General features: G+C 51.2%; 105 protein-coding genes, 2 tRNA genes, 1 other RNA gene, 1 pseudogene and 1 other annotated feature (2 of these 110 running past the window's edge). Of the genes and pseudogenes, 57 read left to right on the plus strand and 52 right to left on the minus strand.

What is annotated here, in order from left to right; genetic code table 11:
* A protein-coding gene (locus OGY33_RS20190; protein ID WP_048214338.1) for a 6-phospho-beta-glucosidase crosses the window boundary here: on the plus strand, nt 1-137 show its final stretch. Its footprint begins 1,219 nt before the window's first position; the window shows 137 of its 1,356 coding nt (coding positions 1,220-1,356); the start codon falls outside the window, past its left edge; it ends in the stop codon at nt 135-137.
* A gap of 12 nt (nt 138-149) precedes the next feature.
* Nucleotides 150-908 (plus strand): chitin disaccharide deacetylase, encoded by a 759-nt coding sequence (gene chbG, locus OGY33_RS20195; protein WP_032943153.1) that lies wholly within the window; start codon nt 150-152, stop codon nt 906-908.
* A gap of 36 nt (nt 909-944) precedes the next feature.
* Here chbG and katE read toward each other — a convergent pair whose 3' ends face one another.
* Complete coding sequence (gene katE, locus OGY33_RS20200; protein WP_191238587.1) at nt 945-3,203, minus strand: catalase HPII; 2,259 nt, start codon at nt 3,201-3,203, stop codon at nt 945-947.
* 192 nt (nt 3,204-3,395) lie between these two features.
* Here katE and cedA point away from each other — a divergent pair, with 192 nt between their 5' ends.
* Nucleotides 3,396-3,659, plus strand: coding sequence for a cell division activator CedA (gene cedA, locus OGY33_RS20205; protein WP_071692181.1), 264 nt, complete (start codon nt 3,396-3,398; stop codon nt 3,657-3,659).
* 63 nt (nt 3,660-3,722) lie between these two features.
* Here the strand turns inward: cedA and tcyP are convergent, their stop codons facing one another.
* The 4 genes and pseudogenes from tcyP to hxpB form a co-directional block, all read right to left on the minus strand.
* A complete protein-coding gene (tcyP, locus tag OGY33_RS20210) occupies nt 3,723-5,114 on the minus strand; it encodes a cystine/sulfocysteine:cation symporter (protein WP_191238586.1) in 1,392 nt (463 codons plus the stop codon).
* A 135-nt stretch (nt 5,115-5,249) separates the two neighbouring features.
* Complete coding sequence (locus OGY33_RS20215) at nt 5,250-5,849, minus strand: metal-dependent hydrolase (RefSeq protein WP_008784570.1); 600 nt, start codon at nt 5,847-5,849, stop codon at nt 5,250-5,252.
* Between the two features lie 83 nt (nt 5,850-5,932).
* A pseudogene (kduD, locus tag OGY33_RS20220) lies at nt 5,933-6,694 on the minus strand (2-dehydro-3-deoxy-D-gluconate 5-dehydrogenase KduD).
* Between the two features lie 147 nt (nt 6,695-6,841).
* Nucleotides 6,842-7,510: a hexitol phosphatase HxpB gene (hxpB, locus tag OGY33_RS20225; RefSeq protein WP_103014598.1), complete on the minus strand. Its 669-nt coding sequence runs from the start codon at nt 7,508-7,510 to the stop codon at nt 6,842-6,844.
* 166 nt (nt 7,511-7,676) lie between these two features.
* On the opposite strand from hxpB, the gene OGY33_RS20230 reads away from it, so the two are divergent.
* Nucleotides 7,677-8,213, plus strand: coding sequence for a YniB family protein (locus OGY33_RS20230; RefSeq protein ID WP_191238585.1), 537 nt, complete (start codon nt 7,677-7,679; stop codon nt 8,211-8,213).
* A 64-nt stretch (nt 8,214-8,277) separates the two neighbouring features.
* Here the strand turns inward: OGY33_RS20230 and OGY33_RS20235 are convergent, their stop codons facing one another.
* Together OGY33_RS20235 and pfkB are read right to left on the minus strand one after the other, a co-directional pair.
* A complete protein-coding gene (locus OGY33_RS20235; RefSeq protein WP_003030598.1) occupies nt 8,278-9,138 on the minus strand; it encodes a fructosamine kinase family protein in 861 nt (286 codons plus the stop codon).
* A gap of 268 nt (nt 9,139-9,406) precedes the next feature.
* Nucleotides 9,407-10,336, minus strand: coding sequence for a 6-phosphofructokinase II (pfkB, locus tag OGY33_RS20240; protein WP_048226753.1), 930 nt, complete (start codon nt 10,334-10,336; stop codon nt 9,407-9,409).
* Nucleotides 10,337-10,623: 287 nt separating this feature from the next.
* Between pfkB and OGY33_RS20245 the strand changes: the two genes are divergently transcribed.
* Complete coding sequence (locus OGY33_RS20245; protein WP_003832568.1) at nt 10,624-11,382, plus strand: DUF481 domain-containing protein; 759 nt, start codon at nt 10,624-10,626, stop codon at nt 11,380-11,382.
* A gap of 164 nt (nt 11,383-11,546) precedes the next feature.
* On the opposite strand, the gene yniD is transcribed toward OGY33_RS20245, so the two are convergent.
* Nucleotides 11,547-11,654, minus strand: coding sequence for a small membrane protein YniD (yniD, locus tag OGY33_RS20250; protein WP_003030590.1), 108 nt, complete (start codon nt 11,652-11,654; stop codon nt 11,547-11,549).
* A gap of 304 nt (nt 11,655-11,958) precedes the next feature.
* Between yniD and thrS the strand changes: the two genes are divergently transcribed.
* The 14 genes from thrS to selO all read left to right on the plus strand — a co-directional run bounded on the left by thrS (nt 11,959) and on the right by selO (nt 24,740).
* Complete coding sequence (gene thrS / locus OGY33_RS20255) at nt 11,959-13,887, plus strand: threonine--tRNA ligase (RefSeq protein WP_003832572.1); 1,929 nt, start codon at nt 11,959-11,961, stop codon at nt 13,885-13,887.
* A 3-nt stretch (nt 13,888-13,890) separates the two neighbouring features.
* A complete protein-coding gene (gene infC, locus OGY33_RS20260; protein WP_048997935.1) occupies nt 13,891-14,433 on the plus strand; it encodes a translation initiation factor IF-3 in 543 nt (180 codons plus the stop codon).
* Nucleotides 14,434-14,529: 96 nt separating this feature from the next.
* Nucleotides 14,530-14,727: a 50S ribosomal protein L35 gene (rpmI, locus tag OGY33_RS20265; RefSeq protein WP_003030583.1), complete on the plus strand. Its 198-nt coding sequence runs from the start codon at nt 14,530-14,532 to the stop codon at nt 14,725-14,727.
* Nucleotides 14,728-14,782: 55 nt separating this feature from the next.
* Nucleotides 14,783-15,139, plus strand: a complete 357-nt coding sequence (gene rplT, locus OGY33_RS20270; RefSeq protein ID WP_003030578.1) for a 50S ribosomal protein L20 — start codon at nt 14,783-14,785, stop codon at nt 15,137-15,139.
* 120 nt (nt 15,140-15,259) lie between these two features.
* Nucleotides 15,260-15,384, plus strand: a sequence feature (Phe leader region).
* Nucleotides 15,265-15,309, plus strand: coding sequence for a pheST operon leader peptide PheM (pheM, locus tag OGY33_RS20275; RefSeq protein WP_001386830.1), 45 nt, complete (start codon nt 15,265-15,267; stop codon nt 15,307-15,309). (Overlaps the previous feature by 45 nt.)
* Before the next feature lie 124 nt (nt 15,385-15,508).
* Nucleotides 15,509-16,492 (plus strand): phenylalanine--tRNA ligase subunit alpha, encoded by a 984-nt coding sequence (pheS, locus tag OGY33_RS20280; RefSeq protein ID WP_003832580.1) that lies wholly within the window; start codon nt 15,509-15,511, stop codon nt 16,490-16,492.
* A 15-nt stretch (nt 16,493-16,507) separates the two neighbouring features.
* The gene (gene pheT, locus OGY33_RS20285; RefSeq protein WP_032943162.1) at nt 16,508-18,895 is read left to right on the plus strand and encodes a phenylalanine--tRNA ligase subunit beta; all 2,388 of its coding nucleotides are present in this window, start codon (nt 16,508-16,510) and stop codon (nt 18,893-18,895) included.
* A 4-nt stretch (nt 18,896-18,899) separates the two neighbouring features.
* Nucleotides 18,900-19,199, plus strand: a complete 300-nt coding sequence (gene ihfA / locus OGY33_RS20290) for an integration host factor subunit alpha (protein WP_003030571.1) — start codon at nt 18,900-18,902, stop codon at nt 19,197-19,199.
* A 121-nt stretch (nt 19,200-19,320) separates the two neighbouring features.
* A complete protein-coding gene (btuC, locus tag OGY33_RS20295) occupies nt 19,321-20,301 on the plus strand; it encodes a vitamin B12 ABC transporter permease BtuC (protein WP_048214330.1) in 981 nt (326 codons plus the stop codon).
* Nucleotides 20,302-20,361: 60 nt separating this feature from the next.
* Nucleotides 20,362-20,913, plus strand: a complete 552-nt coding sequence (locus tag OGY33_RS20300) for a glutathione peroxidase (RefSeq protein WP_048226751.1) — start codon at nt 20,362-20,364, stop codon at nt 20,911-20,913.
* Nucleotides 20,913-21,662 carry a vitamin B12 ABC transporter ATP-binding protein BtuD gene (gene btuD, locus OGY33_RS20305; protein ID WP_149607152.1) on the plus strand — a complete coding sequence of 250 codons (750 nt, stop codon included), beginning with the start codon at nt 20,913-20,915 and terminating at the stop codon, nt 21,660-21,662. The genes OGY33_RS20300 and btuD overlap by 1 nt, the downstream gene beginning before the upstream one ends.
* A gap of 77 nt (nt 21,663-21,739) precedes the next feature.
* Nucleotides 21,740-22,204, plus strand: a complete 465-nt coding sequence (locus OGY33_RS20310; protein WP_003832591.1) for an NlpC/P60 family protein — start codon at nt 21,740-21,742, stop codon at nt 22,202-22,204.
* 318 nt (nt 22,205-22,522) lie between these two features.
* Nucleotides 22,523-23,236 carry an EAL domain-containing protein gene (locus OGY33_RS20315; RefSeq protein WP_048214327.1) on the plus strand — a complete coding sequence of 238 codons (714 nt, stop codon included), beginning with the start codon at nt 22,523-22,525 and terminating at the stop codon, nt 23,234-23,236.
* 61 nt (nt 23,237-23,297) lie between these two features.
* Entirely contained in the window at nt 23,298-24,740 is a 1,443-nt protein-coding gene (selO, locus tag OGY33_RS20320) for a protein adenylyltransferase SelO (RefSeq protein WP_191238584.1), read from the plus strand.
* Here the strand turns inward: selO and OGY33_RS20325 are convergent.
* The 8 genes from OGY33_RS20325 to ppsR all read right to left on the minus strand — a co-directional run bounded on the left by OGY33_RS20325 (nt 24,737) and on the right by ppsR (nt 32,820).
* Nucleotides 24,737-25,516, minus strand: coding sequence for a heme ABC transporter ATP-binding protein (locus OGY33_RS20325; protein WP_103285104.1), 780 nt, complete (start codon nt 25,514-25,516; stop codon nt 24,737-24,739). The genes selO and OGY33_RS20325 overlap by 4 nt on opposite strands.
* The gene (locus OGY33_RS20330) at nt 25,509-26,501 is read right to left on the minus strand and encodes a FecCD family ABC transporter permease (RefSeq protein WP_103014605.1); all 993 of its coding nucleotides are present in this window, start codon (nt 26,499-26,501) and stop codon (nt 25,509-25,511) included. Before OGY33_RS20330 ends, OGY33_RS20325 begins: the two co-directional genes overlap by 8 nt.
* On the minus strand, nt 26,501-27,322 hold the full coding sequence (locus OGY33_RS20335) for a heme/hemin ABC transporter substrate-binding protein (protein WP_191238583.1): 822 nt from the start codon (nt 27,320-27,322) through the stop codon (nt 26,501-26,503). Before OGY33_RS20335 ends, OGY33_RS20330 begins: the two co-directional genes overlap by 1 nt.
* Nucleotides 27,319-28,350, minus strand: coding sequence for a hematinate-forming heme oxygenase ChuS (chuS, locus tag OGY33_RS20340; protein WP_048226740.1), 1,032 nt, complete (start codon nt 28,348-28,350; stop codon nt 27,319-27,321). Before chuS ends, OGY33_RS20335 begins: the two co-directional genes overlap by 4 nt.
* Nucleotides 28,351-28,397: 47 nt before the next feature.
* Nucleotides 28,398-30,380, minus strand: a complete 1,983-nt coding sequence (locus OGY33_RS20345; RefSeq protein ID WP_191238582.1) for a TonB-dependent hemoglobin/transferrin/lactoferrin family receptor — start codon at nt 30,378-30,380, stop codon at nt 28,398-28,400.
* A gap of 74 nt (nt 30,381-30,454) precedes the next feature.
* On the minus strand, nt 30,455-30,643 hold the full coding sequence (gene hemP / locus OGY33_RS20350; RefSeq protein ID WP_003832599.1) for a hemin uptake protein HemP: 189 nt from the start codon (nt 30,641-30,643) through the stop codon (nt 30,455-30,457).
* Between the two features lie 170 nt (nt 30,644-30,813).
* Nucleotides 30,814-31,860 carry a 3-deoxy-7-phosphoheptulonate synthase AroH gene (gene aroH / locus OGY33_RS20355; RefSeq protein WP_003030555.1) on the minus strand — a complete coding sequence of 349 codons (1,047 nt, stop codon included), beginning with the start codon at nt 31,858-31,860 and terminating at the stop codon, nt 30,814-30,816.
* Between the two features lie 126 nt (nt 31,861-31,986).
* Nucleotides 31,987-32,820 (minus strand): posphoenolpyruvate synthetase regulatory kinase/phosphorylase PpsR, encoded by an 834-nt coding sequence (gene ppsR, locus OGY33_RS20360; protein ID WP_003832602.1) that lies wholly within the window; start codon nt 32,818-32,820, stop codon nt 31,987-31,989.
* 328 nt (nt 32,821-33,148) lie between these two features.
* Between ppsR and ppsA the strand changes: the two genes are divergently transcribed.
* On the plus strand, nt 33,149-35,527 hold the full coding sequence (ppsA, locus tag OGY33_RS20365) for a phosphoenolpyruvate synthase (protein WP_003832604.1): 2,379 nt from the start codon (nt 33,149-33,151) through the stop codon (nt 35,525-35,527).
* Between the two features lie 67 nt (nt 35,528-35,594).
* Here ppsA and fadK read toward each other — a convergent pair whose 3' ends face one another.
* The 5 genes from fadK to OGY33_RS20390 all read right to left on the minus strand — a co-directional run bounded on the left by fadK (nt 35,595) and on the right by OGY33_RS20390 (nt 40,673).
* Nucleotides 35,595-37,232 (minus strand): medium-chain fatty-acid--CoA ligase, encoded by a 1,638-nt coding sequence (gene fadK, locus OGY33_RS20370; protein ID WP_191238581.1) that lies wholly within the window; start codon nt 37,230-37,232, stop codon nt 35,595-35,597.
* Nucleotides 37,233-37,314: 82 nt separating this feature from the next.
* Entirely contained in the window at nt 37,315-37,608 is a 294-nt protein-coding gene (locus tag OGY33_RS20375) for a ferredoxin family protein (protein ID WP_191238580.1), read from the minus strand.
* Nucleotides 37,605-38,894: an FAD-dependent oxidoreductase gene (locus OGY33_RS20380; RefSeq protein WP_286572221.1), complete on the minus strand. Its 1,290-nt coding sequence runs from the start codon at nt 38,892-38,894 to the stop codon at nt 37,605-37,607. Before OGY33_RS20380 ends, OGY33_RS20375 begins: the two co-directional genes overlap by 4 nt.
* 57 nt (nt 38,895-38,951) lie before the next feature.
* The gene (locus tag OGY33_RS20385; RefSeq protein WP_048214320.1) at nt 38,952-39,887 is read right to left on the minus strand and encodes an electron transfer flavoprotein subunit alpha; all 936 of its coding nucleotides are present in this window, start codon (nt 39,885-39,887) and stop codon (nt 38,952-38,954) included.
* Nucleotides 39,888-39,908: 21 nt separating this feature from the next.
* On the minus strand, nt 39,909-40,673 hold the full coding sequence (locus tag OGY33_RS20390; RefSeq protein WP_149607155.1) for an electron transfer flavoprotein: 765 nt from the start codon (nt 40,671-40,673) through the stop codon (nt 39,909-39,911).
* Between the two features lie 506 nt (nt 40,674-41,179).
* Here OGY33_RS20390 and OGY33_RS20395 point away from each other — a divergent pair.
* On the plus strand, nt 41,180-42,070 hold the full coding sequence (locus OGY33_RS20395) for an AraC family transcriptional regulator (RefSeq protein WP_191238578.1): 891 nt from the start codon (nt 41,180-41,182) through the stop codon (nt 42,068-42,070).
* Between the two features lie 54 nt (nt 42,071-42,124).
* Here the strand turns inward: OGY33_RS20395 and OGY33_RS20400 are convergent, their stop codons facing one another.
* The 9 genes from OGY33_RS20400 to ydiK form a co-directional block, all read right to left on the minus strand.
* Nucleotides 42,125-43,276: an acyl-CoA dehydrogenase gene (locus tag OGY33_RS20400; RefSeq protein ID WP_003832619.1), complete on the minus strand. Its 1,152-nt coding sequence runs from the start codon at nt 43,274-43,276 to the stop codon at nt 42,125-42,127.
* Nucleotides 43,277-43,289: 13 nt separating this feature from the next.
* Entirely contained in the window at nt 43,290-44,885 is a 1,596-nt protein-coding gene (locus OGY33_RS20405; protein ID WP_048214317.1) for an acyl CoA:acetate/3-ketoacid CoA transferase, read from the minus strand.
* A 155-nt stretch (nt 44,886-45,040) separates the two neighbouring features.
* Entirely contained in the window at nt 45,041-45,799 is a 759-nt protein-coding gene (aroD, locus tag OGY33_RS20410; RefSeq protein WP_128611895.1) for a type I 3-dehydroquinate dehydratase, read from the minus strand.
* 36 nt (nt 45,800-45,835) lie between these two features.
* The gene (ydiB, locus tag OGY33_RS20415) at nt 45,836-46,702 is read right to left on the minus strand and encodes a quinate/shikimate dehydrogenase (RefSeq protein WP_003836604.1); all 867 of its coding nucleotides are present in this window, start codon (nt 46,700-46,702) and stop codon (nt 45,836-45,838) included.
* A 21-nt stretch (nt 46,703-46,723) separates the two neighbouring features.
* On the minus strand, nt 46,724-47,959 hold the full coding sequence (locus OGY33_RS20420) for an MFS transporter (protein ID WP_032943180.1): 1,236 nt from the start codon (nt 47,957-47,959) through the stop codon (nt 46,724-46,726).
* 240 nt (nt 47,960-48,199) lie between these two features.
* On the minus strand, nt 48,200-49,420 hold the full coding sequence (locus OGY33_RS20425) for an MFS transporter (protein ID WP_103014613.1): 1,221 nt from the start codon (nt 49,418-49,420) through the stop codon (nt 48,200-48,202).
* 48 nt (nt 49,421-49,468) lie between these two features.
* Entirely contained in the window at nt 49,469-49,825 is a 357-nt protein-coding gene (locus OGY33_RS20430) for a YdiL family protein (protein ID WP_008784601.1), read from the minus strand.
* Between the two features lie 157 nt (nt 49,826-49,982).
* Nucleotides 49,983-50,090, minus strand: an RNA gene (gene rprA / locus OGY33_RS20435) — antisense sRNA RprA.
* Nucleotides 50,091-50,273: 183 nt separating this feature from the next.
* A complete protein-coding gene (gene ydiK, locus OGY33_RS20440; protein ID WP_003832632.1) occupies nt 50,274-51,383 on the minus strand; it encodes an AI-2E family transporter YdiK in 1,110 nt (369 codons plus the stop codon).
* A 213-nt stretch (nt 51,384-51,596) separates the two neighbouring features.
* Between ydiK and ydiJ the strand changes: the two genes are divergently transcribed.
* The 3 genes from ydiJ to OGY33_RS20455 all read left to right on the plus strand — a co-directional run bounded on the left by ydiJ (nt 51,597) and on the right by OGY33_RS20455 (nt 55,326).
* Nucleotides 51,597-54,653 (plus strand): D-2-hydroxyglutarate dehydrogenase YdiJ, encoded by a 3,057-nt coding sequence (gene ydiJ / locus OGY33_RS20445; RefSeq protein ID WP_103014615.1) that lies wholly within the window; start codon nt 51,597-51,599, stop codon nt 54,651-54,653.
* Nucleotides 54,650-55,060 carry a 1,4-dihydroxy-2-naphthoyl-CoA hydrolase gene (gene menI / locus OGY33_RS20450; RefSeq protein WP_008784603.1) on the plus strand — a complete coding sequence of 137 codons (411 nt, stop codon included), beginning with the start codon at nt 54,650-54,652 and terminating at the stop codon, nt 55,058-55,060. The genes ydiJ and menI overlap by 4 nt, the downstream gene beginning before the upstream one ends.
* 77 nt (nt 55,061-55,137) lie before the next feature.
* Nucleotides 55,138-55,326: a YdiH family protein gene (locus OGY33_RS20455; protein WP_003030540.1), complete on the plus strand. Its 189-nt coding sequence runs from the start codon at nt 55,138-55,140 to the stop codon at nt 55,324-55,326.
* Nucleotides 55,327-55,393: 67 nt separating this feature from the next.
* Here OGY33_RS20455 and OGY33_RS20460 read toward each other — a convergent pair whose 3' ends face one another.
* On the minus strand, nt 55,394-56,245 hold the full coding sequence (locus OGY33_RS20460) for a Vmh family MBL fold metallo-hydrolase (protein WP_032943195.1): 852 nt from the start codon (nt 56,243-56,245) through the stop codon (nt 55,394-55,396).
* A 121-nt stretch (nt 56,246-56,366) separates the two neighbouring features.
* Here OGY33_RS20460 and OGY33_RS20465 point away from each other — a divergent pair, with 121 nt between their 5' ends.
* The 8 genes from OGY33_RS20465 (at nt 56,367) to ldtE (ending at nt 64,378) form a co-directional block, all read left to right on the plus strand.
* Nucleotides 56,367-57,242, plus strand: coding sequence for a LysR family transcriptional regulator (locus tag OGY33_RS20465; protein WP_048214311.1), 876 nt, complete (start codon nt 56,367-56,369; stop codon nt 57,240-57,242).
* Nucleotides 57,243-57,730: 488 nt separating this feature from the next.
* Nucleotides 57,731-58,099: a Fe-S cluster assembly scaffold SufA gene (gene sufA / locus OGY33_RS20470; RefSeq protein WP_003832645.1), complete on the plus strand. Its 369-nt coding sequence runs from the start codon at nt 57,731-57,733 to the stop codon at nt 58,097-58,099.
* 8 nt (nt 58,100-58,107) lie between these two features.
* On the plus strand, nt 58,108-59,595 hold the full coding sequence (gene sufB / locus OGY33_RS20475) for a Fe-S cluster assembly protein SufB (protein ID WP_020996440.1): 1,488 nt from the start codon (nt 58,108-58,110) through the stop codon (nt 59,593-59,595).
* A 16-nt stretch (nt 59,596-59,611) separates the two neighbouring features.
* Nucleotides 59,612-60,358 (plus strand): Fe-S cluster assembly ATPase SufC, encoded by a 747-nt coding sequence (gene sufC / locus OGY33_RS20480; protein WP_003832649.1) that lies wholly within the window; start codon nt 59,612-59,614, stop codon nt 60,356-60,358.
* Nucleotides 60,333-61,604, plus strand: a complete 1,272-nt coding sequence (gene sufD, locus OGY33_RS20485; protein ID WP_149607159.1) for a Fe-S cluster assembly protein SufD — start codon at nt 60,333-60,335, stop codon at nt 61,602-61,604. Before sufC ends, sufD begins: the two co-directional genes overlap by 26 nt.
* Complete coding sequence (sufS, locus tag OGY33_RS20490) at nt 61,601-62,821, plus strand: cysteine desulfurase SufS (protein ID WP_008784609.1); 1,221 nt, start codon at nt 61,601-61,603, stop codon at nt 62,819-62,821. Before sufD ends, sufS begins: the two co-directional genes overlap by 4 nt.
* A gap of 12 nt (nt 62,822-62,833) precedes the next feature.
* Complete coding sequence (gene sufE / locus OGY33_RS20495) at nt 62,834-63,250, plus strand: cysteine desulfuration protein SufE (RefSeq protein WP_003832654.1); 417 nt, start codon at nt 62,834-62,836, stop codon at nt 63,248-63,250.
* 123 nt (nt 63,251-63,373) lie between these two features.
* On the plus strand, nt 63,374-64,378 hold the full coding sequence (gene ldtE, locus OGY33_RS20500; protein ID WP_032943210.1) for a L,D-transpeptidase LdtE: 1,005 nt from the start codon (nt 63,374-63,376) through the stop codon (nt 64,376-64,378).
* 68 nt (nt 64,379-64,446) lie between these two features.
* On the opposite strand, the gene lpp is transcribed toward ldtE, so the two are convergent.
* From lpp to ynhH, 3 genes are all read right to left on the minus strand, one after another.
* The gene (lpp, locus tag OGY33_RS20505; protein ID WP_003029373.1) at nt 64,447-64,683 is read right to left on the minus strand and encodes a murein lipoprotein Lpp; all 237 of its coding nucleotides are present in this window, start codon (nt 64,681-64,683) and stop codon (nt 64,447-64,449) included.
* Nucleotides 64,684-64,992: 309 nt separating this feature from the next.
* Entirely contained in the window at nt 64,993-66,405 is a 1,413-nt protein-coding gene (pykF, locus tag OGY33_RS20510) for a pyruvate kinase PykF (RefSeq protein ID WP_286572229.1), read from the minus strand.
* Between the two features lie 7 nt (nt 66,406-66,412).
* Nucleotides 66,413-66,607: a protein YnhH gene (gene ynhH / locus OGY33_RS20515; protein ID WP_244293978.1), complete on the minus strand. Its 195-nt coding sequence runs from the start codon at nt 66,605-66,607 to the stop codon at nt 66,413-66,415.
* Between the two features lie 375 nt (nt 66,608-66,982).
* Here ynhH and OGY33_RS20520 point away from each other — a divergent pair, with 375 nt between their 5' ends.
* The 3 genes from OGY33_RS20520 to OGY33_RS20530 are packed head-to-tail and all read left to right on the plus strand — an operon-like array spanning nt 66,983 to nt 69,500.
* The gene (locus OGY33_RS20520) at nt 66,983-68,005 is read left to right on the plus strand and encodes a methionine ABC transporter ATP-binding protein (RefSeq protein WP_032943213.1); all 1,023 of its coding nucleotides are present in this window, start codon (nt 66,983-66,985) and stop codon (nt 68,003-68,005) included.
* Nucleotides 67,998-68,666 carry a methionine ABC transporter permease gene (locus OGY33_RS20525; protein WP_048214308.1) on the plus strand — a complete coding sequence of 223 codons (669 nt, stop codon included), beginning with the start codon at nt 67,998-68,000 and terminating at the stop codon, nt 68,664-68,666. The genes OGY33_RS20520 and OGY33_RS20525 overlap by 8 nt, the downstream gene beginning before the upstream one ends.
* 21 nt (nt 68,667-68,687) lie before the next feature.
* Nucleotides 68,688-69,500 carry a MetQ/NlpA family ABC transporter substrate-binding protein gene (locus OGY33_RS20530; protein ID WP_003029358.1) on the plus strand — a complete coding sequence of 271 codons (813 nt, stop codon included), beginning with the start codon at nt 68,688-68,690 and terminating at the stop codon, nt 69,498-69,500.
* Between the two features lie 94 nt (nt 69,501-69,594).
* On the opposite strand, the gene ttrA is transcribed toward OGY33_RS20530, so the two are convergent.
* From ttrA to ttrB, 3 genes are read right to left on the minus strand one after another with little or no spacing between them, the layout of a single operon-like run.
* Nucleotides 69,595-72,660: a tetrathionate reductase subunit TtrA gene (gene ttrA / locus OGY33_RS20535; RefSeq protein ID WP_191238577.1), complete on the minus strand. Its 3,066-nt coding sequence runs from the start codon at nt 72,658-72,660 to the stop codon at nt 69,595-69,597.
* On the minus strand, nt 72,653-73,675 hold the full coding sequence (ttrC, locus tag OGY33_RS20540) for a tetrathionate reductase subunit TtrC (protein WP_001016644.1): 1,023 nt from the start codon (nt 73,673-73,675) through the stop codon (nt 72,653-72,655). The genes ttrA and ttrC overlap by 8 nt, the downstream gene beginning before the upstream one ends.
* Entirely contained in the window at nt 73,676-74,410 is a 735-nt protein-coding gene (ttrB, locus tag OGY33_RS20545; RefSeq protein ID WP_020996438.1) for a tetrathionate reductase subunit TtrB, read from the minus strand.
* 227 nt (nt 74,411-74,637) lie between these two features.
* On the opposite strand from ttrB, the gene ttrS reads away from it, so the two are divergent.
* The 9 genes from ttrS to ydhT all read left to right on the plus strand — a co-directional run bounded on the left by ttrS (nt 74,638) and on the right by ydhT (nt 83,583).
* Nucleotides 74,638-76,371: a tetrathionate respiration histidine kinase TtrS gene (ttrS, locus tag OGY33_RS20550; protein ID WP_103014617.1), complete on the plus strand. Its 1,734-nt coding sequence runs from the start codon at nt 74,638-74,640 to the stop codon at nt 76,369-76,371.
* The gene (gene ttrR, locus OGY33_RS20555; RefSeq protein WP_008784617.1) at nt 76,346-76,930 is read left to right on the plus strand and encodes a tetrathionate respiration response regulator TtrR; all 585 of its coding nucleotides are present in this window, start codon (nt 76,346-76,348) and stop codon (nt 76,928-76,930) included. The genes ttrS and ttrR overlap by 26 nt, the downstream gene beginning before the upstream one ends.
* Before the next feature lie 92 nt (nt 76,931-77,022).
* Nucleotides 77,023-77,232, plus strand: a complete 210-nt coding sequence (gene fumD, locus OGY33_RS20560; protein WP_003029345.1) for a fumarate hydratase FumD — start codon at nt 77,023-77,025, stop codon at nt 77,230-77,232.
* 494 nt (nt 77,233-77,726) lie between these two features.
* Nucleotides 77,727-78,353, plus strand: a complete 627-nt coding sequence (locus tag OGY33_RS20565) for a ferredoxin-like protein (protein ID WP_003029338.1) — start codon at nt 77,727-77,729, stop codon at nt 78,351-78,353.
* 120 nt (nt 78,354-78,473) lie between these two features.
* The gene (locus OGY33_RS20570) at nt 78,474-80,576 is read left to right on the plus strand and encodes an aldehyde ferredoxin oxidoreductase (RefSeq protein WP_286572234.1); all 2,103 of its coding nucleotides are present in this window, start codon (nt 78,474-78,476) and stop codon (nt 80,574-80,576) included.
* Nucleotides 80,577-80,586: 10 nt separating this feature from the next.
* Complete coding sequence (locus tag OGY33_RS20575) at nt 80,587-81,252, plus strand: YdhW family putative oxidoreductase system protein (protein ID WP_149607162.1); 666 nt, start codon at nt 80,587-80,589, stop codon at nt 81,250-81,252.
* A 64-nt stretch (nt 81,253-81,316) separates the two neighbouring features.
* Nucleotides 81,317-81,985, plus strand: a complete 669-nt coding sequence (locus OGY33_RS20580; RefSeq protein WP_020996435.1) for a 4Fe-4S dicluster domain-containing protein — start codon at nt 81,317-81,319, stop codon at nt 81,983-81,985.
* Nucleotides 81,982-82,767, plus strand: coding sequence for a thiosulfate reductase cytochrome B subunit (gene phsC, locus OGY33_RS20585; RefSeq protein ID WP_111465719.1), 786 nt, complete (start codon nt 81,982-81,984; stop codon nt 82,765-82,767). The genes OGY33_RS20580 and phsC overlap by 4 nt, the downstream gene beginning before the upstream one ends.
* 51 nt (nt 82,768-82,818) lie before the next feature.
* Nucleotides 82,819-83,583, plus strand: a complete 765-nt coding sequence (gene ydhT / locus OGY33_RS20590) for a protein YdhT (RefSeq protein WP_431615009.1) — start codon at nt 82,819-82,821, stop codon at nt 83,581-83,583.
* A 9-nt stretch (nt 83,584-83,592) separates the two neighbouring features.
* On the opposite strand, the gene OGY33_RS20595 is transcribed toward ydhT, so the two are convergent.
* The 4 genes from OGY33_RS20595 to OGY33_RS20610 are packed head-to-tail and all read right to left on the minus strand — an operon-like array spanning nt 83,593 to nt 86,698.
* Nucleotides 83,593-84,270, minus strand: coding sequence for an amino acid ABC transporter permease (locus OGY33_RS20595; RefSeq protein WP_060682280.1), 678 nt, complete (start codon nt 84,268-84,270; stop codon nt 83,593-83,595).
* Entirely contained in the window at nt 84,260-85,045 is a 786-nt protein-coding gene (locus OGY33_RS20600) for an amino acid ABC transporter permease (protein ID WP_191238575.1), read from the minus strand. The genes OGY33_RS20595 and OGY33_RS20600 overlap by 11 nt, the downstream gene beginning before the upstream one ends.
* A complete protein-coding gene (locus OGY33_RS20605) occupies nt 85,045-85,863 on the minus strand; it encodes an amino acid ABC transporter ATP-binding protein (protein ID WP_032943235.1) in 819 nt (272 codons plus the stop codon). Before OGY33_RS20605 ends, OGY33_RS20600 begins: the two co-directional genes overlap by 1 nt.
* Before the next feature lies 1 nt (nt 85,864).
* Complete coding sequence (locus OGY33_RS20610; protein ID WP_191238574.1) at nt 85,865-86,698, minus strand: ABC transporter substrate-binding protein; 834 nt, start codon at nt 86,696-86,698, stop codon at nt 85,865-85,867.
* A 305-nt stretch (nt 86,699-87,003) separates the two neighbouring features.
* Between OGY33_RS20610 and OGY33_RS20615 the strand changes: the two genes are divergently transcribed.
* Nucleotides 87,004-87,897, plus strand: coding sequence for a LysR family transcriptional regulator (locus OGY33_RS20615; protein WP_048214301.1), 894 nt, complete (start codon nt 87,004-87,006; stop codon nt 87,895-87,897).
* A gap of 52 nt (nt 87,898-87,949) precedes the next feature.
* Here OGY33_RS20615 and OGY33_RS20620 read toward each other — a convergent pair whose 3' ends face one another.
* Nucleotides 87,950-88,090 (minus strand): hypothetical protein, encoded by a 141-nt coding sequence (locus tag OGY33_RS20620; RefSeq protein ID WP_003832695.1) that lies wholly within the window; start codon nt 88,088-88,090, stop codon nt 87,950-87,952.
* Nucleotides 88,091-88,422: 332 nt separating this feature from the next.
* Here OGY33_RS20620 and OGY33_RS20625 point away from each other — a divergent pair, with 332 nt between their 5' ends.
* The gene (locus OGY33_RS20625; protein ID WP_003832697.1) at nt 88,423-89,904 is read left to right on the plus strand and encodes an APC family permease; all 1,482 of its coding nucleotides are present in this window, start codon (nt 88,423-88,425) and stop codon (nt 89,902-89,904) included.
* A 21-nt stretch (nt 89,905-89,925) separates the two neighbouring features.
* On the opposite strand, the gene OGY33_RS20630 is transcribed toward OGY33_RS20625, so the two are convergent.
* Together OGY33_RS20630 and OGY33_RS20635 are read right to left on the minus strand one after the other, a co-directional pair.
* Complete coding sequence (locus tag OGY33_RS20630; protein WP_286572242.1) at nt 89,926-90,624, minus strand: cache domain-containing protein; 699 nt, start codon at nt 90,622-90,624, stop codon at nt 89,926-89,928.
* A 24-nt stretch (nt 90,625-90,648) separates the two neighbouring features.
* Nucleotides 90,649-91,374, minus strand: coding sequence for a FadR/GntR family transcriptional regulator (locus tag OGY33_RS20635; protein ID WP_008784630.1), 726 nt, complete (start codon nt 91,372-91,374; stop codon nt 90,649-90,651).
* A gap of 315 nt (nt 91,375-91,689) precedes the next feature.
* Here OGY33_RS20635 and OGY33_RS20640 point away from each other — a divergent pair, with 315 nt between their 5' ends.
* The 4 genes from OGY33_RS20640 (at nt 91,690) to OGY33_RS20655 (ending at nt 96,795) form a co-directional block, all read left to right on the plus strand.
* A complete protein-coding gene (locus OGY33_RS20640) occupies nt 91,690-93,117 on the plus strand; it encodes a gamma-aminobutyraldehyde dehydrogenase (RefSeq protein WP_191238573.1) in 1,428 nt (475 codons plus the stop codon).
* Between the two features lie 11 nt (nt 93,118-93,128).
* Nucleotides 93,129-93,602, plus strand: coding sequence for an ester cyclase (locus OGY33_RS20645; RefSeq protein WP_032943249.1), 474 nt, complete (start codon nt 93,129-93,131; stop codon nt 93,600-93,602).
* A gap of 88 nt (nt 93,603-93,690) precedes the next feature.
* A complete protein-coding gene (locus OGY33_RS20650; RefSeq protein WP_191238572.1) occupies nt 93,691-95,583 on the plus strand; it encodes an NAD(P)-binding protein in 1,893 nt (630 codons plus the stop codon).
* A 3-nt stretch (nt 95,584-95,586) separates the two neighbouring features.
* Nucleotides 95,587-96,795, plus strand: coding sequence for a c-type cytochrome (locus tag OGY33_RS20655; protein WP_191238571.1), 1,209 nt, complete (start codon nt 95,587-95,589; stop codon nt 96,793-96,795).
* A gap of 43 nt (nt 96,796-96,838) precedes the next feature.
* Here the strand turns inward: OGY33_RS20655 and pdxR are convergent, their stop codons facing one another.
* Nucleotides 96,839-98,314 carry a MocR-like pyridoxine biosynthesis transcription factor PdxR gene (gene pdxR / locus OGY33_RS20660; RefSeq protein ID WP_191238570.1) on the minus strand — a complete coding sequence of 492 codons (1,476 nt, stop codon included), beginning with the start codon at nt 98,312-98,314 and terminating at the stop codon, nt 96,839-96,841.
* A gap of 106 nt (nt 98,315-98,420) precedes the next feature.
* Here pdxR and puuE point away from each other — a divergent pair, with 106 nt between their 5' ends.
* The 4 genes from puuE to OGY33_RS20680 all read left to right on the plus strand — a co-directional run bounded on the left by puuE (nt 98,421) and on the right by OGY33_RS20680 (nt 102,656).
* Nucleotides 98,421-99,683: a 4-aminobutyrate transaminase gene (gene puuE, locus OGY33_RS20665; RefSeq protein WP_048214296.1), complete on the plus strand. Its 1,263-nt coding sequence runs from the start codon at nt 98,421-98,423 to the stop codon at nt 99,681-99,683.
* A gap of 177 nt (nt 99,684-99,860) precedes the next feature.
* Nucleotides 99,861-100,916, plus strand: coding sequence for an ABC transporter substrate-binding protein (locus tag OGY33_RS20670; RefSeq protein ID WP_191238569.1), 1,056 nt, complete (start codon nt 99,861-99,863; stop codon nt 100,914-100,916).
* Nucleotides 100,903-101,907: a FecCD family ABC transporter permease gene (locus OGY33_RS20675; protein ID WP_003832715.1), complete on the plus strand. Its 1,005-nt coding sequence runs from the start codon at nt 100,903-100,905 to the stop codon at nt 101,905-101,907. Before OGY33_RS20670 ends, OGY33_RS20675 begins: the two co-directional genes overlap by 14 nt.
* Nucleotides 101,904-102,656, plus strand: a complete 753-nt coding sequence (locus tag OGY33_RS20680) for an ABC transporter ATP-binding protein (RefSeq protein ID WP_103285131.1) — start codon at nt 101,904-101,906, stop codon at nt 102,654-102,656. Before OGY33_RS20675 ends, OGY33_RS20680 begins: the two co-directional genes overlap by 4 nt.
* Here OGY33_RS20680 and OGY33_RS20685 read toward each other — a convergent pair.
* Both OGY33_RS20685 and OGY33_RS20690 read right to left on the minus strand, forming a co-directional pair.
* A complete protein-coding gene (locus tag OGY33_RS20685; protein WP_191238568.1) occupies nt 102,643-103,365 on the minus strand; it encodes a substrate-binding domain-containing protein in 723 nt (240 codons plus the stop codon). The two genes, OGY33_RS20680 and OGY33_RS20685, sit on opposite strands and share 14 nt — an antisense overlap.
* Before the next feature lie 80 nt (nt 103,366-103,445).
* Nucleotides 103,446-104,381: a LysR family transcriptional regulator gene (locus tag OGY33_RS20690; RefSeq protein WP_149607174.1), complete on the minus strand. Its 936-nt coding sequence runs from the start codon at nt 104,379-104,381 to the stop codon at nt 103,446-103,448.
* Nucleotides 104,382-104,934: 553 nt separating this feature from the next.
* Between OGY33_RS20690 and OGY33_RS20695 the strand changes: the two genes are divergently transcribed.
* The 3 genes from OGY33_RS20695 (at nt 104,935) to OGY33_RS20705 (ending at nt 111,245) form a co-directional block, all read left to right on the plus strand.
* Nucleotides 104,935-108,798, plus strand: a complete 3,864-nt coding sequence (locus tag OGY33_RS20695) for an inverse autotransporter beta domain-containing protein (protein ID WP_191238567.1) — start codon at nt 104,935-104,937, stop codon at nt 108,796-108,798.
* 50 nt (nt 108,799-108,848) lie between these two features.
* Nucleotides 108,849-109,511: a ZirU family protein gene (locus OGY33_RS20700; protein ID WP_219987902.1), complete on the plus strand. Its 663-nt coding sequence runs from the start codon at nt 108,849-108,851 to the stop codon at nt 109,509-109,511.
* Nucleotides 109,512-109,583: 72 nt separating this feature from the next.
* Nucleotides 109,584-111,245: a hypothetical protein gene (locus OGY33_RS20705; RefSeq protein WP_191238566.1), complete on the plus strand. Its 1,662-nt coding sequence runs from the start codon at nt 109,584-109,586 to the stop codon at nt 111,243-111,245.
* A 178-nt stretch (nt 111,246-111,423) separates the two neighbouring features.
* Here OGY33_RS20705 and OGY33_RS20710 read toward each other — a convergent pair.
* The 5 genes from OGY33_RS20710 to OGY33_RS20730 form a co-directional block, all read right to left on the minus strand.
* Nucleotides 111,424-111,500, minus strand: a tRNA-Val gene (locus tag OGY33_RS20710).
* Between the two features lie 4 nt (nt 111,501-111,504).
* A tRNA-Val gene (locus tag OGY33_RS20715) sits at nt 111,505-111,581 on the minus strand.
* A 149-nt stretch (nt 111,582-111,730) separates the two neighbouring features.
* Nucleotides 111,731-113,002, minus strand: coding sequence for a site-specific integrase (locus OGY33_RS20720; RefSeq protein ID WP_191238565.1), 1,272 nt, complete (start codon nt 113,000-113,002; stop codon nt 111,731-111,733).
* Nucleotides 113,002-113,217 carry an excisionase family protein gene (gene xisR, locus OGY33_RS20725; protein WP_043016519.1) on the minus strand — a complete coding sequence of 72 codons (216 nt, stop codon included), beginning with the start codon at nt 113,215-113,217 and terminating at the stop codon, nt 113,002-113,004. The genes OGY33_RS20720 and xisR overlap by 1 nt, the downstream gene beginning before the upstream one ends.
* Nucleotides 113,218-113,388: 171 nt before the next feature.
* Nucleotides 113,389-115,343, minus strand: the 3' portion of a protein-coding gene (locus OGY33_RS20730) for a hypothetical protein (protein ID WP_286572254.1). 37 nt of this gene lie beyond the right edge of the window; 1,955 of the gene's 1,992 nt are visible here — the last part of the coding sequence; the start codon falls outside the window, past its right edge; it ends in the stop codon at nt 113,389-113,391.

Consider the following 115,343-nt stretch of genomic DNA (forward strand, 5'->3'; position numbering starts at 1 on the left):
TGGCGTTAAACCTGAGTCCGCTGGTGCATTCTGACAGCGATGCCGAAATTCTGGCGCGTGAGTTAATTCTGGCACATGAAAAATGGCTGCCAAACTTTGCCGGGTGCATTGAGAAACTCAAAAGCGAACAACACTAACTGAGGTCGGCTATGGAACGCGTACTGATTGTGAATGCGGATGATTTTGGCCTGAGTAAAGGACAAAACTACGGCATTGTTGAAGCCTGTCGCAATGGCGTTGTCACCTCGACAACGGCATTGGTTAACGGTGCGGCGATTGACCATGCGGTACAGCTGAGTCGCGACATACCTGCACTTGCCGTCGGGATGCATTTTGTTCTGACGCTGGGTAGGCCGTTGACGGCAATGCCGGGCCTTACCCGTGACGGATTACTGGGGAAATGGATCTGGCAGATGGCAGAGGAGGACACTTTGCCGCTGGATGAAATTTCTCAGGAACTGGCCGCGCAGTATCAGCGTTTTATTGACCTGTTCGGGCGGGAGCCGACGCATCTGGATAGCCATCACCATGTGCATATGTTCCCGCAAATTTTCCCTATCGTAGCCGGGTTTGCTGCCGAGAAGGGGATTGCATTGCGTATCGATCGTCAGACCGTGTTTCAGGCGTCTGATTTTCCGGAAACGTTACGTACCTCCCAGGGATTCAGCAGCGAGTTTTACGGCGAAGCGATTTCCGAGGCTCTGTTTTTACAGACGCTGGATGCGTCAGCCGACCGGGGAGAGTCTTCGCTGGAAGTGATGTGTCATCCGGCCTTTATCGATGACATTATTCGTCAAAGTGCCTACTGTTACCCCCGCTTAACTGAGCTCGACGTGCTGACGTCTTCGTCACTGAAATATGCAATTGCGGAGCGCGGTTATCGTCTTGGCAGTTTTCTGAACGTGTAATTCCTGAGTTTGCGGCGCTTAATGCGCCGCATTTTTTTAGGCGGGAATCGTTTCTATTTTTCCGGCACGTGACCAGATGCGGTGCGCGGTCATCAGCGTCAACAGGGTATCCATAAACTGTGCGTCTGCACTGTCCGCTTCCACCACGCCTTCTTCTCCTTCATTTTTGATATTCAACGTTACTTTAAACTGACGAGCATCGCCGGCCAGGGCGATAGGTTTTAAGTGCTTATACGCTTCGAGTAAATAATATCGGGCATCACCGTTCTTAATGATGTCCGCGAGATTACCGCATGGAACGATAACCGCATCGACCGTCAGGGATGGCGAACCCGCAAAAGTACCGGCGATCGTCAGAGCAGATCCATCATCGGCAACTACCTTACCCATTCGGGAATAGAGCAATTTGGCATGAACGCCTTTGGCCTGTAGGGCTTGCATGATGGCGAGCAGGTCGCTCGATTTCACCTGGTCATTAAGTAGGATGGCGACCACGCGGCCCTTAATCTCACCTTGCGCACCTGCATATAAACTGAGTGACGGTGCATTTTTCAAACCGTTGACGTTGGGCGGTGGCGCAATGCTGGCCTGTTCCTTGGTTAGCTTAAAACCGAGATTATCGGCAACCGCCTCGGCGAGGGCAGTATCAATATGAGCTAACTGTTCGACCACTCTTTCCCGAATATAGGGGCGCGTAACCTTACTGAGTTCGAAACTGAATCCGCCGATAATATGCTGCTGTTCAATTGGCGTCTGACTTAGCCAGAACAGGCGAGGGTGCGCATAGTATTCGCCAAAAGAGGGGCTACGTTCGCGGATTTTGTTTCCTTCAATCCGTTCCTGATACGACTCAAATCCACCGCGTTTTGGCCCCGGCGGCGTTTCACGCGGCCAGTTATCATTGATGGAATTCGGTTCATAGTTGGCTGGATTGGTATCGATGTCCATACGATGCATGCCGTCACGCTGGAAATTATGGTACGGACAGGTCGGGCGATTAATCGGGATTTCATGGAAATTGGGCCCGCCCAGGCGACTAATTTGGGTATCGGTATAGGAGAACAAGCGACCCTGCAGCAGGGGATCGTTAGTAAAATCGATGCCAGGGACGATATGTCCGGGATGAAAAGCGACTTGTTCATTTTCGGCGAAGAAATTATCAGGATTGCGGTTCAGCACCATTTTACCGACGCGCTGCACCGGAACCAGCTCTTCCGGGATCAGCTTGGTCGGATCGAGCAGGTCAAAATCGAACTTAAATTCATCTTCTTCGGGAATCAGCTGTAGTCCCAGTTCATATTCCGGATAATCGCCCGCTTCGATAGCTTCCCACAGATCGCGGCGATGAAAGTCGGGATCCCGACCAGTAAGTTTTTGCGCTTCATCCCATACCAGCGAGGCTTTGCCTGCCAGCGGTTTCCAGTGGAAACGGACAAAGGTGGCTTTCCCTTGCGCATTAATCAACCGAAATGTGTGAATACCGAAGCCTTCCATCGTGCGATAGCTGCGCGGAATACCCCGATCGGACATTGCCCATATGACGTTGTGCAACGTTTCAGGCTGTAATGAGACATAATCCCAGAAGGTGTCATGGGCGCTTTGGCCCTGCGGGATAGCCCAATGCGGCTCCGGTTTAACCGCATGGACGAAATCCGGGAATTTATGGGCATCCTGAATAAAGAAGATGGGAGTATTGTTTCCCACCAGGTCGAAAATGCCCTCTTCAGTGTAAAACTTGGTCGCAAATCCCCGTATATCTCTGACCGTATCCGCAGAGCCTGCGCCGCCCTGAACGGTAGAGAATCGGACAAAAACCGGGGTGATTTTATTTTCATCACTTAGAAAGTCCGCTTTCGTCGTCGCACTCAGGTTGACATAGGACTGAAAGTAACCATGAGCGGCAGAACCTCGGGCATGTACAATCCGCTCCGGGATGCGTTCATGATCAAAATGGGTAATCTTTTCCCGCAGGATAAAGTCTTCCAGCAGGGTTGGCCCGCGATTACCTGCACGCAGAGAGTTTTGATCGTCTGCGATTCGCACACCCTGATTAGTTGTCAGAGCAAAATCTTCGCTTCCTTTACGAAAACTGTCCAGTGCATTGAGTTTGTCACTTTTGATATCCGGCGCTTTTAAACTGCCGGACGTAGTGGGCTGCATACCTGGCGGCGTGGGTTCAGGTGTTGACCGATGTGAACCGTCTGTGGGTGCCAGTGAATCAAGTCCTGGCTGGGATTCGCTGGCATCATGAACCGGCGCTGAGTGATGGAGTGGATGCTTATCATTCTGTGACATTAAACTCGTCTCCTGGTTTCATTGCTGAAAGGGTCGTTGTTGCTGTCAAAAGCTTTAACTATAGACCACTCACTCAGCGGCGCAGGTACAGGCCGATGACGTAAAGCGCGATGAACCAGGCAAACAGCGCACGCAAGGCAGGACGCAAGGCGGCAAAATCGGCTAAGATAGCGCTTTTCTGATTTTTAGAATTTGTCTTTAGTGAAGCAACTGATTATGAAACCTCTTCGCCAACAAAATCGTCCGGTTATCAGCTATGTTCCTCGCGTGGAGCCCGCGCCACCAGAGCATGCGGTTAAAATGGATGCGTTTCGTGACGTATGGATACTACGCGGAAAATATGTCGCTTTTGTCTTAATGGGGGAGGCGTTTCAACGTTCGCCTGCATTTACGGTCCCGGAATCAGCACAGCGCTGGGCTAATCAGGTTCGCCAGGAAAATGAACTAAGGGATTAATGGATATAAAAAAACCGCCGGAGCATGATACTCCGGCGGTTTTTTGTTTTTTAGCTGACAGACTTAGCGATGCGCCAGTTCGGCGTTATCGTCGCTGTCCAGAATCGTTTTATCAGTCTGCTTGAGCCATTGGCTGGTCAGCGTACCGGCAGTCATGGAACCGCTTACGTTCAGCGCGGTACGACCCATATCGATCAGCGGCTCAACGGAGATCAGCAGCGCAACCAGTGTGACCGGCAGACCCATAGCGGGCAGGACGATCAGCGCGGCAAATGTTGCACCGCCACCGACACCCGCAACCCCTGCGGAGCTCACGGTCACGATACCAACCAGCGTGGCAATCCACATTGGGTCCAGTGGGTTGATATCGACGGTCGGTGCAACCATTACTGCCAGCATTGCCGGGTACAGGCCCGCACAACCGTTCTGACCAATCGTGGCACCAAACGAGGCGGCAAATGAGGCGATGGATTCAGGCACGCCCAGACGACGGGTCTGCGCTTCAACGTTCAGCGGAATTGAGGCTGCGCTGGAGCGGCTGGTGAAGGCGAAAGTCAGCACCGGCCACACTTTGCGGAAGTATTTCAGCGGGCTAACGCCGTTAATACCCAGCAGAATCCCGTGAACCACGAACATAATGCCCAGACCGAGATAAGAGGCCACGACGAAGCTACCCAGCTTGATGATGTCCTGCAGGTTGGAACCTGCAACCACTTTGGTCATCAGCGCCAGAACACCGTACGGCGTCAACTGCATCACCAGACGAACCAGTTTCATCACCCAGCTTTGCAGGGTATCGATAGCGACCAGAACGCGCTCGCCTTTTGGTACATCATCTTTCAGCAGTTTCAGTGCGGCTACACCCAGGAATGCGGCGAAGATAACCACGCTGATAATCGACGTCGGGTTCGCGCCAGTCAGATCGGCAAACGGGTTTTTCGGAATAAACGACAGCACCAGTTGCGGAACGCTGAGGTCAGCCACTTTGCCAACATAGTTGGTTTCAATCGCGTTCAGACGGGCGGTTTCGGCACCACCTTGCACCAGACCTTCGGCGGTCAGGCCGAACAGGTTGGTCACCAGAACACCTACCAGTGCGGCAATCAGCGTAGTAAACAGCAGCGTTCCGATGGTCAGGAAACTGATTTTACCTAACTGAGAGGCGTTGTGCAGACGAGCAACGGCGCTGAGAATAGACGCAAAGACCAGCGGCATAACAATCATTTGCAGCAACTGGACATAACCGTTGCCGACAATGTTGAACCACTGTACTGAATCTTTAAGAACCTGGCTGTCGGAGCCATAAATGGTGTGCAGCGCGAGGCCGAACACCACACCCATGACCAGACCGACCAGTACTTTTTTTGCCAGACTCCACTGTTTGTGACGGGCTTGCGCCAGCACGAACAGCAGCACTACGAACACGATAATGTTCGCGATTAATGGAAAGTTCATCCCCGTTCTCCTGATCTTATTATGCGTATCACCATTGAAAGGTGATTCTGTTGGCGCAAGATTAGCAGAACTGTGACTTGCCTCTTATATTCAAATGGAATTGTTTATACCGAAAATGACTTTTTGGCTGATTTATTAGTCAATCTGATGCGTTATGAAACGATTGAACTGCATTTGTAGCGTATTAATCATCTGCGAAGACCAGCGTACCGCGCTGTTCTCTTGTACGGTCTGCGGCATCCAGATTGCCCACGCGAACAGTGCCATGCACAGAAACCGCTCCAGTTGATTGCCTTTTTGCGGCACGAGGATGGGCAGACGAAAACGCCAGCGGCAGGGCCAAAGCAGGGGAACGCCTGCTGGGGTCAGCATGTCGGCCAGAATGTGACTAAGATAGCCGAGTACCATACCTTGTAAGGCATCGGCCGGTATTATCCAGGTATCCGGGACTTTCAGGTAGAACGTGGCCAGCAGGGCAAAAACCGCCAGCAGGCTATGCGTAAACCCGCGATGGCCAAATGCGCGGGCAATGGGTTTTGATATCCACTTCAGACGCTGCCCCAGCAGAGATTTGGGATGATCGATATCCGGTAGCAGACATGTCAAAATGGCTGAAGGGACAATATGCCACCAGTCACCCTGCGCAAGAACGGGCGTTAGCTCGGCATTTTTGGCAAATACCGCACAGGCAATAGAAAAAAGAAGGTGGCCTTCCGCCGTCATGATAAAACCCAATAAACTGTCGATTCATACAGTATAGGGGTTTTATACAGTAGGCGGAAGAGGTGACGTTGTAACCCTTTGTCACAAGTGCGCCTTTACCGCGCCAGCCAACCACCGTCCACGGCCAGCGTATAGCCATGAATATAGTCAGAGGCGGGACTTGCGAGGAACACGACCGGACCTTTTAGATCATCCGGCGTGCCTCAGCGCCCTGCGGGAATACGATCGATAATCTCCTTATTGCGCTCGCTGTCTGCGCGCAGTTGCTGGGTGTTGTTGGTCGCCATATAGCCGGGCGCGATAGCATTGACATTAATTCCTTTGGCCGCCCATTCATTGGCGAGCAGGCGAGTGATGCCCAGAACGCCGCTTTTTGATGCGGTATAGGAAGGTACACGGATACCCCCCTGAAAAGAGAGCATCGAGGCAATGTTAATGATTTTTCCACCATTGCCCTGCGCCACAAACTGGCGCGCCACGGCCTGCGACAGAAAGAAAACGGATTTGAGATTCAGATTCATCACGTCATCCCAATCTTTTTCACTGAAGTCCAGCGCATCCTGACGGCGTATAGTTCCTGCATTGTTGACCAGAATATCGACCCGGCCAAACGCCGACACCGTTTGTGTCACGATGCTGGTGAGAGCATCTTGTTGACTGAGGTCGGCCTGAATGGCCATAAAGCGTCGACCGAGGGCGTTAATTTTCTCTGCGGTTTCATGCGGTATTTTACGATTCACGCCGACTACATCGCAGCCCGCTTCAGCCAGCGCCACTGCCATACCCTGCCCGAGGCCGGTGTCACATCCAGTGACGATGGCGACTTTACCCTCGAGACGAAAAGCTTCCTGAATCATGTTTACCTCAACTATTTATGTCATTAACGCTTGCGCTATAGGGCAAGGATAGGAGAGGTTAAACAGAAATACAATTAAAAATGAAACGGTGTTTTAAAAGGCGAAGGTCTGAAAAGACGGGCAATACGATCATTGCCCGTTACAGGATTAGCCGCGCAGATGAGCGGCTGTGAGTTCGGTGAGCGAGGTTAGTTTGACGTCGGCAAGAACGAAGCGAGGATCGTCCTGATTCTCATGCGCTGGTACGACGATGGAACGCATACGGGCAGCTTTCGAGGCAATCATGCCGTTCACTGAGTCTTCCAGTGCTACGCAGTTTAACGGGTCAATGCCCAGTTTCGCCGCACAATCGAGGTAAACTTGTGGGTGCGGTTTGCTGTAAGGCAGTTTTTCTGCAGAAGCCAGCGCGTCGAAGTCATCGCGCAGATCAAACATGGTCAGCACTTTTTCCAGCATATGTAGCGGCGAGGCGGATGCCAGTCCTACTTTGATTCCCTGAGATTTGCACAGTGTCACAGCTTCACGAACACCTGGCAGCAGCGGTTTTGTTTCTTCAACCAACGCAATGGCCCGGGTAATGATGCGCTCGGTGACTTCCTGACGTGAGGGGCCGTTCCAGGGTTGCTGCGCAAACCACAAATCAACCACCATGTCGATGCGTAAGCCAAGGGTATCGGGAAGTTCATGGCGGCGGGAGATATCAACGCCTAAACTTGCTATCACATCCAGTTCAGCCTGATCCCAAAGCGGTTCAGAATCGACCAGTAACCCATCCATATCGAAAATTGCAGCAAGAATTTGACGCGGGGTTGACATTACAACCTCTCCTTTACGGTGATAAAAGGGATTAGAGCCAGCCTGGACGGACTCTGAGCGTTCATTATGGCTAATTCAGAAGTATACCGCCTTTAAAGATCAGGCGAAAACGGTAATCAACGGGTAAACTTAGGCCAAAATGACACGTCTTAATCAAGGGGAACTCATGACGTATCAACAAGCTGGACGCATTGCCATCTTGAAAAGGCTGGTGGGATGGGTGGTTTTCATTCCTGCGCTGATTTCAACGCTGGTTTCAGTACTGAAGTTTATGTACGCGCACAGCGAAAAGCAGGAAGGGATTAACGCGGTCATGCTCGATTTTGCCCATGTGATGATCGACATGATGCGGGTGAACACACCTTTTCTTAACGTGTTCTGGTATAACTCGCCAACGCCCGATTTTCAAAGTGGACTGAATCTCGTTTTTTGGCTGATATTCATTCTGATTTTTATCGGCCTGGCGCTGCAGGACTCAGGCGCCAGAATGAGCCGCCAGGCGCGTTTCTTACGCGAAGGCGTTGAGGATCAGCTAATTCTGGAACAAGCAAAGGGCAGTGAAGGATTATCCCGCGAGCAACTTGAGTCGCGAATTGTGGTACCGCACCATACAATCTTCTTACAAATTTTCCCGCTTTATATTCTGCCGGTGATCGTTATCGTGGTCGGCTACTTCTTCTTCTCACTGCTGGGCTTTTTGTAAGTGCCACTCTATCGGGCCTGCCACGTTGCGAAACGGCAGGCCTGATAAGCAACACGGTACGTCGTTAAGCCGCCAGTAATCTATCCAGCGCTTTCTGCGCCACAACTAAATGCTGTCCCCCGAACAGAATTGCCCGATTCAGCAGCGTATAGAGCTGGTAGATTGGCTGCCTGTCGAGAAAGTCCAGCGGCAGTGGCGAGACAGACTGGTAACCGTCATAAATTTGCGGCGGCTGATCGGTATGTAACGGCAGCATTGCCAGGTCACACTCTCTGTCCCCCCAGTAGCAGGCAGGGTCAAAGATGTACGGACCGTTAGGACCGAGGGCGCAGTTCCCGGACCACAAATCACCGTGCAGGAGAGACGGCTGCGGCTGATGAGAAGAGAGACGTTGCTGGACATGTTCGACGATGGCGTCAATATTGCCAAACGCAATGCCTTTTTCAGCGGCGAGTTCCAGCTGCCAGCCTATACGCTGCTCAGCGAAAAAGGTTGACCAGCGACGTTGCCAGGTATTTGGCTGCGGCGTGGTAGAGAGCGCGTTATCGAAGTCGAGACCAAACTGAGGCTGGTCGCTCCATTCGTGCAAATGCGCAAGCTGTTGACCGAGGATAAACGCGTTATGCGCATCAAGCGGACGGGGAGGGAGGAAATCCATCACCAGAAAGCTGTAATCTCTGTCTGCGCCTACTGCCCAGACTTTCGGTACAGATACAGTTTGACTGCGGGAAAGTAGCTCCAGCTGATCGGCTTCTGCCGTAAAGCCGGTTAACAGCTCTCTTTCATCGCATTTGACGAAAAAATCTCGCCCCGCATAGCGTAAATGCCATGCGGCGTGGATCTCTCCGCCGGGCAGTTCATTACGCAGTTCGATTTCGCCTTCACCTAATTGCTCGCTTAAAAGACGACTGATAGCCTGCCACATGATGTCTCTCCCCATGTTGTCTGCCAGATCATAAGGTTAGCGCAAGAATGCGGTTAAAAAACACGAACTGACGCACACCACGGACGCGTCATCGCTGGAAAGGCACTTAATGTTTGTCGTTCTTCTTCACCCCGTACCGTTGTGGATACACCTGACTGCACATGATTCACTTCTTTGTAATCACGTGATTTTTTAGCATAGACGTATAACCCCCATGCCGACAGTTTTACCGGAACATCCCCCTTCTGTTAAAAGGGGGACGGTGCCATTACTGCGCAAGGTATGCATATATTTTTTGCGTATCGTCCAAAGCGCACAGACGCGTACCCTGATTCAGGGTTGCTGCGCTACCGGCGGCGACACCGTAACGGACAATATCCTCAAAAGGCGCGTTCTCTGCCAGTTTAAGCGTCATGGCCCCGACCATACTGTCGCCCGCGCCTACGGTACTTTGACTTTTCACCGGTGGCGGAACCACCTGAACGCAGGTATCGCGATCTACACCCAGCGCCCCTTGCGGCCCAAGCGAGACCACAACGCGGTGCGCTTTTCCGCTTTGCACGATTTCCTGTGCGGCTTTGCGCACATCATCGGGCTGTGTCAGTTCGCGGTTAACCAGCGCACTCAGTTCTTTGAGGTTGGGTTTGACCAGTTCGATATTGCCGATGGCTAACGCCGCCGTCAGTGCTTCGCCTGAACTGTCGACAATACAGCGGATCCCCTGTTTTTGTGCGGTGGTAATGAGTCGGGTCAATTTCTCAAGCTGTACGCCGGGCGGCAAACTGCCGCTGATGACCAGCAGCGCGCCAGATTCAATTTCCAGCACCTGATCCTGAAGTTGGTAGAACTCTTCATCGGTCAGCGCAGCGCCTGGCATGACAAAACGATATTGTTCGCCGCTGGACTCCACGTGGACATGAAGATTTTGTCGGGTCCAGTCTTTGGCTTCGACGGTAGATACGGGAACATTTTCGTCGGCGAGCAATGCAACAAGATGCTCTCCGGTTGCTCCCCCCGCGGGGAAAATCGCTGTTGCGGTTCCGCCAAGATGGGCAATTGCGCGAGCGACGTTGATACCGCCGCCGCCGGGTTCAAAAACCGGCGAGGTACAACGAAGCTTACCTTCCGGGTAAATTTGCGGGGTGATTGTTGCGCTATCGAGAGAGGGCGCAAGTGTTAACGTATAGATACGTACCATCTTTACCTCCTGTTAGGCTGAACTCAGTCTGGCACTTAACCTCCCGAAAGTGAAGTAATTAACAACATGATTTTTCATATCTTTATTTAAAATTATCGTCATAAAGATATATAAATAAAATAAAGGTTTAGGAACGCTCTTATTCAAAAAATGAAATAAGAATTTATTGCTATGTTATTCGAGTCTTTTTATAATTTGTTACCTTTCAAGGGTCTTTTGTCATTGATCCATATGAAAGTTTCCGAGACCGTAATGGTCTCTTTTTTTGTTGTACGGACTCTTAATAAATGAAGCTTTTGAAGACAGTGCCCGCAGCATTATTGCTGACGGGAGGCCTGCTTGCGTCAATGCATGCTGTAGCCGATGATTCCGTTTTTACTGTCATGGATGACCCTTCCAGCGCGAAAAAACCCTTTGAAGGTAACCTGAACGCGGGATATCTCGCCCAGTCAGGCAACACAAAAAGTTCTTCTTTAACCGCAGATACCACCATGACCTGGTACGGCCAAACGACCGCATGGTCTCTGTGGGGAAATGCCAGCAATACCTCCTCAAATGATGAGCGTTCATCGGAGAAATATGCCGTAGGTGGCCGTAGTCGTTATAACATGACCGACTATGACTATCTCTTTGGGCAGGCAAGCTGGTTGACCGACCGTTACAACGGTTATCGCGAGCGTGACGTACTGACCGCAGGTTACGGTCGTCAGTTCCTCAACGGACCTGTGCACAGCTTCCGTTTCGAATTCGGTCCTGGCGTGCGCTATGACGAGCACACGGATGGCACCACCGAAACACAGCCGTTGGGCTATGCGTCCGGGGCCTATGCATGGCAGATGACGGACAATACCAAGTTTACTCAGGGTGTGTCGGTATTCGGCGCTGACGATACCACGCTCAACTCTGAAACTGCCCTGAACGTTGCCATCAACGAGCACTTTGGGTTAAAGGTGGCTTACAACGTGACCTGGAACTCTGAACCGCCGGCAACAGCGCCGGAGCATACCGATCGCCGCACGACAGTTTCCCTCGGCTATCGGATGTAACGACAAGCCGGGTCAAATAAATGACCTGGCTTTTCTAAATTAAAGTTAAGTTTATTTAATATTTAATTTGCGTTTTATTTTTTTATCTGGCCATAACGCGCTATTTTCAGACAAATTCGATTAATCGATAAATAAACGAAAGCGGAACAGTGGGTGAGCGTCATTTAGCCCCAGATCATCGCAGCCCAGCGCAGCATCAACATGGCCGCACAAATAACGAGCAGAATCACAACCATCTTCCAGTGTTTCTTCGCAAAGCGATTTGTGGGCATTGTTTTTTTCCTGCTCAGGTTAGATGACTTTGTGCAAGTGTAACAAAGACGGTTGGGTGTCAGTGAATTGATTTACATCATAGAGCGCGCGTTGATTGTTGCTTTGATCGACCCGTAATGCCGTGTACACTGTCAAACGGTGTTATCAAAAAGCGGGTGTAGGTCCAGTGTAGTCTCTAAGGAGACCAGTGACATATTTCGCAGAGTGAAGCGGGAATCAGCCCAGACCTTTTTGATAATTTTAAATATTGAATCTTTGTATGTGCTCTTACGTGTGGGGCACCACTGCAAATAAGGATATAACATGCCTGTTATTACTCTTCCTGATGGCAGCCAACGCCATTACGACCACGCTGTAAGCCCCATGGATGTTGCGCTGGACATCGGTCCAGGTCTGGCGAAAGCCACTATTGCTGGCCGTGTTGACGGTGAGCTGGTAGATGCTTCCGATCTGATTGAGCATGATGCGAAGCTCTCCATAATCACCGCGAAGGATGAAGAAGGTCTGGAGATCATTCGTCACTCCTGTGCGCACCTGTTAGGGCACGCGATCAAACAACTCTGGCCGCACACCAAAATGGCGATCGGACCGGTTGTTGATAACGGTTTTTACTACGATATCGATCTTGACCGTACGTTAACCCAGGAAGACGTCGACGCGCTCGAGAAGCGGATGCACGAGCTCGCTGAGAAAAACTACGATGTCATTAAGAAGAAAGTCAGCTGGTACGAAGCGCGTGAAACCTTCGTGAAGCGTGGCGAGACCTATAAAGTCTCCATTCTTGATGAAAACATTGCCCATGATGACAAGCCTGGCTTGTACCATCATGAAGAATATGTCGATATGTGCCGTGGCCCGCACGTGCCGAACATGCGTTTCTGCCATCACTTCAAACTGATGAAGACCGCAGGGGCATACTGGCGTGGCGACAGCAATAACAAGATGCTGCAGCGTATTTATGGTACTGCATGGGCAGATAAAAAAGCCCTGAATGCCTACCTGCAACGTCTGGAAGAAGCTGCTAAACGCGATCACCGTAAAATCGGTAAACAGCTTGACCTGTATCATATGCAGGAAGAAGCACCGGGTATGGTGTTCTGGCACAACGATGGCTGGACTATCTTCCGTGAACTGGAAGTATTCGTTCGTTCAAAACTGAAAGAATACCAGTATCAGGAAGTGAAAGGTCCGTTCATGATGGACCGTGTGCTGTGGGAAAAAACAGGTCACTGGGACAACTACAAAGATGCAATGTTCACCACCTCTTCTGAGAACCGTGAATACTGCATTAAGCCAATGAACTGCCCAGGCCACGTGCAGATCTTTAATCAGGGTCTGAAATCCTATCGCGATCTGCCGCTGCGTATGGCTGAGTTTGGTAGCTGCCACCGTAATGAACCGTCAGGTGCGCTGCATGGCCTGATGCGTGTTCGTGGCTTCACTCAAGATGATGCACATATCTTCTGTACTGAAGAGCAGATTCGTGATGAAGTTAACGCGTGCATTCGTATGGTCTACGATATGTACAGCACCTTTGGCTTCGAGAAAATCGTCGTCAAACTGTCCACTCGCCCCGAAAAACGTATCGGTAGCGATGAAATGTGGGACCGTGCTGAAGCTGACCTGGCCGTTGCGCTGGAAGAAAACAACATCCCGTTTGAGTTCCAACTGGGTGAGGGCGCGTTCTACGGTCCGAAAATTGAATTTACCCTGTATGACTGCCTCGATCGTGCATGGCAGTGCGGTACTGTACAGCTGGACTTCTCCCTGCCGTCCCGTTTAAGCGCCTCTTACGTTGGCGAAAACAACGAGCGTCAGGTTCCGGTTATGATTCACCGTGCAATTCTTGGGTCGATGGAACGTTTCATCGGTATCCTGACCGAAGAGTTCGCGGGCTTCTTCCCGACCTGGCTCGCGCCAGTTCAGGTTGTGGTCATGAACATCACCGATTCTCAGTCTGAATACGTTAACGAATTAACGCAGAAACTACAAAATGCGGGTATTCGTGTAAAAGCAGACTTGAGAAATGAGAAGATTGGCTTTAAAATCCGCGAGCACACTTTACGTCGTGTCCCTTACATGTTGGTCTGTGGCGACAAAGAGGTAGAAGCAGGCAAAGTTGCCGTGCGCACCCGTCGTGGCAAAGACTTGGGCAGCCTGGACGTAAATGAAGTGATTGAGAAGCTGCAACAAGAGATTCGCAGCCGCAGTCTTCAACAACTGGAGGAATAAGGTATTAAAGGCGGAAAACGAGTTCAAACGGCACGTCCGAATCGTATCAATGGCGAGATTCGCGCCCTGGAAGTTCGCTTAACAGGTCTGGAAGGCGAAGCTTTGGGTATTGTGAGTCTGAGAGAAGCGATCGAAAAAGCTGAAGAAGCTGGAGTAGATTTAGTTGAAATCAGCCCTAACGCCGAACCGCCAGTTTGTCGTATTATGGACTACGGCAAGTTCCTTTATGAAAAGAGTAAGTCTTCTAAGGAACAGAAGAAAAAGCAAAAAGTTATCCAGGTTAAGGAAATTAAATTCCGTCCTGGCACCGACGATGGCGATTACCAGGTAAAACTCCGCAGCCTGGTACGCTTTCTGGAAGATGGCGATAAGGCTAAGATCACGCTGCGTTTTCGCGGTCGTGAGATGGCCCACCAACAGATCGGTATGGAAGTGCTCAACCGCGTCCGTGACGATCTGAGTGAACTGGCAGTAGTCGAATCCTTCCCTACGAAGATCGAAGGCCGCCAGATGATCATGGTGCTCGCTCCTAAGAAGAAACAGTAAGGCCTTCAAGTAGCAATGTCTGTGGAGCCTACGGGTTCCACAGCCGTTGTTCGCCTACGTTTCGTTTATTAACAATGCGAAGTGGAAGTTATTAAAATGCCAAAAATTAAGACCGTACGCGGTGCTGCTAAGCGTTTCAAAAAAACCGGTGGTGGTGGATTTAAGCGTAAGCACGCAAACCTGCGTCATATTCTGACCAAAAAATCTACTAAGCGTAAACGTCATCTGCGTCCAAAAGGCCTCGTGTCTAAAGGCGATCTGGGTCTGGTTATCGCGTGCCTGCCGTACGCATAAGCCGTTAACGTTTAATTCATTTTTTTACTAAGAATATAGATACAGGAGAGCACATATGGCTCGCGTAAAACGTGGTGTAGTTGCCCGTGCACGTCACAAGAAAATTTTGAAACAAGCTAAAGGCTACTACGGTGCGCGTTCTCGCGTATACCGCGTTGCCTTCCAGGCTGTTATCAAAGCTGGTCAGTACGCTTATCGTGACCGTCGTCAGAAAAAGCGTCAGTTCCGTCAACTGTGGATTGCGCGTATCAACGCAGCAGCACGTCAGAACGGTATTTCTTACAGCAAATTCATCAACGGCCTGAAAAAAGCCTCTGTTGAAATCGACCGTAAGATCCTGGCTGACATCGCAGTATTCGACAAAGTAGCGTTCACCGCTCTGGTCGAAAAAGCGAAAGCAGCTCTGGCATAAGCCGGTGAAAAGAGGGAGCCTGGCTCCCTCTCTTTTATTTGTAGTGCAATCAATTAGTTGACAATTTATCCGTAAGCCTTTTCAATAAAGGTTGTCCGGTTTTTACCACACAAGGTAACGCAAGCATGAATGCTGCTATTTTCCGCTTCTTCTTTTACTTTAGCACCTGAACTCAGGAGGCTTGCGCGTGAAAGAAGAAACGGAAAACAGCGCCTAAAAGCCTCCCTGGTGGAGGCTTTTTTTATACGCGTCATCCTTCAAGTTGTCTCTGTATTGGCTGCATTCGCTCTTTGGCCGCGTTGATACAACTTGAATGATTTTGCGTATATACGAGCGACTAGTGAATATCGCAACATAACGAGGAAAACCATGTCACATCTCGCAGAGCTGGTTGCCAGTGCAACGGCCGCCATTAACCAGGCTTCAGATGTTGCCGCGTTAGACAATGTCCGCGTCGAATATTTGGGCAAGAAAGGGCACTTGACCCTTCAGATGACAACCCTGCGCGAACTGCCGCCAGAAGAGCGCCCGGCAGCAGGTGCGGTGATTAACGAAGCCAAAGAGCAGGTACAGCAAGCGCTGAACGCGCGTAAGGCCGAATTAGAAAGTGCTGCGCTGAATGCTCGTCTGGCTGAAGAAACGATCGATATTTCCCTTCCTGGGCGTCGTATCGAAAACGGCGGTCTGCACCCGGTGACGCGTACAATCGACAGGATTGAAAGTTTCTTCGGTGAGCTGGGCTTTACCGTGGCGACCGGTCCGGAAATCGAAGATGACTATCATAACTTCGATGCGCTCAACATTCCTGGCCATCACCCGGCGCGCGCTGACCACGACACTTTCTGGTTTGACGCGACGCGTCTGCTGCGCACACAGACTTCCGGCGTGCAGATCCGCACCATGAAAGAAAAACAGCCGCCGATCCGTATTATCGCCCCGGGCCGTGTATATCGTAACGATTACGATCAGACACACACACCAATGTTCCACCAGATGGAAGGGCTGATTGTTGATACCAACATCAATTTCACCAACCTGAAAGGCACACTGCACGATTTCCTGCGCAACTTCTTTGAAGAAGACCTGCAGGTTCGTTTCCGTCCTTCCTACTTCCCGTTCACTGAACCATCTGCGGAAGTTGACGTGATGGGCAAAAACGGCAAATGGCTGGAAGTGCTGGGCTGCGGGATGGTTCACCCGAACGTGTTGCGTAATGTTGGCATCGATCCGGAAATCTATTCCGGCTTTGCATTCGGTATGGGTATGGAGCGTCTTACTATGCTGCGTTACGGCGTTACCGATCTGCGTTCTTTCTTCGAAAACGATCTGCGTTTCCTCAAACAGTTTAAATAAAGGCAGGATAAAACAATGAAATTCAGTGAACTGTGGTTACGCGAATGGGTAAATCCGGCGATTGATAGCGATGCGCTGTCAAACCAAATCACGATGGCGGGTCTTGAAGTTGACGGTGTGGAACCTGTTTCCGGCGCGTTCAACGGCGTTGTAGTGGGTGAAGTGGTTGAGTGTGGCCAGCACCCGAACGCTGACAAACTGCGTGTCACCAAAGTGAATGTAGGCGGCGACCGCCTGCTGGATATCGTCTGCGGTGCGCCAAACTGCCGTCAGGGGTTGAAAGTGGCTGTGGCAACCGTTGGTGCCGTTCTGCCGGGCGATTTCAAAATTAAAGCCGCGAAACTGCGCGGTGAACCATCTGAAGGCATGCTGTGCTCGTTCTCCGAGCTGGGTATTTCCGACGATCATAACGGGATTATCGAACTGCCTGCCGATGCGCCAATTGGTACCGATATCCGTGAATACCTGAAGCTTGACGACAACACCATCGAAATCAGCGTCACGCCGAACCGCGCCGACTGCTTAGGCATCATCGGTGTAGCGCGTGACGTTGCTGTACTGAACAAAGCCCCGCTGGTTGAGCCGGAAATCGCGCCAGTTGCCGCGACCATTAGCGACGTCCTGCCGATTCAGGTCGAAGCCGTGGAAGCCTGCCCACGCTATCTGGGCCGCGTGGTGAAAGGCATCAATGTTAAAGCGCCGACCCCGCTGTGGATGAAAGAAAAACTGCGCCGTTGCGGTATTCGTTCTATCGATGCCGTGGTTGACGTGACTAACTATGTGCTGCTCGAACTGGGTCAGCCGATGCACGCATTCGACAAAGACCGCATTGAAGGCGGAATTGTTGTTCGTATGGCAAAAGAGGGTGAGACCCTGGTATTGCTGGACGGCAGCGAAGCGAAGCTGAATGCAGATACGCTGGTGATTGCGGACCACAACAAAGCGCTGGCGATGGGGGGCATCTTTGGTGGCGAACATTCCGGCGTGAATGATGAAACACAAAACGTCCTGCTGGAATGTGCATTCTTCAGCCCGCTGTCTATTACCGGTCGCGCGCGTCGTCACGGTCTGCACACCGATGCATCTCACCGCTATGAGCGTGGTGTCGATCCTGCGCTGCAACATAAGGCCATGGAACGTGCAACGCGCCTGCTGATTGATATCTGCGGCGGTGAAGCGGGCCCAGTCATTGACGTGACGAACGAAGCCACGCTGCCAAAACGCGCAACCATTACGCTTCGTCGTAGCAAACTGGATCGTCTGATCGGACACCATATTGCCGATGAGCAGGTGAGTGACATTCTGCGTCGTCTGGGTTGTGACGTGACGGAAGGGCAGGATGAGTGGAAAGCGGTCGCGCCGAGCTGGCGTTTCGATATGGAAATCGAAGAAGACCTGGTCGAAGAAGTTGCCCGCGTATACGGGTATGACAATATCCCGAACACGCCGATTCAGGCGGGTCTTATCATGGGTACGCATCGTGAAGCGGATTTGTCGCTGAAACGTGTAAAAACCATGCTGAATGACAAAGGCTACCAGGAAGTCATTACCTATAGCTTCGTCGACCCGAAAGTCCAGTCGCTGCTGCATCCGGGTGAAGAAGCGCTGCTGCTGCCAAGCCCAATCTCTATTGATATGTCGGCAATGCGTTTGTCCCTGTGGACTGGCTTGCTGTCTACGGTAGTGTATAACCAGAACCGTCAGCAGAACCGCGTACGTATTTTCGAAACGGGTTTACGTTTCGTGCCAGATACGCAGGCCAACCTCGGGATCCGTCAGGATCTAATGCTGGCGGGCGTGATCTGCGGTAACCGTCATGATGAACACTGGAATCTGGCAAAAGAGACCGTTGATTTCTATGATCTGAAAGGCGATCTGGAAGCGGTTCTCGATCTGACCGGCAAACTGGCGGACATTCAGTTCAAAGCTGAAGCGAATCCAGCACTGCATCCGGGTCAGTCTGCGGCGATTTATCTGAAAGGTGAACGTATTGGTTTCATTGGGGTTGTTCATCCTGAACTGGAACGTAAACTGGATCTGAACGGTCGCACTCTGGTGTTTGAACTGGAGTGGAATAAGCTCGCAGACCGCGTGGTGCCTCAGGCGCGTGAAGTTTCTCGCTTCCCAGCGAACCGTCGCGATATCGCAGTCGTTGTCGCAGAAAACGTTCCCGCTGCGGATATTTTATCCGAGTGTAAGAAAGTTGGCGTAAATCAGGTAGTTGGCGTAAACTTATTTGACGTGTACCGCGGTAAGGGTGTTGCGGAGGGCTATAAGAGCCTCGCTATCAGCCTGATCCTTCAGGATACCAGCCGTACACTTGAAGAAGAGGAGATTGCCGCTACCGTCGCCAAATGTGTAGAGGCATTAAAAGAGCGATTCCAGGCATCATTGAGGGATTGAACCTATGGCGCTTACAAAAGCTGAAATGTCAGAATATCTGTTTGATAAGCTTGGGCTTAGCAAGCGGGATGCCAAAGAACTGGTCGAGCTGTTTTTCGAAGAGATCCGTCGTGCTCTGGAAAATGGTGAGCAGGTAAAACTCTCTGGTTTTGGTAACTTCGATCTGCGTGATAAGAATCAACGTCCGGGCCGTAACCCGAAAACGGGCGAAGATATTCCCATTACAGCACGGCGCGTGGTGACCTTCAGACCCGGACAGAAGTTAAAAAGCCGGGTTGAAAACGCAACGCCCAAAGAAGAGTGATTTAACGATACGCAGAGTATGACGCGTATAACTAAAAAGGCCGCTATGCGGCCTTTTTCCTTTTCACTACCTAATCAGCACCGTAGAATCACCTCCATCTCTTTTCAGCAGAATGGAAAACATGCTGACTTTCGCCCATCAACAACAGCGCCGAAACGTGCGCTGGATACTGTCACTGTCAGTACTTATGCTACTGGCAACGATTCTAAGCTTGTGCGCAGGAGAACAATGGATCGCTCCCGGCGACTGGTTCAGCGCCCGCGGCGATCTGTTCGTCTGGCAAATTCGACTTCCCCGTACCCTTGCCGTTTTGCTGGTAGGCGCTGCATTGGCCTTATCTGGCGCAGTGATGCAAGCTCTGTTTGAAAACCCGCTCGCAGAGCCTGGATTACTGGGCGTATCTAACGGCGCGGGAGTCGGGCTTATCGCGGCGGTGCTGCTGGGGCAGGGGCAACTCCCCGGCTGGGCGTTGGGCCTTTGCGCCATTGCCGGGGCGCTGGTTATCACGCTTATTCTGCTACGTTTCGCCCGTCGACATCTGTCTACCAGCCGTCTGCTGCTGGCGGGGGTGGCGCTGGGGATAATCTGTAGCGCGCTGATGACATGGGCTATCTACTTCTCTACCTCGTTTGACTTACGACAGCTGATGTACTGGATGATGGGGGGCTTCGGTGGCGTAGACTGGCATCAGGCCTGGCTCATGGTGGCGTTGATTCCGGTGCTGGTGTGGATTTGCTGTCAGTCGCAGCCGATGAATATGCTGGCGTTAGGAGAGACTTCTGCGCGTCAGCTGGGACTGCCATTATGGTTCTGGCGCAACCTGCTGGTGGTTGCCACTGGCTGGATGGTTGGCGTGAGCGTGGCTCTGGCAGGGGCGATTGGTTTTATTGGGCTTGTGATCCCGCATATTTTGCGACTGTGCGGCCTCACCGATCACCGTGTTTTACTGCCAGGTTGTGCGTTGGCTGGCGCAATCGCATTATTGTTTGCTGATGTTGTCGCGCGTTTGGTGCTGGCCTCGGCTGAGTTACCTATCGGCGTGGTAACGGCCACCATGGGTGCACCGGTATTTATCTGGCTATTGTTAAAAGCCGCGCGCTAGAACGCGTTGGTTCGGTCTATGATTAAAAACTGAAAATCCACCTGTTGTTCTGGAGATGCTATGCAAAACTCTATCCTCGATACAGAAGTGACGACCATTGACGGCGAGGTTACCTCACTGCAGCCGTATTCCGGGAATGTGCTGTTAATCGTCAACGTTGCTTCAAAATGTGGACTGACGCCGCAGTACGAGCAACTGGAGAATCTGCAGAAAGCCTGGCACCAACAGGGCTTCAGCGTTCTTGGTTTTCCTTGCAACCAGTTTCTGGGCCAGGAGCCGGGCAGCGAAGAGGAAATAAAAACGTACTGCAGTACCACATGGGGCGTAACTTTCCCGATGTTCAGCAAAATTGACGTCAACGGTGAGGGACGCCATCCGCTGTATCAGAAGCTGATTGATGCCGCACCAACGGCCGTTGCGCCTGCGGACAGTGGGTTCTACGAGCGAATGGCGAGCAAAGGTCGTGCGCCGCTTTACCCGGACGATATCCTGTGGAATTTCGAGAAGTTTTTAGTGGGTCGCGATGGAAAAGTGCTGCAACGATTCTCACCGGATATGACGCCTGAGGATCCCATCCTGGTGCAAACCATCAAGCAGGCGCTGGCAAACTAATGTCTCGATTGATGCAGCTACAGGACGTCGCGGAATCGACCCGTCTCGGCCCGCTTACTGGTGAGATAAAAGCAGGAGAGATCCTGCATTTAGTGGGACCAAACGGTGCCGGAAAAAGTACGCTGTTGGCGCGTATGGCGGGTCTGACAAACGGAGAGGGCAGTATCACTTTTGGTGATATGCCGTTGGAGGAATGGCCGGCCGCCAGGCTGGCGCAATATCGCGCCTATCTTGCGCAACAGCAAAATCCGCCGTTTGCCATGCCGGTCTGGCATTTTCTGACGCTGCATCAACCCGACAAAGCACGCACCGATCTGTTACAGGAGATCGCCGATGCGCTCGGCCTGGGAGATAAACTGGGGCGCGGCGTGAACCAACTCTCCGGCGGTGAGTGGCAGCGTGTGCGTCTGGCTGCGGTTATCCTGCAGATTTGCCCACAATCGAATCCATTAGGTCAGCTTTTACTGCTGGATGAGCCGATGAACAGTCTGGACGTCGCGCAACAAAACGCACTGGACCGACTGTTGAGTCAGCTGTGTTTGCAGGGCATTGCGATTGTGATGAGTAGCCACGACCTTAATCACACCTTACGCCATGCGCATAAAGCCTGGCTACTCAAACGCGGGAAACTAATTGCCAGTGGTTCACGAGATGCGGTACTGACGCCGGCCAATCTGTCTGCGGCCTATGGCGTCAACTTCCGACGTTTGGATATTGAAGGGCACAGAATGCTCATATCAACCACTTAAGTGAAATGGGTTCTTGAAAATCATATAATTTCCACGCTAAATTGGCATAAAAATAAAATTCAGAGGATTCGTACTGAATGCGCTTTTGGCTCCTTTTCATCACAGCATTGTTTTTGGCGGGTTGCAGCAGCCATCGTGCGCCTGCGCCAAATGCCCGCTTGTCGGATTCTATTGCCGTTATCGCCGGTCTTAATGATCAGCTACAAACCTGGCATGGCACACCCTATCGTTATGGCGGCATGAGCCGTAGTGGGGTGGATTGTTCTGGATTTGTTTTGATGACGATGCGCGATAAATTCGACCTGCAACTCCCGCGCGATACGCGTACGCAATCAAAGATTGGTACCGAAATTGATAAAGACGATTTGCTGCCCGGCGATCTGGTTTTCTTTAAAACCGGGTCTGGGGAAAGCGGTCTGCATGTTGGTATTTACGATACCAATAATCAATTTATTCATGCTTCAACCAGTCGTGGCGTGATGCGCTCGTCTCTGGATAACGTTTACTGGCGTAAAAACTTTTGGCAGGCACGACGTATTTAATCCCCCGCAACTCCGAGGCTGCCATCGAGTGCGCAGCCTCAACATCACCATTTGAAAGTTAACTTTTATTTCTGCTTTTGGTTAGACAATACCCCTGAACATTAAGAGCGTATCTTGCTAAAAATATGATTTATTCCGAGATATTAAAAAGTGCAAAGCTGGATATTCGCTTATAATCAGGATAAGCTAAAAAAAAGGATTCGATTTACCGGCTAAAAAGGGAAAAATGAAAGGGCCTCTACTTGCATCAGCAGTAACGTATTTCTCCATCCTTTGCTACAGGATGCCGGATAACACCCATGCAGCGGGGCTGGCACGATGATTGTTTCACTGGATAATCTTTACCATTCTGAGTTCTCTTTTCTTCCTGCGAGAAGCGAAAAAGGCGATCTTGAATTCGTCGATATCATCACCAGTTTCGCCAGTGCGCATGGGGATGTGCGTATACCCACCGAGCTGGTCCTACCTCGGATGTCAGACGACGAACAATGTCGTTTATTTGTAGAAAAACTAGAATTAATCGAAACGTGCCAACATTTTTTTATTCAGCGAAAAGTATCCGCCTGGATTAATTTAACGCCAGCAGTTGCTAATACTTTATTATCAGATACTGAATTTGCTTCACAAGTTGAACGATTTTCATTTCTGGAGCTGACTATTAATGAAAGCTATCCGGAGTTAAACAAAGGTAAAGATAATCCAGTATTGGCCGCACTTGCTGCGCGATTTCCATTAGTCCTGACAAACTATGGTTCTGGCGGTATATCAACCCGGGCAATTTTTGACGGCCTGTTCAAACACGTTGTGCTGGATAAAAACTTTGTTCAACAAAGGATTGCACATATTTCGTTTGAACCGTTTATGCGGGCTATTCTGGCGCAACTATCGCCCAGCTGTGAGTCAATAATCATTAGCGGAATTGATACACAAGAGATGCTGGAGCGCGTCTTGCCTGTGGGATTCAGTGCCATGCAGGGAGGGTTGTGGCCTGCGGTACCTCCTGCGCAGATAATTTCGCTCGCTAAGATATAACCCTTTTATTTGCTAGTGTTTAACAGGCTATTAACAGTCTACACTAGAGGCAGGAGGCCCTATGACCCTGTCTTTTACCACTCGCTGGCGTGATGAACTACCAGCAACCTATACCGCGCTTTCACCCACCCCTCTGAAAAACGCGCGCCTTATCTGGCATAACGATGCGCTGGCGGAGCAATTAGCAATTCCTGCGGCGCTATTTGATATTCCGACTGGTGCAGGCGTTTGGGGCGGCGAATCGTTGCTCCCCGGGATGTCGCCTTTAGCCCAGGTTTATAGTGGGCATCAGTTCGGTGTCTGGGCTGGTCAGCTTGGCGACGGACGTGGGATCCTGCTGGGCGAACAACAGCTCGCGGATGGTTCAACGTTTGACTGGCACCTGAAAGGCGCCGGACTCACGCCGTATTCCCGCATGGGTGATGGGCGTGCCGTGCTGCGCTCGACCATTCGTGAAAGCCTGGCCAGTGAAGCGATGTACTACCTGGGAATACCGACCACGCGGGCATTGTCGATTGTCACCAGCGACACGCCGGTTTATCGCGAAACGGTCGAAGCAGGGGCGATGCTCATTCGCGTGGCGCAAAGCCATATGCGATTTGGCCATTTTGAGCATTTTTACTATCGCCGAGAGCCGGAAAAAGTGCGCGAGTTGGCTGACTTTGCGATTCGCCATTACTGGCCGCAATGGCAGGAAGAAGCCGATAAGTATCAGCTGTGGTTTAACGATGTTGTCACGCGTACTGCGACGTTAATCGCTGACTGGCAGGCGGTAGGATTTGCGCATGGTGTTATGAACACGGACAACATGTCGATTCTGGGTCTGACAATGGATTACGGTCCATTCGGTTTTCTTGATGATTACGTGCCTGATTATATCTGCAACCACTCTGACAACCAGGGGCGATACAGTTTCGATAATCAACCGGCCGCCGCGTTGTGGAACCTGCAACGTCTGGCGCAAACCCTGTCGCCGTTTATCCCGGTCGAGGCGCTAAATGATGCGCTGGACAGTTACCAGCTGGCGCTATTAACTCGCTATGGTCAGCGGATGCGGCAAAAGCTCGGCTTCTTTAGCGAGCAGAAAGACGATAACGAACTGCTTAGCGAACTGTTTAGCCTGATGGCGCGAGAAAGAAGCGACTATACGCGAACGTTTCGCATGCTCAGCGAAACGGAGCAGCACAGTGCGCAATCTCCGTTGCGCGATGAGTTTATCGACCGCGCAGCATTTGACGACTGGTTCACGCGGTATCGCTCGCGCCTTCAGCAAGACAATATTGCCGATGCAGTCAGACAAACACAGATGAAGGCGGCAAATCCGGCGATGGTATTACGTAACTGGCTGGCGCAACGGGCGATTAGTCAGGCAGAGCAGGGGGATTACGCCGAACTGCATCGGTTGCACCAGGCGTTGCGTACCCCGTTTGCCGATCGCGATGACGACTATGCCAGCCGTCCACCTGACTGGGGCAAACGGCTGGAAGTGAGTTGTTCAAGCTAAGGGGCCAGAAATACCTGCGGGGAAGCGTTGGCCGGATGCTGGCCAACGTGTACCTGAGCACCGTACCAGCGCTTCAGATCATCGGCCTGTAACACAGTTTCCGGTGTTCCCTGCGACACCAGCCTGCCGTTGTGCAGCAGCACTATTCTGTCTGCCCACAGTGCGGCGAGGTTCAGATCGTGAAGCACAATGCACACATGCAGCTCACCCGAAGCGGTTAGCGTTTTTAGCATGCGCAACAGATGCTGCTGGTGGTAAAGATCCAGCGCGGAGGTCGGTTCATCAAGGAATAACCAACCGCGAGGCGCACCGTCGCACCAGAGTTGCGCCAGCGCACGGGCTAACTGCACTCGCTGTTGCTCACCGCCGGAAAGCGCGGCGTATTGCCGGCCTGCCAGAGGCGTACATCCGGTCATCTCCATTACCTGTGCAATAAGCCCAGGTTCCGGTCGTTGGGTCCAGGGCGCGCGACCCATCGCGATGACGGCCTCTACCGGCCAGTCAAATCCCAGTTGCGTTTGCTGACGCATTACCGCCCGGTGTCGCGACAGCATTTGGGTAGGCCACTCCTCCAGCGGTTTGCCCGCCAGCACGCAGCGCCCGGTAGCCGGTTTCAGAAAACCGGTCAGCAGGCGTAGCAGAGTGGATTTCCCCGCACCGTTTGGGCCGATCAGCGCCACCAGTTCACCTTTTGTAAGGGCGAGCGATACGTCGTCGATCACCGCTCTGCCAGCTACGTGATAGTGAAGCCCTTCAGCGATGAAATGTTCAGCCATGCGGTCCTCGCTGACGAAAAATAAGCCATAAAAACCACGGTGCGCCGAGAAGACTGGTCAACAGACCGACCGGCATCTCCGCAGGCGCAACCGCCGTACGGGCCAGCGTGTCGGCAATCAGCAATAAAAACGCGCCCGCCAGCACGGAACCCGGAATAACGGCCCGATGGTCTGAGCCGAGCCACATACGTATTAAATGTGGGATGACCAACCCGATAAAGCCAATCACGCCGCTTACCGCCACGGCTGAGGCAACCAGTAATGCGCTACAAAGCAGCAAAATACGCTGGATTGTACGCACATCAACGCCGAGATAATGCGCCTCTTCCTCACCCAGCTGCAGAAGATTCAGCGCCGGAGCAAGTCGCCAGATGATCAGCACTGTCGGGATTGTCAGTGAAGTGACAGCCAACAGTGTGGACCACTGCGCGGCCCCCAGACTTCCCATTCCCCATAGCGACAGCTGGCGCAGTTGCGCATCATTACTGACCCACGACAAAACGCCAACCGCCGCCCCACAGAGCGCGTTAATGGCAATGCCGACCAGCAGCAGGCGTGAGAGTGAACCGTCGCGCTGTTGGCTGAGGATAAAAATCACTACCGTTGCCGCCAGCGCGCCGAAAAAAGCGGCCAGCATTGGAGCATACAACATCAGCAGCGCGGGCAAGGAGACAGGCAGCACCACCCACAGGGCCACAGCGCAGGCGGCGCCGCTGCTTATTCCCAGTAATCCAGGGTCTGCAAGTGGATTGCGAAACAGCCCCTGCATCACGCAGCCAGCGAGCGCCAGAGAACCGCCAATCACCAGCGCCAGCAGGACGCGGGGCAGACGAATCGTGAGCCAGATTTGACGCAATGCCTCATCGTCATCACGCCAGAGCAGACTTACCGGCAGGCGCAACGCGCCAAAACCGGTAGCCAGAACCGTCATTACAATCAGCATCAATGCCAACATCCACAACGAACAGGTGATCCGCCGGGACATCAGGGTAATTGCTCCGCTTTAGCACGAAGCTGCAAAATAGCCTGTGGTGTGCGAATGCTGAAGCCCAACAGCGCCATATCGTCAACCTGCAACACCTGTTTATTCCGCCCCGCAGGTGTTTGCGCCAGCCCCGGCAGCGCCCACAGGTTTGCCTCGCCACCCATCGCCTTAACACCTTCTTGTGAAATCACTACCAGATCGGGCTGGCTGGCAATGACGCCTTCTTGTGACAGCGGCTGATAGCGATTAACGCCCTGCATCGCGTTGCGTAGACCAGCGGCACGAATCGCCGCATCGGCTCCGGTTTGCTGGCCCGCCGCCATCGCGGTCATCCCACCATAATTGAGAATAAACAGCACACGTTTATTAAGTTCAGATGACGGGAGCGTCGCCAGTTCCTGACGTAACGTTGCGCGCAGCGTTTCGCCGTCGGCCTCCCGATGGGTAGCCTCGGCGATAACCCTAACTTTTTCATCAATCGCGTTAAGATCGTTGCTTGCTGGGATCGTGACAACCCTGACGTTGCTCTGCTCGATCTGTTTTAACACCAAAGAAGGCTGCGCCTGCGCGCTGGCAAGGACCAGCGTAGGGCGTGTGGCAAGGATCCCTTCGGCGTTGAGCTGGCGCAAATAACCAACATCAGGTAACGCGGTTGCCGCAGCAGGCCATTGGCTGGTGCTGTCTCTCGCCACAAGGGAGGGTTGTGCTCCCAGTGCGTATACGATCTCGGTGACATCGCCACCGAGGGCAACAACTCGTTCCTCGGGTGCAGCCAGTGCGGCGAAGGGCAGCAGCGCGATCAGGGCCAGCAGTTTTTTCATGCGGCCAGTCCTTTCGGCGTTAGCGCGTCAATCTGTGTGCGCCATTGTGTCTGTTCCGGCTCGCCTTCCGTACGTTGACCATACAGTTGTGCGATTTGCGTACCGTCGGCAGCAAACAGTTCCAGACTGGTGACGTGACCATCGGCGGTCGGTTTGCGCGTTACCCACGTTTCGGCCACGCTCTCTTCCAGCAGATGCAGGGTAAAGGTTGGGTTGAAGATGTTTAGCCAGCCTTTCATCGGTACCAGTTTTTCAATCACGCCGGTAAAAATCTGTACACAGCCGCGATTACCTACAAAAACCATAATTTCGTTGCCATCCTGACGCGCGGTGTCGAGTAACTGCGCCAGTGCGCTATTAGAAACCTTACAGGCCAGATCGTCGCCCACCAGATTAAACGCTTGTTGACGGGTGAGTTCATGGCGTTTCAGCAGACCGAAGAACTGGTGGACATCGGTCATCGCTCGCCACTCTTGATCGACGGTCTGCGCATCGACCGTGACGGCGGCAGGCGCAGAATTGTTGGCGGGTTGCAGTGCCAGCGGCGGGTTTTCTGCAAAGATGAAACGGGTCAGCAACGCTGCCCATTCCTCAACGAGGGTATTTTGCGTGGTATAGACCTTCAGCAGCGCATCTCCCTGATGGTCGAAGAACTGAATGCTCTGACGCTCACCATGGGCGGTTGTTTCGCTGATATGAAAGGTGCTGGCCCACTGGTTCAGGAAAAGACGCAGATCGAGGGCGCGCGGATTGAGAACCAGTCCGGCATGACCGTTGAGGTGCTGATTGGTAAAAGCACCCACCTGCTCATGTACTGCGTATTCATTGCGGCAAATACATTTGGTTTCGCCAACTGCTTCCAGTGCGCTGAGAATTTCACGCACTTCGCCACGCAAGCGCCAGGCGTCGTGACCGACGCGTGCAAAGGTCAGTTCGGCTTCGCTAATATTCATCAACCCCGCAATATCACGTGCGTATTTGCCAGGATTTTCTTTCTTCAGTTCCAGCCAGCGTGTGTAATGATTCATTGTCTCTTCCTTCCAGATTGCGGCCCCGGCGAACCGGGGAAAAGTGATTACCACTGATAACTCACGAAAATTTTGCCATTACGACCATCCTGCGGAATGCCTTGCGGTGACCAGTACTCTTTGTCGAAGGCGTTGCCCAGTAGCAGCGTGGTGGTCATGCCTTTCAGCGCTTGTTGGCCCTGATAGCTCACGTAGAAATCGTTTACCGCATAGCCGGGCTGTTTAGCGTAGGTGCTGCTGATATGCGTTGAACGGTCAGCAAATGTCCCTATCCAGCCGACAGAGAAACCGCTGTGCGCAACCGGCACATTCAGTTTGCTGGTGACGGTGTCAGGGTTAATGCTGGAAATGTATTCGCCGGTGTCAGTATCTTTTCCGCGTGTGCGGTTATAGGCCATGTCGAGGCTGAACAGGTCGGTGGAATATTTCGCCATCACGTCCCAGCCCCAGATTTTGGCGTTGGGTACGTTATAGGACGTGGTTGTCGCAGCGGCGAAATCGACGCTGGTGGAGATGTAATCTTTCGCTTTGGTGTCGAAATAGCTGGCTTTAAATTCGAGCGCGTCGCTCGCCATCAGAAGATCGTCAAAGCGCAGGCCAAATCCGTATTCCTGTGTTTCGTTGGTTTCCGGGCGCAGGTTAGGGTTCGGCACCCAGTAGTTGGTGTAAAAACGACCAATCGAAAAGTGTTTCGCATCGTTATACATCTCGCCCATAGTCGGGGCACGGAAAGCCTGAGCGTATGAACCGAACAGCATCAGCCAGTCAGTTGGCGCAACCGTTAATCCGGCGCGGGACGACCATTTATCGGCATCGACATCTTCATAACCGTCGCTGCTGCCGCGATAAGAGTCATAACGGGTACCGCCCAGCAGCGTAACCGGCAGGTCGCGCAGGGTGATTTCATCCTGGAGCCAGCCGGAGCTGAAATCGATCTTAGCCTCCGGGAAACCAGTTGTTGCTCCTCCCGGTTGTTGTTCCTGACGATAGTATTCACCGCCGTAGGTCAACAGGTGAGATGCAAAAGAGTCGGTAAACAGACGGCTGCGGTTGTCGATCTTCCCGCCTTTGGTGGTTTGCTTGCGAAATTCGCCAGTGTTATCTGCGTTCTGAGCATTAATGCGCGCTTCGGACCAGTAGATACGGGCGTCAGCGTTCAGCCAGTCATTGTCCGCCGGAGCGAGCGAGTAGGTCAGTTGCGCATCACGCTGGATCGTTGAACGGTTGGTCATCGGGTTGCTGGCATCCGCCGCGCTGGTCTGCGGGTTTTTAGGTTCCCGGGCGTCATTGTTGTAGTAACGCAGCGAACCGGCCAGCGTCTGGGCGCTGTCAATTTTCCAGCTACCTTTCGCCAGCATATTATTAATTGCTTCGTCATTCGGCGCAGTAGTACCGTCACTCTGGCGTAAATCACCGCGATCGCGGCTGGACCAGGCAAGCAGTCCGTCCAGCGTATCGGTACGGCCATACGTGCTGGCGCCCATGCCGAGACTGTGATCGCCGGTCGCCGCGGTACCGAACACGCGATAACCACTGTTTTGCCCGACTTCCAGTAGATCTTTGGCATCTGCAGTGTCATAGGCGATCACGCCGCCTAGCGCGCCGCTACCGTACAGTAGTGCGGAAGGGCCACGCACGACTTCGATGCGTTTGATAAGCGCCGGGTCGAGGAAGGTACTGTTCAGGTGTCCGGTGTCGGTTCCCTGGCGAACGCCGTCAACCAGCACCAGAACGCCGCGTCGATCATACCCGCGCAGATTCACGTCCTGGCCGTTGGTACGGCCCGTACCATCAAGGGTCAGGCCCGGAACCTTACGTAACAGGTCGGCAGCTGAGCTGGCGGTTTGGTTTTCTGGTGCAGTGGCGTCAATGACGCTGACCATCATCGGTGCTTCAAAGGCGCTACGGGCATTGCCGGTGGCGGTAACGGTCATATCCTCGACCGCCGCCCAGGCGACGGCGGGCAGGTTACTGATAATCGCCAGCGCCAACAGCGATGGGCGCAGGGAAGCGGTGTGCAGGTAAGGCATAGCAACTCTCCATTAGGAAATCGAAAAGCGCTGGCTGCCTGGGTATGACCTGGGTGGCTGGCGAAATGTGTTGTTTATTTAGTCAGAATGAGTTTTCCGGCTTGTGTCTGGCGCAGCAGGTAGTGCTGACCATCATGTTCTATGATCACGCGTCCTTCGTTACCAAGCAGGGTTTTACTGTCAATTCGTCGGTCGTTTGGCGCGACGGAAGGCGGTGTTTTGTCTTTTGCAGGCGTTGCCGTTGTGTTATCCATACGTGACATAGTGTTTAAAAATAACAATCAATGTAACAATGATAATCATTATCATCAAACTGCAAATTTGCGGCAAGCGTTTTTGTGAAATAATTGTGACGAGAACGTTTTTTGCGCAATAAGAAAGGGAAAAACAAGGGATTAGCGCCGGGCAAGCTGATATTGCCCGGCGAACAGCATTAAAAACGGCTATCAACCGCAGAGGCGAGTTTTTCAACCAACAGTTCGGTATCTTCCCAGTTCAGGCACGGGTCGGTAATGGACTGACCGTAAACCAGCGGCTGGCCGCTAACGATTTTTTGCGTACCTTCACGCAGGAAACTCTCCGCCATAATCCCGGCAATCGCCGTCGAACCATTGCGAATTTGCTGGCATACATCATCACAAACGTCCAACTGACGGCGATGCTGCTTCTGGCAATTGCCGTGGCTAAAATCGACCACCAGATGCTCAGGCAGGGAAAATTCGTGCAGGGTATCGCAGGCGGCAGCAATATCTTCAGCATAATAATTCGGCTTTTTACCGCCACGCATGATGATATGCCCGTAAGGGTTACCGCTGGTCTGGTAAATGGTCATCTGGCCGGTTTTATCCGGCGAGAGGAACATGTGACTGGCGCGGGAGGCGCGAATCGCATCGACGGCGATGCGCGTGTTGCCATCCGTTCCGTTCTTAAAGCCGACCGGGCAGGAGAGCGCGGAGGCCATTTCACGATGGATCTGACTTTCGGTGGTGCGCGCGCCAATAGCTCCCCAACTGATTAAATCGGCAATAAACTGGCCGGTCACCATGTCGAGGAATTCAGTCGCCGTGGGGACGCCCAGTTCGTTGACCTGCAACAGCAGTTTTCGCGCCAGTTCAATACCGTGGTTTACACGATAACTGCCGTTCAAATCCGGGTCGGAAATCAGGCCTTTCCAGCCTACGACGGTGCGTGGTTTTTCAAAATAGGTACGCATCACGATTTCCAGACGCGCCTGGTGCTTAGTGCGCAGCGCCTGTAATCGTGTCGCGTATTCCATCGCGGCATCAAGATCGTGAATCGAGCAGGGACCTACGATCACCAGTAAACGGGGGTCTTCACCATTTAAAATTTTTTCTATCCGACGTCGGGAGTCCGTAACATGACGGGCGACGGAGGATGAAACAGGATGCCGTTGCGCAAGCTCTGCTGGAGTGACCAGGTTGTCAATACGCGCAGTACGGAGTTCATCGGTTCTGTTCATTACTTGTCTCAGAAATTTGTTGCTTCAACGGCAGGACTACCGGGAAGTGATGTACATCACAATATCACACTCATCCTGCCTGGTGGCGAGCATAATAACAAAAAATCGAACCAATGCACTAGCATTCTAGTACATGCGACGATTCAGTCCCATGATATCGAGGATCTTGGTAGCAATCTCTTCTACCGAATAATTGGTACTGTTCAGCCAGGGGATCTGGTTTTTCCGGTACAGCGCTTCTACCTCAGCGACTTCCATACGGCACTGACGCAGCGAGGCGTAACGGCTGTTCTCACGGCGTTCTTCGCGGATGGCCGCCAGGCGCTCAGGGTCGATAGTCAGACCGAACAGCTTATGCTGCAACGGCTTGAGGGAAGTGGGCAGTACCAGATTATCCATATCATCGGCAATAAAGGGGTAGTTGGCCGCGCGGATACCAAACTGCATGGCCAGATACAAACTGGTCGGGGTTTTGCCGCAACGGGAAACGCCGAGCAGGATCACCTGCGCCTGATCGAGGTTGCGCAACGAAATACCGTCGTCGTGGGCGAGGGTGTAGTCAATGGCAGCAATGCGCGCGTCGTACTTGTTGAGGTTACCGGGATTCAGACCGTGAGTGCGATGGGCGATAGGCGTAGGGTCGAGTTTCATCTCGTGTTGCAGTGGGGCAACCAACGCCTGCACGATATCCTGACAAAATCCTTCGCTTTGCAGAATGATCGAGCGAATTTCCGGCAGGACGATGGAGTAAAACACCAAAGGGCGCACGCCAGTTTGTTGGTAAATAGCGTCAATCTGGTCTTTAACCGCGCGCGCACGACTCTCATTTTCCACAAACGGCAGCGTAATACTGCTGATCGTGACAGGAAATTGCGACATCACCGCGTGACCCAATACCTCGGCAGTGATGGCCGTACCATCAGAAATATAAAATACGTGACGATCAACAGCATTATCCATTTTGCTCATCCTGGGGCAGATATAATTCTCTGAAAGCATAAATTAAAATTCGCCAGAAGCGAATATTGCCGCATCTATTTTATAAAATGAAACGGTATTTTTATATTTAATGAAAAGTGGATTTCATTTTTCGGAACAAATGTTTATACCGATCGTTTTTGTGGTGATCCCGTGTGGCTCGCGGGTTTGCGCAAATGCGGAAACAATCTGAAAAAATAAAAAATAAAGTTGCTTGAACGATTCACCGTTTTTTTCGCCGGAGTAAATATGCCAAGATAATTACGCAAAATTGAGTTTCCTAACCTCGTTCATATATAAGGATTGTTCGATGTCCAACAATGGCTCGTCACCGCTGGTGCTTTGGTATAACCAACTCGGCATGAATGATGTAGACAGAGTTGGAGGCAAAAATGCCTCCCTGGGTGAAATGATTACTAACCTTTCAGGTATGGGTGTTTCCGTACCGAATGGTTTTGCAACGACCGCCGATGCGTTTAACCAGTTTCTGGACCAGAGCGGTGTAAACCAGCGCATTTATGAGCTGCTGGATAAAACGGATATCGACGATGTCACTGAGCTTGCGAAAGCCGGGGCACAGATCCGCCAGTGGATTATCGACACTCCTTTCCAGCCCGAACTGGAAAATGCCGTCCGCGATGCCTACGCGCAGTTGTCAGCGGACGATGCCAATGCCTCTTTTGCCGTGCGTTCTTCCGCTACCGCAGAAGATATGCCAGATGCGTCATTTGCCGGTCAGCAGGAAACCTTCCTCAACGTCCAGGGATTTGATGCCGTACTGGTTGCCATCAAACACGTATTTGCCTCGCTGTTTAACGACCGCGCGATCTCTTATCGTGTTCACCAGGGCTATGACCACCGTGGCGTCGCGCTCTCTGCTGGCGTTCAGCGGATGGTGCGTTCTGACCTCGCGTCCTCAGGCGTAATGTTCTCCATCGATACCGAATCCGGTTTCGACCAGGTTGTCTTTATCACTTCCGCCTGGGGCCTGGGCGAAATGGTCGTGCAGGGCGCCGTTAACCCGGATGAATTCTACGTGCACAAACCGACCCTGGCGGCTAACCGTCCGGCGATCGTCCGTCGCACAATGGGATCGAAAAAAATCCGCATGATTTACGCGCCGACCCAGGAACACGGTAAGCAGGTGACCATTGAAGATGTCCCGCAGGAACAACGCGACATTTTCTCCCTGACTAACGAAGAAGTGCAGGAACTGGCTAAGCAGGCGGTACAAATCGAGAAGCACTACGGTCGTCCAATGGACATCGAATGGGCGAAAGACGGTCATACCGGCAAGCTGTTCATTGTTCAGGCGCGTCCGGAAACCGTGCGTTCTCGCGGTCAGGTGATGGAGCGGTATACTCTGCATGCTCAGGGTAAAATTATTGCTGAAGGTCGCGCCATCGGCCACCGCATTGGCGCGGGTCCGGTCAAAGTCATTCATGACATCAGCGAAATGAACCGCATCGAACCAGGCGACGTACTGGTTACCGACATGACCGACCCGGACTGGGAACCGATCATGAAGAAAGCGGCAGCAATTGTCACTAACCGTGGCGGTCGTACCTGTCACGCGGCAATCATTGCCCGTGAACTGGGGATCCCGGCCGTGGTGGGCTGTGGCGATGCGACCGAGCGCATGAAAGATGGTGAGAAGGTAACCGTCTCCTGTGCCGAAGGCGATACCGGTTATGTTTACGCTGACATGCTCGACTTTAGCGTGAAGAGTTCCAGCGTGGAGACCATGCCGGATCTGCCGTTGAAGGTGATGATGAACGTCGGTAACCCGGATCGGGCTTTCGACTTCGCCTGTCTGCCAAACGAAGGCGTCGGCCTGGCGCGTCTGGAATTTATCATCAACCGCATGATTGGCGTACACCCGCGTGCGCTGCTGGAGTTCGATGACCAGACGCCTGAGCTGCAAAATGAAATCCGCGCCATGATGAAAGGTTTCGATTCTCCGCGTGAATTCTATGTCGGTCGTCTGACGGAAGGGATCGCGACGCTGGGTGCGGCGTTTTATCCAAAACGCGTCATCGTGCGTATGTCGGACTTTAAGTCCAACGAATATGCCAACCTGGTCGGCGGTGAGCGTTATGAACCGCATGAAGAGAACCCGATGCTGGGCTTCCGTGGGGCGGGCCGTTATGTTGCCGACAGCTTCCGCGACTGCTTCGCGCTGGAATGCGACGCAGTAAAACGTGTCCGTAACGACATGGGCCTGACTAACGTTGAAGTGATGGTACCGTTTGTACGTACCGTTGCCCAGGCGAAAGCGGTGGTGGAAGAGCTGGCACGCCAGGGGCTGAAACGCGGCGAGAACGGACTGAAGATCATCATGATGTGTGAGATCCCGTCTAACGCCTTGCTGGCCGAGCAGTTCCTCGAATACTTCGACGGTTTCTCCATCGGCTCAAACGACATGACGCAGTTGGCGCTGGGTCTGGATCGTGACTCTGGTGTGGTTTCTGAACTGTTTGATGAGCGTAACGACGCGGTGAAAGCACTGCTGTCGATGGCGATTCGTGCAGCCAAGAAACAGGGTAAATACGTGGGTATTTGCGGCCAGGGACCTTCTGACCACGAAGACTTCGCGGCCTGGCTGATGGAAGAGGGGATCGACAGCCTGTCGCTGAACCCGGACACCGTCGTACAAACCTGGCTGAGTCTGGCTGAACTGAACAAGTAATATCATGCCTTATCCGGCCTATTCAACGTAGGCCGGATAAGATGCGTTAGCATCGCCATCCGGCGCTTTATCCTGTAATACTCTCCACGCTCAAACGCCGAATAATATCCTGACGAAGCTGGTATTTTTGTACTTTACCGGACGCCGTGCGCGGTAATTTCTCCACGATCACAATGTGCTCAGGGTATTTGTACTTTGCCACTCGCTTGCGGCTAAAAAAGGCCACCACTGATTCCAGCGACAACGAATGATGTGGAGGTTTTAGGACCACGTAAGCACACGACCTTTCACCTAAGCGTTCATCCGGCATCGCGACAACACAGGCATCGTGAATGCGAGGATGCTGCAATAAAATATCCTCAACTTCGCGGCTGCTGATGTTTTCTCCACCGCGGACAATGATATCTTTTTTCCGTCCGGTGATTTTGATGTACCCCGCATCGTCCATTCGGCATAAGTCACCGCTGTAATACCAGCCGTCTTGATCCAGCGCGCGGGCGGTGAGTTCGGGTTCATCGAGGTAGCCCATAAACACATTGGGACCACGCGAAGCTTCTTCACCTTCTACCCCCGCGGGCATCGTATTGCGTGCTTCGTCGACCACTTTAATTTCGACGCCTGCAGCAGCATATCCGTCGGTATTCATCATGCGAGAAAGCGAATCATCGAGATTGACCAGCGCATGCGGTGAACTCTCTGTCGAGCCATAAATGCTTAATAATTTTATGCCGAGCTGCTGGCAGTCACGGGCAATCTTCTGTGGAATGGTTGTGCCCCCACATAAGAAAAAGCGTAGCGATGAGAGGTCGCGTGGTCGTTTTTCCATGCTACACAACATGTCGTAGACGAAGGGCGTTGCGCCGAGCACACAGGTACAGTGTTGTTGCTCCAGCAGTTCAAGACAGGCGATTGGGGTGAAAATGTCTAACAATACGCTGCGTGCGCCGATTAAAAACGGTGCGGTAACGCCATGCAGAAAACCGGTAGCGTGTCCCAGTGGTGCGGGCATCAAAAACACATCCTGCCAGGTGAGATTGAGGCGGGCACAGTAGGCGCGCTCGCTGGCAAGGATGTTGTTGTGGGTCAACATTACGCCTTTTGGCATTCCCTCGGTACCGGAGGTAAACAACACCGCCGCCAGTTCATCGGCGTGAACATTAATCGTCTGGGTTAAAGGTGGAGCTAAAAGCAGTTGACTGAGCGCCAGCGAAGTAGTTGCCGGAGCCAGTTTATCCACGGCAACGATCTGTTGCAGATGCGGCAACTGGTTTTGTAAGGGGAGGATCAGATCGACCGGTCGGGTCTGTTTAAACAGCGTCGGTGCGAAAAAAATCTTCGCTTTGCACTTATTCAGCACCCATACCAGCTCTGCTTCACGCCACGCTGGCAGCAGCGGTACGGAAACGGCCCCGGTTTTCAGGCAGGCCAGGTAGATAATCGTAAACTCGCACCAGCCCGGTAACTGGAAGGCAATGCGATCGCCGGGTTGAATATCGCAGGCTAAAAACCAGGTTGCCAGACTGCTGGCCGCGCTGTCGAGTGCAGCATAGGTGTATGAAGCGCCATGGTTATCAACCACGGCGATTTTATCTGGCATGGCTCTGGCAGTTTGGTTCCAGTAATCGCCAAGCGAAGCATCTCCCCATAAACCCTGTTGCCGCCAGACTTCGCGGCGTTCGGCGTTAAACGTTAGTGTGATACTCATGAAGTTATTCCCAGGATGATTTCGGCATACATCTGACCGGATGGCCGGCGTGGCCGATCCGGTGTACTACAGGAAAAATCCATTAGCCGTAGCGAAAATCAACGCCAAATGTTCCGACCGGATATTCCCATTGGTCGAGGATTGTGTCGCCGCACAGTACTCGACACGTTCCGCACTCCAGGCAACCAGCAGAATCAAAATGAATGTTTCCACTCTCGTCCTGCTTATACAGCCCGGCGGGGCAGGCTTTCAGCAGCTTGCGAAATTCATTAAGGTCTGGATGTTCGGCCAGAAGAATGTGCGGGTGGCCTTCATCGACATTGAATTTATTGACGCCCAGTTTGACGTCAACGTTAACGGTATTGTCCTGATTCATAGTGCAGTTGCCCCCTTGATACCGTCTTTCAGTAAGTTCATCAGCCCGATTTGTTTTGCGTGGGACATAATCATCTTGCGAACCGGTTGATTTGGACGTCCGTCAACGGTGAACATATCGCTCATGATGTCGGCCACCATACGCGGATACTGAGTGAACAGCCGTGGGTTTTCCATTAACGCCGGGATCTTGCGAAAATGCTGTAAATCACGCATCACACAGCCCTGTTCGAGCGCGAGCTTGTAGCCCATCAGGCTGCTGGCAGAGAAATCCTGGCGTTCTTTTGCTGCAATAGCTGTTTGGGCAGCGGCTTCTGCGGAAGCGATGGCCAAATCCATACCTCGCACCGTGAAACCCAGGTTCAAACAGAAACCGGCGGCATCGCCCACGATCATCACACCGTCATCGACCAACTTTGGAACCATTGCCAGACCGCCTTCCGGCACCATATGCGCGGAATATTCCAGTAGTTCTCCACCGGCAATCAATGGCCGAATAGTTGGATGTTGCTTAAAGTCTTCCAGCATTTGTGGAATGCTTTTTGTGGCATGGGCAATATCCCCCAGACCACACACCAGACCCAGAGAGATGGAGTCCTGGTTGGTATACAAAAATCCGCCTCCCATCAACCCATCAGACGGTGAGCCTGCAAACAGCCAGGCCGCGCCTTCATTACCTGAAAGATTGAAGCGATCTGCAATGACCGCTGGAGGTAAGCCGATCAGCTCTTTTACGCCAACGGCATAGTGATGTGCAGAAGAGGGCGGAACCATCCCCAGGGAACGCCCCAGCATAGAGTTGACGCCATCGGCAAGGATGACAATATTGGCTTCCAGGATATCGTCACCGGCCTGAACTCCGGTAACCTTATTACCTTCGCGGATCAGGGCATCGACGCGCACGCCGGGGATGAACTGCACGCCAGCTTGTTCCGCTTTTTCCATTAGCCATGGGTCAAGTCTGTTGCGCAAAACGGTATACGAATCCTGCGTTGGCGCGTCAGCTTTTTCACGATGAAAGTCGAGAGTGACGGCGATTTCTTCGGTCAGAAAAGAGATTTTTTCGCGGGTGACTTTACGCTCTAGCGGCGCTTCCTGCGCGAAACCCGGCATGATGCGCTCAAGACTATGTGCATAGAGTCTTCCGCCGGTCATATTTTTACTACCTGCACTGTTTCCGCGCTCGATGACCAGTACGTCCAGTCCGGCCTGAGCCATCACGTAGCCTGCAACCGTACCCGCCACGCCAGCACCGACCACAATGGCATCAAATTTTTCATCTGACATGCTTTATGCTCCCTTCCCGCTGCGAGGGCAGCGGGATATGTGCGTTAAATGTGGGGGTTAGCGGCTGAGATGCTCGATAAGAGCCGGAACGACTTTGTAGATGTCGCCGACCAGTCCGTAATCGGCGTAATTGAAAATAGGGGCTTTCTTATCTTTGTTGATGGCGACAATGACTTTCGCGCCGTTACCGCCGACCATATGCTGAATTTGTCCTGAAATGCCGAGGGTGAGGTAAAGGTCCGATTTCAGTAACACGCCAGAAACGCCGATGTAGCGTTCGCGTTCCATCCAGTTTTCGCCTTCGGCAATCGGTCGTGAACAACCCACTTCTGCACCCAGTACAGATGCCAACTGGTGCACCATCTCCAGATCGTTTTGCGCAACCAGGCCGCGACCCACACCCACCACACGTTTGGCTTTGCTGAGATCCACGCTGCTCACGGATTTGGCGCGACGTTCCTGGCACATAATTTCATGGTGTGGTGCGATGTAAGGTGCAGAGACTACAGGGCAGGTATGTGAAGCATTAGCCTCTACCGGTTCAAGTACGCCTGTGGCAAGGGTGATAATTGCCTGAGTTGTTTTGATTTTTTCTTTGCCGAATGCCAGGCCACCGTACATACGGTGTTCTGCGAACAGTGAGCCATCATCAAGTGTTACCGACGTGGCGTCATTTACCATCGCTGCATTGAGCTGAATACTTAACCGCGCACCAAGGGATTTAGCGCGTTTAGTCGCTGGCATCAGCAATAGCCCGGTATGTTCTTGTATCAGGGCGGCGATGGTCTCGGCAAAATTTTCAACACGCTGTAAACCAGACGTTGTTTCAAGCACGACAATCTCATCGGCACCCAGAGGTTTAACCTGATTGGCCTGCTCGTTGCCTTGTACAATAAGGTGTACTTGTTCACCCCACAGGCGTGCGCCGGCCATTAATTCTGCATAGCGTTCTACGTTATCGCTGAACACCCATACGTTAGCTAATTTACTCATAATAATTTCTCTCCGTTGGGCTTAGTTCAGGGCTTTTTTCAGATGCTCAGCCAGCTCGGCGATGGCTTCTGCTGAGTCATTTTCCAGAATGATGTGCTTACGTTCTGTTTGTGGCGGAACGGTGAGGCTCACCAGTTCTGCTAACGGTGAGGCAGGTGTCCAGCCAATATCGCTGGCTTGCCACGGTGTGACCGGTTTTTTACCTGCGCCCAGAATGGCTTTCATCGTGGGAATACGCGGCGTGTTGATATCCGAGGTTACGCACAGCACGGCGGGGAGCGACAGTTCAATCACTTCAACTTCGTCTTCCAGCGTACGTTCAACCACAATGCGATCGCCGTTACGTTGGATGTTGCTGACGGCGTTAATCACTGGAAGTTGTAAGAGTTCGCCAACCAGTAAGCCAACCTGCTGGGCGTAGATGTCTCCAGACCCTTCGCCGAACAGCATCAGGTCGAATTCAATGTTTTTGGCCGCGCAGGCCAGCGCCTGAGCCGTGTCTCGCGGTAATGAATGCTCCAGTTGGGGATCCTGCACCATAAACAAACTGTCCGGCCCGCGGGACAGTACGTCTTTACGCACTTTGGAGTTTTGCAGTAGCGAGCCGCCAACCGTTAAGGCGACAATTTCATCACCTTCCGCACTAAGTTGCGTCGCGGCCTCTATTGCATTCAAATCAAACTGACTGATTTTGGCATCGGCCCGGTCAAAGTTAAGCGAACGTTCTGGGGTAACAACAATGTCCTGTTCTTCAGGCACCAACTTAAAGCAGGTTATTAGTTTCATGGCATCTCCAGTGATTCTCGTGTGGATGATGACGGGGAGTGACATCATCAACAGTAGGGAAAATTGACTGAAAATAGTGTGCGGCAGAGGGAGACTGTTTTCGACGGGGCAATCTGTTTTCATTCCCAACAATCTTGCAAAAAAAAGGACTTTAGGAATGCTGAGTTTATGAACGTAAAGACGACGTCGGGTGTTAAAGTGATAAATATGGAAATAAAATCGAGACGTTTTTTTGAGAAATGGATCATATTTTTATCCGTTTCTGCACGCACTTTGTTTCTGGTGTGTAAATTATTATTGCTGACTTAATAACATTTATACTTTCCTGTTATTTTAAAATAAAAACAATTTGCGCGAGCAGCGTGCTGGAGTAGGAGGTGTCATCTTGCAGACGACGCAAATAATTTTGTTTCGCCTGGACAGAATAACGTTGTATAACGTCTTCATCGTTTTTACTTTTCGATATTAATTATCCGCAAAATTACTGCCTTTCGGTGGAGGTTGTCATGTATCAACGCTGTTTTGATAATGCCATGGAGACCCTTTTTGAAGAGGGAAAAACCCCGAGATTTTCGCGATTCGTCATCAGTGATGATCCTAACTGGGAGTCGGGCCATCATGTTCATGACAATGAAACAGAGCTTATCTATGTAAAAAAGGGTGTCGCAAGGCTAATTATCGACTCTTCGCTGTATGTCGCACATGCGGGTGACATCGTGGTGATAGAGCAAGGGCGGTTACATGCGGTTGCTTCCGATAGCAGCGCGCCTGCAACCACTTACACCTGTGCGCTCTACGGCTTTCGTTTCAACGACTGGCAGGAGAACCAACTCTTGCAGATGCACTCGTGTCCGGTTATTAGCGTTAGCCAGGGCAAAGAGGTTATTAAAAGTATCTTTAATGAACTGAGTGTTATGATCCCGCAGAGCAAGAATAACCTGACGTCTTCCGCTTATGACGCCTTTGCTTATGCATTAACCGTTTTATATTACGAAAACTTTAAAAATGCTTATCGTTCTGAGCAGGGATATATTAAAAAAGATATCTTAATTAAAGATGTGTTGGTTTATTTAAATAACAACTTCCGAGAGAAAATTACGCTGGAACAGTTGTCTAAGAAATTTCGAGCCAGCGTGAGCTATATCTGTCACGAGTTTACTAAGGAATATCGTATTTCGCCGATTAATTATGTGATTCAGCGGCGAATGACAGAGGCAAAATTTGCCCTGACGAATACGGAGTCCTCGTTGGCAGAAATTTCATGGCGGGTAGGGTATGAAAATGTCGATCACTTTGCCAAACTCTTTCAGCGGCATGTGGGTTGTACTCCCAGCGATTATCGTAAGCAGTTTAAAAATAACCTTGTAGAACAAGAATGTTTGATGCCAGAAATATGATTCACCTGGCACGTGCCGGATAACGCATTTGCGCTATCCGGCAAGCATTACTGCTTACTTATTCTGATAATCTTTCAGGATTTGGCGACCCGCGACGTAAATCATGATTTCATCTGTACCACCGCCAATGCGTTCACAGCGGACATCACGCCAGAAGCGGGAAACGCGTGCTTCGTCGGTGTAACCCAGTCCACCCATAATCTGAATGGCGTCATCAATCACTTCCATTGCAGTACGTGCACAATACAGTTTTGCCAGCGCTGCACTGGTGCGCAGAGACTGTTCCTGATCGGCCTGCCAGGCGACTTTTAACACCATATTGCGCATGTTATCGATTTTAATCGCCATCAGCGCCAGTTTTTCCTGGATCATCTGATTGTGACCAATTGGCTTACCGAATGCGATGCGCTGGTTGGCGTAACGGGCGGCATCTTCGAAGGCGCATTCAGCAAAACCGGTACTGCGTGCAGCGTTGATCAAACGTTCCATTTCGAAGTTGTACATGACGTTGAGGAAACCCATGCCTTCCTCTCCGACCATATCGCTTTCGTCCACTTCGACGTCATCAAGATAGACTTCGCAGGTGCTGAGCATATGCCAGCCGATTTTATGCAGCGGATTAACCTTAATGCCGGGTTTCTTCGAATCGACCCACCACAGCGTAAAAGCTTTTTTCGGATCTTTTGGCTCCGGATCGCGGGCCAGTACCAGCATATATGGATACTCTTTCGCGCCGGTGATAAAGGTTTTTTGCCCGTTGAGATAGACCTTACCATTTTTGCGAGTGTAGCTGGTGGTCGCGCTGTTGTTGTCGGAGCCAGCTCCCGGTTCGGTTAATGCCAGCGCATACGCTGGATCGCCCGTTTCCATGGTGCTTTCTGCGGTCTTACGCAGCTGTTCGGCGGATCCAAAACGACGCATACTGTGAATGCACTGACCGTTAGTGATCAAAAAAGCGGGTGCGCCGCATTTTGAAACTTCCATCAGTGCCAGCATCTGTGTGACGTAATCCGCCGGGATGCCACCAAACTCTTCCGGAACGCCCAGCATCGAAATACCGTTGTCCGCCAGGGCACGCATAAACTCTTTCGGGTAGGTCGCCGTTTGATCGCAGGTACGGAAATATTCTTCCGGGAAATTGCTGGTAATCAGTTCTCGAATACTGGCAAGTAGCAGTTCTTGTTCTTCAGTTAAAGAAAAGTCCATCATGGTACTCCTTTTAATTGGCGGCGTCGGGTAACACAAAACCCATCGAGGCATCGATAAATAATCTTTCGTCCATCAGCTTCAGATTTGGCGAAATGATTGGCGTGAAATCCATCTTGTCCAGGATGTCTTCCTGTAAAGAGACTCCCGGTGCAATTTCGATTAAATGAAGACCATCTGCTTTTAACGTAAATACAGCGCGTTCAGTGATGTAACGCACATCAAGTCCACGTTCGAGAGCAATTTTTCCGCTGAAAGTCACTTCAGGTAATTCGTTGACGAATTTTTTCACCCGACCTTCCTGCACGATATTTAACTTGCCATCGGCAACTTCCGTTTTCAGACTTCCGGCAGTTAACGTGCCGCAGAAAATAATTTTTTTGGAGGTGGCGCTAATATCGATAAAACCGCCGGTACCCATGATCTTGCCATTGAATTTGTGTACGCCAACGTTGCCGTGGCGATCGACTTCGGCAAAACTTAAATAGCACACGTCCAATCCACCACCGTGATAGAAGTCAAACTGGGAAGTCATATCCAGAATGGCGCGGGTGTTGACGTTGGCGCCGAAAGCAATACCTTGAGAGGTGATGCCGCCAATCGGACCCGTTTCGACTGTCAGAATAAAATCATCAGCACAGCCTTCTTCGCGAGCGACGAGGCCAATGCCATCGGCAATGCCTACGCCAACGTTGCCGACCGCACCTTTGCGCATTTCAAACAGGGCGCGTCTGGCCACCAGTTTACGCTGATTGAGCGGCAGGGCAGTCTGTTGGCTGTCATCGAGAACAAAATCGCCAGAGATAAAGCGGTTAACCGGCGCGCCACCATACAGTTGCGTTTGGTCGGGGTCGATGACCACAATATCGACCAGATAGCCGGGAATACGCACCGATTTCGGATGCAACGTGGCTTTCTTCACCATCTTTTGCACCTGCATCATCACGATGCCACCGTTATTGTGTACGGCCTGGGCAATCACCAGTGCATCAAGATACATCACTTCATCTTCAAAGGTGGCGTAGCCTTCACTGTCGCAAGTGGTGGCGCGAATAAAGGCGATGTTTGGCGCAATGGCTTTGTAATACAGGTACTCTTTGTTATCAATTTCCACCAATTTGATCAGATCTTCGGTGGTCACTTCATTCAGCTTACCGCCCTGTTGGCGAGGGTCAACAAATGTACCGATGCCGATATCACTAAGGATCCCTGGCTGGTGAGCCGCCGATGCGCGCAGGGTTTGGGTTAATACGCCCTGAGGATAGTTATAGGCGGAAATTTTATTTTGTTCAGCCAGATCGGAGATTCGCGGTGATTGTCCCCAGTGGCCGCATAATGCCCATTTGACTAAACCTTCCTGTGCCAGTGGACTAATTCCCCGGTCGGCCCGGTCACCAAGACCTGTAGGACTAATCAACGCTAAATTTCGTGGTGACTGAGAATTTTTATATTTTTCAGCCAGTGCGTTAATTAATGTTGTTGCTTCGAGAATACCCCCGCCTGCACCTAATACACAAAGAGTTGCTTCATCAGGAATATAATTGACTGCATCTGCAGCGGATAATACGGGTACCCGACCATCTATACGATTTGGCCTTGAAAATTTCATGTGAACTCCAGATTATATGCGTGCGACTACCTGTCGCTATATTCGACAATAATATTGTGAGTTATATAATAACGCTTAATTACCGGCCAGATATCCGTGGTTAGACGAATATCTGGGGTAGGGCATTACTGATATTTATATGGATATATCTGTAATTAAGCTTGATGCAATATTGTCAATACAGTACGCAGGTCGGTGACCGAAATTTGTCCTGGTGCGGAGGCTTTTTTTACTGCCCCAAAGGTTGCCGCTGAACCGAAAACCTCACCAGACAGACGTGAAATCACCCCTGTTTTAGCCATCGACATGGTGATTATCGGGCGATCGGCATAGCGTTCTTGCATTTCCAGCGTGGCACTAAGCAGCGTCAGAACATCCGTTTTATTTTGCGGCATCAAGGCAATCTTCGGGATATCTGCACCAAGTTCCTGCATTTTACGCAGGCGCTGGACAATCTCTTCCGCGGCTGGTGTCTTATGAAAATCGTGATTAGACATAATCACAAAGACATTTTTCGCGTGCGCATGCTCGACGGTCGCTTTGACCAGTTCGTCACCGGTAAACAGTTCCAGATCGATCATATCCACCAGACCGCTGTCTACCGCCGCGCGGTTAAGTGCAACATAGTGCTCGACAGACAGAGCCTGTTCACCGCCTTCTTTGGCGCTACGGAAGGTGAAAAGCAGTGGTTTGTCAGCCATCACATCGCGGATGGTGCGCGCAGCTTCCAACACCGCCTCAATGGAAGAGACATCGGCGAAATGGTCTACGCGCCATTCCAGAATGTCGAAATCCGCTTCGCGATAGGCCAGCGCTTCGCTTTTTACCGTTGCGATGTCTTTACCCATCAGCGAGACAATGATCTTCGGCGCACCCTCGCCAATAACGAGGTTTTTTACGGTTACGGTTTTCATTGATTACCCTTTAACTATTGTACAAATGCTTGCCTGTCAGGCGGCAAAACCCATAACCTGTTTCACATACTCCAGTGGGAAATCTTTCCCGGTCCAGAGCTTGAACTGTTCAGCCCCTTGCCACAACAACATGCCGTAACCATCAATTGTTTTGCAACCAGCACTTTGTGCCTGCTGCAATAATTTGGTCATATGCGGGTTGTAGACGCATTCGGTTACCAGCAGTTCCGGACGCAGCAGGGAAGCGTCGGTCACGAGAGATTCATTTTCCAGCGGCTTCATGCCGACTTTAGTGCCGTTGGTCAAAATATCTGCGCTGGCAAGTGCGTCAGCAAAAGCCTGGCGATCGGCGAGATCGATAACGGTGACCACGCAGTCGGTGTTTTCATTGACGCGTTTGGCAAACTCCTGCGCTTTGGCAAAAAACTCATCCTGGCGGTTAAAGAGTTTAATTTCTTTGATGCCTTCAATCGCTGCCTGTGCACCAATAGCCGTCGACGCACCGCCTGCGCCCAACAGTACCATGGTTTTACCTTTGATATCGAAACCACTTTCCTTAATTGCACGAATATGGCCCGTGCCATCGGTATTGTAACCGCGCAGGTAACCATCATCATTGACGATAGTGTTAATTGCGCCGACCAGCTTGGCTGCGGGTGTTAATTCATCAACATACTCACATGCCAGCTGCTTGTTGGGCATTGAGACCCCGGTACCCCGCATCTTTAAGGCCTTCAGCCCGGCAATGGCATTAGCAAACGTTGAGTTATCAACTTCAAATGCCATGTAAGTGAATGGCAATCCCGCTTTTTCTAATGCCTTATTTTGCATTTCAGGCGACAGACTGTGTCTGATAGGGTAGGCCATCAAACCAATCAGTTCATATTTTGCAGTTACGTCCATTTAATACTCCTTCTAAACAATTTATTGAAAATAACGCTCGCCCAACCGCACATCATTTTTGGGGATATCAAATACGCGGTAGTAACGAATAAAGACGATGATGGCGGTGACAAAAGCCAACAGAGCAAATGCAAGGTCCAGCAAAATAATGTATTGCAGACCAATGTTAGAGAGGTATCCGGTGATTAATGGGATAATAAAGTTGGCTACGCCACCCATCATCATATAAATACTGGTGACTTTGGCTTTGCTCTTGGGAAAGAACTCTGACATCACCGAGACACCGAGCTGTAAAATACCGCCAGCGGCAGAGAATCCAATGAGAAATGAACCTGCGTTACATACCAGCGGAGATGGGTATAAATAAATGACGGCTGCGGTGATGGTTGCCAGTCCGGCGTTAAATACGTTTGCCCAAATAGGTCGTACCCATTTTTTCAACAGTGCGGCAAAGATAAATACGCAGACCAACGAACCCATACTGTAGTAAGAGATTGTTTTCAGTGCGTCGGATTCTGCCATACCGGCAAAGGCCATCGCATATTTCGGCATCCAGACCACGATGACGTAAAAAGTCGAAAAGGCAGCAACACCAAACATGACGGATGCCACACCTTCCAGCCAGACCAATGGTTTACTGTTCATCTGTGGCAGATCTTTCGCGATGCCGGCATCCACCATCTGGCTGGGGAAACGACTTTTTAGCAGCATCAGGGTAATGACTACAAACAACGCTCCCGGGATAATGACCGCATAACCGTACCAGATATGGTTGAGCAGCATGGTGCTGACGACGATGGGGTAGATCATCTGCCCAAACGAGACCATAGCTTTCACCAGGATAACGGCTGAGCCAGAGGCTTTAGGGAAGCATTCCATTAACGCCGGGTACCCACCGGTATCCAGTGCCGAGTTTGCCACGCCAACGCAAACGGCCAGAATAAAGGCAATCATCAGATTAGGGCTGGCGGGAATACCGAAGAAGAACAGTATATAAAGAATAGCCCCTAACAGAATGATAGCCCGACGACCAAATTTATCTGAGAGCACGCCAAAGAATAAGATGCTCACTAGTCGCCCCAGACCAATGCCTGAAATTAAATAGGCAATTCCTGCATTGTCGGTGGAAAACTTTTCTGCAAGAGAGGTCATATTTTGCGCCAGTGTAATGACGCTAATGCCGTGTAGGAAATAACTTAAATAAATACAGGTTATCGCCAAAAGAAATGGCGTATTAAAGGTCTTGCTTTGAGACATTTTCACAACTCCTTGCGGATTTTAAAATTGTTCTGTGCTCGTCGATATTGTTTAAATTGCGGCGACCTTGTAATTAATATACCGGGCAGCAGCCACAGAGCCTACATAGCATGGCGTTTAAGTTACCAGGTATATTGCATAACACACTGTGAAATTGAACTCTGCCAGCCGGTGTTTTGTTGATGTTTTAAAACATATGCCAATTATTTTGCAGAAGGGGGGAACAATATTGCATCCACGCTATTCTACGGCTTGTATCATTTTTAGCTGATGCTTTGACGCGATGTAGCTGCGATAACCAATAAACAACGCCAACAGGAACCCAACAGCGGCTATACCAGTATCAAACCACATGATGTGAGCAATACTGGTTTCTGAGAGTTTTGCTGTTATCAATGGAATGGTGAAGGTCGCAATGCTGCCCGCGCTGTAGTAAATCCCGGTCGCTTTGCCCTTCGCATGCGGAAAGCGTGCGGCCATGAGCGTTAAACCGATTTGCACAACGCCCCCAGCGGAAGAAAAACCGATGACAAACGCAAAGATAATGACCACGTAGGGTGTCGGATGCAGACAAACCATCAGCAATGCGACAAATGAGATAAACGTATACAGCATCAGCATCGATGTCGCGCGTTCTGCTTTTCGCGCCAGCGGGGCGGTGATCAGCACGCACAGTAGAGAGCCGCAGGTATAAATGCTTAACAGTTTGATAGATAACGTATAGGACATTCCTGCGACAAACTGTCCGTATTGCGCCAGCCACTGGCTTACCAGGTAAAATGTTGCCATTGCGATGTAGCCGTACAGGGTGTAACTGGCAAGGTCGAGCAGGGAGCAACGATGTTCAGGTTGTGCGGTTTCTCGTTCAGCAGGTTGTGCCCGGATGACGATATGAGGCCCGGGGTGTGGCGGAAACCGACAGCGAAACAAAAACACGCCGTTGAGTATCATAACGGCAGCCGCCAGCAGGAAGGACCAGCCAAACCAAAGTTCGCTCCACACCAGCAGGCTGATGATCATTGGCAGCAGGAACTGACCGCTGGAGACGAAGGCTTTTATCAAAATATTGGCTGTGCTGGGGGAACGGGGGAATGCCTCCATCAGGCTGGGATAGGTTCCGGCATCGAGAAAACTGTTTGCCATTCCTGCTAAAAAACCAAAAGCATAGGCAAGAAAAATACTGTGAGTATTGATGATGCCAATAAAGAAAATCAGGTAGCAGGTCATACCAAGGATAATAAATGGTCTGCGACCGTAGCGATCGGAAAGCATCCCTGCCACTAATAAAACGCTTAAGCGGCCGATACCGAGTGAGGAAATAACAATCGAGACGCCCGCAGCATTGGTTTGCCACTGTTGTTCCAGCGAAGACATATTGAGGCTCATCAGAATGACCCCCATGCCGTGCACCAGGTAATTTAGGTACAGCCCTATCGCAGTGGAGAAATAGGTGTTTTTCATAATGTGTTACTCAGCGAAGAGGCTAAATAGGTATGGCGTTGCAATCTCTTAACACATACGCTCGAGATCGTGAGCATAGAGTTCAACAGCAGCCGATTGATAGATTTTCCAGTCGAGAAAACCATCGTGGTGATAAACCGCCTGAAAAGCGTTCAGATCGGGGAAAAAACGCATGGTGTTATTACCGATACGATTATTTATTTTGTCGATAATTGCATTAATTCTTAACTTCCTCCTTGCTTTCATTTCTGAACAAATGCGGATGATGTCTTCTGGAATTTCTCTTTCACCCTTTTCCCATTGCTGCCAGGCGGCAACATTGTTATCGCGCGCGATATACCTGGCGCTTTCTTCCACCGTCATAGCAAAAATATGGCGGATCGCCTGTAGTTCTAATGCGTTCATTATTTGGTCACTTCATAAAAGACGGTGGAATAGTAATAACATTGCTGTGGATATTTCTGCTTGAAGAGAGTCACAGTATTTTGTGCAATATTATTTGTTCCTTGACGGGGAAGATAATGTGTTGGTGCGTTAAGGTTGGTGGAGTGGCGCGCGAAAGACAAAAAAAAGCCCAACGTGGGAGTTGGGCAAAGACTACACACAGCAATTCGTTGTTTCACTCAGGGGATTTCCATGCTTATAAATCAATGTGTTGATCTAAAGCCATGAGCTAATAGTAGGCATAGTGATTTTTTACGTCGATCAGATTCATCTCAATAGTTTAAAAACTGTAAAGAATTTGCGACACAAATGATTCTTTAAAGAAGGACGAGGTTGGGTCTAATCCCGCAAGAGGGAGGATTGATTAGTATTGTTAAACAATCAGGCGGCGCTGCCGCCTGATGTTGGATTACTTATTGCGTTCGATTTCAGCAATTTCTTCGAGGATTTCATCCGGATTGGTACCTGGCGCAGGGGCTTCGTTTACCCAGGCGGAGAACAGACGCCAGGAAACGGCCAGCACTACTGGACCGATAAACAGACCAATCATGCCGAAGGCAATCAGTCCGCCGATGACCCCGGAGAGAATCAGGATCAGTGGCAAATCAGCCCCCATACGAATCAGCATTGGTCGAATTACGTTATCCAGTGTTCCGACCACGCCGCTCCACACCAGCAGCACTGTGCCCCAGGTGGAATCCCCCGTCCAGTATAGCCAGATAATGGCCGGAATCAGCACTGGCAACGGCCCCAGTTGCACCAGACAAGACAGTATCATCAATACCGCCAGCAGCGTGGCGTAAGGCACGCCGGTTACCGCCAGACCAATACCCCCGAGCACTGCCTGCACCAGAGCGGTGACCACAACGCCCAATGCGACGGCGCGAATGGCTTGCGCGGCCAGCAGAATGGCAGCATCGCCACGTTTAGAGGCAAGACGGCAGGCGAAGTGACGAATACCTAATGCGACCTGTTCACCGCGCCAGTACAATAGGGCACTGAACAGCAGCATCAGACCACAGTGCATCATAAAGCGGCCGATATGCGCGGCCTGACCGACAAACCAGGTGGTGGTGGTACCGATATAAGGACGAACTTTGGCCATAATGGCCGAACCGCCCATATCCAGTAAACTGTGCCATGCGCCATACATCTTGGCACCCACCAGTGGAATGCTGTTCAACCATGCCAGATCCGGTAGCGTCATATCACCTGCGGTTACGGCATGGATCAGCGGCCCGCTGCCATCGACGATACTGTTAACCAGCAGCGCGATAGGGATGATGAACAACAGCACTAACAACAGTGTCATCACCAGTACGGCAAGTGAACGACGTCCCCAGAGCAATTTTTGTAAGCGTAGCAGGATAGGCCAGGTCGCAATGACAATCGTGCCTGCCCAGGCAAAACCGAGGATAAAGGGTTGCACAATCCAGAGACAGGCCACAATCAGGATGGCTAAAAACAGCACCGATAGCAGCACTTGTGCAATATCCCTGGGCTGACGGAAATTTACCATAAATACTTTTCACCTTTGTCTTTGCGCCAGAACGTTGACGCGACGTGAACACGTTAATCACACTTTATAATGATGAGCAATTTCAGCGGTTTTGAACAGGCGGATTCTGCCTGTAAATCTGCTGAGCGTATTAGAAAAAAATGTGATACAACAAACAAAGCAACACGCAAACGATTAAATTCACAACACAGACCGCAGGAAAGGGTCACTATAATGATTCCACAAATTTCTCAGGCGCCAGGTGTCGTTCAACTGGTGCTCAATTTTTTGCAGGCGCTGGAGCAGCAAGGATTCACGGGTGATACGGCAACGAGCTATGCCGATCGTCTGACAATGTCGACGGATAACAGTATTTATCAGCTGCTTCCTGATGCTGTCGTTTTCCCTCGTTCAACCGCAGATGTGGCGCTAATCGCCCGTCTGGCGGCAGAACCGCTATTCTCTTCGTTGATTTTTACCCCGCGCGGCGGCGGCACCGGGACTAACGGTCAGGCGCTGAACCAGGGCATTATTGTTGATATGTCCCGCTATATGAGCCGCATTATTGAAATCAACCCGCAAGAAGGTTGGGTGCGGGTAGAAGCCGGGGTGATAAAAGACCAGCTTAACCAGTTTCTGAAGCCATATGGCTATTTCTTTGCCCCGGAATTATCCACCAGTAACCGGGCAACGCTCGGCGGGATGATCAACACCGATGCGTCCGGGCAAGGATCGTTGGTTTACGGTAAAACTTCCGATCATGTGTTGGGCATCCGTGCGGTGCTGATGGGCGGTGATATTCTGGATACCCAGCCCATGCCGGTCGAGCTTGCCCAAACGTTGGGTAACAGCAATACCACGATTGGCCGTATCTATAAGACCGTTTATGAGCGTTGTCGCGATAACCGACAGCTGATCATGGATAAATTCCCGAAACTTAATCGCTTCCTGACGGGTTACGATCTGCGGCACGTCTTTAACGATGAGATGACCGAATTTGATTTAACCCGCATTCTTACCGGCTCTGAAGGTACGCTGGCGTTTATCACCGAAGCCCGCCTTGATATCACGCCACTGCCCAAAGTCAGACAGTTGGTTAACGTTAAGTACGATTCGTTTGATTCGGCGTTGCGTAACGCGCCGGTGATGGTGGAAGCGCGCGCATTGTCGGTAGAAACCGTCGACTCCAAAGTACTCAATCTGGCGCGTGAAGACATCGTCTGGCACTCGGTAAGCGAACTGATTACCGATGTAGCGGATAAAGAGATGCTGGGCCTGAATATTGTCGAGTTTGCCGGTGACGACGAAACCTTGATTAATTCGCAGGTCAGCGCACTCTGCGAACGCCTGGATGGGTTAATCGCTCGTCAGGAAGCGGGCGTTATTGGCTGGCAGCTATGTACTGAACTGGCGGGCGTCGAACGAATTTACGCCATGCGCAAAAAGGCTGTCGGTCTCCTGGGCAATGCAAAAGGTTCTGCGAAGCCAATTCCGTTCGCCGAGGATACCTGCGTTCCTCCGGAGCATCTGGCTGACTATATTGCCGAGTTTCGCGCGCTGCTCGACAGCCATGGTCTGAGTTACGGCATGTTCGGCCACGTGGATGCTGGCGTGCTGCACGTCAGGCCGGCTTTAGATATGTGCGACCCGCAGCAGGAAGTGCTGATGAAACGCATTTCTGATGATGTCGTCGCGCTGACGGCAAAATATGGCGGTTTGTTGTGGGGTGAGCACGGGAAAGGTTTTCGTGCGGAATACAGTCCGGCGTTTTTCGGTGATGAACTGTATCGTGAACTGCGCAAAGTGAAATCGGTGTTTGATCCGCAAAACCGGCTCAACCCCGGCAAAATCTGTCCACCGGAAGACGTTGATGCGCCGATGATGAAAGTGGACGCGGTGAAACGCGGAACGTATGACCGTCAAATCCCGCTGGCCGTACGCCAGGAGTGGCGTGGGGCAATGGAGTGTAATGGCAACGGGTTATGCTTTAACTTCGATGCGAAAAGCCCCATGTGTCCGTCGATGAAAATCAGCCTTAACCGTATCCATTCTCCGAAAGGGCGAGCTACGCTGGTACGTGAATGGCTGCGTCTGTTGGCCGATCGCGGGATCGATCCTGTGCAACTGGAAAAAGAACTACCGGAAAAACGCGCCAGTTTACGCACGCTGATTACCCGTACCCGCAACAGCTGGCATGCACGCAAGGGTGAATACGATTTCTCGCACGAAGTAAAAGAGGCGATGTCAGGTTGCCTGGCGTGTAAAGCCTGTTCCACACAGTGTCCGATTAAAATTGATGTGCCGGAGTTCCGCTCACGCTTCCTGCAACTGTACCACACGCGTTATCTGCGCCCGTTGCGCGATCATATGGTGGCGACCGTTGAGAGCTATGCACCGCTAATGGCGCGGGCGCCTAAAACGTTTAACTTCTTCATCAATCAGCCGCTGGTGCGAAATCTGGCTAAAAAGCACATTGGAATGGTTGATTTACCGCTATTGTCTGCGCCGTCGCTGCAACGCCAACTGGTGGGGCATCGTTCTGCCAACATGACGCTTGAACAGCTCGAATTACTCAGCCTCGAGCAAAAAGCCCGCACGGTGCTGGTGGTACAGGATCCGTTCACCAGCTATTACGATGCGCAGGTGGTGGCTGATTTTATACGTCTGGTAGAAAAACTGGGTATGCAGCCGGTACTGCTGCCGTTTTCGCCAAACGGCAAGGCGCAGCACATTAAAGGCTTTTTAAACCGTTTTGCCAAAACGGCGAAAAAGACATCCGAGTTTCTTAACCGGGTAGCGAAGCTGAATATTCCGATGGTGGGTGTTGATCCGGCGCTGGTGCTTTGTTATCGCGATGAATACAAGCTGGTGCTGGGAGAACAGCGGGGTGATTTCCATGTGCTGCTGGCCAACGAATGGTTATCTAAAGCAGTGGAAACACAGCAGTCAGTCGCTGTTGGCGGTGAACCGTGGTACTTCTTTGGCCACTGTACCGAAGTGACGGCTTTGCCGGGCGCGTCTGCACAGTGGGCGACTATTTTTGCTCGCTTTGGCGCAAAGTTGGAGAACGTCAGCGTGGGGTGCTGTGGTATGGCTGGCACTTACGGTCACGAAGTGAAGAATCACCAAAACTCATTGGGTATCTATGAGTTATCATGGCACCAGGCAATGCAACGATTGCCACGTAACCGTTGTCTGGCTACAGGGTACTCCTGTCGCAGCCAGGTTAAACGCGTTGAAGGTACGGGCGTTCGCCACCCATTACAGGCACTGCTGGAGATTATAGGATGATCTGGAAACGTGAAGTCACACTCGAGGCGCTCAATGCCATGGGTGAAGGAAATATGGTTGGGTTGCTCGATATTCGTTTTGTGCACATTGGCGACGATACGCTGGAAGCTACGATGCCGGTGGACCATCGCACCAAACAACCCTTTGGGTTGTTACACGGCGGCGCATCCGTGGTGCTGGCGGAAAGCATTGGTTCGGTAGCTGGCTACTTGTGTACTCAGGGTGAGCAGAAAGTGGTGGGCCTGGAGATCAACGCCAACCATATCCGTTCTGCACGGGAAGGGCTCGTCAGGGGCGTATGTCGCGCGTTACATACAGGTTCTCGTCACCAGGTGTGGCAAATAGAAATCTTCGATGAGCAGGGTCGATTGTGCTGCACGTCGCGTCTGACGACCGCAATTTTGTGATGCATATTGCTTTTGGTCATTATCTGCACAGGGAATGGTGTTATACTGTGCAGGTTTTGAACACAAGCGAGGATGATATGTCTACCCAATTAGACCCTGCCCAACTGGCAATAGAATTTTTACGTCGTGATAAAACCGATCTTTCACCGGCTCAGTACCTGAAAAGGCTGAAACAGCTTGAGCTGGAGTTTGCAGATCTGTTGGCGCTCTCTTCCACTGAACTGAAAGAAGAGATCTATTTTGCCTGGCGCATGGGCGTTCATTGATTCCGGTATGCTTATCGTAACGAAACCCCGACACGCGTTCGGGGTTATTTTTTGCCTTAAATCTTCATTACCACTTCATCTCGCCGCTGTTAACTTTTGCACTTAGTTCCAGCGAGCTTACGTCTGCAAGGCCTGGCCATGCTGCCGTCATGGTTTTAATCACATAACCCGATCCTTTTTTCGCCCCTAGCGCCTGCTCAAACGACTGCAAATAGTCCTGGGTGAAGCGAATAGCTTTATCACCGGTTGGGCGGTCGCCAATGTAATGACCCGGTACCACCTGAGTGGGCTGTAAGCTCTGCATTTCGCTCAGTACGCTACGCCATGCACTACGTTGTTGTTCAGACTGTGTATCCGCCGTCCAGACGTGAATACCTGAAGCCACGCCTGTGCCGCCAATAATGGCTCGATTCGCCGGGATCCAGATATACGCTGCATAATCGTTGGCGTGACGCAGTTCCAGCGTTTCGTCATCAACCGTGAACTGCGTTTGCGTAGTCGCCTGCGGAACGGTGAGCGATGTTGGTGCGCCGTCCTTCATTTGCGGGCCCCAGAACTGCAGCTTGGCCTCTTTGGTGGCGCGGATATGGTCTACCACCTGCGGCGTTGCCAGGACTTTTACCTGTGGGAAGGCCTCAACGATGGGCTGCAAACCAAAATAGAAATCCGGATCGCCGGAGGTGATCACAATAGCCTTCAGCGTTTTACCGCTGGCTCGAATCATTTGCACCAGTTGTTCGCCATCTTTGGTACTGAACTGGGCGTCAAACAAAATCGCCTCTTTTGGGCCAGACACCAGCGTCGAAGAAACCGGGAAAATAGCCTTATCCTGTGGATTATAGACGTCCAGCTGTAGCGGCGCGGCGAAAGCTGAAGACGCAAACAGAGGTAACAGCAGAGCCAGAGTTTTAACTTTCATACCAGGTAACCTTGTGCAGGAAATTGTCTTTTGATAGTTCCCGTATTTTAAGGATATTCGGATCTGTTAGAATTCCCTCATTAGGACATGCTGAGTTTCATAAAACGATCGGATGGGAACAATGGACAGAGTGATGGCGGCAACGGTATTCAACCATATCTGTGATTTGGGTAGCCTGAGCGCAGCCGCGCGTGCGTTGGGGCTTTCCCGTCCGATGGTCAGTCGTTATCTCGACGAGATGGAAAAATGGGCAGGCGCAAGGCTTATCCATCGCTCATCGCGTCGCTTGACGATCACGCCAGCGGGTGAAGAGGCATTAGTGAAAACACGTTCTCTGGCGCAACTTTCGCTGGATATTGGTGCCGCCAGTGCCGCGCAAATTCCCTCCGGCACGCTACGTGTAGCCTGCGCCCATTTTACCGCGATGCATATTCTTGCTCCGGTTCTGCCGACGTTTATGGCGCAATATCCGCAATTACGTATTGAGGTGGAGATCAATAATCAACCGGTAAGCCTTGTGGGGGAACGCATCGATGTGGCGATCCGCATAACAGATAATCCAGAGCCAGGGACTATTGCCCGTCGGTTGGGCGACTGTAAATCGGTGCTTTGCGCGTCTGCAGATTATCTGCATCAACATGGCACACCTGAGACAATCGACGATCTCACACGGCACAATTGCCTGTACTACAGCGGTTTTGCCGGACAATCCTGGCACTTTTTGGATCCTCAGGGGCAGTCTGTCTCCGTTGCAATTAAAGGGAATTTGAGTGCAGGGATCTCTTCGCTGCTCTGCGAGTCGGCGGTGGCCGGAATGGGGATCGCGTTGGTGCCAGAGCTGGAGGCGCAGGAAGGGCTGGAGCAGGGAAAGCTAATTCGATTACTGCCAGAACTTCAACCTAAATGCCTGCCGATTTATGGTTTATACCTTTCACGTGAACATCAACCCGCAGGGCTACGCCTGCTGCTGGACACGCTCAGTGAGGCACAGCGTTAAATATGTGATTGAACGCGTTTATAAAATAGTCAAACCGCAATTAGTGTTAAAAAAAACTAATCGGTGTATGAGATTCTTCTTATCGCCCCTTCAAGAGCTAAGCCAATATGAGTGCCGGAGATAAGCGCCGGATGGGGCCGGAACCCTTAAGCCTGCCAGCAAGCAGACTTAAGGGTTTTTTGTTGTTTGTTTATTATTTGAATTGTTTTTCCCTACCTTCATCCCCACCTATCCTTTAAATAGACATTTTCTATACATCTTTTGTCATTTGACCTGACTGAACGATTGGATTTTCATAATCCATTATTAATCAATGCATTGAACAAAATAATCCATCCCTGTAAACCCTCGCTGCAGGGTCTATGCTTAGTAAAAGTAGTCAGAAAGGGCGATTAACCCGAATGCCCCTGCTGTTGAGGGGTTGAAGTGATAATCATTATCACTAACATGGTGTTATAGCTTAAAAGCTAGTGACTCGAGGTAACTCTATGGAATTGCATTCAGGAACATTTAACCCGGACGATTTTGCCTGGCGTGGGCTGACGTTAACGCCAGCGGCTGCGGCGCATATCCGTGAACTGGTGGCAAAGCAACCTGACATGTTGGGTGTGCGTCTAGGTGTGAAGCAAACAGGGTGCGCGGGATTCGGCTACGTGCTGGATACCGTCCGCCAACCCGAAAAAGACGATCTGCTGTTTGAAACGGAGGGCGCCAGACTTTATGTGCCGTTGCAGGCGATGCCGTTCATTGACGGTACAGAAGTCGATTTCGTTCGCGAAGGATTAAACCAGTTATTTAAATTTCATAACCCGAAAGCCCAGAACGAATGCGGCTGTGGCGAAAGTTTTGGGGTATAGGCGGTACTATGTCTCGTAATACTGAAGCAACTGACGATGTCAACACCTGGGCTGGCGGGCACCTTAATTACAAAGAGGGCTTCTTCACCCAACTGCAAACCGATGAGCTGGCAAAAGGGATCAATGAAGATGTCGTGCGCGCGATTTCGGCAAAACGAAATGAACCCGACTGGATGCTGGAATTTCGCCTGAATGCCTTTAAAGCGTGGCTGACCATGGAAGAACCACACTGGCTTAAAGCGCATTACGACAAACTGAATTATCAGGAGTATAGCTATTACTCCGCACCTTCCTGCGGTAACTGCGATGAAACCTGTGCGTCCGAACCGGGAGCGGTACAGCAAACGGGCGCGAATGCATTTTTAAGCAAAGAGGTTGAGGACGCATTCGAACAGCTTGGCGTGCCGGTACGTGAAGGCAAAGAAGTGGCGGTTGATGCTATTTTCGACTCGGTATCGGTAGCGACCACCTATCGCGACAAACTGGCGGAGCAGGGCATTATTTTCTGTTCGTTCGGTGAGGCCATTCACGATCATCCTGAGCTGGTAAAACAGTACCTGGGCACGGTTGTCCCCGGCAATGACAATTTCTTTGCCGCGCTGAATGCGGCGGTGGCATCTGACGGCACGTTTATTTATGTACCGAAAGGCGTACGTTGCCCAATGGAGCTGTCGACCTATTTCCGTATCAATGCGGAAAAAACCGGGCAGTTTGAACGCACCATTCTGGTTGCGGATGAGGGCAGCTACGTCAGCTATATCGAAGGCTGTTCAGCCCCGGTGCGCGACAGTTACCAACTACACGCGGCGGTGGTGGAAGTCATCATTCACAAAGATGCCGAAGTGAAATACTCCACGGTGCAAAACTGGTTTCCCGGCGATGGCAATACGGGCGGTATTTTGAATTTCGTCACCAAGCGTGCACTCTGCGAAGGCGAAAACAGCAAAATGTCGTGGACGCAGTCGGAAACCGGCTCGGCCATTACCTGGAAATACCCAAGCTGCATTTTGCGTGGCGACAACTCGATCGGCGAATTCTACTCCGTCGCGCTGACCAGTGGACATCAGCAGGCCGATACCGGCACCAAAATGATCCACATTGGCAAAAACACCAAATCGACCATTATCTCGAAAGGGATCTCCGCCGGACACAGCCAGAACAGTTATCGCGGCTTAGTGAAAATCATGCCGACCGCTACTAACGCACGCAACTATACCCAATGCGATTCGATGTTGATCGGTGCGGATTGTGGGGCACACACCTTCCCGTATGTGGAGTGTCGTAACAATAGCGCCCAGCTTGAACATGAAGCCACCACGTCGCGTATTGGTGAAGACCAGTTGTTTTACTGCCTGCAGCGCGGCATCAGTGAAGAGGATGCCATTTCGATGATCGTGAATGGTTTCTGTAAAGACGTGTTCTCTGAACTGCCGCTGGAGTTTGCTGTGGAAGCGCAAAAACTTCTCGCCATAAGTCTTGAGCACAGCGTCGGTTAAATTTTAAGGAAAGCACATGTTAAGCATCAAAGATTTACAGGTCAGTGTGGAAGATAAGGCGATCCTGCGTGGGTTGAGCCTTGAGGTTCGACCCGGAGAAGTTCACGCCATTATGGGACCAAACGGTTCGGGGAAAAGTACGCTTTCCGCAACTCTCGCTGGACGGGAAGACTACGACGTCACTGGCGGAACGGTAGAGTTCAACGGCAAGGATTTACTGGAACTGTCGCCGGAAGACCGGGCCGGTGAAGGGATCTTTATGGCATTCCAGTATCCGGTGGAAATCCCTGGCGTCAGTAACCAGTTTTTCCTGCAAACGGCGCTGAATGCGGTGCGAAGTTACCGTGGCGAAGAGTCGCTGGATCGATTCGACTTCCAGGATCTGATGGAAGAGAAAATAGCGCTGCTGAAGATGCCGGAGGATTTGCTCACGCGCTCGGTAAACGTCGGTTTCTCCGGCGGTGAGAAAAAACGTAATGACATTCTGCAAATGGCCGTGCTGGAGCCTCAGTTATGCATTCTTGATGAGTCAGATTCCGGGCTGGATATTGATGCGCTGAAAATCGTTGCGGATGGCGTGAACTCGCTGCGTGACGGGAAACGCTCATTCATTATCGTCACTCACTATCAGCGCATCCTGGACTATATCAAACCCGATTTTGTTCACGTTCTCTACCAGGGGCGAATTGTGAAGTCCGGTGATTTTACGCTGGTCAAACAACTGGAGGAGCAAGGTTATGGCTGGCTTAGCGAACAGCAGTAACGTGCTGCAACAGTGGCACCATCTGTTTGAGACGCAAGGGGAGACACGCTCACACCATGCGCAGCAGCACTTGCAACAGATGCTGCGTCTGGGGCTGCCAACGCGTAAACATGAGGACTGGAAATACACGCCGCTGGAGGGATTAACCAACAGCCAGTTTGTCAGTCATGTCGCTGAGATAACGTCAGCCCAATGTGCAGCGTTGTCGCCGACAATTGATGCTGTACGACTGGTATTTGTTGACGGGCAATTCTCTCCGACGCTCAGCGACAGTACAGACGGTAGCGGTTTTGACATTACCATTGACGATGCGCGCCAGGTGCTGCCAGCGGCTATCCAACCGGAAGTGTTTTTGCACCTTACCGAAAGCCTGTCCCGTAGCGTAACGCACATTCAGGTGAAGCGTAACCAGCGCCCCGCGAAACCGCTGCTGCTGCTGCACATAACCCAGGGGCTGGCGGGCGATGAGGTGAATACGGCGCACTATCGCCACCATCTGGAGCTAGCGGAAGGCGCAGAAGCCACCGTCATTGAACACTATGCCAGCCTCAGCGAGCGTCGCCATTTCACCGGCGCACGCTTAACGATGAACGTCGCGGCAAACGCCCATTTGCGCCATATCAAACTGGTGTTCGAAAATCCGTTTAGTCACCACTTCGCGCATAATGACATTCAATTGGGCGCGGATGCTACTGCCGTTAGCCACAGCTTCTTGCTTGGTGATGCGGTATTGCGCCATAACACCAGTACGCAGCTTAACGGTGAAAACACCACGCTTCGGCTGAACAGTCTGGCGATGCCGGTGAAAAATGAAGTCTGTGATACACGGACCTGGCTTGAGCACAACAAAGGGTATTGCAACAGTCGCCAACTGCATAAAACGATTGTCAGCGATAAGGGACGAGCGGTCTTCAATGGTCTGATCAACGTCGCCCAGCACGCCATCAAAACCGACGGTCAGATGACCAACAATAATTTGTTGCTCGGAAAGCTGGCGGAGGTGGATACCAAGCCACAGCTCGAAATTTACGCCGACGATGTGAAATGCAGCCACGGGGCGACGGTAGGACGGATCGACGACGAACAGATGTTCTATCTGCGTTCGCGAGGGATCGGCCAGCAGGATGCTCAACACATGATTCTCTATGCGTTTGCCGCTGAGCTGACGGAAGCCCTGGGCGATGAAACGCTGAAACAACAGGTACTGGCGCGGATCGCCCAACGCTTGCCGGGAGGCGCAGCATGACATTTCCCATTGAAAAAGTACGGGCAGACTTTCCGGTCCTGACGCGTGAAGTGAACGGTTTACCGTTGGCGTATCTGGACAGCGCTGCCAGCGCGCAAAAACCCAATCAGGTGATTGATGCCGAGGCCGAGTTTTATCGTCACGGCTATGCGGCGGTCCACCGCGGTATTCATACGCTGAGCGCCCAGGCCACGGAAAAAATGGAAAATGTGCGCAAGCTTGCCTCGTTGTTTATTAACGCCCGCTCAGCGGAAGAGCTGGTGTTTGTTCGTGGTACGACGGAAGGCATCAATCTGGTGGCGAACAGCTGGGGCAGCAGCAATGTGCGAGCGGGCGATAACATTATCATCAGCGAAATGGAGCACCACGCCAATATTGTGCCCTGGCAGATGCTGTGTGCCCGCGTAGGGGCAGAGCTGCGCGTTATTCCGCTCAATGCCGATGGTACGTTGCAGCTGGAGACGCTGCCGACGCTGTTTGACGATCGTACGCAACTGCTGGCGATTACCCACGTTTCTAACGTGTTGGGTACCGAGAACCCGTTATCGGAAATGATTGAGCTGGCGCATCAATACGGCGCAAAAGTGTTGGTGGATGGCGCACAGGCGGTGATGCATCATCAGGTGGATGTCCAGGCACTGGATTGCGATTTTTATGTTTTCTCCGGGCATAAACTTTATGGACCAACCGGTATTGGCGTTCTGTATGCCAGAGAGTCGCTGTTGCAGGAGATGCCACCCTGGGAAGGCGGTGGTTCAATGATTGCGACGGTGAGTTTGAGTCAGGGAACAACGTGGGCTAAAGCCCCCTGGCGTTTTGAAGCCGGAACGCCAAATACCGGAGGTATTATCGGACTCGGCGCGGCTATTGAGTATGTTTCAGCACTGGGGCTTACTGAAATCAGCGAATATGAACAGTTCATGATGCGCTATGCGTTGGAGCAACTGGCGGATGTGCCGGATTTGACACTCTACGGACCGGATAACCGCCTGGGTGTGATTGCATTTAACCTTGGTAAACATCACGCCTTTGACGTCGGCAGTTTTCTTGATAACTATGGAATAGCCGTGCGGACGGGGCATCACTGCGCTATGCCGCTGATGGCCTACTATAACGTTCCTGCTATGTGCCGGGCGTCGATTGCAATGTACAACACCCATGAAGAAGTGGATCGCCTGGTAACGGGCCTCAAGCGTATTCATCACTTACTGGGCTAACAGGGAGGCGTTATGGCTGCGCTACCGGATAAAGAAAAGTTGTTGCGTAATTTTCTGCGTTGCGCTAATTGGGAAGAGAAATACCTGTACATTATTGAGCTGGGTCAGCGTTTGCCGGAATTAAACGACGACTTACGCTGCCCGGAAAATAGCATCCAGGGATGTCAAAGTCAGGTATGGATTGTTATGAACCAGAATGGCGAAGGGATTATTGAATTACAGGGCGACAGTGATGCGGCAATTGTGAAAGGACTTATTGCCGTGGTGTTCATTTTGTATGATCGCATGACGGCCCAGGATATTGTGAATTTTGATGTGCGTCCGTGGTTTGAAAAAATGGCGCTCGCACAGCACCTCACGCCGTCTCGTTCACAAGGGCTGGAGGCGATGATTCGGGCTATTCGCGCCAAAGCCGCAACTCTTAGCTAAACTGATAAAACACGTTAACTTTCAGACCGACTTGAAAGCGTTCGTGTAAGGCAACGCAGTGACTCGTAAGCCGGATTGGGCGCTCGCCGCCGTCCGGCAAGAACGCCAGGGGGGTGAGTGAGTATGAAACGCGCGTCTGTTATTACGTTAATGCTAATCGGCGCTTACAGCGCTATTCAGGCCGCATGGGCGGTCGATTATCCTTTGCCCCAGGCGAACAGCCGCCTTGTTGGGCAAAACCAAACCTACACCGTGCAGGAAGGCGATAAAAACCTACAGGCGATAGCCCGTAAGTTTGATACCGCTGCCATGCTGATCCTTGAAGCCAACAACACTATTGCCCCCGTACCTAAACCCGGAACCCTGATTACTATTCCCTCACAATTACTGCTGCCGGATGCACCACGCGAAGGCATTATTGTGAATCTGGCGGAACTGCGTCTGTATTACTTCCCGCCAGGAGAGAATATTGTTCAGGTATTCCCAATTGGTATCGGTTTGCAGGGGCTGGAAACGCCGGTAATGGAAACCCGGGTTGGGCAGAAAATCCCGAATCCTACCTGGACCCCTACACCAGGCATCCGTAAACGCTCTCTGGAGCGCGGCATCACATTACCGCCTGTTGTACCTGCCGGGCCAAATAACCCGTTAGGACGCTTTGCACTGCGTCTGGCGCATGGAAACGGTGAGTATCTGATCCATGGCACCAGCGCGCCGGACAGCGTGGGCCTGCGTGTGAGTTCTGGTTGTATTCGCATGAACGCGCCGGACATTAAAGCACTGTTTGCTCAGGTCCGCACAGGCACGCCGGTGAGGGTGATTAATGAGCCGATAAAATATTCGATTGAGCCGAACGGCATGAGGTATGTCGAAGTGCATCGACCGCTGTCGCCGGAAGAGGAACAAAACGTCCAGACCATGCCGTATGTGCTGCCAGCCGGTTTTACCCAGTTTAAAGACAATAAAGCGGTGGATAACAGTCTGGTGGAAAGGGCGTTGTATCGTCGCGCAGGTTATCCGGTCACCGTCACTGCCGGGCAAGCATCGGTCGCGAGCAATGGGCCAGAAGTGAAGTCTGCGCAAAATGGCGTGCCGGGAGGAGATGCTGAGGTGCGCGCTACGCAATAACAGGGAAGGGGAATTCAGAGCAAAAAAAATGGCGCACAATGTGCGCCATTTTTATTACACAGATACTATTACTTGCGGTATTTAGTAGCTGCGTTGTCCAGACGCTGGTTAGCGCGAGCTGCGTCATCTTTAGCAGCCTGAACGTCGGAACGCATTGCGTTCACGTCGTTGCTCAGCTGGTCAACTTTAGCGTTCAGAGTCTGAACGTCAGAAGACAGCTGATCGATTTTAGCGTTGCTGGAGCAACCTGCCAGCAGAGTAGAACCCAGGATTACCGCGCCCAGTACCAGTTTAGTACGATTCATTATTAATACCCTCTAGATTGAGTTAATCTCCATGTAGCGTTACAAGTATTACACAAACTTTTTTATGTTGAGAATATTTTTTTGATGGGAATGCACTTATTTTTGATCGTTCGCTCAAAGAAGCATCGAATTGTGCAAAAACGGCTAAAAACCCGAGTGAAAACAGAAAGCTTCCATCGGATTCATCTTAGATAATCACGGATTAGATAGTGAAATCCGATTTGATTTTTTATTAATTGTGGCTATCGATAAAATAAAAAAAGCGCCACCAGGGCGCTTTTTTAAGCAAATTAATTCGCGATGGAATTATTACAGCACGTGAACGGATGCGGTGTTGGTGGTGCCGCTCGGAACCAGTGCACCAGAAACCATAACCACAACGTCACCTTTCTGAGCCAGACCGCTTTCCAGAGCGACTTCTTTACCCAGACGATAGAAATCATCGGTAGAGTTGATTTCTTTAACCACCTGTGCAACAACGCCTTTGCTCAGCACCAGCTGACGCGCGGTAGTTTCGTTGGTGGTCAGCGCCAGGATGGTGGCATCCGGGAAGTATTTACGTACTGCGCGAGCGGATTTACCACCCTGGGTTGCGACGACGATCAGCGGCGCGTCCAGTTTTTCAGCAGTTTCAACCGCGCCACGGCAAACGGCTTCGGTGATGCGCAGTTTGCGGCTGTCGTTGTTGAAGTCCAGACGGCTGGTCATCACACGGTCAGTACGCTCACAGATGGTCGCCATGATGGTAACGGCTTCCAGAGGGTATTTACCTTTTGCAGACTCGCCAGACAGCATTACTGCGTCGGTACCGTCGAGGATGGCGTTCGCTACGTCACCGGCTTCAGCGCGGGTCGGACGCGGGTTTTTGATCATGGAGTCCAGCATCTGGGTCGCAGTGATAACGACTTTACGTGCACGGATACATTTTTCGATGATCATCTTCTGCGCGAAGATAACTTCTTCAACCGGGATCTCAACGCCCATATCGCCACGCGCAACCATGATGCCGTCAGACGCTTCGAGGATTTCGTCGAAGTTGTTCAGGCCTTCCTGGTTTTCGATTTTGGAGATGATCTGGATGTTTTCGCCGCCGTGCGCTTTCAGGTGCTCACGGATTTCAACGACGTCAGAACGCTTACGGATAAAGGACGCTGCAACGAAGTCAACGCCTTGCTCGCAACCGAAGATCAGGTCTTGTTTGTCTTTTTCAGCCAGTGCTGGCAGCGCGATGGAAACGCCCGGCAGGTTAACGCCTTTGTTTTCGCCCAGGTCGCCGTTGTTCAGCACTTTACAGATAACTTTGTTACCTTCGATGGCGGTAACTTCCATGCCGATCAGACCATCGTCAACCAGAACGGTGTTGCCGACAGACAGATCTTTAGTGAAGCCTTCGTAAGTTACAGCAACGATTTCGTTGTTGCCTACGACAGATTTGTCGGTGGTGAAGGTGAAGGTCTGGCCCGCTTTCAGGGAAACGTCGTTACCGCCTTCCAGTTTGATGGTACGGATTTCCGGACCTTTGGTGTCGAGCAGGATTGCGGCTTTCTTGCCGGTTTTGCTCATAACGTTGCGCAAATTCTTGATGCGCTGACCGTGTTCTGCGTAGTCGCCGTGGGAGAAGTTCAGACGCATGACGTTCATGCCCGCGTCCAGCATTTTGGTTAACATCTCTTCGGATTCGGTTTTCGGACCGATGGTGCAAACAATTTTCGTCTTTTTCATGACAGTCTTAGTCTTTAAGTTGAGAAGGATATGGAAATCTGGCTCCCATCGCGCACGGATGGGAAGCTAAACCTGAGTTACGAAAGTTGTGATGCCTCGCTCTAAGGATAGGTGACATCGAAAAAGCGTGCAGAGGAATGTGTGCTTGTGTTTCAGCCCAACGGGATGGTGAGTTCTGTAGTCGTTGAGTTTTACAGGTCAATGTGCTGAAACCATTCAAGAGACAATTGGCGCGCATTATACGCTGAAAATTATCAAAAAGGAAAATGGAAACAGCGTTTCAAAACACTTCTGTGAAGTTTTACAAAAATTATTCATTAATTTGTTCATCGGTATGGATAAAGAGGTTATCCGGCGTTGCGATTTGTTGCGCAACAAACAGCATTTAACATCTCGATGACTACGTTTTATGCTGTTGACGTCGATGCAGCACTATATTTCTAAAAGTTATATCAAATGCGTTTTAATTCATTTTAAAAGCCAATTCCACTGATTACACTCGTTTGGACATCCATACTGCTAAACAGCTAAAAGCGCTAGCAGAAGAACAATAAGTAGCAGCGGATACCTAAACGACATGATTGTCCTGAAAAATATTTCGAAAGTGTTTACGCCAGGCAGGCTTGCCATCACCGCTGTCGATAACGTCAACCTGACGGTTGAACAGGGGCAGATTTACGGCATTATTGGTTACAGCGGGGCAGGTAAAAGCACCTTAATTCGTTTGCTCAATGGTCTCGAAAAACCAACTTCCGGCAGCGTGACGATTAACGGCCACGATATCTCGGCCGCCAGTGGGGAATCGTTACGCCAGGCGCGACTGAAAATCAGCATGGTGTTTCAACACTTCAATTTGTTGTGGTCGCGGACCGTTAGCGAAAATATTGCGTTCTCTATGCAAATCGCCGGTGCGTCCAAAGCGTCCATCAAAACGCGGGTTGCTGAACTGATTACTCTGGTTGGGCTGAGCGGTCGTGAAAATGCGTATCCTTCCCAGCTCAGCGGTGGGCAAAAACAGCGTGTAGGAATTGCTCGTGCGCTGGCGAACAATCCAGATGTCCTGCTGTGTGACGAAGCCACCTCGGCGCTGGATCCGCAAACTACCGATCAGATCCTCGATTTACTCCTCGATATAAACCGTCGCTTCAAATTGACCATTGTGCTGATCACTCATGAAATGCACGTGGTACGCAAAATCTGCGATCGCGTCGCGGTAATGGAAAACGGCAAGGTCGTTGAGGAAGGTGATGTGCTCAGCGTCTTTACCCATCCTCAGCAGCCTATTACCCGACAGTTTGTTCGTCAGGTGAGCCAGTACACCGAAGAAGACGAGTTTAATCCGCAGCTGGCAAGCGAGTTGGGTGGGGTGGTTATCAAATTAACCTTTACCGGGCAACGTACCCATCGGCCTGTGGTTGGGGAATTGACCCTGCGCTATGGCCTGCCGTTCAACATCTTGCACGGCAAAATGACGCAAACCGCACACGGCGTGTTTGGTCAACTCTGGGTGCACGTGGTGGCCTCTGAGGAACAATTGAACAATATTTTGGCCGACCTGCGCCAGAGCGACATTGAAGGCGAGGTGATTCAACATGGCTGAAGAACTGTTTCCCCATCTGAAGTGGGATCAACTGTTAGCGGCAACCCAGGAAACGCTGTATATGACAGCTCTTTCGGGGGCGGCGACCTTTATTCTGGGCATCGCGCTTGGCCTGGCATTGTTCCTGACAGCGCGCGGCGGATTGTTCCCTAATCGTGCGGTATATAGTGCTATTTCACTGGTGGTGAATATCTTTCGTTCGATCCCATTCATCATTTTGATCGTGCTGCTGATCCCGTTTACCAAAGCGATGGTAGGCACCATTCTCGGCGCCAATGCCGCGTTGCCTGCGCTGATCGTGGGGGCCGCGCCGTTTTATGCGCGTCTGGTCGAAATCGCTCTGCGTGAAGTGGATAAAGGCGTTATTGAAGCGACGCGTTCGATGGGCGCACGGCTGAGCACGCTTATTTTTCGAGTTTTACTGCCGGAATCCTCTCCTGCTCTGGTGTCCGGGATCACCGTGACGCTAATTGCGTTGGTTAGCTACAGCGCGATGGCAGGGGTAATTGGTGCCGGTGGTTTAGGGAATTTGGCCTATCTGGAAGGATTCCAGCGCAACCACAGCGACGTCACGCTGGTGGCGACGGTGACGATTTTGCTCATTGTCTTCATCATCCAGCTTTGCGGCGATGTGATCACCTCTCTGTTAGATAAACGCTAATAAAATACGGAAACCATTATCATGAAAAAATCACTGACGTTACTCGCCGCAGCAACCTTAAGCGCCCTGAGCTTTGCCTCCTGGGCTGATACTCTGACCGTTGGCGCGTCTAACGTGCCGCATGCGGAGATCCTTGAACAGGCCAAACCGATTCTGGCGAAGCAGGGGATCGATCTGGAGATTAAACCGTTCCAGGATTACATTCTGCCGAACACTGCGCTGGCTGGCCGTGAGATTGATGCCAACTACTTCCAGCATATTCCGTACCTGAACAGCGTGATTAAAGACCATGCAGGCGATAAAACGTATGACTTCGTTAGCGCCGGAGCGATTCACATTGAGCCGATTGGTATCTATTCGAAAAAAGTGAAATCACTTAAAGATCTGCCGGAAGGCGGCAAAGTCATCATGCGTGATGCGGTATCTGAGGAAGGTCGTATTCTGTCGATTTTCGAAAAAGAGGGTGTGATCAAGCTGAAGCCGGGCGTGGATAAAGTAACCGCGCGCATTAGCGATATCGTCGAAAACCCGAAAAAGCTGAAGTTCCTGCCAAACGTGGAAGCCGCGCTGTTACCGCAGATGTATAACAACGACGAAGGCGATGCGGTGGTGATTAACGCCAACTACGCCATCGACGCCGGGCTGGATCCAGTGAAAGATCCTATTGCCGTTGAAAGTGGTGAAAACAACCCGTATGCCAACATCATTACCGTGCATCGTGGCGACGAGAAGAAAAAGGATATCGTAGCGTTGGTTGATGTCCTGCATTCAAAAGAGATCCAGGACTGGATCCGTACTAAATATAAAGGTGCGGTGATCCCGGTAAACAACTAATCTGCTTTTTGCCGGGTGGCGGCAGTGCTTTATCCGGCCTACGATGTCCTGTAGGCCGGGTAAAACGCGTTCGCGATGCCATGCGGCACCAGAGCTACACTCGCTCAATTCTCGCTGGCAACCCCTGACGCACCGACGCACCCGACACCCAGTCAAGCCAGGTATTGGCTACCTGTCGGGTTGGGTCCGCAAAACCCAATTCGTTGAGATTAATCCCCGACTTAATCTGCTCATCAAACGCCATCGGCTCACCGTCGAGGGTATGCTGTGCCGCGCCCATTTCTTTATGTCCGTAACCATGTTCAATGGCGATGACACCCGGCATGACGCCATGCAGCAGGCTTATCTGCGCTTGCGCCTGACCACCAGGGGTGGTGATACGCACGATATCGCCGTGTGCTAAACCATACCGCTGACCATCCTGTGGATTGAGCGCCACCAGATTAACCGGCTTCAGATGATGAAGGCGTGGGATCACCGCCGTGGCGCTGGACATGGTATTGGATTTGAAGGAAATCAGCTTCAACGGCCACTCTTGTTCCGGGAACAACTCCTCGACCGCACGTCCATCTGACAGACGTGATGGATACCAGGCCGGGCAGCCGCTGTAGCGCTCGCCAGTAATCGCATGGCGGTGCGCGGCGACGTTCGCATTCCAGATTTGGAGCGGTTTTTCCCAGGCATTGCCGACGCGGTTATCAACTCGCCCGCTGTTGTCCGGCGCAAAGCGCCCGCCGCGGGAGTAGATAAACGCCACTCGGCCGATTTCATCGGTTTTCAACGTTTGGGTCATCACAGGCATGATCCGCTGGACCCCAGTCAGCGCTATGTCTTCCGGCTGTGCTTCTGCAACCGGAGCTTTGCCCATAAACGCAATATTGGCCGCGAGACGCAGGTAGTAATCTTCCGCACGGTTCAACGGATAGTGATTACCTTGCGGATCGGTAATTGCATTGTCGCCGAATCCAGGTAGCCCGATGCGCTTTGCCACTGCGATACAGAAAGACTCCATCGAGGCCGGTTGGCCATCAGCCGTGAGGCTGGTCGCCGATCTGACAACTGGCCAACGCGCGGTGGTGGCTTTGCTGGCCACGCCCGCCCACGGAGCGCTGAATCCCCAGCTTTCGAAGTTGTGGGTATCCGGCACGATGTAATCTGCCAGCGCCGTGGTTTCGTTCATAAAGGCGTCAATGGCAATAAACAGCGGCAGACGAGCAGGATCCTTGAGCTTTTCTTCCGCCACGCCGCGTAACCCCGCAATGCCGTAAAACGGGTTGGTCATGTTGGAGATCCAGGCTTTCAGCGGATAAGGGTAACCTTCAAGCGCCGAGACGAGGAGTTCGGTAAGCTGACCGGCGACAAACGGATACCACGGCGCTTTAGCCGGGAAGGGCGATTGCCCGGCAGCCACCTTATTGCGGTACTCTTCCGAAGACTCATAAGCGGTTTTACTGCGCGCGATGCTTAACCCTTTCGGTTTTACCTTCCCGGCGAAGCTGTCCATGTTGTAGCGCGGACCGTCGGTGGCGCCATTAAACTTGCCGCCGCCGACGAACACGCCGCCTTCAAGGCTGAGGTTACCAATAAGCGCATTGAGCATCATCACCGACCAGGCGTTATAAAATCCATTGCCTGCCATCATTCCGCCGTGCGTGATCACCGCCGCTTTACGCCCGTGGCGGGTGAATGCGTCGGCCAGAGCGGCAATGTCTGCTTCTGACACCCCACACTGCTGGCTGTACTGCGTTAGCGACAGTTTCTCTGCGGACTCACGCAGACACTGGAAGCTGCTTTTTACCGTTACTGTCTGCCCGTCGGCCAGCGTCACTTCACGGGTAACAAACAGCTGAGCGCGCGGGCAACTGCTGGCGACGACAATCTCACCGGCCTCGTTGACGACCATCGGCTCCTGGGCTGCGTTTGCACTCAGATGGGCGAGGGTCAGGTGTTGTCCGGCAAGCGTTGGAATTTCATCGGTAATCACCAGATGCGTTGCATTAGTCCAGCTTTTTTCTCCTGCCTGCTGCATGGCCTGCACGCCGGGAATGGCGAGATAATCAGCGTTATAGCGTTGTTTATCGATAATCCAGCTTATCATCCCCATAGCCAGCGCGGAGTCGCTTCCCGGTCGTACGGGCTGCCAGTGGCCGCGATCGTCAGCCAGCACCGTGGTTAATGGCAGGGCTGGCGCCACCACAACATAGCGGAAGTCGTCACGTAAACGGGCGCTGGCCAGCTGGCGGGCCTGGCGCTTAAACGGGTTGCCGGATTGCGCCGGAGAGGTGCCCATAAACAGTGCGAATTCGACGTTATCCCAGTCGGGTTTTACGTGGGTATTTTTATCCAGATCGCCCATTAACGCACCTGAACCGGCCCGATAGGCCAGACCGCAGTAAGCGCCATGAGCGCCGAAGTTTTTACTGCCGAAACTGTTCAGTGCGAAGCGACGTAAAAAGGTATCACGTCCTTCATCGCTGGTATTGGTGACCAGCAGTTGATTGGATTTTGGGCCAAAGCCGGGATGTTTCGCATCAAGCGGTGTAGTGGGATCGTGGATGGCTCTCAGACCATCAACGTGGCCTTCACCAAACAAATCGCCACCTTCCACCACCTCTTTGATCAGTTGTTCGAAGCTGATGCGCTGCCATTTTCCTTCACCGCGTTTACCGACGCGCTTCATAGGCTCCAGAATACGTAGCGGGCTGTACAGACCTTCGAGTAAGGTTGCACCACGGGCGCAGGCGGTAGAACGTGCGTCAAGACCTGACTCCCCGGTCAACTGTTCCATTGCCGTGGCAAAGGGGACAGAGGCGTCTATATGGTGCTCGTGCGACAACGGATGATAAGGGTTGCCCGCAATGCGCAGCACTTTGCCTTGCTCAGTGTCAACGCGAACCCGTACACCACACTGCGTCCAGCAACCAAAGCACTGCGTCATCGAGATCACCTGCTGCGGGTTTTGCTGCCAGTGAGGCCGGGCGTTGGCTTCGGGGATGAGCGCGTTGGCAAAAATGCGGTCACGGGTAATTTTGCCCGAGGTTCCGTCCAACAAACCGTCTATCGCGCGCTTTGCCACATCCCGATAACTCAGGCCAAAAGTCACCATGCCACCTACGGCAAGGCCGACTTTAAGCCACTGACGACGGGTTAAATTAGCCATGTTGCATTCTCCTTGCGATCGCGTTCAGGGCTTCACGAACAATAATAATCAGTGCTATCCACAGGCCGAAGGTACCCACAATAGCCAGCCAGCCATCGGTGCCGCCGGGCAGGGTATAGGGATTAAACTGCGCGTTAAATTTCGGTACGGTCTGCACCTGGATGAGTAACGTCCAGCGCATTAGCCAGCACAGCGCCATAGCGCTAAAAGCGAGTAATATGCGCAGCGGTAGCGATAAGGGGTAACGTACAACCAACCCGCAAAGAGCAAGCGAAACAAGCCATAGCGCAACCCAACCGATAGCGTAGTGTTGTGCTGAAGAGGCAACATCCAGCCACTGACGGATAGCCGAACCGGAAAGCGTATTTCCACTCGCCCAGATCGCCACCACGATAGCCAGCGCGATCAACGTAACCATTTGCCCCCACGCTAGCTTACGCGGTAGTGCGTCCTTGCTATTTGTCGTGGCAATAAGCAGGGCAAGAAATGTTTGCAGCGCGCTGAGGAACATCGCAACCGGAAAGGCGTAACTGAACCAAATGGGACGCGCCTGTACCACCGACACTTCACGGCCGGTGTAAACCAGCAATCCGATGGCGGACAGCGCGCTACCAAGTGCTAACCATTTTGTGACACTGTAACTTTTTAGCGTTAGCCGTTTCACATGCTGCGCCAGAAACCATAGACCTAAAAAACCGGTAAACAGCGGTAAAAACAGCGCGCCCCACGGCATCCAGGACCATGGCGTCGGATACGCATAGAAGTGCCAGACGCGGGCGGTTTGGTGTAGATCAGCGGTCAGCGCCAGCGGCGCGGTAATCGCGCAGGTCAGGGCGATTAGCAGCGTCAGATTCTCCAGGTCTGCCGTTTCTTTTTTGCGCCAGTGGAGAACGCATGCGAACAGCGCGGCGCAGGCGGCAATGCCGATGAAAAAGAAATATTGTACGGCCCAGGGTAACCAGCTTACGTCCTGAGGATGGGCCAGAACCTCGTCGATAATCAGTGAATGGTTCATTTAAACCTCCTGCCAGAGAGCGGGTTGAGCTCGTCCCATCAATGGGGTGACAAACGCCTCATCCAGTCCCAGATAGAACACGTGAGGAGACGTACCGCTTTCCGGCTTCAGGACTTTGATGGCGTCATGGTGTTCATGCAGCATTTGTGAAATGCGGCTGTGCGGATCTTTAATATCGCCAATGATGCGCGCGCCGCCGACGCAGGATTCCACACAGGCCGGGAGCAGCCCCGCTTCTAGGCGGTGAACGCAAAAGGTACATTTATCGGCGGTTTGCGTTTCATGGTTGATGAATCGCGCATCATAAGGGCAGGCCTGCACGCAATAGGCGCAGCCCACGCAGCGTGTGTTGTCGACCACCACAATGCCGTCTTCGCGTTGGAAAGTGGCTTGTACCGGGCAAACGGGCACGCAAGGGGGATTATCACAATGGTTGCACAGGCGCGGCAGCAGGACGTTGGTAACGCTTTGCTGGCCTTCAATCTGTACTTGATACTGGTTGACGAGGGTACGAAATTCGCCCTGTGGCGTCTGGTTTTCAATGGCGCAACTGACGGTACAGGCCTGGCAGCCGATACAGCGTCGCAGGTCAACCAGCATGGCATAGCGATGCTGTTGTGAGCCTTCGTGGCGTTCTGGCGAAAAGGGAAATTGCGCCTGAGCCAGCGGAACCAGTGATGCGCCAGCGGTCAGGACGCCCAGTTGCTGGAGAAACTGCCGTTTACTGCTGTCCATATTTTCTCCCGTCACGATGCAACAACGAAACATTGGTCACGCCGTTGATTTGCGTGTGATGAATAAAGAATCTCAATGATTTACAGTGTAAAAATCGTGACGGGGTATACTCTATTGTGGTTAACCACATACCCGGCTTGTTGTTGATCTAAAACAACATAATTGACAGGGATAATTGAGTGGGACGCAACGTAGTAAGATGTCTGACGGTACTGGCGTCGCTGTGGATGCTAAGCGGCGCGGTCAGGGCGCAGACATGGAACATTGGCGTTTTGGCGATGCGCGGGGAGGTTTCTACACGTAATCACTGGCAGCCGCTGGAAACCTTGTTGAATCAGCAAATCCCCGGTGAGCAGTTTCATATTCAACCGCTGGACCTGCGGCAGATGCAGGAGGCGGTGAATCGTGGAACGGTACACTTTGTGGTCACCAATCCGGCGCAGTTTGTCCAGCTTAACAGCCGCTCAGCGCTACGCTGGCTGGCGTCGTTACGATCCACCCGTGGTGGGAAAGCCACCAGTAACGTGATTGGCAGCGCCATTCTCGTCAGGCGCGACAGTGGGTTAACCTCCGCACACGATCTGATCGGCAAAACGGTTGGCGCCATTGATGCTCAGGCGTTTGGCGGCTATTTGCTGGGATATAAAGCGCTCAGTGATGCCGGTCTGCGCCCTGAACGTGATTTACGTCTGACGTTTACCGGATTTCCCGCCGATGCCTTACTCTATTTATTACGTGAAAAAGCCGTGCAGGCGGTGATCGTGCCGGTGTGCCTGCTGGAAAAAATGGATGAAGAAGGCCTCATCCGTAAAACCGATTTTATGACCGTGTTGAATCATCCGACTTCAATTCCCTGTTTAACCAGTACGCCGCTCTATCCGGACTGGTCATTTGCCGCACTACCTGCAGTGAGTGACGAGCTGGCCGATCGCGTCACGCGGGTACTGTTCAATGCACCGCAAAACGCGACGTTTCGCTGGGGTGCGCCCGCCTCGACCCGTGAAGTAGAAGCGTTGCTGCGCGACGTCCGACAGCATCCGCAGCAGCGTCAGCTGTGGCTGGATGTCAAAAGCTGGTTTATTCAACACCGACTGGCGATGGGGGGCGTGGTCATCGTATTGCTGTTGCTTACGCTCAATTACATCTGGGTGATGCTGTTGGTTCGCCGACGTGGCAGGCAGCTGGAGCGGAACAACGTGTTGTTGCACAAACAGGAACAGGCGCTGGAGACTGCCCGCCAAATGAGCGTGCTGGGGGAGATGACCTCCGGTTTTGCCCATGAACTCAATCAGCCGTTGTCTGCTATCCGTCATTATGCCCAAGGCTGTCTAATTCGCCTGCGTGGTCAGGATGAGCAGCATCCGTTGCTGCCCGCGCTTGAGCACATAGACGCCCAGGCACAACGAGGAGCCGATACGCTGCGCAATCTCCGACAGTGGGTCAGCCAGGCACAGGGCAATCCGGTACTCTCCGATGACTGGCAAGCCATCAACGTTCACGATGCTATCCATCACGTCTGGCAATTACTGCGCATGCCCCAGCAATTCCCGGCAGTAACGCTGCACACGCAGGTTAGCAAGGCGTTAACGTTGATGCTGCCAAGCGTTCTTCTTGAGCAGGTGCTGGCTAATCTGGTACTCAATGCCGCCCAGGCAGGCGCTACGACGGTATGGTTTAGCGCCCTGCATAAGGATGGTGGCGTGCGTATTCAGGTGCAGGATAATGCCGGAGGCATTGACGAGGCTCAGTTGTATCAGGCGTTTCAGCCGTTTATGACCACCCGCAAAGAAGGTATGGGACTAGGACTGGCCATTTGTCAGCGACTGGTGCGCTACGCAAACGGAGATATTGAGATCAAAAATCAGCAGGCCCCGGACGGCAAAGCGGGGGCGAGAGTGACATTGTATTTTAAGCCAAATCAGGAAGGAGGCCGTAGTGGCGATAATTCATCTGCTGGATGACGACATTGCTGTTACCCAGGCCTGTGCGTTTTTATTGGAAAGTCTGGGATATGAAGTGTCTTGCTGGGAGCAAGGCGAGAAATTCCTCGCCGAGGCAAATCTGCACCAGGTGGGCGTACTACTGCTGGATATGCGTATGCCGGTACTGGATGGGCACGCTGTGCATGAAATCATGCGTCAGAAAGCAAGTACGCTGGCGGTGGTCTTTCTCACCGGGCACGGCGACGTGCCGATGGCGGTTGAGCAAATGAAACGTGGCGCGGTCGATTTTTTGCAAAAACCGGTGTCAGCCGTGCCGCTGCAGGCAGCATTAGAACATGCCTTGCAGGTCTCGGCAGCGGCGTTCTCGCGACAAGAGATCATCTCATGCTACCAACAACTTACGCCAAAAGAACGGGAACTGGCGCATCTGGTAGCAAAAGGGTTAATGAATCGGGAAATTGCTGATGCCATGAATATTGCCGTGCGCACGGTTGAGGTACACCGTGCGCGGGTGATGGAAAAAATGCAGGCAGGAAGTCTTGCTGAGCTCGTTAATCGACTTCAGAGAGTTCAGTAGAATGATGACATTTATTTGATTTTCATTGAATTTTGTCTAAATCGTCAGAGTGATATATGCTGTTGGTTTGAGTTAATGACGAGCGGGCAAAAATGGGAAATCAGACGAAAGACGACGAGTTGTACCGTGAAATGTGCAGAGTAGTCGGTAAAGTAGTGCTGGAAATGCGCGATCTGGGACAAGAACCTAAGCATATCGTCATTGCGGGAGTACTGAGAACCACCCTTGCTAACCAGCGCGTGAAGCGCAGTGAGTTAGAAAAACAGGCTATTGAGACTGTAATTAAAGCATTGGCCGGTTAATTCATAAAAAGAGGACCGCAGAAATTTTTTGCCGTCCTCTTATTCTCGATACGTTAATCTATCAATCTATATAATTTATCTCCGTTAATAATTGGTTGTAGAGAACTATAAAACGATATGTATTTATTTATATATCGGTGGCCGTGCAATATTATATTTGGGAGAGGGTTCACAAATATTTGTAATTTAAATGGGCTGCTATTTCACTCCATTTCTTAATGATAATAAATCTCACTCCGCATTAATTATATCCCTTCCGTTTTTTAATTGATGACGATCAAGACTATGTATGCTGAATAACCACATTATTTCTGCGCCTAACCCTAAAGGATTAGATTCATTCAGTTTAACCACCGTCATTTACGCGATCAGGTTAGGGCAAAAATTTACGTGTTGTTGGCAACATTAACCGCCCGATATGGCTTGAGCTGCGCTGGTTTAAATTAGCTTGGATGTGTTGCTACCACAGCATTTGCGAAGAGGATGCGAAATAAATGAACCAGGTTGATCGTCCATTTTTAGATTGTGGTTTAACGCGACTAGAATTCCTGCGGATATCAGGGAAAGGACTGGCAGGATTAACGATTGCCCCCGCGCTGTTATCCCTATTTGGTTGTAAGCAGGAAGATGTCGATAGTGGGACCGTGGGGCTTATCAATACGCCGAAAGGGGTTCTGGTGACCCAGCGAGCCCGCTGTACGGGCTGTCACCGCTGTGAAATATCCTGTACCAATTATAACGATGGTGCCGTAGGGACCTTCTTTTCCCGGATAAAAATCCATCGCAATTTCTTCTTTGGCGATGATGGCGTCGGGTCCGGTGGTGGGCTGTATGGCGATTTAAACTATACCGCTGATACCTGCCGACAATGTAAAGATCCGCAGTGCATGAAGGTCTGCCCAATTGGTGCAATTACCTGGAAACAAGAAGACGGTTGTATTGCGGTGGACCACAAACGCTGTATTGGCTGTAGCGCGTGTACCACAGCCTGCCCGTGGATGATGGCGACCGTAAATACCGAAACGAAAAAATCCTCAAAATGTGTGTTATGCGGAGAATGCGCCAATGCTTGTCCGACTGGGGCATTAAAAATTATCGAGTGGAAAGATATTACTGTTTGATAGATAACAGGCATACCTGATTCGCGCCATTAATTGCCAAAAATACTGCAGTTTTGGATAAAAAAGCTGCCTTAAGAATGGCGGGTATATCTATTAAACCTTCTTGCAAAGGAAAACATGATGGCTAATGGTTGGACAGGTAATATTTTACGGGTCAATCTCACCACGGGTAATATCACCCTTGAAGATTCCAGTAAATTTAAAAAATTTGTCGGTGGGATGGGCTTTGGTTATAAAATTATGTACGACGAAGTCCCGCTAGGCACCATGCCTTTTGATGAAGGGAATAAACTGGTTTTTGCCACCGGACCATTGACGGGGTCAGGCGCTCCCTGTAGCTCCCGCGTCAATATCACCTCCTTATCGACGTTTACTAAAGGTAACTTAGTCGTAGATGCCCATATGGGCGGTTTCTTTGCTGCACAAATGAAATTCGCCGGTTACGACGCCATTATTATTGAAGGCAAGTCCGCATCACCGGTCTGGATCAACATCAAAGACGATAAAGTCAGCATCGAAAAAGCCGATTTCTTGTGGGGCAAGGGGACTCGCGCCACAACCGAAGAGATTTGTCGGATTACCAGCCCGGAAACCTGCGTTGCCGCTATTGGGCAGGCGGGTGAGAATCTGGTGCCACTGTCCTGCATGATCAACAGCCGCAACCACAGCGGCGGTGCAGGTACGGGTGCGGTGATGGGTTCTAAAAACCTGAAGGCCATTGCGGTAGAAGGGACCAAAGGCGTCAACATTGCCGATCGTAAAGAGATGAAGCGTCTCAATGACTACATGATGACCGAGCTTATCGGCGCCAACAACAACCACGTTGTGCCAAGCACCCCGCAGGCCTGGGCAGAATACTCTTCGCCAAACTCGCGCTGGACAGCCCGTAAGGGACTTTTCTGGGGCGCGGCAGAAGGGGGGCCAATCGAAACCGGTGAAATCCCGCCAGGCAACCAAAATACAGTGGGTTTCCGTACCTATAAATCGGTGTTCGATCTGGGGCCAGCCGCAGAAAAATACACGGTCAAAATGAGCGGCTGCCATTCATGCCCTATTCGTTGTATGTCGCAGCTCAATGTCCCGCGGGTGAAGGATTTTGGCGTGCCGAGTACCGGCGGCAACACCTGCGTGGCGAACTTTGTTCACACCACCATTTTCCCCAATGGCCCGAAAGATTTTGACGATAAAGACGATGGGCGAGTCGTAGGGAACCTGATCGGACTGAACCTGTTTGACGATTACGGTATCTGGTGTAACTACGGCCAGCTGCACCGTGACTTTACCTACTGTTATTCGAAAGGCGTCTTTAAACGCGTGCTGCCAGCCGAAGAGTACGCGGAGATCCGTTGGGATCAACTGGAGGCGGGCGATCCTAACTTTATCAAAGATTTCTACTATCGACTGGCGCATCGCGTGGGGGAACTCAGTCATCTTGCGGACGGTTCGTATGCCATTGCTGAACGCTGGGATTTGGGCGAAGAGTACTGGGGTTATGCCAAAAATAAACTGTGGTCGCCGTTTGGTTTTCCGGTCCACCATGCAAACGAAGCCTCGGCGCAGGTGGGGGCGATCACCAACTGTATGTTTAACCGTGACTGTATGGCGCACACCCATATCAACTTCATCGGTTCCGGTTTGCCGCTGAAATTACAGCGCGAAGTGGCGGGTGAGTTATTTGGGTCGCAGGACGCCTACGACGAAACCAAAAACTATACCCCAATCAATGCCGCCAAGATCAAATATGCCAAATGGACGCTGCTGAAAGTCTGCCTGCATAACGCGGTTACGCTGTGTAACTGGGTTTGGCCGATGACGGTTTCACCACTCAAGAGCCGCAACTATCGCGGAGATTTGGATCTGGAAGCGAAATTCTTCCAGGCAGTCACCGGTGATGAAACCACGCAGGCGAGTCTGGACCTGGCCGCTGAACGCATCTTTACCCTGCATCGTGCCTATACGGTCAAACTGATGCAAACCAAAGATATGCGTAATGAACACGATCTCATCTGCTCCTGGGTGTTTGATAAAGATCCGAAAATTCCGGTCTTCACCGAAGGCACCGACAAGATGGACAGGGAGGATATGCGCCAGTCACTGACGATGTTCTATCAGGAAATGGGCTGGGATCCCGAGTTGGGTTGCCCAACGCGTGAAACCCTGAATCGACTCGGACTTGAAGACGTGGCAGCCGATTTGGCTGCGCAGGATCTGTTGCCAGCGTAAGGAACGCGAGATGACTAACGTGAGCAACGTTCAGGCACCCGTTGAGGCGCTTCCTGACGAGGTTGATAGCCAAAAGAGACACTGGCTACAGGCGTTTCACCCGCCGGTCGAGCGGGTGACTGCGCCGCAGGTTCAGGAAGCCGCCAGCCCGGAGTCGATTGTGGCAGATTTTATCCGCCAGCATTCGGCATCGGGGCACCTGGTGGCGCGCAGCGTGTTTCTGCAGCCACCTTATTCGGTCCCTGAAACCGATCTTAGCGCGCTGCTGGATATGCTGTGCCAGGACGCGAATGACGCGGATATCACCCGTGTGCAGGGTGTGGAAGATGTCTATTTCTACTCAACGCAAACCATGACGGCAAACTACGCCGACATGTGCGTGCAGGTGGTGGAAAACGACATCTGTCGTGCGATTGCCGAGGCGGTACGCTTCGACGGTCGTACGTATCCTCGCCCCTATAAGGTCGCCATGTTGACGCAACCGCCGTACAGCTTTGAGTCTCAGCAGATTTCAGCGGCGCTCACGGCCATGGAAACGCACCCTGATTACGCAGATATACGTACTGTGGAATCGTCAAATGCGGAGCCTTATTTGTTCAGCGAACGTTTTATGAGTTATGGCAAAGCGTACGGCCTTTGTGAATGGCTTGAGGTTGAGCAGTATCAGAACCCCTGAAATATTCAGGTTGATGTCATGGAATGTGTGGACGACCACTGTCACAGCATTAGAGGATAACCCGATGTCCTTCACCCGACGAAAATTTGTCATTGGCATGGGGACGGTGATTTTTTTTACCGGCCCAGGTCAAAATCTGTTAGCGAGTACCAGGAGCCCTAAAGCCGTTCGTTACGTCATGATTCACGACGAATCACTGTGTAACGGATGCAATATTTGCGCTCGTGCATGCCGGAAAACCAACCATGTACCTGACCAGGGCAGCCGTTTGTCGATAGCGCATATTCCGGTAACCGATAACGACAACGAAACGCTGTATCACTACTTCCGTCAGTCCTGCCAGCATTGTGATGATGCACCTTGTATTGAGGTGTGTCCGACCGGTGCCTCCTGGCGAGATGAGAACGGTATTGTGCGAGTAGATACGTCTTGCTGTATTGGCTGCAGTTACTGTATTGGCGCGTGTCCTTATCAGGTGCGCTATCTCAACCCGCAAACCAAAGTGGCGGATAAATGCGACTTCTGCGCTGAATCTCGGCTGGCAAAAGGTTTCCCTCCGATCTGTGTTAACGCTTGCCCGGAACATGCGCTGATTTTCGGTCGTGAAGATAGCCCGGAAATTCAGACCTGGTTGCGAGAAAACAAGTATTACGAATATCAACTTGCAGGCGCCGGGAAACCCCATCTGTATCGTCGGTTCGGTCAACATTTGATTAAAAAGGAAAATGTATGAACGCGTCGCAGAATGCCGAACAGTTTCACGCCCAACTTGCACAGTATGTCCCCCTGTTTTCACCGGACTACTGGCCTGTGTGGTTAGTCGTTGCCGGGTTAATGCTGGTGGGAATGTGGCTGGTGCTGGCGCTTCACGCCATGCTGCGCTTTCGGGCGGCGCATAAAGCGTCGGCAGGGCATGGTGAGAAGGTCTATTTATATTCGAAGGCTGTCCGCCTGTGGCACTGGTCGAATGCGCTGTTATTTCTGTTGCTTCTGGTTAGTGGCCTGGTCAATCACTTCTCTGCCGTTAGCGCACCGGTAATGAAAAGCCTGCTCACCGTTCATGAGGTTTGTGGCTTTTTGCTACTTGCCTGCTGGATTGGTTTTGTGCTGATCAACCTGATTGGCGGCAACGGACATCACTATATTATTCAACGTCAGGGCTGGATCGCACGTGCGCAAAGACAAACTCGTTTTTACCTGTTTGGCATTATGCAGGGCGAGTCACACCCATTTCCGGCCTCACCTCGCTCTAAATTTAATCCGTTACAGCAGGCGGCCTATGTTGGCGTGATGTATGGTTTGTTGCCACTGCTACTGATCACTGGATTGTTATCGCTTTACCCGGTAGCCGTCGGCGATCTGTTCCCCGGAGTGCGTTACTGGCTGCTTCAGGCGCACTTTGCGCTGGCAATAGCCAGTCTGTTTTTCATTTTTGGGCATCTTTATCTCTGCACTACGGGTCGCACGCCGGGCGAAACCTTTAAGTGTATGGTGGATGGCTACCACCGGCATTAAGCGATGATGATTACGCGAAGTGACTTACGGGCCTGGCGTGTTGGGCCCGTCATGTATCGCTGGTTTCTACGCGCGTTTCCCGCAGGAGGAAGCTATGCCGATGTTCATCGCGCGCTCCAGCGGGAAGGGTATACCGATTGGGCAAATAGCCTGGTGGAATACGGCTGGTCAAAATGGCGGGAAGATGCGAGTTTTGCTCAGCAGGATATTGACGCAATGGGGAATATTTCCTGTGAGCAAGCTGCAGGGGAAACCAGTCGTCCGTTGGCGAGTGCGGAAGATTATGCCCGATTTAGCAGTGCGGGTGACAACGTTAAAATTGCCAGCGCCGGGTATGCTGCGCAGATCGCCTGTGCCGGTTACAGCGCACGGATTGGCAGTGTAGGCTATAACACGCATATCGGCAGTTCAGGCGATCGCGGGCGAATAGCGATTGCGGGAAACTCGGCGCGTATCAGCAGTGTGGGCGATGGAACACGTATTGCCAGTACTGGCATGCGCGTACGTATCAGTTCGCTCGGCGACCGAAATCGGATTGCCAGTAGCGGTGATTTAACCCAACTGGCCTGTTTTGGCGCAGAGGCGAAAATCGCTAACTGCGCGGACAATATCCACATTATTGCCAGCGGAGAGAACGCCGTTGTTGCCAGTACCGGTGCTGTCGACTCGATAATTCTTGGTCCCGGCGGATGTGCGGCGCTGGCTTATCACGATGGCGAAAGAATGCGTTTTGCGCTTGCCGTTGAAGGGGAAAATAACATTCGGGCGGGCGTGAAATATCGGCTCAACGAAGACCATCAGTTCGTGGAATGTTGAGCCGAGAGGTCATTTTAGTGCGAATCGGCGCTGGGTGATTTTTTCAAGGCTAAAGCACAGCAGGTAATAAACCAGCCCGGTAAAGATAAAAATGGCTGCGGGGTAAATTTGCACCCGGCTGTTAACCTGACCGGCAACTGTCGTGAGTTCCGGCACGTTAACGATAAACGCCAGTGACGTGTCCTTCAGCAGCCCAATAAAAATCCCTGTCAGCGACGGTAGTACGTTACGCAGCACCTGCGGCAGCAAGATAAGCCACAGGGCCTGATCCGGGCGAAAACCCTGAACGACTGCCGCTTCATATTGCCCGCCAGGCAGTGCGCTAATTCCAGCATACACCGAGTGCATCACCGAGGCGGCGGTGAACCATGCCAGCGCCAGCGTCACGGTAACGGCACCGGGCAGATCGCTTCCGGTCAGCATGGGTAGCAAATACCACATCCAGAAAATCACAAAGATGAGCGGAATGCCGCGAATAAATTCCGCCCAGAAAAACAATCCGTTGCGAACCGCGCCCGGAAATCGCCAGGCGCAACAGGCAAGAACGATCCCGCCAGGCAGCGCCAGCAATGCCGCACCGATAGCCATCAGCAAAGTGAGCAGGACGCCACCGGGTTGCCCCTCAGCTACACGTCCCCACAGGAGATAGTCAAGATTGTCGGTAATGACCGAAACATTAGCGATCATGCAGTATGCTCCTGACGCTGAAGATGCGCATTCTTATCCTTGACGATTTACCCGACGCAGACTGCGGGCCAAGACGCGTAAGCAGCATTCCCAGAACGATGCCGGTAAACAGATAGAGCACGGTGCCAACGGCAAAGGCTTCCAGCGCGTGCGCGTTGTAGCTCTCAATTTGCCGTACCTGGTAGGTGAGCTCAGCAAATCCAATACCGCTGGCAAGCGAGGAAAGCTTCATCAGGTTGAGATATTGCCCAACAATCGGTTGCCAGGCGTTTGCCAGCCCCTGAGGCAGCAGAATGTGACGAAATATTGTCCAGGATGAAAACCCCTGCGCCACGGCAGCCTCGCGTTGTCCGGCAGAAACAGCCTGTAAACCCGAAGCGATCTCTTCAACCAAAAATGCTGAGGTAAATACCCCCAACCCCCATGCTGAACAGATAAATTCCGGCGTTAACCACCAGACATCACCCGGCAAAATTGACCATGGATGATCGGCATTGATAAAGCTAATGACGTTACGGGGTAGCCAGTTCCAGGCGGCAAAATACCAGAGCATTAGTTGCACCAGTAAAGGCGTGTTGCGAAACACCGAGACCCAAACCCCGACCATCGTTTTAGCGAGACGATTGCCCGTCAGGCGCAGGCCGAGCAGTGAGATGGCAATGAGCGTGGCGAGCACGATACCTGCCAGCGTCACCCAGAGCGTGGTGAGAAAACCGGAAATTATCCATTGCAGGGGTTGCCCGCTCAGCACTCCCTGCCAGTCCATTGCATGCATTATGACGATGACTCCTGGTGTAACGGGTCGAGCACTTTTTTCAGGAAACGCTGGGTTCTCGGGTGCTGTGGTCGGACGAAAAAATCCTCCGGCGCGGCCACTTCCAGAATATCGCCACCATCGATGAAAACCACCCGATCGGCAATTTCGCGGGCAAAATGCATTTCGTGGGTCACGACGATCATGGTGATACCGCTGTGGGCCAGATTTTTCATTACCTGTAATACCTCGCCGATCATTTCCGGATCCAGCGCGGAAGTGGGCTCATCAAACAGAATAATTTGTGGCGACGAAGCCAGTGCGCGGGCGATGGCCACGCGCTGCTGCTGCCCACCGGACAACTGCGCGGCATAGGCGTTGGCTTTTTCCGCCAGTCCCACTTTTTCCAGCAACTCAAGAGCCCGACGATCCGCTTCCGTCTTGTTCCAGCCGTGAACATATTCCAGCGCCAGCGCGATGTTCTGCAGCGCAGTCAGGTGCGAATAGAGATTGAATTGCTGAAATACGAAACCGATACGGCTGCGTAACTGGCGTAATGCCGCCCCGCGCAACTGACTAATCGGTTTACCATCAATGAAAATTTCGCCACCGCTGAGCGACTCAAGCTGGTTGATAAGACGAATAAGAGTGGACTTTCCTGAGCCGGAAGGCCCCAGAATAGTCACCACTTCACCGGGTTCAACCGCCAGGCTAACGCCGTTAAGTACGGTATGAGCGTCATACTGTTTAAACACATTGTGCAGTTTGACGCTTGCCTGACCCAATTGGGTAGAATCCGCAGCCGAAGCTGCGGAACGATGAAAAAGAGCTGAGAGCATATTACTGGGCTTCTATTTTAAAGGCGCGGGCTTGCGGATTTTTGGTTTCAGGACCAAACCAGACATCATAAATTTTGGCTGCCTGCCCGGTAGATTCCAGCTTCAAAAGTTCATCGTTGACGGCTTTCAACAACGCTGGCTCACCTTTTTTCACCCCCACGCCGATCTCTTCTTTGCTCAGCAGGTCCGGCAGAATTTTGAAATCAGCTTTATCCGGCGCAGCGCCTAATAACCCGGCCAGAATCGTACTGTCCTGGGTAATGGCCTGAACATTGCCGTTGCGTAGCGCGGTTAACGCCAGCGGGATATCGTCGTAGGCCAACACGCGCGACTGCGGGAAGCGCTGATGCAGTGCCTGTTCACCAGTAGTGCCTTTTACCGCGCCGATGCGTGCTTTGCTGTATTCATCGAGCTTATCCGGAGATTTTGCTGGCACAAGGAACTGCTGGCCGGTAACAAAATAAGGGACGGAGAAATCTATTACCTGCGCCCGTTCAGGTGTAATCGTGATATCTGCGACGATTAAATCAGCTTTACCAGATTGTAATAACGGAATGCGGTTTGCCGGATTGGTCGCTACCAGTTCCAGTTTTACACCAAGGGATTTGGCCAGCGCTTCGGCAAAATCAACGTCGTAGCCGACAATCTTATGGGTTTTGGCATCGACGGAGCCAAACGGAGGATTCGCGTCAAATGTCGCGATTTTTACGACGCCTGCGGCTTTGATATCGGCCAGTTGGTCAGCCTGAACCTGCGAGACGGTAAGTCCTGAGGCCAGCAGCACGCCCAATGCCAGCAGTGTTTTTTTAGCGCGGTAAGTTTTCGTTGCCATCATTGTATGAAATCCCTGTAGTTTTTGGTTTGTGCTTTTTACGCTCCCATAACTTACGGTTGGGACAAAATAAGAAAAAATTCTTATCTATATACAAAATGTTATTAGTGAAGGATGTGTTAATAGCGGGTGAAAATAATGCATGAGTGAAAGGTAAAATCGTGCATAAGCCTGGTAATAATTCGCATTTGGTTTTTGTGTGAGAGCACGCTTGAATAAGGTTGAACTGTGCTAATGTCCAGAAATGCTACTGGAATACCCTCCGGACCTGTACCATATGTCACAACAGGTCTGGAGTGGGGATAAGCATGCTGCGTGATAATTTTAACGATCTCTATTATCTCATTATTGTTGCCCGCGAGCGTAGTTTTACCCGGGCAGCGGCAAAACTTGGGGTTTCGCAATCCGCGCTAAGCCATGCGATTCGTGGGCTTGAAGAGCGGCTGGATGTACGGCTTCTGACCCGCACCACGCGCAGCGTTGCGCCGACCGAAGCCGGAGAACGGCTTATCAACAGTATCAGCCCGCGTTTTGATGACATTGAAACAGAGCTGCTGGCATTAACCGATGTTCGTCAGCGCGTGGCCGGTAACATTCGCCTGACGCTGGGCGAACATGCATTGCAATCTACCGTCTGGCCCGCGCTGGAGCCGTTTTTGCAGGCTTACCCTGATGTGAATGTGGAAATGACCATCGACAATAGTCTGACGGATATCGTGACTGGCCGCTATGACGCGGGTATTCGGCTCGGTGAGCAGGTGGCAAAAGACATGGTCGCCGTCAGAATTGGCCCGGACTGGCGTATGGTAGTGGTGGGGTCACCGGCGTATTTTGCTCGTCATGGCAAACCGAAAACCCCTCACGACCTGCAAAATCATAGCTGTATTAACATGCGCATGCCGACGTTGGGCGGATTATACGCCTGGGAGTTTGCTAAAGACGGGCAAGATTTGCGCGTACGGGTGGAAGGGCAGCTTATTTTTAACAATCTACCCCCGCGAATTAGCGCAGCGATGGCGGGAATGGGGCTGGCTTTTGTGCCGGAAGACACCGTCGAGCAGGCTGTTGCAGAGGGGGCATTGGAAAAAGTGTTGGAGGACTGGTGCGAACCTTTTCCTGGCTATTATTTGTACTATCCCAGCCGAAAACAGCATACCGCCGCCTTTGCGCAACTGATTGAGGCCTTACGGTATACGGGCTGAAGTGGGTGGGGTTAACAGGCGATAAAAAACCGGCATTGCGCCGGTTTGGAAATCAGATTTTGCAGGCGTCGCCGCAGTCATTATCAGCAATAATTTCCTGCGCTTTCTTGTCTGCATCTTCCAGACGTTCAGCGTTACGCTCTTGCGCTTCTTCCAGTCCATCAAAGACCAGATTATCGAGATCAATTTCCATCATTCACCTGCTCAGGTTCAGCGTTTAACATCACGTTATTATATTGCAAAAATGTTGCTTAACAGCAGCGATTCTTGCTACTTAGCATCGAACGCAATCCGCTGTGCGTATTTATCCGCCAAAATAGCCTATGGTTCGCAATTGCTAAAGAATCGTTGGTTGTAAATACCGCAAAATTCTCGCTCTCTCTACCGTTTTATCTCCACTTTTTCATTAACGTGATGCGCGATCATTTTTAACAAATCTGCGACAAAATCACTATACATATAACTTAATATCTTTTATACATTAATTGTTCAACCCTGCGACTATTCCACAAAAGAGAAAGCAATATGGAACAGACACCTGATAAGAAAAACGATAATTTTCAAAAAGATGGCAAAGAACAGTTCAATCGCTCGATCGGTCTTATTTCAAACTTTGCGTTGGGTTTTACCTACCTGTCGCCGCTTACCGCCGTCTATTCGCTGTTTGCGCTGGCCGTAACGCTGGCGGGGCCGCCCGCAGTATGGTGGATTTTAATCGTCGCATGTGGGCAACTTTTGGTTGCATTGGTGTTTGGTGAGGTCGCTTCCCAGTATCCGATAACCGGCGGGCTTTACCCCTGGGCCAGAAGGTTGTGGGGCAAGAAGTATGCGTGGATCGCCGCCTGGATCTACCTGTGGGCGCTGGTGGTCACCATTACGTCGATCGCGGAATATACATCAACGTTTGTTGAATCACTCTTCCACTATGGTCAGACGCCGGCCACGATGTTGGTGACTTCCGTCCTGCTGCTGCTGTTGATGATGGCCGTTAATATGTCCGGGACTAAAAATCTGGCCCGGGTGGCGAAAATTGGTTTCTGGTGTGAAATTGTCAGCGTGATCGCGCTGGGGATTTATCTGCTGATTTTCCACCGTTCGCAGCCGTTCTCTGTGATTTTTGACTCGATGGGCGTGCTGGCTCATGACGGCAGCTACTCCACCGCATTTATGTCTGCTGCGCTGATGGGGCTGTTTATGTTCTTTGGCTTTGAGGCCTGCGGTAACGTTGCGGAAGAGGTGCAGAATCCAAGTAAAAAGATCCCGGTGGCGATGATTTTAAGCATCGTATTCGGCGCGATTTCCGCCATTATTTCTGTTATGGGTTATTTGCTGGCATCACCGAATCTGGTCAGCATCGTGAATGGCAAAACGTCCGATCCGATCCCGGCAATCCTTAATGAAGCTCTGGGCGAAACTGGCGCGACTGTCTTTATCGTCGTTGCAATTATCGCCATGTTGTCGTGCATTTTGTCTCTGCAGGCTGCGTTAAGCCGTCTTATCTTTTCTTTCTCCCGCGACAGAATGCTGCCGGGAAGTGAATGGATGGCCAAAATCTCTAAAAATGGTGTTCCGGATAATGCCATGGTCGTCAGTTGCCTGCTGCCAGTGATCATCTGCGTTTGGGTTTATTTCCAGCCAGATAACCTGTCGCGTATCACCGCGTTTGCTGTTATCGGGATTTACATCTCGTTCCAGATGGTTGTGCTGGCCGCGCTGCGTCAGCGTCTGAAAGGCTGGAAACCGGCGGGAGAGTGGACCATTGGCGGTTGGGGCGTAATCGTGAATGTGCTGGCGTTAGCTTACGGATTGTGCGGGATCTGGTTACTGGCGCAACCGGCAGACAGCAGCGACTTCATCGATCGTTGGACGGTTCTGTTCGGCCTTGCGATTGTTGTTGGCTCGGGGCTTATTTATATGTTCCTGACCCGTCCGTTTGGTCGTTCAGCGGCGCCGGAAAACGACGCCATTGCGTACGCCAATAAGCTCAATATGGGGCAGGATAACTAAAAACTCAGGGCCTTCGGGCCCTTAGTTTTGATAGTGATAAAGGATAAAGTAGTCGCTCTGATACACCACGGTACTGTTTGCAGGTGACAGCAATTCACCCACGCGAAAACGTGGCCAACTGGAGAAAATGATCCTGTTTTCCAGATTAGTCAGAATCACATAGTCAGGATGGGCACAGGAAAGCAGTTCGGCTTCTATCTGACTGACCAGCAGATCGACCGCGGCAACACCGAGAAACTGATTGTTGTAGTAGACCGGGACGGCTGACGTTAGGGTATAGGAGATATTGCAAATATAGTCGACGTAGGGACCGTGGATATAGGCTTTGCCAACCGGAGGAGAATGCTTAAACCACTCAAAGGTTCTGAAGTCCAGTCGTTGTTGCGTGGCCTGATCCAAATCCAGATGCGCCTGGCTCAAACCATTGTCTTTCTTATACCACCACTCCAGCAACCAGTACTCTTTTGTGGTTGCGGTACTCTCAATATGGCTGGCGAATCCCGCCCCTGAGCAGTAATGGTTGTTATTGAGCGTGCGCTTGATGTGCTGTTGAACGGTGGATCTGACTGAGGGGTCGAGAACGACCTCGGCTGAGGCCTTTTGTACCCCTGAAATCGCCTCATGGATGCTCCTCGCCAGCGCAACGGTAGAATCTACGGTAGAAACAGTAATGTCATCAATTTTACGAATTAATGCGCTTAGGGATGTCGAAGAGCTCATTGTCTGTCCTGCCTTCACTGATTGTCAGTTCGAGTTATATTTCAGCTTTTTTTCAATAAGGTAGTAGGTAAACGTGTCGATGATCTGCGTGGCAAACTGTACTGACTCTGCCTCGTTGTGAGCAGCCAGCGCATCGGCCAGCGCCGAATAAAGCGCGATAATTTCTGCATGAATACTGTCTGTGCGATAAAGTATCGCCACCAGCGATGCCCATTCAGCCTGAACCTGCAGCTCCTGATTGGCCAGTCGCGCTGAATGCGAACTGGCGGCAATCGCCAGCAGACAACGCATATCGGCCTGGGTCATCAGCTCAGGTGAGTTTGCCTTTCTGAGCACCTCGACAAACTCGCGAAATTTGGCGATATCCGCACCGGTCATCCGTCGGGAAGCCAGCCTCGCGCTATGGCTAATAATGGCGCAATGCATTTCACCCAGATCAGACAGATAATCCGTACTGATCGCCTTGAACGGATGCAGGGCGCTATTTTTGCCATCAATATTTTCGCAAACGAAACTCCCGCCATTACGACCACGAACCGTATGGATAAGATTATTAGCCCGAAGCGTGTTTAGCGCTTCTCTGATAGTGATATGTGAGACACCCATCATCTTTGCCAAATCAGTTTCGTTGGGGAGCTGTTCTTTTGGCTCCAGCAACCCCGTGATAATGGCATTTGAAAGGCGTTGGACTATCTGGTCTGAACGACTGACCTGCCCGATAGGCGCAAATATGACCGCGTGAGTAATCATAATCTTTTCTGTACTCAATTCCCTGAAACAACGACCATTTTTAACACATGCCCGTCGGGCAAGGAAGGTAAGAATGGCCGAGTTATTTTACATGCCTGGGCGCAACGTCACTGCACAAGCGGATGTGTGTCCCGATAACCTTATGATGAGCTGGGCGTAACGCGTCAGCTGGCAATAAAAAGCCTCATCCTGCAAATGTGAAAATTAAGTTAAAAATGCGAGGCTTATCATAGTGTCAATGTTGCGCATTTGAAAAAATTTTACAATATATATATTACATAAGATTCTTTATGTATTAATTGGCAGGAGACAAACATGAAAACCCTGAAGCATTTTATTAATGGGCACTATGTAGCAGGCAGTAGCGAAGATAGCTTCGAACTGGTGAGTCCGGTTGACGGTGAAACGTACGCAATATCTCCCAACGCTAACGAGGCAGAGGTAGAGCAGGCTTACTCAGCAGCGGAGGCGGCGTTTAGCATCTGGCGAAAATCGACGCCGGCACAGCGGCAAAAGGCGTTATTGCGGCTGGCCGATGAGATTGAACGCAACGTTGAGCGACTGGTAACCGCGCAGAGCCAGGAAACCGGTCAGCTTCGCCATTTTATTGAGAAAGAGGAGATCGCGGCATCTTGCGATGCCATCCGCTTTTTTGCCGGTGCGGCGCGCTGTCTTGAAGGAAAGGCGGCCGGAGAATATTCCGCAGGATTTACTTCAACCATTCGTCGTGAACCGCTGGGTATTGTTGGGCAAGTGACGCCATGGAACTACCCGTTCATGATGGCGGTGTGGAAGATTGCACCTGCGCTGGCGGCAGGTAACACGGTGGTGTTAAAACCAAGCGACACCACGCCAGTTAGTACGCTGCTGTTGGCTGAACTGGCCGCACCGTTGTTCCCGAGAGGGGCGTTTAACGTTGTGTTGGGCAAAGCCAGCACTGGTTCGCTGGTGGTTTCAAACCCGAAGGCTTCATTGGTTTCTATTACCGGTTCGGTCCGTGCGGGTTTGCAGGTTGCGGCTTCGGCGGCGGCAAACCTGACCCGAGCACACCTGGAATTGGGCGGGAAAGCGCCCGCAATCGTGTTCGCCGATGCAGATATGGACAAGGCGATTGCGACGATTACCACAGCAGGCTTTTTCAATGCCGGGCAGGATTGCACAGCGGCTACGCGGATTCTGGTAGAGCAATCTATCTACGCTGAGTTTCTGGAAAAACTGATCCAGAAAACAAAAAGTATCAAATTTGGGCCGCCAGAAGATCAAAATGCACTGTACGGCGCATTGAATAGCCGGAATCAGCTGGAGCAGGTTAAAGGCTTTATTGAGCGTTTACCGGCACATGCAAAAATTGAAACCGGTGGGCGCGCAGGATCTGGTCCAGGCTTCTATTTTGAGCCGACGATCGTCTCCGGATTACATCAAAATGATGAAGCTATTCAGTATGAAGTATTTGGCCCACTAATGACTATTCAGTCGTTTTCTACTGACGAAGAGGTACTACACAAAGCGAATGATGTGGAGTATGGTCTTGCCGCCAGCGTCTGGACCAGTAACCATGGTCGCGCCCAACGCTTCAGCATTGACCTCGATTTTGGCACGGTGTGGATTAACAATCACATTCCTCTGTGCGCCGAAATGCCGCATGGCGGGTTCAAAAAATCGGGGTACGGCAAAGATCTCTCATCTTATTCACTCGAGGAATACACTCGGGTGAAACATATCATGTGCGACATTTCTGAATAGAGAGGATTACGATGAAAACATTAAAAATCGCGGTGCTTTCATTAGTGATGTTCTCGGGCTATAGCCTGGCAGAAAGTACATCGCTGAATACCGTAAAAGAGTATATGGCGGCGTGGAATGCGCATGATGCTTCGCGAGCCGCTCAATTTCTTGCTGATGATGCGGTCTATTATGATGCCGCCGCAGGAGAACCGATAAACGGCAGGGAAAAAGCAGAAAAAGAGGTTATCGGCGCTTTTATTAAGGCGGTTCCAGATCTTAGCTGGAAAATGGTTGGAAAACCCGTCTACGACGAAGATACCGTGGCCTTTCGTTGGGAATTTTCAGGCAAAAATAGTGGTGAATGGGCAGGGAGTCCGCCGACAAATAATCCGATCAAATTTGAAGGCGTCAGCTATATTCATGTTAAAGCAGGAAAAATCACCTGGCAGGGTGATTATTATGATTCTAAAAAACTGGATGAAGAGTTAAAGCCAGTGAAGTAGTCGGTTGTACCCCTTTATAAATAAGAAGGGGTATCTCTCTTATTTGTGTCGTATTAAAGGCAGTGTGTAGCAATAAGGAAAAAAGTTAATGGCAATTACCAGACGTGATTTTCTCAACGGCGTCGCGGTGACTATTGCGGCGGGGCTTACCCCGCTGGAGTGGGTCAGGGCGGCAGGAAAGGGAAACGCATTTATAGATGGAAATTATTATCCTCCTGCGCTGACGGGGCTGCGGGGTAATCATCCTGGATCGTTTGAAATGGCGCATGCGCTAGGCCGCGAGCATAAACATTTTGATTTAAACGCTCTGCCCGTTGAGGAAGAGTACGATCTGGTGATTGTGGGTGGCGGGATTAGCGGGTTAGCTGCCGGTTGTTTTTGGCGTCAAGTTGCCGGGCAAAATAGCCGGATCCTGATCCTCGATAACCATGACGACTTTGGTGGACACGCCAAACGCAATGAATTTACCAGCTCGGGTAAGAAATTACTCGGTTATGGTGGCAGCGAAGCATTCCAGTCCCCTGCGCATAATTTCAGCCCTGAAGTACAAAAGTTGATGGAAACCGTGGGCGTCAGCGTCACGCGGTTGAAAGAGAGTTTTGACGTAAACTTCTACCCCGACTGGCAGCTCAGTCGCGGCGTTTTCTTCGATAAGAAGAATTTTGGCGAAACAAAAATCGTCAGCGGCGATCCGGGCCGCGCGGTATCTGATGATATTCCGCCGGACAGGCTCAATGGGCGTAAAATTGAAGACTTTATCAATGATTTTCCGCTAAGTGAGAATGACAGAAAAGCGCTGATCGACCTGCACGTCCGGCCCGGTGATTACCTGCCGGGAATGACGGTCGATGAGAAAATGGAATGGCTGGATACCCACAGCTACAGTGAATTTTTGGCAACAAAAGTTGGTTTGAGCAAAATGGCGCTGCTCTATTTCCAGCAGCGTTCCAACGACTTCTTTGCTATTGGTATTGAAGGTATTTCTTGTAGTGATGCCAGGGCGTGCGCCTTACCCGGCATGGAAGGGATGGGGTTACCGCCGCTGGACGGAGAGTCGCTGGCCGACCTCGAAGAGCCGTATGTTTACCACTTCCCGGACGGTAACGCCGGGTTAGCTCGCCTGTTAGTCAGATATATGCTGCCGGATGCGCTACCGGGCAACACGATGGAAGACTCTGTCCTCGCCAGATTACATTACGAAAAGCTGGATCTGCCGGAAAACACCACGCGCCTGCGCCTGAACAGCACGGTGATTAATGCGGCCAACGTGCAGGATGGCGTGGCGGTGACCTATCTGCGTGACGGTAAAATGCACCGTGTGCGCGGTAAGAACACCATCATGGCAGGTTATAACATGATGATCCCGTATCTGGTGCCTGAGATGCCGGAACAGCAGCAGACGGATCTTAAACTGAACGTGAAGGCACCGCTGGTGTACACCAACGTGGTGGTCAAAAACTGGCAGGCGTTCAAACAGCTTGGCGTACATGAGTTTTATTCTCCGGCGGCACCTTATAGCAGGGTCAAGCTCGACTATCCGGTCAGTATTGGTGGGTATCAACATCCGGCCTCCCCGGACGATCCGATGGTCATTCATATGGTCTATGTGCCGACCTATCCGGGCAGTAACCTGTCGGCCAGAGAGCAGTTCCGTCTGGGACGAGCCTATTTGCTGGGGACCACCTTTGCGGCGCATGAGGAGATGATTCGCTCCCAGTTGCAGGAGATGTTTGGCTCAACCGGATTTGATAATCAACGCGATATTGCCGCCATTACGGTTAACCGCTGGGCGCATGGCTATGCGTACTACGCCAACTCGCTGTTCGATGATATGGATAAGATGCCAGAAATTATCGAGCGGGCGCGTCAGCCAGTCGGTCGCATTGCCATCGCTAACTCCGATTCTGACTGGAGTGCTTATGCCCATACGGCAATCGATCAGGCATGGCGTGCGGTTAATGAACTCAAGGATATGGGGTGATCTATGCGCAATGTAACCATTCTCGCCGCCTGTTTATTTACTGCTTCGGTTTCCGCTGCTGAATCTAACGGTGAATACATCGCGCGAATTTCAGACTGCGTCGCCTGTCACACCGCTGAAGGTGGTGCGGCGATGGCGGGGGGCAAAAAGTTTCCTACTCCGGTGGGGGATATTTATTCGACCAACATTACCCCAGACAAAACGCAGGGTATTGGAAATTATTCTTACGAGGATTTTGAAAAAGCCGTACGGCAGGGGATTGCCAAAGATGGTCATCCGCTCTATCCGGCTATGCCTTATCCCTCCTATGCAAAACTTTCTGACGAGGATGTTAAGGCGCTGTATAGCTATTTTATGCATGACGTCACGCCGTCAGCACAGCCCAATAAAGAGAATGCTATTCCGTGGCTACTCTCCGCCCGCTGGCCGCTGCATATCTGGAACTGGCTGTTTACCGACGCGCCAGTGTCGGCTGTAGAGGGCGCGAAAACGGATGATAATGCTGTCCTGGTAAAACGGGGTGCTTATCTGGTGGAAGGTCCCGGACACTGCGGTTCATGCCATACCCCTAGAGGCATGGCGATGAACGAAAAAGCGTATACTAATGCTGATGCCGAATACCTGAGCGGCGCGATGATTGACGGCTGGTATGCACCGTCGCTGCGCGGCACCGGTATGTCTGAGCAGGAGTTAAAATCGCTGTTGCTGACCGGTAAAAGCAAGCATGCCGCGGTTTCAGGTTCGATGGCTGAAGTCGTCACGCAGAGTACACAGTATCTGACCGACGAAGATGCCACGGCGATCGCCCAATATCTGTTGAGCCTGAAAAGTGCGAAGCCTGAAACGGTACGTGCTGCGGCGACTACAGCATCCTGGTCGAATTCACCTGAGGCGGGCAAAGTGACCTATAACCGCTACTGTTCAACTTGTCACGGTCTGGAAGGGAAAGGTACGGATGATAACGCGCCTTCTTTAGTTAACAATCCACTGGTGATGGTTGATGACCCGACACCGCTGTTCAGAGTGATTGCCCACGGCGCAGAAACACCGACAACGCGTGGCAGCGTCTCCTTTAAGATGCCTGCCTACGGTGGCTTGTTAAGCGACAACGAAATGCGCGACGTGATTAACTACGTACGTAAAAGTTGGGGTGAAGGGAATCGCGAAGTAAGCCAGGAAGACCTGGCTGGCGTTAAAAAAGCGTCACATTAAACAGTATGCCGGATAAGGTGCTTGCACCTTCATCCGGCAGTGCTTACACGGTGTTTACCCTGATAATATCCACGAGTCGGGTAAACGCCGCCGTCATTTCATGCTCTTCAATACTGGCAAACCCCAGCAGCAGGCCGCTGCGTTTCCCTTCATTTACGTAATAGCGTGACAGCGGGCGCACCAACAACCCTTGCGCATTCGCCTGTTGGGCAATGACCGTGTCATCGCTCCCGGCGGGTAACTGTAAGATCATATGCAGCCCGGCGTTGCTGCTGAAAGAACCAAGAAAATGTTCACCAAGTTGGCGGCTGATAAGCTCTACCAGCATCTGGCGACGACGACTGTATAGCTGACGCATTTTCCGAATGTGTGCCGCGTAATAACCCTCGCGAATAAACTCCGCCAGTGCGGCCTGAATCAACAGATGCCCACCACGATAGAGGTCGTTATGAACCTTTTTCAGCGGAGCGGCTAACGATTTAGGTAGTACGACATACCCGAGTCGCAGTGCGGGATAGAGGGTCTTACTGAATGTCCCGATGTAAATGACCGGTGTCTCTTCTTCCAGCCCCTGCAAAGAGGGAATCGGCTGGCCGGAAAAGCGGAACTCACTGTCGTAATCATCTTCCACTATCCAACTTCGCGTTTCACGTGCGCGAAAGAGAAGTTGCCGGCGGCGGCTCAGACTCATGACCGAACCGAGTGGGTATTGATGTGACGGTGTCACAAAAATAAGTTTTGGTGGTGTTTCGCCGGCATCCGGCGGGACCATGCCTTGTTCATCAACCGGGATAGCCGAAAAATTAACGGCATTGATGCGAAGAATATTTTTGATTCCCCAGTAGCCCGGTTCCTCAATCCAGGCGTAATCGCCCGGGTTGCATAAAGTCCGGGTCACCAGATCCAGGGCCTGGTGAATACCTTCAGTAATCAGAATTTGCTCCGGTGAGCACCGTACGCCACGAGCGGTGCGCAGATAGTCTGCCAGTGCTTCTTTTAGCTCATTCACGCCGCCTGTGGCATCGTAAGTGAGATACTCCGGGCGCAGTCGTCTTGCCAGCCTGTCCTGAATTTTCTTGAGTACCCGGTGCGGGAAATGCTCTACATCAGGTACGCCTGGAATAAATGCCCCCCACTGGCGGGGACTGGCGCTGGCATTACCTAACAGCTCAAGGCAGCGGGCGGATAAACGGGTGTGATCTTCCTGAGCGGCAGTAACAGGCTCTTTGTCAGGACGCAGGTCGAGATTGTCCAGCACGCTGTCGGTCACAAATGTGCCGCTGCTGGTGCGCGCGGAAATATACCCTTCAGCTTGCAACTGTTCGTACACCCGCAGGACGGTATTGCGCGATAGCGTCAGCTCTCCTGCCAGGTCACGCGACGGAGGCATTCGGGTGGCCGGTTTCAGGCTACCTTCGAGGATGCAACTACAAATGGCGGCATACAGGCGGCGATGTAGTTTTTCGTCAGTCTGCTGATTAAATGCATGCTTGATCACATCTCCGGCAAGTGAACGCATTTGGATCCTTAAAATAAAACGATTTGGCTCTCGATTAAAGTACCAGACGGCGTCTAAATTTAAAGGGTAATTCAACCGAAATGTATTAATGGACAAGGTGTAGAGAATGAACAATAAAAACCTGCAACAACGTCGTCTGGATGCCACCCCGCGTGGCGTGGGTGTGATGTGTGATTTTTATGCTCAGTCGGCAGAAAACAGCACAATTACCGATATCGAAGGCAATCAGTACATCGATTTTGCCGCCGGGATTGCCGTGCTGAACACCGGACACCGCCATCCTCGCCTGGTGCAGGCAGTCGAAGCGCAACTTCAGGCTTTTACCCATACGGCTTATCAGATTGTCCCGTACGAAAGCTATGTGTCTTTGGCTGAGAAAATCAACGCCGTTGCGCCAATCGACGGCAAGCGTAAAACCACATTCTTCACTACCGGGGCTGAAGCGGTAGAAAACGCGGTGAAAATTGCGCGCGCGCATACCGGCCGTCCTGGCGTTATCGCATTTGGCGGTGGTTTTCATGGGCGTACTTACATGACGATGGCGTTAACAGGCAAGGTGGCACCCTATAAAAAAGGTTTCGGCCCGTTCCCAGGCTCTGTTTACCATGCGCCGTATCCTTCTGAATTGCAGGGCATTTCCACGGCGGATTCCCTAAAAGCGATTGAGCGTCTGTTTAAAGCCGATATCGATCCAACCCAGGTTGCGGCGATTATTTTCGAACCCGTCCAGGGCGAAGGGGGCTTCGTGGTGGCACCGCCAGAATTTGTGGCTGCCATCCGCCGTATTTGCGACGAGCATGGCATCGTGATGATCGCTGATGAAGTACAAAGCGGGTTTGCCCGTACGGGTCAGCTGTTTGCGATGGATCATTACGCCGATAAAGCGGACCTGATGACCATGGCTAAAAGCCTTGCGGGCGGCATGCCGTTGTCAGGCGTCGTGGGCAAAGCCGAAATTATGGATGCGCCTGCGCCAGGTGGTCTGGGTGGAACCTACGCCGGAAACCCGCTGTCGATCGCGGCGGCCCATGCGGTGCTGGATATCATTCGTGATGAGCAGTTATGCCAGCGTGCGGCGGCTCTCGGTGAACAGCTGCGCGCCGCTCTGACAGATGCACAAGCAGGGTGTCCTGAACTGGCCGAAGTGCGAGGTTTAGGCTCTATGATTGCTGCTGAATTCAGTGATGCAGCGACAGGAGAACCCAACGCTGCCGCCGCACAACGCGTGCAGAAGAAAGCCCTTGAGCAAGGATTACTGCTGCTGACCTGCGGTCAGTATGGCAACGTTATTCGTTTCCTTTACCCGCTGACAATTCCGCAGGATCAGTTCGCCAAAGCGCTAGATATTATCAAAGCAGCAACCAAGTAATTCGTTAGTTGTCATTTACCCAAAGCCGACGGTCGTCATCACCGTCGGCTTTATTATTGTTGGCATAAATTGATCTTCCTCGTGTGTAGCGCGGTAATTATCGCGAATGGGTTGCCAGGCCTCTCGTTATATAATTTAATGCATATCGTTTTTACTCCTCTATTCAGATGGTATCCCATGTTAACTTTCCGCTCTTTTGTGCTGGTTTGCGCCAGCATGTTGTTTGCGTTTTCTGCTCAGGCCGACCGAACGATCACCGATCAGCTTGGTCGACAGGTCACGATTCCTGACCACGTGGACAAAGTGGTCGTGCTGCAACACCAGACGTTGAATATTCTGGTCCAGCTCAATGCCCAGCAGGACATTGTTGGTGTGATGTCGAGCTGGAAAAAGCAGCTCGGGCCTGAATTTGCGCGCTTTATGCCGACGATTACTACATTGCCGACGCCAGGCGATCTCACCAGCGTGAACATCGAAAGCTTGTTGGCGATTCATCCGCAGGTGGTTTTTGTCGCCAACTATGCGCCCGCGGAGATGATCCAGCAGATTCAGAACGCCGGTATTCCGGTCGTGGCTATCTCATTACGCAAGGATGCCACCGGGCAACAGAATAAAATGAACCCGACCATGGCCGATGAAGAGCAGGTCTACAACGAAGGGTTGAAGCAGGGTATTCGCCTGATTGCGGACGTGGTTGGGCGCAAACCGCAGGCCGAAACGTTAATCGACTACGTTTTTGCCGCGCGGTCAAAATTCAATGCGCCGGTTGCAAAAATCCCGGATGCGCAAAAAGTCCGTATTTATATGGCTAACCCCGACCTGATGACTTACGGCTCCGGGAAGTACACGGGACTGATGATGCAGCACGCGGGGGGATTAAATGTGGCGGCTGCCAGTGTGAAAGGTGCCCGTCAGGTTGCGCTGGAGCAGGTATTAGCGTGGAACCCGCAGGTGATTTTTGTCCAGGATCGCTATCCGCAGGTGGTAACTCAGATCCAAAACGATCCGAACTGGCAGGGGATTGATGCGGTGAAAAATCATCGCGTCTGGTTGATGCCTGAATATGCCAAAGCCTGGGGCTATCCGATGCCGGAAGCGTTGGCGATCGGTGAACTTTGGATGGCCAAAAAACTGTATCCGGATGCCTATAAAAACGTAGACGTTGATGCGCAGGCCCAGGACTACTATCAACGTTTTTATCGTGTGAACTGGCAGCCTGATGCAGCTAAGTAACCGTATTTTGCCCCAGCAACCGCTCTTAATCGTTGTGGTCCTGTTGCTGGGCGTCAGTTCGCTATGCCTCGGACAGTATCCGCTGTCGTTAAGCGAAGTGTTTTACCACCTGACGCACTATAGCGACGCTGAGGGAATAGGCAGCCAGGTTATCTGGACGGTCAGGCTACCGCGTATTCTGATGGCACTGCTGGCGGGGGGCGCGCTTGGGTTATGCGGCGCGACGCTGCAAGGGGTATTTCATAACCCTCTGGTCGACCCGCATATTATCGGCGTGACGTCGGGGGCGGCTTTTGGTGGAACACTGGCCATCCTGCTCGGTCTTTCGCCCTGGCTGATGATGGGATCAACGTTTTTCTTTGGTCTGACAGCGTTGATCCTGGTGTATGCCATTGCTGCGTTACAGGGGCTGGAGAATACGCTGGTATTGATCCTGTCGGGTATCATTTTGAGCGGTTTTTTTGCCGCGCTGGTGAGCCTGATCCAGTATCAGGCTGATACCGAAGAGACGTTACCTAATATTGTGTTCTGGCTACTGGGCAGCTTCGCGACGGCCAACTGGCATAAAGTGCTGCTGTTGGCGGTCCCGGTCGGTATCGCCGCGACGGTTTTGTACCAGCTACGCTGGCGGATAAACCTGTTGTCGCTCAATGACAAAGATGCCAGAGCACTGGGTGTGGCGGTGGTTCCTCTGCGACGCAGCGTTTTGGTGTGCTGCGCATTTTTGGTCGCTGCTCAGGTGGCGGTCAGCGGCAGTATTGCCTGGGTTGGATTAGTGATTCCGCATCTGGCGCGTTTGCTGGTGGGGGTTGATCATCGTCGTTTACTACCGTGCGCCTTCTGGTTGGGGGGCGGATTTATGATTGTGGTGGACGATATTGCTCGCACCCTGATGCATGCGGAGATACCGTTGGGGATTATTACCGCATTGTTCGGCGCGCCGTTGTTTGCTTTCTTACTCATTCGTACCAGCCGTCGGGAGAAATCATGATACCTGCCGCACTGCGTGTACATCAGCTTATTTATGGGTATCGTACGCCGCTATTTGAGCCGCTAACGTTCTGTTGCCAGAAAGGTGAGATCTGGGCCGTGCTGGGACGCAACGGCCTGGGTAAAAGTACACTGCTCGATACGCTAACCGGCACGCTGCCTGCTTTAGGCGGGAATATTGAAAATAACGGTGGGATAGGGATTGTGGCACAGCATAGCCATCTGCCGTTTCCGTACACGGTCAGCGACGTGGTGTTGATGGGGCGAGCACAGCACGTGAAGCTGTTTGCGCAACCCAGTCCGCAGGATCAAAAAAGAGCAATGCAGGCGTTAGAGCAGTTGAATATCGCGCATCTCGCCTCCAGCTCATTTGGCTCACTTTCCGGCGGGCAGCAACAGTTGGTGATGATTGCCCGGGCTCTGGTGACGGAGTGTCAAACGCTGTTACTGGATGAACCGTGTTCCGCGCTGGATCTCGCCAATCAGCAGGTGGTGCTGCAGCTCATCAGCGATCTGGCCCATCAACAGGGATGCAGTATTCTCTTTTCGACTCACGATCCGCTTCATGCGTTACAGGTTGCTTCCCATACTTTGCTGCTACTCCCTGAAGGAAAATGGCGGGCAGGGCCCACGAACAGCATTGTGACGGAGGAGAATTTATTCCTGGCCTATGGCTTAACGCTGAGAAAACTCAGCGTGGAGAACTACCAGACGCCGTTTATCGCACCGTTGTTTTCTATTCGTCGTTAAGCGTTAAGAATCCGGCGGCGCTAAGAAATTCCTGCCCGCCGCGGGAGAGTATGAATTCAACCAGCGCCATGACTTCATTGGATGCATCAAGCACCGCCAGTTGGTATTCGCAGCGAATATTGTGCTCATCGGGAATAGCCACGTAATGTACGTCGGGCATCGCGCGCAGCGCGTGTGCGTAATGCGCGTAACCGATAAACAGATCGGCCAGCCCCTGGCGCAGGATCCAGGCGCTCGCCAGTTCTCCTTGCGGGATTTTTACCGTATCTCGACCACCCACCAGCGGGATTGCCCGTGCGCGAAGCTGTTGCCCGAGTCCTGGTTCCAGTACATCCATATTGTCGAAAAATGCCCAGGTATAGTCTCCGGAAGGGTCGCAGCCGGGGGTTGATGTACCAGGTCGCAGCGTTGGGTCGCGGAGTAAATCCAGCCAGACACCGGTTCGGTTGCTGACAAGGCTCAGTTTGTTCCAGCAAAAAGTGTGCGTAGAGAAGGCAATATTACGTGCTAACAGGTTTTGCGGATGTTCCCGGTTGGCCGAGGCAAAGAGCGCACACGGTTCTCCCGCTTCAATACGTTCACGCAATAAACCGGCCGGACCATATTCAACCTTAACGTCTATTCCACTCATGCGCGTGAACTGGCTTATCAGTGGCGTAAATGCCAACCGCAAACTGCCTGCGGCGAATAATGTGATTGGAGATGGCATTGTCTCGTTGATCCCTTATATGATAAGCCATAAACATTTTGCTATTATATATGCGAGCGTAGCGAAATGAAATAATGATATTACTTGTGAAGTAGTTCTTTGAGTATGTTGACAATTGAATTGATAATTAATTGAACCCGAAAAGGCTGCTCCGTTTTTTTGTTATAAATAACAAAGAGTTCCAATTTGGCAGTGTAATTTTCGGGTAGAGTAGGTATCAGAACGTTAAGATTCGTTTCTTTAATGATTAAATCAGGCATAAATAAATAACCGAGACCCGATTTCGCAAGCTCAATGGCTGCATAAGAGTTATCACAGGCAAAGTCACCATTGATGATGGTTTTTACTCTCTCACCATTTGTTTTATCATCGATATACCAGATGTTATGGTTATTTTCCATATGAGAGAAAAAGAGAATACATGGACTTTGAGTGTAGTCGGCAATAGTACGAATGGGATTACGGGCAATCATTTCACGTGTGCCATAAATATTTGCAGGTATTGACGCAATATTTCTGGCAACCAGTTCATCATTGTCGGGTAATGAATGTGTAAAAAGAATGTCGCAGTTATCACTGAAAGGAACCCCAAGCGTGAATTCGGAGTTACTAAGGTTACTGGTAGTTAGCATTAATTTAATTTCAGGGTGCTTTTCTTTCAACCCTGGAATCACATATTTGGTGATAAAAAGTAGTTGACCCGTTGGTGCGTGGATCCTGACAAACCCATCAGAAGCTTGTTTATAGGCCATCATAAACGTCTGAATATCATCACAAGACTTCATGTGTTTTTTGATATAAGGGAGAAGTTCTTCTCCAAAGCGGGTCAGTCTGATGGGGCGGCATGAGCGATCAAACAAGGAAAAACCAAAACGTTCTTCAAGCTGTTGTAATGTTCTGCTGATGTTAGGCTGTGCGATTTTCAGATTATCAGCGGCCTGGCTCAGGCTTCGGGTACACGATAGTTCATAAAGTATTCGAAGCTCATTATCATTAAAACCGATTTTTTGTACCACTTATCGCCTCAGTCATACCTTATGAGTTTTATCCGCATACAACCGCGCAGGGTTTTCGCTGACGTCTTTTTAAATGGCAGGTATGACTGCTCATCTAATATAAAAATAAATACAATAAATAGCAAGGACATACCATTTAAACTGCGGGTGGGGTTCGTTGCAATATTCTTTAAGCATGTGATGCCGATGCGTAAGATAACATGGTTTGTGTAAGAAAACAAAAAAGCCATAAATATGTAACAAGCTTCAGTGTTCGATGTTGTTATCCTGATAATTATTATACATACAAGTTAAATAAACAACCTGTGTAGAGACGATTCACTGCGGTTCTGGCGAGCTCACTCATACATTATATCTAATACGCATAATGTTATGCGCATCTAGTACGGGACGAATGAGAATAATCCGACTAAAGTACCGCGCAAATTTATGGCTGTCCCTTTATTTTATGATTTAAGAATTAATTCTTAAAAGACTATTAATAGCCTGGTAACGTTTTATTCACCTCCACGGCAAGTTCAATCCTGAGTTTCCAGCAAAAACCTCTAACACTATGATTGAAAGAATTGTCTGGCTTTGCCTGATCATAACGACACCCGTGCTGGCGGCAATAACAACCGCACCACAATCATCGCCGTGGCAAAACGAATTACTTGCCCGGCCTTCCGTTATTTATGTATTGCAGAGCGGAGAAACTACGACATCAATTGCAGAACGCCTCGGGCTTACGACAACTCAACTGCATTATTTCAACCAGTTCAGAACGTTCAATAAGCCTTTTGCGCAATTAAGTCCGGGAGATGAAATAGATATTCCGTCGTCATCATCCAGTGAGTGGAAGACAAAGGAGGCTGCACACTCGCTGGACGAAAGACAGGATCGTGAAGCGGGCGCTAAACGCCTGGCGGGTGGCGCAACAGGTCTGGCGAAAGTACTGGAAAATGGCGATGTGGCAGAGGCGGCCAATGGGTTAGTGCGCGCTGAAATTAACCGTCAAGCGAATGACACAGTCAATGATTGGCTGGGGAAACTCGGTACGGTGAAAACGCAGTTGAGCGTTGATGAAGAATTTTCGCTTGATGAAAGCAGTATTGACTGGCTTGTACCTTTACATGAAACAACGAACAACATCCTGTTTACGCAGTTGGGTTATCGAAATCAGGACCAACGAAATACAGTAAACGCCGGCGTAGGTGTTCGTCATTTCAGCGGTGATTGGATGCTGGGATTTAACACCTTTTATGATGCTGATCTAACCGGAAACAATCGCCGCTTAGGGGTGGGAACTGAGCTGTGGCGGGATTATTTTCAGCTTTCGGGGAATGGTTATTTGAGGTTGTCTGACTGGCAATCCTCTGATGATGTTAAAGATTACGATGAGCGCCCGGCGAACGGTTTCGATGTGCGTCTGCAGGGCTGGTTGCCACAATATCCACATTTTGGCGGCAAGTTTATCTACGAACACTATTTTGGTGATGAGGTCGGGCTGACGAGTGAGGATGAACGAGAAACAAATGCCTGGGCTTTCACCACTGGAGTCACCTGGACGCCATTTCCACTGATGACGCTGGGTATCGAGCAGAGTCTGGAAAAGGGCGATGAGGGCAACACCCGTGTGCAGATGGACCTCGCATGGCGACTGGGTGAGTCCCTGAAATTCCAGATATCTCCTGATGAAGTGGCATCACTGCGCGAGCTCAAGGGCAGTCGTTACAGTCTGGTAGAGCGTAATAATGTCATCATCCTGGAATATCGCGAGCAGGATCTGCTTCAGTTGGCTCTTTCCGAAGAGGCTATCCACGACGCTGAATATACGGTACATACCGTTTCAGCCACTGTTTCAGGCAAATATCCACTGTCGCAAATAACGTGGGATAACGCCGCGTTTCTGGCGGCTGGCGGTGAATTTCGGGCACTGAGCGTCAATCTGTTTTCCCTGACGCTACCGCCGTACCAACACACACAATCCACGGACGGTGTGGCAAATCAATATCGTTTAGTCGCCCAGGCACAGGATAGCGAGGGGCATACCAGTAATACTCAAACATTGTTAATCGATGTATTACCGGTGAATCTGGCCTTTGATGATGAACTCAGGGTGGCGGGGAACGGCGCGCCTGCCGATGGTAAGACGCCGGTCACGATTACCGCAACTCTGGTGGATGATGCGGGAAAACCGGTGAGTGGAAAAACCATCAACATGGGAATGACCTTCGCTGATGGCAGTAAAACTGCAGAGGATATCGTCAGTAATGCCGCAGGCCAGGCGATTTACCATGTCGTATCGAGCGTGGCGGGCCCCGCGAAGGCCACGGCTCGGGTGTCCGTTCTTATCCAGAGCGCGGACGTGCTGTTTAGCCCAGTGGCAGCAGACGGAACACGTTCATCGTTGCTGGTCAGCCCTGCGGTGATCAGAGCCGATGGTTACGACGTGGCTGATATCACCTTTAAAGCCTACAGCAGCCAGGGAGAACCGGCTTCGGGACTCGAGGATATTGCGTTTCAGGTTATTGGTGTCGACAACACAACGACAGGCAAGGTGCGGGAAATCTCACCGGGCGTCTATCATGCCAGGATGAGTGGCATAAATGCCGGAAAAGGTCTGGTACAGGTCGTTCAGGGGAACGTACCGACCAAAACGCAGCGTCGTCCTGTCACACTGACGGCCACAGGCAACCCGGTTGATCCGGCACAATCCACCTTAAGCGCGACGCCGCAACAAATCTCCGCCAATGGAAACGCGGAGTCTTTGCTGATGCTACGGTTAACCGACAGCAGCGGGAATCCACTCAAAGAAAAGAACGTCAGATTTTCTACGACTCTCGCCGGAACCAGCATCAGTGATGTCACGAACCGTGAAGACGGTACTTATGTTGCAACACTCACTGGTACCACTACCGGGAAGGCTGAAATAGTCACACACGTAAACGGTGTTGTAACGACGATTGAGCCGAGGGTGGTGAAGTTGATTCCGGATGACAATGCGGCCAGCGTCGAGACGCTGATGGTGGTTGACGATCACGCCGTGGCTGATGGTGAAGACGAGAATATCATCAAGGTGACGGTGCTGAATGCGGATGGCACCCCGGCGGTTGGCGAAATCGTTCGACTTTACGCCGACAACGATGCGGAAATTCCCCAGTCGGCTACCACTGATGCTCACGGTGAGGCAACCATTGCATTAACCAGCAAAGTGGCCGGCCAGGCCACAGTGGTGGCGGAGATAAATGGCAACACGGAGAAGGTGGAAACCAATTTTACCGTGGATAGCGGCAGTCTGGATCCTGAGCGATCCCGGACAGGTGCCGTACCAGAACGCATTGAAGCGAATGGCAACGCGGAATCGGTTATTTATTTTGTTCTGCTGGACCAGCAAGGCAATCCGGTTCCCGGGCAAAAGGTGACGTTCAAAAGCACCCTTGAAGGAACAACGTTAAGCCCGGTGAGCGATAACAACAACGGTACCTATAAGGCCTCTTTGTCGGGCGTAAATGCGGGTGTGGCGCAAATTACTGTCAGCGTGAACGACAATCCGTTTCCCGTTTCGGCTGTAGGTATCACGCTAACACCACAAACAGGGGCGGCAGGACATGGCGAAACGACAGCGATCACGAACAATGCGTTGGCCAATGGTACTGCTGCCAATCGCGTGAAGGTCAAAATCAGCACTGCTGACGGAGAGCCTGCCACTGCTCAGGCGGTACGATTTGTCGCAACTAATGGCGCCTCGGTTCCGACATCTGTGATGACCGATAACCAGGGCGAAGCCATTGCGACAGTCAGCAGCCGCATTGCCGGTAAATCTGTGGTTTCCGCCATGTTTAACGGTCATGTGCAGCAGGTTGAACTCACTTTCCTGGCTGATGCGAGTAGCGCTTCTATTTTCCCGGGAGAGCTACGGGTCATTGCGGATAACGCACTGGCCAACGGCGTCGCAGAGAATGTAGTCAGCGCAACCGTTCGGGACGCGTTTGGAAATCCGCTCGCTGGACAAAGCGTCAAATTTAACGCGAGCCATGGCGCAATAGCCTCCGCCGAGGGCGTGACCGACGAAAAAGGCACCGTGATCGCGCGTTTTACGAACACCACGGCCGGGCGTAGCGAAGTACTGGCTACAGTCAATGGTCAGGGCCAACACGTAGCGATCGCTTTTTCGCCATTCGCCTCATCGGTAAACGTGCTGAGAGGTGGTCAAATACTGACCGGTCATCCTCAGGTGGGCGATCGATTATCCGCAGTGGTGATGTGCGGTGAGGGCGCCTGCGAAGAGCAACCCTCACGCTTTCAGTGGCAGGTGGAAACCGCTGTGGGCAGCAATCAGTTTACCGCTATTGCGCAGGCGACAGATCGTGAATACGTCGTGTCTCGCGAATGGCAAAAGCGCGCGTTGCGCGTTGAAACACAAGAAACACGATGATTCCTTTTTCCCGGCTGACGCCTTAATCCATCCTATTGTTGAGTACTTTTATGAAAAGCAAAAATTTCGCATTAACCGCCAGCAGCGCTTTATTATTGCTGTCATATCCCGCACTGGCCGTATTGTCTGACCCGACCGACAGTGTCAAAGGTCGTGCGCCGGTGATCACTCCGAGCACGATTGTTTCTGCAGATACCAACAGCAACGGCGTTTTCGACATTGGTGACGTGATTTCTATTAGTGCACAGGGGACATTCAGCGATCCTGATGGTGACGCCGAGGGCCAAAAAACGTATCAGTGGCAGGCGGACGGTGCAGACATTACCGGTGCGACGAGTGAGACCTATACCGTCACGGCAGGCGATCTTGGCAAGAAAATCACCGTACTGATTACCCCACATACCGATCCGGCGATTACTGACCCGGATAGCGGTATTGCAGTTGCGTCCAATGAGCTATCGACAGCTTCGGCGAACACGCCTGTCGCCGTACAGATTGAAGGTGCGATCAATGGCTATCCGCAGGTCGATACTGCGCTGAATGCGGTGGTGCAACTGGCTGATGGTACCAACGGCAATGCCACAACGTATCAGTGGAAGATTGAAACGGCTGTTGGTTCCGGCGTGTATCAGAATATCGCTGGAGCAAACGGGAATACATATACGCCTGTCGGGGCAGACCAAAAACGTAAAATTCAGGTTGAGGTGCATTAATACCTCATATGCGGCAGCGAAGCAGTCAAACGCTGCTGCGTGTAATCGTCCAACGCTCGGATTGTTATAACAATGAAGCTGAATCATGCCGCATTATTCCTGCATAGCGCTGCGGGAGTCCTGTGCGTATTTTTCGCCACTGAAGCGCTGGCGATCACTGCGCAAACTTCGACCGTAAAAGGGCGTCCGCCCGTTGCGGGTCAATTGCAGATCATCAATACTTCTGCGCCAGGGTTTAATCCAGCACAGGGAGATGAGCTGGAAATTGCCTATGTGTTTCATGATCCCGATGGATTACAGGAAAGCAAACAAGAAAGTCTGTTTCGCTGGCTGGCTGATGGGCAAGAGATTGCAGAGGCAGACCGGCAGCGTTTCTCTCCAGGCAAAGCGCAGAATAAGCACTATCTGACCGTTGAAGTGCTGCCCGTAGAAAGGGAACCTTCCGACCCAGACCGTCCCGATGCGCCGTTTATTAGCCCGGAGACCGCAGCGCCGGTCCTTCCTCCTCGTGCTGCGCTGTTTTTAGCCTTTCAGCAGACCACCAACATGATGCGCTGGGGGGATGCGTACACTTACTGCGCTAACAATGGAATGCGTTTACCCGATGTGGATGACCTGCAGGCGCTGTTTGTGACCTTCACTCGGGCTAATCGGGTGGGTGAGGATTCCATGGGCGATCTGCAGCATACCTATGGCATTCCTGCCAGAAATGCAGTCTGGACGACTCGCGCGGTGGGTGAGGATAACCATTCGGTAGGGGATGTGTTTACCGACGGGCATGCCAGCGTCGTATCAAATGGCAGTCGGCAAACGGTATTTTGTGCAAAGACGGGGCCGGCTCAGGGTCTTCCGGCGATCGGTCACTTAGCGATACCCGCGCCGCGCGAAGGGCAAACAGTAACGCTGTCTTATCAGTATTCCGGCAATCCTACGATTCCTGATCGATCGCGTTTTCAGTGGTTTAGGGCAGATAACGCAGCGGGCACATCGGGTAAAACGCCCATTGTGGGTGCGGTGGAAAAAAGCTATGTCCCGGTACAAGAGGATGTTAATCACTATCTGGTGGTTGAAGCTACTCCGGCGAGCTATGACACGGTTGTTGGAACGCAGGTCACTACGGTTAGTGAACAGGTCGTCGTGGGCGAAGATATTACAGTCCCGGCCACGACGACAATCCACGTCAACGGCGTCACGTTTGATACCAACAGCGGTTTTCCGCGCACAGGTTTTGTGGGAGCCAGTTTTCAGTTACGCATGAATGGCAATGCAGCAAACAATCGAAATTATGACTGGCGTGATGACAAGTCATGGCTAAGTGTGAATGAAAAGGGCGTTGTTAAATTTGCCAGCAAACCAGACGCTGTAGATAGAACAGCAACCATTCTTATCCGGGCGAAAGATGGTAGTGCATCCTATGTTTACACGTTTTCAGTCAATAAATGGCTGATCACCAGTTCATCACCAGCAGGATTCAATAATGACTGGTGTGGTAAACAGGGAGAGGAATACCGCAGACCCACAGCGGAAGAGTCAACGCTTAATGGAGAACGTTCGGCATCAACGGGGCGCTGGTGGAGTGAGTGGGGCGCGTTGTACAACTTTGGCGGCGGTTGGGTGAATGCACCTTACTGGGTTGACGAGTTAGGAAGTAAAAATACGATAAATATGAGCAACGGCCTGATCACCTACACCAAAAAGAGCAATCGGGTGGTGTGCATTACGGCGCTTGATTGAGCTGTTTAACCTGACTGAATGTCTGCCTGTTCGGTGATTATTGCCTGCGGGCAGACATGACAAAATCTTGCCACATCAACGAAAGCTTGTGATACGCAAAGACGTACTAACAATGATTGTTTTGAATAAATAAAAAAGGAAGTATGAATAAATAGCACCAAATCAAAGGGATATGATTTGGTGCGTCCGAGTGGACTCGAACCACCGACCCCCACCATGTCAAGGTGGTGCTCTAACCAACTGAGCTACGGACGCAAAATGGTGCGTTCAATTGGACTCGAACCAACGACCCCCACCATGTCAAGGTGGTGCTCTAACCAACTGAGCTATGAACGCAACGTTGTAGGTGACAACGGGGACGAATATTAGCGGCACAGACCGAATGAGGCAAGAGGGAAATAGCATTTTTCTTCCTGATCTCACGCGATTGCAGAGTAATTAAGCAAGTTGATTATATTTTGTTGATTTTGCAGCGTGTTTTTTATTCAGGCTGTGCGCTGGGGGCATAATGGGGGCATTATGGTCGGCATCCTGCTGTTCAGCATTCTTACCTGATCCGCATTCATTTCGCTGATCCACTTCGAATAAACCTCATAAACCATCTTTGCATTCTCATGCCCCATCTGACTGGCAATGAACGATGGGTTGGCTCCTGATGACAGTAGCCAGCATGCGTATGTATGACGAGATTGATAAGGATCCCTCACTCTAACGCCTGCCCGTTTCATGCCGCTTTCCCAGCTGTATGGAAAAGACCTTTTAGAAAAGTACTGTTTCTTTTCCCTCGATTGCTGTCCTGGAATGAAGACAAACCGGACAGAAAGCTGTTCTGTCCGCCCATACTCGCGATGATGGAGAACAATATCTGTTTTCGGCTGGTTTGCGGTCAGTTGATGGATTTCATTCAGTGCTTCGAATGCTGGCTGTAAAAGTGTGATTGTTCTGATCCCCGCATTAGTTTTAGGGGGAACAAATAGCCCTTTTGCCGTAAGGTTCCTGCATACATGGATTTCCCCCTTTTTCAGATCGATATCTTCCCAGGCGAGCGCACAGAGCTCACCGTGACGCATACCGGTGTGAATTGCCACAATCCAGGTGAGTGCAAACCGGCGAGGCAGAGCATTGATGAAAGCCTGATACTCATGAAGCAGCAGCGGATCGGGATCCCTTTGAGAAACTTTCAGGTTCTTCACATTTTCATAGGGGGCATGAGTGATGAACTTACTAAGGTTAGCCAGTTTCAGCATACTGCATAGTGTGCCCATCAGGTTGTTTACAGTTGAAGCCTTGCGTCCCTCCTTATTGAACCAAACCACTTTTTTGTAGGTTACATCACCAGTCAGCAATTCCTGACGGTATCTCAATAAATCTGTGTGCTGAATTTCGGCAATGTGCGTTCTACCTCCGACAATGCGAAGCAGGGTATCTATCCTGGATGTCAGTGAGTCATGCGATGCCGCAGATAATTCGAGCTTTTTTATTTTTAGGAAAAGGTCACAGAGCTCGTTGAAGGTTGTTATGCGCTGTGTGGTGGTAAACTTTTTGATTGTCTTTGACTCAGGGAATCGTCTCGCATAGTCAAAAGTTCCCATCTGTATATCGCCAATAATTCCAGCACGAAGATTTCCCGCTTTGCGGATGTTCGCGGCGGTGATAGCCCAGCCTTGCAGTACTTCTCGACACCTGGAACCGCGGTAAACGAACCAGATCCTTATTTTTCCATTGTGTATTTCTACACCGGTCGGTAATGCTGCCATTAAGCCTCCTGAACAAATTTATTGATTCGGGGATAGTTGTACCAGAGGACACCATTGCTGCTGCTGGTCTCTCCTAATGCAGTCAGGTGTTTAAAGTGAACACCTTCAATCCACACTCCCAAACGATAGTTTTTAATTTGCCCCTTTGAGAGGCCCGTTCTTTCGCTTAGCCGGGTTTCAACTACCCATTCTTCATTGAAGACGATATCTGGCATGGTCTGTATCTCGTGATTGCCCACCTAATGCGCACAAAAGCCCAGTCCGCCGGATATGGTCTTCTCCGGCGGAGTTTAATCAGGCTGGTGGCGGTAGGGCGGGACAGTAGTGCTTTGGGGATTGCAGTAGATATTGAGACCAAAATCTACTGCGTTTGTTTTAGTAATATATTATTCTATATTTAGCATCTTGAATAAGATGTTATTTCTTTTTCTCGCATCTGATACGATTTTATCAAATGAAATTATCTCTACGTAAGTATTCAATGATTTATGATACCAGATATAACCCTCGTTATCAGGTGTGGATATATAATCTTGATTTAGGGCATGATCCCGAATTGACTTGGTTAAATCACAAATAATATAACAATAAATTGGCACGTGAATCGATAAATGAATATCTCTACCTTTATTGGTTTTTACTTTATTAGGCTCTCTTAGTTTTCGCACGTATCCAATAACTTGGCTGACAGGATTATCATCATAGTCATAATCATCTCTCATTGGACGTTTAAATTCTATGATTGTTGCGCTAGATGGCTTCTTCTCTTCTTCAGTAAATAAAATAGGATTATCAAATATTATGATATCTGGACGACTTTTATCCTGTATATCACAAAATTGATTAAATGGTTGATCCGAAGCCAATAGTGTGTGATATGACATACGTTCATCAATCATCCATAAGTTTTGAGACATTGTAGTAGTGTCTTCACTTGTTGATTTCATCGGGTAAATGATATCATGAACGGCATTCTCTAAAGCATACTTGTCATTTGACTGAATCTCTAAACTTAGCTCGAAGATATCAATTATAGACTTTCTATGGACAATGTATTTTGCTAAATTTGATTTTCCTACATCATTAAGTGCAGTTGTGTATTTTTCATATGCTTTTTTATAATCACCAGATGAAAGTATTTTATGCTCTTTAAGTGATGATTTTATTTTTATAGCTTCTCTTTTTAAATCTGACTCAAAATCTCGGTATAAACGATGTAACTCTATGTCCAGTTCGTTATCATTAAGGCCAAATTTTATTTTTGATAGCCACTGTGGTCTATGCTTAAGCAAAAATCTATATTCATATCCATTTCTTTCAATATACTCAGTGATTCTATTTAGGTTTTCAGCCCTCATTGGTTCTAAATATATTGAAAATATACTATCACAATTAATTAATATTTCGGTTATTATTGAATAAATTGATGGGAAGTCTTTATCAATCAAATCATCATTTTCATTTATTGAAAAACTGGTTCTCTCTTGTGTTAGATTATTATCTAAGTAGTCAGAGTAAACATAAATAGAATATCTGAATTTGTCATTATTTTCATCTAAAAAGAAATTCGGAATATCATTTATGTAGTTTGATATATTGTAATTGGTGACGGTTCTTGAATCGGCGCAGAAATAAATTTTATGTGTTTTCTTATGATTGTAATTTTTTACAGACACAATTTTAAAATAATGATTCCCTATTTTTATATTTGAATATGCTATATCACTTGAGTAATTTTTATTGAAGTACTCTAGTAAATCATATTCTTGCCCTGTGTTGTCATAAATCATAAATCTACTTATTTTATTATCTATGAAATATGTAATGCAGTGTTGAATTATTTCATCGCAATAATCCTCCAGGCTTACTGGCATTTTTTCTCTGTATGGGGATTTAATGTCCTTGAAAGTGATTAAAGTAATAGGAGATACAATATTTTTATCAGAAAGTTTAGGCTTAACATCATCTAGACTATCATCTTCAATTGTAAAGTCGAACGAAACATTAAATAATTTATTATTTTCATAGTAATCGCTATCTATGCTTATAGAGTTGAATACCTTTAACCATGTAAATCGTCCTACTCCTTTGCATCCTAATTCTGACTTGAAAGATGATTCTGCTGTTTTGAACGAGTCAAGATTGTAGGGGTTAAATCCAGCGCCAGAATCTGCTATTGTAATTGATTCAATTGGGCTTAATGCCATATCTTCTTCATTTGACTGAAGTTGTGATAGGTCACGTAAGAATTCTATCTCAATATCCGCCTTTGAGGATGAAGCTTGAATTGAATTTATTATGGCCTCAAATAGAGGAACTAAACGTTCAGATGGTTTTAACT

It is taken from the genome of Citrobacter sp. Cpo032 (genome assembly GCF_030332975.1).
In the GTDB taxonomy this organism is placed as follows: domain Bacteria; phylum Pseudomonadota; class Gammaproteobacteria; order Enterobacterales; family Enterobacteriaceae; genus Citrobacter; species Citrobacter portucalensis.

What these genes read in the sequence shown, in the direction of transcription:
- chbG (WP_032943153.1), top strand. Translation starts at nt 150, where the DNA reads ATGGAACGCGTACTGATTGTGAATGCGGATGATTTTGGCCTGAGTAAA.
- katE (WP_191238587.1), bottom strand. Translation starts at nt 3,203, where the DNA reads ATGTCACAGAATGATAAGCATCCACTCCATCACTCAGCGCCGGTTCAT.
- tcyP (WP_191238586.1), bottom strand. Translation starts at nt 5,114, where the DNA reads ATGAACTTTCCATTAATCGCGAACATTATCGTGTTCGTAGTGCTGCTG.
- hxpB (WP_103014598.1), bottom strand. Translation starts at nt 7,510, where the DNA reads ATGTCAACCCCGCGTCAAATTCTTGCTGCAATTTTCGATATGGATGGG.
- OGY33_RS20230 (WP_191238585.1), top strand. Translation starts at nt 7,677, where the DNA reads ATGACGTATCAACAAGCTGGACGCATTGCCATCTTGAAAAGGCTGGTG.
- OGY33_RS20235 (WP_003030598.1), bottom strand. Translation starts at nt 9,138, where the DNA reads ATGTGGCAGGCTATCAGTCGTCTTTTAAGCGAGCAATTAGGTGAAGGC.
- pfkB (WP_048226753.1), bottom strand. Translation starts at nt 10,336, where the DNA reads ATGGTACGTATCTATACGTTAACACTTGCGCCCTCTCTCGATAGCGCA.
- OGY33_RS20245 (WP_003832568.1), top strand. Translation starts at nt 10,624, where the DNA reads ATGAAGCTTTTGAAGACAGTGCCCGCAGCATTATTGCTGACGGGAGGC.
- yniD (WP_003030590.1), bottom strand. Translation starts at nt 11,654, where the DNA reads ATGCCCACAAATCGCTTTGCGAAGAAACACTGGAAGATGGTTGTGATT.
- thrS (WP_003832572.1), top strand. Translation starts at nt 11,959, where the DNA reads ATGCCTGTTATTACTCTTCCTGATGGCAGCCAACGCCATTACGACCAC.
- rpmI (WP_003030583.1), top strand. Translation starts at nt 14,530, where the DNA reads ATGCCAAAAATTAAGACCGTACGCGGTGCTGCTAAGCGTTTCAAAAAA.
- rplT (WP_003030578.1), top strand. Translation starts at nt 14,783, where the DNA reads ATGGCTCGCGTAAAACGTGGTGTAGTTGCCCGTGCACGTCACAAGAAA.
- pheS (WP_003832580.1), top strand. Translation starts at nt 15,509, where the DNA reads ATGTCACATCTCGCAGAGCTGGTTGCCAGTGCAACGGCCGCCATTAAC.
- pheT (WP_032943162.1), top strand. Translation starts at nt 16,508, where the DNA reads ATGAAATTCAGTGAACTGTGGTTACGCGAATGGGTAAATCCGGCGATT.
- ihfA (WP_003030571.1), top strand. Translation starts at nt 18,900, where the DNA reads ATGGCGCTTACAAAAGCTGAAATGTCAGAATATCTGTTTGATAAGCTT.
- btuC (WP_048214330.1), top strand. Translation starts at nt 19,321, where the DNA reads ATGCTGACTTTCGCCCATCAACAACAGCGCCGAAACGTGCGCTGGATA.
- OGY33_RS20300 (WP_048226751.1), top strand. Translation starts at nt 20,362, where the DNA reads ATGCAAAACTCTATCCTCGATACAGAAGTGACGACCATTGACGGCGAG.
- btuD (WP_149607152.1), top strand. Translation starts at nt 20,913, where the DNA reads ATGTCTCGATTGATGCAGCTACAGGACGTCGCGGAATCGACCCGTCTC.
- OGY33_RS20310 (WP_003832591.1), top strand. Translation starts at nt 21,740, where the DNA reads ATGCGCTTTTGGCTCCTTTTCATCACAGCATTGTTTTTGGCGGGTTGC.
- OGY33_RS20315 (WP_048214327.1), top strand. Translation starts at nt 22,523, where the DNA reads ATGATTGTTTCACTGGATAATCTTTACCATTCTGAGTTCTCTTTTCTT.
- selO (WP_191238584.1), top strand. Translation starts at nt 23,298, where the DNA reads ATGACCCTGTCTTTTACCACTCGCTGGCGTGATGAACTACCAGCAACC.
- OGY33_RS20325 (WP_103285104.1), bottom strand. Translation starts at nt 25,516, where the DNA reads ATGGCTGAACATTTCATCGCTGAAGGGCTTCACTATCACGTAGCTGGC.
- OGY33_RS20330 (WP_103014605.1), bottom strand. Translation starts at nt 26,501, where the DNA reads ATGTCCCGGCGGATCACCTGTTCGTTGTGGATGTTGGCATTGATGCTG.
- OGY33_RS20335 (WP_191238583.1), bottom strand. Translation starts at nt 27,322, where the DNA reads ATGAAAAAACTGCTGGCCCTGATCGCGCTGCTGCCCTTCGCCGCACTG.
- chuS (WP_048226740.1), bottom strand. Translation starts at nt 28,350, where the DNA reads ATGAATCATTACACACGCTGGCTGGAACTGAAGAAAGAAAATCCTGGC.
- OGY33_RS20345 (WP_191238582.1), bottom strand. Translation starts at nt 30,380, where the DNA reads ATGCCTTACCTGCACACCGCTTCCCTGCGCCCATCGCTGTTGGCGCTG.
- hemP (WP_003832599.1), bottom strand. Translation starts at nt 30,643, where the DNA reads ATGTCACGTATGGATAACACAACGGCAACGCCTGCAAAAGACAAAACA.
- aroH (WP_003030555.1), bottom strand. Translation starts at nt 31,860, where the DNA reads ATGAACAGAACCGATGAACTCCGTACTGCGCGTATTGACAACCTGGTC.
- ppsR (WP_003832602.1), bottom strand. Translation starts at nt 32,820, where the DNA reads ATGGATAATGCTGTTGATCGTCACGTATTTTATATTTCTGATGGTACG.
- ppsA (WP_003832604.1), top strand. Translation starts at nt 33,149, where the DNA reads ATGTCCAACAATGGCTCGTCACCGCTGGTGCTTTGGTATAACCAACTC.
- fadK (WP_191238581.1), bottom strand. Translation starts at nt 37,232, where the DNA reads ATGAGTATCACACTAACGTTTAACGCCGAACGCCGCGAAGTCTGGCGG.
- OGY33_RS20375 (WP_191238580.1), bottom strand. Translation starts at nt 37,608, where the DNA reads ATGAATCAGGACAATACCGTTAACGTTGACGTCAAACTGGGCGTCAAT.
- OGY33_RS20380 (WP_286572221.1), bottom strand. Translation starts at nt 38,894, where the DNA reads ATGTCAGATGAAAAATTTGATGCCATTGTGGTCGGTGCTGGCGTGGCG.
- OGY33_RS20385 (WP_048214320.1), bottom strand. Translation starts at nt 39,887, where the DNA reads ATGAGTAAATTAGCTAACGTATGGGTGTTCAGCGATAACGTAGAACGC.
- OGY33_RS20390 (WP_149607155.1), bottom strand. Translation starts at nt 40,673, where the DNA reads ATGAAACTAATAACCTGCTTTAAGTTGGTGCCTGAAGAACAGGACATT.
- OGY33_RS20395 (WP_191238578.1), top strand. Translation starts at nt 41,180, where the DNA reads ATGTATCAACGCTGTTTTGATAATGCCATGGAGACCCTTTTTGAAGAG.
- OGY33_RS20400 (WP_003832619.1), bottom strand. Translation starts at nt 43,276, where the DNA reads ATGGACTTTTCTTTAACTGAAGAACAAGAACTGCTACTTGCCAGTATT.
- OGY33_RS20405 (WP_048214317.1), bottom strand. Translation starts at nt 44,885, where the DNA reads ATGAAATTTTCAAGGCCAAATCGTATAGATGGTCGGGTACCCGTATTA.
- aroD (WP_128611895.1), bottom strand. Translation starts at nt 45,799, where the DNA reads ATGAAAACCGTAACCGTAAAAAACCTCGTTATTGGCGAGGGTGCGCCG.
- ydiB (WP_003836604.1), bottom strand. Translation starts at nt 46,702, where the DNA reads ATGGACGTAACTGCAAAATATGAACTGATTGGTTTGATGGCCTACCCT.
- OGY33_RS20420 (WP_032943180.1), bottom strand. Translation starts at nt 47,959, where the DNA reads ATGTCTCAAAGCAAGACCTTTAATACGCCATTTCTTTTGGCGATAACC.
- OGY33_RS20425 (WP_103014613.1), bottom strand. Translation starts at nt 49,420, where the DNA reads ATGAAAAACACCTATTTCTCCACTGCGATAGGGCTGTACCTAAATTAC.
- OGY33_RS20430 (WP_008784601.1), bottom strand. Translation starts at nt 49,825, where the DNA reads ATGAACGCATTAGAACTACAGGCGATCCGCCATATTTTTGCTATGACG.
- ydiK (WP_003832632.1), bottom strand. Translation starts at nt 51,383, where the DNA reads ATGGTAAATTTCCGTCAGCCCAGGGATATTGCACAAGTGCTGCTATCG.
- ydiJ (WP_103014615.1), top strand. Translation starts at nt 51,597, where the DNA reads ATGATTCCACAAATTTCTCAGGCGCCAGGTGTCGTTCAACTGGTGCTC.
- menI (WP_008784603.1), top strand. Translation starts at nt 54,650, where the DNA reads ATGATCTGGAAACGTGAAGTCACACTCGAGGCGCTCAATGCCATGGGT.
- OGY33_RS20455 (WP_003030540.1), top strand. Translation starts at nt 55,138, where the DNA reads ATGTCTACCCAATTAGACCCTGCCCAACTGGCAATAGAATTTTTACGT.
- OGY33_RS20460 (WP_032943195.1), bottom strand. Translation starts at nt 56,245, where the DNA reads ATGAAAGTTAAAACTCTGGCTCTGCTGTTACCTCTGTTTGCGTCTTCA.
- OGY33_RS20465 (WP_048214311.1), top strand. Translation starts at nt 56,367, where the DNA reads ATGGACAGAGTGATGGCGGCAACGGTATTCAACCATATCTGTGATTTG.
- sufA (WP_003832645.1), top strand. Translation starts at nt 57,731, where the DNA reads ATGGAATTGCATTCAGGAACATTTAACCCGGACGATTTTGCCTGGCGT.
- sufB (WP_020996440.1), top strand. Translation starts at nt 58,108, where the DNA reads ATGTCTCGTAATACTGAAGCAACTGACGATGTCAACACCTGGGCTGGC.
- sufC (WP_003832649.1), top strand. Translation starts at nt 59,612, where the DNA reads ATGTTAAGCATCAAAGATTTACAGGTCAGTGTGGAAGATAAGGCGATC.
- sufD (WP_149607159.1), top strand. Translation starts at nt 60,333, where the DNA reads ATGGCTGGCTTAGCGAACAGCAGTAACGTGCTGCAACAGTGGCACCAT.
- sufS (WP_008784609.1), top strand. Translation starts at nt 61,601, where the DNA reads ATGACATTTCCCATTGAAAAAGTACGGGCAGACTTTCCGGTCCTGACG.
- sufE (WP_003832654.1), top strand. Translation starts at nt 62,834, where the DNA reads ATGGCTGCGCTACCGGATAAAGAAAAGTTGTTGCGTAATTTTCTGCGT.
- ldtE (WP_032943210.1), top strand. Translation starts at nt 63,374, where the DNA reads ATGAAACGCGCGTCTGTTATTACGTTAATGCTAATCGGCGCTTACAGC.
- lpp (WP_003029373.1), bottom strand. Translation starts at nt 64,683, where the DNA reads ATGAATCGTACTAAACTGGTACTGGGCGCGGTAATCCTGGGTTCTACT.
- pykF (WP_286572229.1), bottom strand. Translation starts at nt 66,405, where the DNA reads ATGAAAAAGACGAAAATTGTTTGCACCATCGGTCCGAAAACCGAATCC.
- OGY33_RS20520 (WP_032943213.1), top strand. Translation starts at nt 66,983, where the DNA reads ATGATTGTCCTGAAAAATATTTCGAAAGTGTTTACGCCAGGCAGGCTT.
- OGY33_RS20525 (WP_048214308.1), top strand. Translation starts at nt 67,998, where the DNA reads ATGGCTGAAGAACTGTTTCCCCATCTGAAGTGGGATCAACTGTTAGCG.
- OGY33_RS20530 (WP_003029358.1), top strand. Translation starts at nt 68,688, where the DNA reads ATGAAAAAATCACTGACGTTACTCGCCGCAGCAACCTTAAGCGCCCTG.
- ttrA (WP_191238577.1), bottom strand. Translation starts at nt 72,660, where the DNA reads ATGGCTAATTTAACCCGTCGTCAGTGGCTTAAAGTCGGCCTTGCCGTA.
- ttrC (WP_001016644.1), bottom strand. Translation starts at nt 73,675, where the DNA reads ATGAACCATTCACTGATTATCGACGAGGTTCTGGCCCATCCTCAGGAC.
- ttrB (WP_020996438.1), bottom strand. Translation starts at nt 74,410, where the DNA reads ATGGACAGCAGTAAACGGCAGTTTCTCCAGCAACTGGGCGTCCTGACC.
- ttrS (WP_103014617.1), top strand. Translation starts at nt 74,638, where the DNA reads ATGCTAAGCGGCGCGGTCAGGGCGCAGACATGGAACATTGGCGTTTTG.
- fumD (WP_003029345.1), top strand. Translation starts at nt 77,023, where the DNA reads ATGGGAAATCAGACGAAAGACGACGAGTTGTACCGTGAAATGTGCAGA.
- OGY33_RS20565 (WP_003029338.1), top strand. Translation starts at nt 77,727, where the DNA reads ATGAACCAGGTTGATCGTCCATTTTTAGATTGTGGTTTAACGCGACTA.
- OGY33_RS20570 (WP_286572234.1), top strand. Translation starts at nt 78,474, where the DNA reads ATGGCTAATGGTTGGACAGGTAATATTTTACGGGTCAATCTCACCACG.
- OGY33_RS20575 (WP_149607162.1), top strand. Translation starts at nt 80,587, where the DNA reads ATGACTAACGTGAGCAACGTTCAGGCACCCGTTGAGGCGCTTCCTGAC.
- OGY33_RS20580 (WP_020996435.1), top strand. Translation starts at nt 81,317, where the DNA reads ATGTCCTTCACCCGACGAAAATTTGTCATTGGCATGGGGACGGTGATT.
- phsC (WP_111465719.1), top strand. Translation starts at nt 81,982, where the DNA reads ATGAACGCGTCGCAGAATGCCGAACAGTTTCACGCCCAACTTGCACAG.
- ydhT (WP_431615009.1), top strand. Translation starts at nt 82,819, where the DNA reads ATGTATCGCTGGTTTCTACGCGCGTTTCCCGCAGGAGGAAGCTATGCC.
- OGY33_RS20595 (WP_060682280.1), bottom strand. Translation starts at nt 84,270, where the DNA reads ATGATCGCTAATGTTTCGGTCATTACCGACAATCTTGACTATCTCCTG.
- OGY33_RS20600 (WP_191238575.1), bottom strand. Translation starts at nt 85,045, where the DNA reads ATGCATGCAATGGACTGGCAGGGAGTGCTGAGCGGGCAACCCCTGCAA.
- OGY33_RS20605 (WP_032943235.1), bottom strand. Translation starts at nt 85,863, where the DNA reads ATGCTCTCAGCTCTTTTTCATCGTTCCGCAGCTTCGGCTGCGGATTCT.
- OGY33_RS20610 (WP_191238574.1), bottom strand. Translation starts at nt 86,698, where the DNA reads ATGATGGCAACGAAAACTTACCGCGCTAAAAAAACACTGCTGGCATTG.
- OGY33_RS20615 (WP_048214301.1), top strand. Translation starts at nt 87,004, where the DNA reads ATGCTGCGTGATAATTTTAACGATCTCTATTATCTCATTATTGTTGCC.
- OGY33_RS20620 (WP_003832695.1), bottom strand. Translation starts at nt 88,090, where the DNA reads ATGGAAATTGATCTCGATAATCTGGTCTTTGATGGACTGGAAGAAGCG.
- OGY33_RS20625 (WP_003832697.1), top strand. Translation starts at nt 88,423, where the DNA reads ATGGAACAGACACCTGATAAGAAAAACGATAATTTTCAAAAAGATGGC.
- OGY33_RS20630 (WP_286572242.1), bottom strand. Translation starts at nt 90,624, where the DNA reads ATGAGCTCTTCGACATCCCTAAGCGCATTAATTCGTAAAATTGATGAC.
- OGY33_RS20635 (WP_008784630.1), bottom strand. Translation starts at nt 91,374, where the DNA reads ATGATTACTCACGCGGTCATATTTGCGCCTATCGGGCAGGTCAGTCGT.
- OGY33_RS20640 (WP_191238573.1), top strand. Translation starts at nt 91,690, where the DNA reads ATGAAAACCCTGAAGCATTTTATTAATGGGCACTATGTAGCAGGCAGT.
- OGY33_RS20645 (WP_032943249.1), top strand. Translation starts at nt 93,129, where the DNA reads ATGAAAACATTAAAAATCGCGGTGCTTTCATTAGTGATGTTCTCGGGC.
- OGY33_RS20650 (WP_191238572.1), top strand. Translation starts at nt 93,691, where the DNA reads ATGGCAATTACCAGACGTGATTTTCTCAACGGCGTCGCGGTGACTATT.
- OGY33_RS20655 (WP_191238571.1), top strand. Translation starts at nt 95,587, where the DNA reads ATGCGCAATGTAACCATTCTCGCCGCCTGTTTATTTACTGCTTCGGTT.
- pdxR (WP_191238570.1), bottom strand. Translation starts at nt 98,314, where the DNA reads ATGCGTTCACTTGCCGGAGATGTGATCAAGCATGCATTTAATCAGCAG.
- puuE (WP_048214296.1), top strand. Translation starts at nt 98,421, where the DNA reads ATGAACAATAAAAACCTGCAACAACGTCGTCTGGATGCCACCCCGCGT.
- OGY33_RS20670 (WP_191238569.1), top strand. Translation starts at nt 99,861, where the DNA reads ATGTTAACTTTCCGCTCTTTTGTGCTGGTTTGCGCCAGCATGTTGTTT.
- OGY33_RS20675 (WP_003832715.1), top strand. Translation starts at nt 100,903, where the DNA reads ATGCAGCTAAGTAACCGTATTTTGCCCCAGCAACCGCTCTTAATCGTT.
- OGY33_RS20680 (WP_103285131.1), top strand. Translation starts at nt 101,904, where the DNA reads ATGATACCTGCCGCACTGCGTGTACATCAGCTTATTTATGGGTATCGT.
- OGY33_RS20685 (WP_191238568.1), bottom strand. Translation starts at nt 103,365, where the DNA reads ATGCCATCTCCAATCACATTATTCGCCGCAGGCAGTTTGCGGTTGGCA.
- OGY33_RS20695 (WP_191238567.1), top strand. Translation starts at nt 104,935, where the DNA reads ATGATTGAAAGAATTGTCTGGCTTTGCCTGATCATAACGACACCCGTG.
- OGY33_RS20700 (WP_219987902.1), top strand. Translation starts at nt 108,849, where the DNA reads ATGAAAAGCAAAAATTTCGCATTAACCGCCAGCAGCGCTTTATTATTG.
- OGY33_RS20705 (WP_191238566.1), top strand. Translation starts at nt 109,584, where the DNA reads ATGAAGCTGAATCATGCCGCATTATTCCTGCATAGCGCTGCGGGAGTC.
- OGY33_RS20720 (WP_191238565.1), bottom strand. Translation starts at nt 113,002, where the DNA reads ATGGCAGCATTACCGACCGGTGTAGAAATACACAATGGAAAAATAAGG.
- xisR (WP_043016519.1), bottom strand. Translation starts at nt 113,217, where the DNA reads ATGCCAGATATCGTCTTCAATGAAGAATGGGTAGTTGAAACCCGGCTA.